This is a genomic window from Pseudomonas sp. PSPC3-2, assembly GCF_049897085.1.
Lineage (GTDB): Bacteria > Pseudomonadota > Gammaproteobacteria > Pseudomonadales > Pseudomonadaceae > Aquipseudomonas > Aquipseudomonas paraveronii.
In genome coordinates this window covers 1-113,392 of record NZ_JAFCVO010000012.1, presented here as the reverse complement: position 1 = coordinate 113,392, position 113,392 = coordinate 1, and the positions used below count along the sequence as shown (strand labels likewise).

Genomic DNA, 113,392 nt, shown 5'->3' with positions numbered 1-113,392 from the left:
CCCCATGTCGTGGCCGTCCATGATGGCGAAGCCGATCAGCAGTACGCCGACCAGTGCCCACCAGATAATTTTCAGCGTGAAGTAATCAAGCATGGTGGAGTTCCTTCAGGTTGGCATCGTAAGCGTAACGGCCGGTTCCGAGGCTGCCGGGCCCTTGGCGGGCAAACTTGACCATCAGGAACATTTCAACCACCAGCAACACGGTGTAAAAAGCCACAAAGCCTGCCAGCGAGCCATAGAGGTTATTGACGCTAAGGGTGGAGACACTCATGTGAGTGGGCAGCACGCCGTAGATGGTCCAGGGTTGACGACCATATTCAGCGACGAACCAACCCAGCTCACAGGCCAGCCAAGGCGCAGGCAGCATGCACAGCGCCCAACGCAGCAACCAGCGGCGGCGTGTGCAGACCGACTTCAAGGTGCTCCAGAAGGCCAGCCCGAACAGCAGGAGCATGGCAAAACCCAGCGCGACCATGATCCGGAACGCCCAGAACATCGGGGTCACACGCGGTACGGTGTCGTTCATCGCCTTGTCGATGATCTCCGGCGTGGCCTGGTTCACATCTTCAACGTACTTTTTCAGCAGCAGGCCAAAGCCGAGGTCCGCTTTGTACTCTTCGAAGGTATCGAACGCCGCCTTATCGGTGCGATCGGCCCGCAGGGCTTCAAGCGCATTGACGGCGGTAATGCCACGCAGGATGCGCGCGCGGTTCTTCGCTTTGATGTCGTGAATGCCAGGAATCTGCTTGCTCACCGAGCGTGTGCCGATCAAGCCCATCACCCAGGGCACATCGACTTCCCAGTTATTCTTGGACTCGGCTTCGTTGATGCTGGCCAGCAAGGTCAGGCCCGCCGGCGCGGGCTTGGTTTCCCACATGGCTTCCATGGCCGCCAGCTTGGTTTGCTGCGCCTCACCCACCGTGTAACCCGACTCATCCCCCAGCACGATGACGCTCAGCACCGAAGCCAGGCCGAAGGCCGCCGCCACCCGAAAACTGCGCTTGGCGAACTCGACATCACGATTCTTGAGCAAGTACCAGCTGGAAATCGACAACACAAACATCGAACCGGTGACGTAACCGGCAGACACCGTGTGTACAAACTTGGCCTGGGCCACCGGATTGAACAGCACCGCCCAGAAATCCACCATCTCCATGCGCATGGTGATGTAGCTGAACTCCGAGCCCACCGGGTTCTGCATCCAGCCATTGGCGATCAGAATCCACAGCGCCGACAGGTTGGTACCGATTGCCATCAGCAGCGTGACCAGCAAGTGGTGCTCTCTCTTCAGGCGATCCCAGCCAAAAAAGAACAGACCGATCATGGTCGATTCGAGAAAGAACGCCATCAAGCCCTCGATGGCCAGCGGCGCACCGAAGATGTCACCCACGTAGTGCGAGTAGTACGCCCAGTTGGTGCCGAACTGGAATTCCAGGGTGATCCCGGTTGTCACCCCCAGGGCGAAGTTAATGCCGAATAACTTGCCCCAGAAGCGCGTCATGTCCTTCCAGATGACATTCCCGGTCATCACATAGACGCTTTCCATGATGACGAGCAGCCACACCATGCCAACCGTCAGCGGTACGAATAGAAAGTGGTAAAGCGCAGTGGCTGCGAACTGCAGCCGTGACAAATCCACCAGTTGTTCTGATATCACTTGCTTGCCCCTTGAGTCGAGGTGGGTACACCGAAACGGTTGCCGACAATGTTCGGGTCGACACTGACGTGCGAATCCCGGATGAACAGCCACCACAGCACGCTCAACAGCAGGAGCTTGATCAGCACCGCTGTAATCAGATGGCGTAGGAGGCGTTTGTCGGAAATGGTCATGCCTATGCAGTAAGCACAGGACATGCCAAAGGCAAAATCTCTATTTTTATCTTTTAAAAACAGACAGTTAACATTTTATTGCGACAGATTTAGCGCACCGCCGCAGATCAATTCGCTGCCAATCTGCCAGCATGGCAGTCATTGGCAGTCGTCGATGACTAGGCCAGGCCCTGTTCTTTCAGGCGCCGGTACAAGGTGCGGTCGCTGATCCCCAGGTGCTTGGCCAACTCGCTACGGGTGCCTTTGAATGTCGCCAGTGCCTGCGCCAGCGTGCTGTCATCGAACGACGTCGAAGCAGCAGAAGCACCAGCAGCAGCCTGAAGCGGCAGCGCCACGGACGCCTGGGGTAAATGGATGGCACGGATGACGCCATCGTCAGCGAACAGACTCGCTCTTTCCAGGGCATTGCGTAACTCACGGATATTGCCAGGCCACGGATACTGTTGAAGTCTTGCCAGGGCTTCGGCGTCGATGGTCAGCCGACGTTTGCCGGCACCGCGACGTTGCAGAAATGAATTCACCAGCAAGCCGATGTCTTCTACCCGGTTGCGCAAAGGGGGCAAGTGAATGGGAAAAGCGCTGATGCGGTAGTACAGGTCCTGCCTGAACTCGCCTTTTTCCATCATTTTTTCCAGCGGTTTGTGGGTGGCGGCAATCAATCTGAAATTGGCGTGGAAAGTCTCGACACTGCCGACCCGGCGATAGGTGCCCGATTCGATCAGGCGCAACAGTTTGACCTGCATGGACAACGGCACATCGCCAATCTCATCTAGAAACAACGTGCCGCCCTGGGCCGTTTCAACCAAGCCGGGCTTGCGCGTGACAGCGCCGGTGAAGGCACCTTTTTCATGGCCGAACAACTCGCTCTCAAAGAGTGTCTCGGTCAAGCCTGAACAATCCACCACGACAAACGGCCCGCTGGCCCGCTCGCTGGTTTCATGGACGGCGCGCGCGAACAGCTCTTTGCCCGTGCCCGACTCGCCCAGAAGCAGCACCGGCAGCATGGAGGGCGCCACCCGCTGCAGTTCCGACAGGGCGAGGTTGAAGGCCGGTGAACAGCCGACCAAGCCATCGTTGCTCGGGCGCGCGGAGGCGCTGCGCACCAGCGTCAGGCGCTCCACATAAGCGGTGATCGCACCATGCTCGTCGAGGATCGGGCGCAATTCGACATCGACGTGCTCAGGCCCACGCGGTGTGTGGTGGATGTGCAAGACACGATCCGGCCCGCGCATTTCCTGGGCCTTTTTCATCGGGCAATTCTCACCCGCCTGGTCACAGGGGACGTCGTAATGGTGTGAGACCTGATAACACTTATGGCCGATAAACGGTTTGTCAGCGCTGCCGAACTGGCGCTGATAGGCCGTATTGGCCGCCAGGATGTTGTAGTCCGGATCGAGCACGATCATTGGATGGGGTTCGTGTTCCAGAAACGAAACAAGCGACTGCACTTGATCCGGGCGTGGGACGGCGTCGGGTGGGGTAGGCAGAAAAGTCTTCATCACGGCTCCTGGTATCCATTCTTCCATCCTGTTGTGGCACTGCCACCTCTGTCAAGGCACTGCCAATGGCAGAGGACTCCACCAGATTCAGGCCGGAACACCCCCATACAAAAACACAAAGCCCAATAAAATCAATTGGATATTAGGCTATTTCGCTACAGCCATGGCCTGGCAAACTTATTGCATCGACAGTCCTTAGTCTAAGCGGCTCGAAAAAAAAGCCCCCCCTAAGGAGACAGTTCATGCGCGTCAAACTTCACGTCGAAGGCTTCTTCGATTCTGCTACCCACACCGTCAGCTATCTGGTGCTCGATGAGGCCACCCTCCACTGCGCGATTATCGACAGCGTATTGGATTACGACCCTAAATCAGGCTACACCGCCACCACCTCCGCCGACCGTCTGATAGCACGGGTGAACGAGCTGAACGCAAAGGTCGAGTGGATTCTCGAGACCCACGTCCACGCCGACCACCTGACCGCCGCGCCCTACCTGAAAGAAAAGCTCGGTGGAAAAATAGGCATCGGCAGCCAGATCTCGACGGTGCAAAAGGTCTTCGGCACGCTGTTCAATACCGGTAGTGAGATGCCCCGCGACGGCAGCCAGTTCGATCACCTGTTCGTCAACGACGAATCGTTCAGCATCGGCACGCTGCACTGCACCGCGCTGCATACACCCGGCCATACGCCGGCCTGTATGACTTACCTGATCAGCAAGGGCAGCGAAACGGCGGCCTTCGTCGGCGATACGCTGTTCATGCCCGACTACGGCACCGCCCGCTGCGACTTCCCCGGCGGTAATGCGCGCACGCTGTTCCAGTCAATCAACAAAGTGTTGAGCCTGCCCGCAGATACGTTGCTGTATATGTGCCACGACTACCAGCCAGGCGGCCGCGAGCTGCAATTCGTCAGCACCGTTGCCGAACAACGCGAGCACAACGTGCATGTGCGTAACGGCATCAGTGAGGAGGAGTTCGTGGCGATGCGTACCAAGCGGGATGCCTCGATGGACATGCCGACACTGATCCTGCCCTCGGTCCAGGTCAACATGCGAGCCGGGCATTTGCCCGAGCCTGAATCGAACGGGACCCGCTATCTGAAAATCCCGCTCAACGTCGCCTGACACTCATCCCCCCCCAAAAAAACATATAAGAAAAAATACCCATAACGGAGACACTTATGGATATCCGCCGCCTTGCACCTGCTTTATCGGTATCAGAACAGATTCTCCCCAGCCAACTGGCTGAACTGAAAGCCGCCGGCTTTCGCGCCATCATCTGTAACCGCCCCGATGGCGAAGGCAGCGACCAACCGTTGTTTGCCGAAATCAAACGCGCCGCCGATGCGGTCGGCATCGAGGCGCACTACCTTCCCGCCGAATCGGGCAAAGTCACCGACGAGCAAGGGGTCGCCTTCGGCACGCTGCTGGAAACGCTGCCCAAGCCGGTATTGGCCTATTGCCGCTCCGGTATGCGCTCGACAACGATGTGGGCGCTGTCACAAGCGGGTCAACACGACCTGCCGCACATCGTCGAGAGCGCCAAAAAAGCCGGGTTCGATATGAAGGGCGTGATTCGGCGGATTGCGAACCAGGGCCGCACGCCGGTCGAAGTGGCTGAGGCGCAGCACACCGTAGTCATCATTGGCGCCGGCGCGGCGGGTATCGCCACGGCCTCCAGCCTGCTGGCGCGCGCGCCGGGGCTCGACATTGCGATCGTCGACCCGGCCGATGTGCATTACTACCAGCCTGGCTGGACGCTGGTGGGCGCTGGTGTGTTCGACGCGCGCCAAACGGCTCACACGATGGGCACCACCCTGCCCCGCGGCGTGCATTGGATCAAGGCAGCGGTGGCGGCTTTCGAGCCCGAGCGAAATGCGGTCATTCTGGATGGCTGCCGGGTCGTCAAATACGAGCAACTGATCGTGTGCCCCGGCCTGAAGCTCGATTGGCATGCCATCGAGGGGTTGTCGGAGACCCTGGGCCGCAACGGCGTGACCTCCAACTACCTGTATCACCTGGCGCCTTATACCTGGGAAAGGGTGCAGCAACTGCGGGGTGGCCGGGCGATTTTCACGCAGCCGCCGATGCCGATCAAATGTGCCGGGGCGCCGCAAAAAGCCATGTACCTATCGGCCGATCATTGGAAACGCAGCGGCGTACTGGATGCCATCGAGATCGAGTTCTACAGCGCCGGTGCGGTGCTGTTCGGGGTTCCCGACTATGTGCCGGCGCTGATGGAATACGTCACTGCTTACGGTATCGACCTGAATTTCGGCAACACCCTCACCCACGTCGACGGCCCGGCACGGACGGCCACGTTCAGCGGCGTGAATCCGGATGGCAGCCCCCGTGTGCTGACCCGCGAGTTTGATTTGCTGCATGTGGTACCACCGCAGGTCGCGCCGGATTTCATTCGGGTCAGCCCGCTGGCTGACGCGGCCGGTTGGATTGATGTCGACCCCGCCACGCTGCGGCATAAAAACTGGGCAAACATTCATGCGCTGGGCGACGCGGCCAATTCGAGCAACGCCAAGACCGCTGCCGCCGCCCGCAAACAGGCGCCGGTGGTGGCCCATAACGTGTTGGCGGCCATGGGTAAGGCGAACGGTTGCGCCCAGTACGACGGTTACGGCTCCTGCCCGCTGACGGTGGAACGCGGCAAGATCGTCCTGGCGGAGTTCACCTATGGCGGCAAGGTCGCCCCCAGCTTCCCGTCATGGCTGATCGACGGCACCCGCCCCTCCCGGCTGGCCTGGCTGCTCAAAGAGCGGATTCTTCCACCGCTGTATTGGAAGGGCATGCTCAAGGGCCGCGAATGGCTGGCGAAACCCGAGTTGACCGACCGATGAAATCAGGGCTGAACGCAAGGAGACTGAAATGATCATCGTCTTACTGCTCGGGCTGACAGTGGGCGTGATTCTGGCGCTGACCGGCGCCGGCGGTGGAATACTCGCGGTGCCGTTGCTGGTGTTCGGGGCGGGCTTGAGCATGGCCGAGGCCGGGCCCATTGGCCTGCTGGCCGTCGGCCTGGCCGCGACCCTGGGCGCGGTGATGGGCCTGAAAAACGGCACCGTCCGCTACAAGGCAGCGCTGTTAATTGCCACCGCAGGCATCATCTGTTCGCCCCTGGGCCTTTGGTTGGCGCAGCGCACGCCGAATCGTCCGTTGACGATCCTGTTTGCCTGCGTGCTGATGTATGTGGCGTTCCGGGTATTCAAACGGTCGTTGCCGCCGTCCCCGACATCAAAGGCCGCCGTCGCGACCAAGCCGCCGCCCTGCGTATTGGACGCCCAACGAGGCAAGCTGAACTGGACGGCGCCGTGCGCTTGGGCGCTCACGGTGTCGGGCGTGGTTGCGGGCGGGCTTTCGGGCTTGCTCGGGGTGGGCGGCGGCTTTGTGATGGTGCCGGCGCTGCAGCGATACACAAATTTGACCGCGCAGTCGGTGCTGGCGACGTCTCTGGCGGTGATTGCGCTGGTGTCGATATCCGGCGTTGCCGCCAGCTCTGCGGCCGGGCATCTGCAGTGGGCGATTGCCCTGCCGTTCTCCATCGGTGCATTGTTTGGAATGGCCTGCGGGCGCCTGATCGCAGCGCGGCTGGCAGGCCCGCACTTGCAACGCGGGTTTGCCGCCGTGTCGATGCTGGTTGCGGTGGCCCTACTGGTCAAATCGATTGGCTCATGAGCCTAGACTAGCGACTTCCAGGCGTGCCTGAACCGCGCCTGTCACCCATGACTGGGCAAGCCCCATGCAGTTCCCCAGCAAGCGTGAACTGGACCGACGCCTGGTTGGCGGCAGCCTGTTATTTGGCATCGGTTGGGGCATTGCCAGGATTTGCCCCGGTCCGGCGGTGGCCATCCTGCTGAAAGGACACTGGCAAGCCATCGTGTTTTTGCATCTAAGACGCAACTACCGCCGCAGTATTTTATTGAATAACGGTTAAAGGCAGACTCAACTTACCAGCTGAATCGAATCACCTGCTTAATGCGACAAACCACTGTAGCTGCGCGGGCAACATTATAAGTCGGGTGAATATCCGCACCAAAAAAATCCAAATTTACTGCGCCGCCTCGTTAGCCATTAGTCGAATACTGCCCCTCACGAGCAGGGCTTTATAGTGCGCGATAGAAAAACCAACCACGATTAAAATCGACTCTCGGTACTTTTAATGTCGCTCATACACTCTTCACCCAACACCCTTCAGGTAAATGAAGAACTGTTGCAATTACTCCGAGCGACGGCGAACGCCCAAACGATCTGGATGACAACCGTCAATCATTTAGAAGCGGCCTGTGATGAGGTATGGCTGGCCCGCATGTGTGAGGTGGAGACCCTTGAAAACCAATACAGGGCTTGCCAGGACCAGCTGTTTTCCTATCTAAAAAAAGCGATCGAGATATAAATCCCTAATTACGACCCTGCACTTTTTTCGAGCGTTAGAGCCCTGAATACGGGCCAGCCATAACCCGGACCTTCTGAATATTCGACTAAAGTACAAGGCCGCACTGTTACGCTCGTAAACGCCCCCTTAGTTGAAGAGCCTGCCTCTTCTCCAACGCCCTACAGACGTGGGCTGTAACCTTACAGTCCCACCGCCCCACAATGTCTCGCACATTCCAAAGTTTTTAGACACGCCGCGAATTGTCCTTCGGAACAGCGCGACCGTCAGACTAAAACTAAAGCATTGGAATGGATGGTCGACATTCAGGGAATCAAGGATCACTCAACCTGCGTTACAACCTGGAGTCCATATGTTCGGCTGGATCAGCAATATCCGCGTCAGTGCTAAATTAAGTTTGGGATTCGGCCTGGTACTGGGGCTTACATTGCTACTGGCCGCCACCGGCTGGTACGCCGTGGTGACATTGACCGATCGCGGGCTCAAGGTTGAGGAAATTGCGCAGATCAGCGATTACACCAAAGACTTGCGCATCATTCGTTTACGCATCGGTAAGAATACCCAACCGGATGCCTATCAACCGCTGCAGCAAACCCTGGACCGCCTGGCGGCCCACCTGGACAGTATCAAGGGAAAATTCATCGACCCACGGGATCAAGACCTGATTCAACAGCAGGGAAATGCGGCCAAAGAGTACGGGCAACTGCTGCATGACCTGGCCATGCCCAACGTTGACCAGGCGTCCCTGTTTAAACGAATGGGACAGTTGGGTGACGTGCTGCTCGACACCACGCAAAAACTGATTGAATCGCAAAATGCCAAACGCGATACCGATGCCGCGTCCGCCAAGACCTCGCTCGGACTCGTCGCGACCCTGGCCCTGCTGCTCGGCGCACTCGCCGCATGGGGCATCACACGGCAAATCGTCAATCCACTGCAGCACACGCTCCAGGCGGTGAACCGCATTGCCCGGGGCGATTTGACCGAGCATGTGGCGGTGACCCGGCGTGATGAACTGGGCCAACTGCAGTCAGGCCTCCAACAGATGATGCTCAACCTGCATGAGCTGATCGACGGCATTCGATCCGGCGTCATCCAGGTTGCCAGCGCTGCCGAACAGCTGTCGGCGGTCACCGAGCAAACGAATTCCGGCATCAGCAACCAGAAAGCCGAAACGGATCATGTCGCCACCTCAATGAACGAGATGACCGCCACCGTGCACAACGTCGCCCGCAACGCCGAGGAGGCCTCCGCCGCCGCGTCCGCCGCAGATCAGCAAGCCTGCGAGGGCGAGCAGATCGTGGGGGAAGCCATCGCGCAGATCCAGCGCCTGGCGGCAGAACTCAACCAATCGGCAGACGCCGTCCGCCACCTGCAGGAACAAAGCGATAAAATCGGCGGCGTACTGGATGTGATCAAGGCCGTCGCCCAGCAAACCAACCTGCTGGCGCTGAACGCTGCGATTGAAGCCGCCCGCGCCGGAGAGGCCGGTCGCGGTTTTGCGGTCGTGGCTGACGAGGTGCGCAACCTCGCCCTGCGTACCCAGCGCTCCACCGAAGAAATTGAAATCCTGGTCGCCGGCGTACAAAGCGGCACCCAAGCCGTGGCCACCGGCATGGAAAGCAGCCTGTTGCTGAGCGAAAGCAGCGTGGAATACACCCACCGCGTCGTCAGCGCGCTGGAAAACATCACCAGCAAGGTCTCGATCATTCAGGCGATGAATCAGCAGATTGCCACGGCAGCGGAACAGCAAAGCGCCGTCACCGAGGAGATCAATCGCAGCGTGATCAACGTTCGCGACATCTCCGACCAGACGGCAAACACCTGCGAAGAAACCGCCGCGTCGAGTAACGAACTGGCGCGGCTGGGGCATGAGCTGGAAAAGCTCGTGGAGCGTTTCAAGGTTTAGGTGTGGCAGGGCTGCTGCCGGTTTCCGGCAGCAGTGTGTGAGGGATGACGCGCCACGCAGCCAGGACGGCCTTTTGCAGTCGGGCCTATCCGCATGCAATCACACGATTGTGTCCGCCATCGCCCGCAGCTGCGCCAACTCCTGCTCCGCGATTGCCACTCCGTGCTGCGCGCAATGTTCGCGTTCGCGGTAACGACGCTCGCCCGGCATACGCTGCAAGCCGGCTTGATGCATATGCGCCACCAAGGTCTGGGCACGCTGGGCAAAACGCTCGCCAACGGACTTGCGCGGATCGATCACGATAATCAATTGCCCGGTCCACGGCGTTTTCGCCCCGGGGTGCTGATGCCAGTCGAACTCAAAAGAGAAGTTGCCGCCGGTCAGCGCGGCCGCCAGCAACTCCACCATCATCGACAGGGCCGAGCCCTTGTGCCCGCCAAACGGCAACAATGCGCCGCCATTGAGAATCGCGTTTGGGTCCTGTGTCGCCAGCCCCTGGCTATCGACACCAATGCCCGGCGGCAAGGTCTCACCCGCCCGCGCAGCGATCTGCACATCGCCATGGGCCATGGCACTGGTCGCCATGTCGAAAACGATCGGATCGCTTCCCGCACAAGGCGCCGCGAAGGCAATCGGGTTGGTGCCAAACAGGGGGCGTTGAGCGCCATGGGGCACCACGCAGGTCATGCTATTGACCACACTCAAGGCCACCAGCCCTTCCTCGGCGAAGGGTTCAACATCTGGCCAGAGCGCCGCGAAATGGTGGGAGTTGTGAATCGCCAGGACGGCAATCCCGGCACTGCGGGCTTTTTCCAGCAATAACTCGCGGGCAGCGGCCAGGGCCGGTTGGGCGAAACCGTTGCGCGCATCGACCCGGACATAACCCGAGGCGACATCTTCCACCACCGGCACCGCCCGGCCATCGACCCAGCCACTGGCCAGGGTCGAAACGTAGCCGGGAATCCGGAACACCCCATGGCTGTGAGCGCCGTCGCGCTGGGCGCTGGCGCAGTTATGGGCCAGTACCGCAGCGACTTCGGCCGACGTGCCATGGCGCTCGAAAATAGCGCGCAGCAACACGACCAAATCGCTGAAAGCAATAGGCTCTACAGCAGAATGTGCAGGTGAAGACATGTAAAAACTCCCGGATCGAGGTAGGGCAAAGCCAGGGCCGTTGCAGGCATTCGACTATCTAGTCATGACAGCAAACTGTCAAATGTTGACTTGATGACAGAAAACATTCATTTTCTGTCGCAAGCAAAAAATACAGTGAGTCGTACCGTGAGCCAACCGATCAAGCAACGCCTTGAAAACAGTCTGTCGACAGCTGCCGCTTCCGGTCGGACGATTGCCACGTACATGCTCGCCAACCTGCATGAGCTGCCCTTTCAGACCGCCGCCGATATCGCCCAGAAACTCGGGGTCAGCGAATCGAGCGTGGGGCGCTTTTGTCGCTCACTCGGTTACAGCCATTTCAAGGATCTGAAAAACGACCTGAAAGATGACCTCGGCGATGGCCCGTGGCTGGTGGGCGACCGCTTGCAAGAATTTCGTCAGCAGCAGAGCCACAACCCGCAAGGCCCTTCACGCAGCCTGGAACTGGAAGTCGCCGCGCTGGTACGCGTCTACGAACACAGCCAGACGCCCGCCTGGAATACCGTCAGCGAACGCTTGGCAAACACCCCAAAAATCTTCGTTGCCGGCTTTCAGACCGAACGCGGCATCGCCCTCTCGATGGTGCACCTGTTGCAGTACCTGCGCGATGGCGTGCAGGTGGTGGACGGCGCTGCCGGGCATTTCGGCGACGTGTTGCTGAGCAACCCCGAACACACCGCGCTGGTGGTGTTCGAGGCGCGCCGCTATTCGCGCCACGCCCTGACCCTGTGCCGCAAGGCCCGGGCGGCCGGCATCCCGGTGACGCTGATCACTGACACCTTTTGCGATTGGGCCGAATTGCACGCCGACGAGGTCTTTCGCCTGCCTACCGAATTCAATCTTTTCTGGGAATCGACGGCGACGATGCTGTCGCTGGTGCACCTGATGGTCAACGAGGTCTGTAAGAAACTCGGCCCCGATGTAGAGAAACGCTTGGAAGCAACTGCCGCGCTACACAACGAATTCGTGGGTTACACATCGTCACTCGCGAGCAAACAAGAGCAATAGGCCAGCAGATTGAGAGGCAACGATGAAACGATTCATTCGCTTTGCAAGTGTGTGTGCGGTATTCGCCGCCAGTGTCGGTGTCGCTCAGGCCGACGTCTTGAAAATCGCCACTGAAGGTGCTTACCCGCCGTTTAACTATGTCGATTCGGATAACAAACTCCATGGCTTTGACGTCGATATTGCCCTCGCCCTGTGCGAGCGCATGCAGGCCCAATGCACCCTTGTGGCACAAGACTGGGACGGCATCATTCCGGCCTTGATGGCCAAGAAATATGACGCGGTCGTGGCGTCGATGATCGACACCGAAGAGCGCCGCAAGAAAATCAGCTTCACCCGTCACTACTACAAAACCCCACTGTCGGTTGCGGTTCCCAGCGACTCGGACATCAGCGACGCGCAGACCCACTTCAAAGGTAAAACCGTCGGCGCACAATCCTCTTCCACCCAGTCAATTTATGCCGAAGACGTGTATGGCAAAGCCGGCGCCAACGTGAAGCTCTACCCGACGCTGGACGAGGCCAACAGCGACCTGGCGTCGGGTCGGCTCGACGGTGTGATTGCCGACAAATTCCCGCTCGCCGACTGGATCGACAAGGCCGGCAAGAGCTGCTGCAAAATGCTCGGCGACGTCAATGGCACCCAGGCGGATGCCGCGATTGCAGTGCGCAAGGAAGACAACGCGCTGCGCGAACGCTTCAACAAAGCCATCGATGAAATTGTTGCCGACGGCACGTATCAGAAGATCTCCAGCAAGTACTTTGCTTTCGATATCTACCACTGATGCTTCGCCGCTCCGAGCACTGACTGTCCACCCGCTGCCTGAGCCCGGCCCTGGCCGGACGCAGGTTGGCCGGTGTTCATTCCACGATGTCCTTTCACGAGGGTTCGAGCATGATCGAACATCTATCGCTGTTGTCGTTTGCCAGCGGCGGCTGGGGGCAAGCGCTGCTGGCCGGGGCGCTGGTGACCCTGGGACTGGCGCTGGCCTGCTTGCCGATCGGCTTGCCCCTGGGGCTTGGACTGGCCTTGGCCGCGCGCTCGAAAAAGCCTTGGCTGCGATCATTTTCCACGCTGTTTTCCACGGTGTTCCGTGGCTTGCCCGAGTTGCTGACGCTGCTGATCATTTACTATGGCTGCCAGATTGCGGCACAAAAAATACTCGCGGCCATGGGCTACGAAACCCAGGTCACCATCAATACCTTTCTGGCCGCCATGGTCGCCTTCAGCTTCGTCTTTGCAGCGTTCTCCAGCGAGATCTGGCTCGCTGCGTTCAAGACTGTCCCCAAGGGTCAATACGAGGCGTCTGCGGCCCTCGGCCTGAGCAAGGCCACGACCTTTCGCAAAGTGGTGTTCCCGCAACTGGTGCGCATCGCCCTGCCCGGGCTGTCGAATAACTGGTTGTCGCTGCTCAAGGACACGTCGCTGGTCTCGACTATTTCTCTGGTCGACCTGATGCGCCAGACCAACCTGGCGGTGAGCGTGACCAAGGAGCCGTTGTTCTTCTATGCCGTGGCCTGCTTCGGTTACCTGTTCTTCTCGGCCCTGTCGGGGCGCGTGTTCGCGTTTATCGAGCAGCACTTCAATCGGCATCTGCGGAGCGCACGACCATGACGCTCGAAAGTTTTGCGCAGTGGTTTATCGACCTCGACCTGTTGCAGCGCTATGGCCCGCGCATGCTCGAAGGCTTGCTGGTAACGGGCAAGCTGGTAGCGATTTCATTCACCCTCGGCGCCCTGCTCGGCCTGCTGATTGCCTTGGCTCGGGTGTCCAACAGCCTGCTGTTGCAGCGCTTGAGCGCCCTGTACGTCTACTGCTTTCGGGGCTCGCCATTACTGGCGCAGTTGTTCCTGCTGTATTACGGCCTCGGGTCGTTCAAGGGGTTCTGGCAAGACGTCGGGCTGTGGTGGTTTTTCCGCGACGCGTGGTTTTGCACGCTGCTGGCCTTCACCTTGAATACGGCGGCGTATCAGGCAGAGATTTTCCGCGGCAGCCTGCTCTCGGTGTCCCAGGGGCAGCATGAGGCGGCCAAGGCCTTGAGCCTGAAACGCTCAACGACATTCTTCAAAGTCATCCTGCCGCAATCGCTGGTGGTCGCCATCGGCCCGCTGGGCAACGAGCTGATTCTGATGATCAAGGCCAGCGCCATCGCTTCGCTGGTGACCATTTACGACCTGATGGGCGTTAGCAAGCTGGCCTTCTCGCGCAGCCTCGATTTCCAGATTTACCTGTGGGCAGCCGTTCTTTATCTGCTGATCGTCGAAATTATCCGCCGCGTGCTCAAGCGCGTCGAAGCCCGACTGGGTCGCCATCTGCTCTGATGCCTGTCGTTTACCCCACGCCTGCACGGCGCGTTACAAGGAATTTTTTCATGCACTGCCAAACCATCGTTCTGGGCGCCGGGATTGTCGGCGTCTGTACCGCACTGCACCTGCAAGCACGTGGTGTTCAGGTCATCCTGATCGACCGCCAGCAACCCGGGAACGGCACCAGCCATGGCAATGCCGGGTTGATCGAGCGCTCCAGTGTGATTCCCTATGCGTTCCCGCGAGAGCTGTCGAGCCTGGTGCGCTACGGCCTCAACCAGCAATCCGATGTGCGGTATAGCTGGCGCTACCTGCCCAAGGTTGCGCCTTGGCTGTTCACCTACTGGCAGAACTCGTCGCCGCCCAGGTTGAACCTGGCCGCCCGCGCCATGCTGCCGTTGGTGCAGCGCTGCGTGGATGAGCACGATGTGCTGATCGAGGCCGCCGGCATGAGCGACCTGATCAAAGCCAATGGCTGGATCGAGGTGTTTCGCAATCAACCGGCCTTTATCAAGGCCCAGGCCGATGCCCATGCCCTGCGGCCTTATGGCTTGCGTTATGAAGTGCTGGACGGCGAGCAATTGCGCGAGCGTGAACCGTCGCTGAGCGAACAGGCGGTGGGCGGTATTCACTGGCTTGATCCGAAAACCGTCAGCGATCCCGGGGCCCTGACCCGCGGCTACGCCGCGCTGTTTATCAAGCGCGGCGGGCAGTTCATTCAGGGCGATGCGCTGACGCTGAAACAGCTCGACGACGGCTGGCAGGTTCAGACCGAACAAGGCCCGGTGAGTGCCGAACAGGCGGTGATCGCGCTCGGCCCACAGGCGCCCGAGCTGTTCAAGCCACTGGGCTATCGCATTCCGCTGGCAATCAAGCGCGGCTACCACATGCACTACAGCTCTTTGCACGATGCACAGTTGCAGCATTCCATTTGCGATGCCCAGGGCGGCTATGTCCTGGCGCCGATGGCTCAGGGTATCCGGCTGACCACGGGCATCGAGTTTGCCGAGAGCAGCGATCAGGCCAATGACATTCAGCTCAGTCGCTGTGAAGCCCTGGCGCGCAAGTTCTACCCACTCGGCGAGCGTCTGGACCCCGAACCGTGGCTGGGTCGTCGTCCGTGCCTGCCGGACATGCGCCCGGTGATCGGCCCGGCGGTACATCACCCGGGCCTGTGGTTCAACTTCGGCCATGCCCACCACGGCCTGACCCTCGGCCCGGTCAGCGGGCGCCTGCTTGCCGAGATGCTCACCGGCGCCGCGACCTTTACTGACCCGGCGCCTTACAGCGCAGAACGTTTCCACTGATTTGCGGAGTAACCGCCATGCCAGCGACAAACACCCAACGTCACCTGCCCGGCAACGCTGCGTTACCGGACACACGCGATGTCGTGGTCAGCATTGAAGGGCTGAACAAGTTCTACGGCGCCTACCATGTCTTGCATGACATCGAGCTGAACGTGCGCGAAGGCGAACGTATCGTGCTGTGTGGGCCTTCTGGCTCGGGAAAATCAACACTGATCCGTTGTATCAACCGCCTGGAAATCGCTGAGAAAGGCCATATCCGGGTCAACCACACCGACCTGGCGCTGGACACCCGCCAAGCGGCTCAGGTGCGTAGCGAGATCGGCATGGTGTTCCAGCACTTCAACCTGTTCCCGCACATGAGCGTGCTGCAAAACTGCATGCTGGCGCCGATGTCGGTGCGGGGTCTGTCGCGCAAGGAAGCGCAAGAACTGGGGCGTTTCTACTTGAACAAAGTCGGTATCGAGAACCAGGCCGACAAGTTCCCCAGCCAGTTGTCCGGCGGGCAACAGCAGCGCGTGGCCATTGCCCGGGCGTTGTGCATGAAACCCAAGATCATGCTGTTTGATGAGCCGACTTCAGCCCTCGACCCGGAGATGGTTGCCGAGGTGCTGGATGTGTTGGTCAAGCTCGCCGACACCGGCATGACCATGCTCTGTGTCACCCATGAAATGGGTTTCTCCCGGCAGGTCGCAGAGCGGGTGCTGTTTCTCGACGGCGGCCGGATCATTGAAGACAGCCCACCAGAGGCTTTCTTCAATAACCCGCAAAGCCCCAGGGCGCAGAGCTTTCTTGCGCAGATCCTGCATTAGCGTTCAGTGGGCTCCGAAGCCACTGCATGCCCTGCGAATCGCTGCGCCATTACCCTCAACAATTGATCATCCTCCCCTGCTGCGCCAATGACCTGCAGCCCCACCGGCATCCCTCTCACCAGCCCCACCGGCAGGCTGATTGCAGGTAACCCGGTGAGGTTCCAGGCACTGGTATGACTGAGCAAGGCGGCGCGCACATCAATGTCCTGCGCGCCAACCTGCACCTCACGCGCATCAACCACCGTCGCCGTGATCGGCACGCTGGGCGAGACCAGCAAGTCATAGCGCTTGAACACCTGCGCCATCGCAGTCTTGAGGCGTGCCTGGCTGGACTGCGCGCGGATGTATTGCCAACCCCTGACTTCACACGACAACTCGAGGCGTTCGCGCACCTCGGCCTCGAACATGTGCGGCGCACTCTGCATGCGCTCGGCGTGAACATTGAAAGCCTCGGCGCGTTGTAACACCTGCAAGGTCGCTTTCATGTCGGCCGACAGTTGCGCCAGTTCGTCGACCTCTTGTAGCCCCTCGCCAAAGAGCTGTTGCGCCGCCTGGTACACCTGGCTATCCAGCTCCGCGTCTACCGGGCCGAAGCTGCCGGACCTGATCCAGCCAATCCGCAACGGTCTGGGGTTAGCCAACGGCGCACACGTGCGCCCGGCGATCACCTCGAACAACAGACGCGCATCCTCGACGTGGTTGGCGATCGGGCCCACATGGTCGAGACTCGACGCAAGCGGGAACACGCCGTCCAGCGGCACGCTGGCAAATGATGGCTTGAAGCCGACCACGCCGCACAACGCCGCAGGAATACGGATCGAGCCACCGGTATCGGTACCCAGCGCCAGCGGCACCATGCCGCTGGCGACTGCGGCGGCGCTGCCGGCACTCGACCCACCAGTGATGCAGTTGGCGTTCCAAGGGTTGCGCGCGGCGCCCTGCAGCGAGCGGTCGCCCGTCGGGCCGTAGGCGAATTCATGCGTCAGGGTCTTGCCCACGATCACCGCGCCCGCCTCGCGCAAACGCTTCACGCACACCGCATCGTGCTCGGGTTTAAAACCTGCAAAATGCGCCGAACCGTAGGTGGTGACATAGTCGAACGTATCGATGTTGTCTTTGACCGCCACTGGAATACCCTGCAACGGCCCCAGGTCCAGGCCCTGTTCGAACAGTTCATCAGCCTTGCGCGCCTGCGCCAGCGCCACGCTTGCATCGACGCACACGAAGGCGTTCAAGATCGGATTCAGCCGCTTGATGCTGTCAAGGGCCGCCTGCGTCAGCTCGACACTGGTCAGGCTGCCCGCACGAAGGCGCTGGGCCAAATCAGTGACCGATTGAGCAAAAAAATAGCCAGCATGGGTAGGCTTCGTCATGTTCATACAAACAGCTCCATCAAACCACGGCGGGTAAAGGGGACGGGGCAACGTGCCGACTGCCAGGGCGCACCATCAACATCGCGCCCATGCCCAGCGCAGTGGCCACCGCCGCCGCGACGAACATCGACGAGTAGCCGTAGCGAACGGTCAAGTAGCCGGTCAGCATCGGTGCGATGAACGAGGCGGTGTTGGCAATGAAATGCGTCATGCCGCTGTAGGCGCCCACGCGGTTCGACGGCGCGGTATCGATCACCACGGCCCAGTAAACAGAGTTCGGTAGCGCATTGAGGGCGTTGGCCACGGTCATCAGGGCAATCACACCCCACACCGTCTGGGCCTGCGAGACCAAGATGAAGCACAGCGTGGTCAACAGCAGGCAGGTCGCGGCCAGCCAACTGCGCGCCACCTTCAGGTTGCCGGTGCGGCGTAGCAGCCAGTCGGATAGCTTGCCGCCCAGCAACACGGTGAAGCAGGCGCCGGTCCAGGGGATCATGCCCATGTACCACAGCGACGAGAGGTTGTAGTGAAACTCGTCCTGCAGGTACTTGGGGGTCCAGGTCAGCAGTAGGAACGTCACATACACGAACGAGAAGTAACCGACAGCGTTGAGCAGCAGGTCCTTGTTCTTGAAGAAATGCCACACCGGCGTGACGCTTGTGTCAGGGGGCGAGGCATGGGCTGCCGTGGCACGCTCCTGACGCAGGAAGTCGAGCTCGGCCTTGGACATCCGAGGGTTCTCATCAGGGGTGTTGGTGAAGCGTGTCATAAAGAAAATCAGCAGCGCCAGGCTGACCACGCCCAGCACCACGAACATGCTACGCCAGTCGCCAGTCAGGGTTTGCAGGCCCACCGCCACCGGTGCCGTGAGCAGCGCACCGAGCGGGGTGCTCAGCAGGCCGACCGAAACCACGAAGCCTCGCTCCTTGGGCGTCGCCCAGTTAGCGACGCTCTTGTTGATCACCGAATACGCCGGGCCTTCGGCAAAGCCAAACAGAACGCGAATGGTGGCGAAACCGGCCATGGCCGAGCCGTCCATGAACGCGAGCCCAAAGTCGCCTGCAAACGCGGTGGCGATCTCAAAGATCGACCAGGTGGCCCCGGCAATCAGCCAGATGCGCTTGGCGCCAAAGCGGTCGGCCAGAATGCCGCCGATCAACGCCCCGAGAATGTAGCCGTAGCCGAAGAACCCCAACACATTGCCCCAGTCAGCCTTGTCGAAGCCGTACTCCGGAAGGATGCTCGCCGAGGCATAAGAAATCGCGCCACGGTCGATGTAGTTGAGCAATGCCATCAGCATGATCAGGAAGAAAATCTGGTAGCGGAAACGTGGGATAGCGGGACTGTTCATAGGATCTGACTCTTCAAATGATGGCAGAAGTCAAAAAATCGGCCGCGTCCGGCGTTTTTTTATTGTTTTACCCAAACGTTTGGGTTGGCAAAATGTAGAGAGTGGAAAAGTGTTAGTCAATCGTTTGGGTAAAGATTTATTTCGCGGGCGGGCGCGTCGATTGAGATAGAATCGCGCGCTGGAAATAGATGCTTGGAAGCCTCTCAGACATGCCGAATCAATCTCGCCCCGCCACACTGAAGTCCATGGCGACTGCTCTCGGGGTACACGTCTCGACGGTGTCGCGGGTGCTCAATGGCGACCCGGCCGGGGTCGAGCGAGCGGCTTCGACGGAGGTCGTGGCGCGTATTCGAGCATTGGCCAAAGAGCTGGATTATCGGCCGAACACGCAGGCATCCAACCTGAAATTGCGTAAAAGCCAGGAGATCTGCGTGCTCATGCCACGCCTCACCGACCTGGTGATGGCGACCATTTACGACAGCATCGACAGCGCGGCCGAGCAAGCGGGCTATCTCACATTCGTCGCCAACACCGACGACCAGCAGGCACGCCAAATGGCACGTGCCGAGCACGCTTTGCGCCGCTCGGTGGCCGGGCTGATCGTCGGTGACTCTCACGTGGGTGAAACCCAGCCATTGCTTGACTTGCTTCAACGCAAACACATGCCCTACGTACTCGTCAGCCGCCAGATTGGCGGGCACCTGACGGCGGGCAGCGACGACGAAATGGGCGGCTGGTTGGCGGCCGAACACCTGTACCAACAGGGCTGCCGCGATGTGGCGATACTGGCGGGTGAACGGCATGCGTCCACCGGGGCAGATCGGACCCGTGGGTTCATCCGCTATTACCGCGAGCAAGGCATAACACTGCGCCCGGAGTGGACCCTCAATGGCCCTTTTGACAGCCTCACCGGGCACAAGCAAGGCGAGTATCTGTTGGGACTCAACCCTGCCCCGCAGGCGTTTTTCGCGGTCAACGACTTCCTTGCCATCGGCCTGATGGGGGCGGCGCGCGATAAGGGATTGGCGCCGGGCAAGGACATTGCAGTGGTCGGTTTCAACGACACCCCACTGGCCAAAGAACTTTTCGTGCCGCTGACCAGTGTGCGCCTCCCGCTGGCGCAGATGGGCCTGCATGCGGTGCAGTTGCTGCACAAGCGCATTCTGGGCGAACCTGCCGAGTCGATCATCCTGGCGCCACAGTTACAGGTGCGGGCTAGCTCCTCGCTGTTGCGGCGCGCTGATTGAAGGGCTAGCGCACGCTGCTTGGCCGGCAGGGCCTGCGTCGCGCGGTGTGATGGGGACTCGCCTAGACGTCTGTGCCGGCCAGCTCTCGGGGGAGACGCCATTACCGGCCTCACGAGCACCCACCGCCACCATCGGTACTGCGGCGTTGGCCTTACCGCTGGTCACATCGGGGAAATCGACGCATCGACCCTAATCGAAACTACAAACTCAAGTAGCCCGAGAACAAGCCCAGCAGCCCCGCACACGCCATCGCTACCACCCCAAGACACACGACCCATTCCACAGGGCTGAGCTTTTGCCGCTGCTCCCGCTTGCCGAGGATAAACAGCGGTAGACCGACCATCCACACCACGGCCGCCAATAACACGTACTTCAAGCCAGCGCCGTAAAGCATGAACAACACAAAGCACACCGCAAAGCCTGCCAAGGCCATTTCCCAGTAGCGCCCGGGCGCCTTTTCAGGCTCGTAGCCTCGTCCATTAAGGCCGCACTTGAACGAGTACATTGACGAGAGCAAATAAGGAAACAGCGCCAACGAGGTAGAGAACGACAGTAGCGCCAGGTAACCGGCGTTACTGACGCCCGCCACCAGGATCATCGCTTGGGCGATGCCCGTGGTCAGCCACATGGCATTGCGCGGCGCACCGTTTTTGTTGAGTCGGCCCAGCCATTGAGTGGCACTCTTGCCCCGTCCTGCGAGCATCACCTCTTCGGCGCTCAGGGCCACCCAGGCAATTAACGCCCCGACTACCGAGACGATCAGACACAGGTTAATCAACAATCCACCCCAGGGGCCGACCATCGACGCCATCAACCCCGCCATGGACGGCTGGTGCAAGGTGGTTACACGCTGATCCCATGGCGCGGGAAGCCTGCCAGCGAATGCCCAGACGGCCCCCGATACAAGGCGATCGGCAACAGCAAGGCCGTCACAGTGGTTCGCTGGATCGGCCGGCGCCTTCTGCAACAACTCTGAACTCCCCCACTCCACCGCCCGGGCATGGCCCGGCAAGGAAATTGCTGTGTCCGAAGTAACGAAATTCAAGATAATCGGCTACATGGTTGAGCGTTCGCGGGTTGGTGGTGCGGAGTACGTCATGCTTTCCGACTTCGACCGTGTAACCGCCGAGCGTAACGCGGCGCTGGGGCGTGAAGCTGCGTTGCGGGAACAGATTGCCTCGGCAAACGAATGCGCGCTGACTTACTCAGTACAAGCGGAAGCCCTGCAACAGCGCCTGACCGCAGCGGATGAGCGGGCGGATGTGCTGGAGGGCCGCAAGGGTGATCTTGAGCTTTCGTTGATGTGGGTTCGCAGCCAGCTCACAGACGCTGTGATCCTTCGGTTTATCGACATTGCACTCAAGCCATCAGAGGGTGGTGGCGATGAGGTGATCTGCACCCTGTGCATGGATCATAAGACGATCAAGGTTTCATCGTCGCCATGGGCTCAGGGCTGTCCCGACTGCTGCGGCGAGGAAGGCTGACATGCAACAACTCCCCGCCTACTGCTGGTGCCTACTGGCACTGGCACAACTGATTTGCTGAGGTGATTTATGCGGAACATCAAAAACCGCGAAGGATATGACCTTTGGGACAAAGTGCACCAGTTACCGCGCTTCAACTTCTGGCGCGGCGGCGAGGATGAAAAAGGCAGCGTCATTCGCGTGCCGGAAAAGCATGGGAACTGGGTCAACTTCAACGACCTGACGACACTGGCCGATCAGTACCAGGACGAAATCAACAGCCTGCGCGAGCGAATTGCTCGCCTTGAACCGAAATCGGTGAAGCCATGACCACCAACCAAACGATTGACGGCGTGCCGCGTGAGCTGCTGGAACCCTTTGCGACATATGTGTCGGATAGTCCTAATGCGATTATGCGGGCAAGGGCAAAAGAGCTGCGCGCCCTGCTGGATGCGCCCGCCAATCCCCCTACATGCCTGCCGGTGAGCGGCGGGCGAGGAATTCGTATGTCAGGAGTTCAACGATTTCACGAAGCAGCCAACGACGCATTGGTCAAACTCAGCAAGCATTGCGTGCCGGGCACCAAGATGGCCTTGGTGATTTACGCACCAGGCGAGCCAGAGCTCGACATCGTCCTTCAAGACAAAGGTTTGAGCCTCGACGAGGTGATCTCAACCTTGCGTCGCAGCGGGCTGAGCATCGACGGCGACAACGCCTACAAGCGCGATCTGTGTGACTCGATTGTCGGAGCCCTGGCCATGGGCGCACAGAACACCAACCCGCCGCCGGCGGATCACTGGGGGCAGCGCTTCTGGGACATCGGCCGGGAGGAACGCGAGCTGCACGAAGAGCTGGTCGCCGCGCTGAAGATCACCCGCGAGAACCTGCGGGCCTGTCAAGCAACCATCCACCTGTGTGGCGGCTTTGATCCGGCATATGTAAACGATGCCCAGGCAGCAATTAAGGTTGCAGATGCCGTACTCGCTAAGGCCACCCGATAACCCATCTTCTGCCGCCCAGCGCGGCAAGGACACCAAATGACCATCAATTCAGCACGGCCCGGAATGGGCTGTGGGAGGTAGCTATGGGCGCTCAACAGCTAATCCCGCGATTCATTCGAGCAAAGGAAGCGCCCGGCTATCTGGGCATGTGCCGGGCAATTTTCGACGAAACCGTCCGGCCCTACGTTAGCGAATTCCCCATAGAGGGCCGTGGCGTCGGGTTCGACAGGCAGGAGTTGGACGACTGGGCCACGGCATACGTCGAGGCAAAGGCGATTGATAAAAAAGGCGCAACGGAGCAACAATCGCCCCGCAGCGAGCGCCAGAAGGGAGATAAATCATGGCGCGAAAATCGATCACAGGCCTCTCCCAAAGGAAAGGTCTCTGGCATATCGACAAGAAAATCAACGGAGAACGACTTTACGAAAGCACTGGAACTGGTGACCGGGAAGAAGCGGAGCGCTACCTGATCTACCGGCTGGAGCAGATCCGGCAACAGAAGGTGTACGGCGTAAAGAAGGTCAGGATCTGGCGGGAGGCGGCGACTCGCTTCCTGCTGGAGTTCAAAGACCAGCCTTCAATCAAGCTGTCGGCGCATCACCTTTCGCAGCTCGACCCATTCATTGGCGACATGCCGCTGACCCACATCGATGACCAGGCCTTGGTGCCATTCATCAAGGATCGGTTGGCGACGAAGAAGCTGGAGGACGGGAAGGTAAAGAAGGGAGTCAGCAACAGGACGGTGAATATCTCGATCGAGCGCGTGGTTCGGGTTTTGTCGTTGTGTGCCAGGAAGTGGCGAGACGATGAGCGCAGGCCATGGCTGGATAGCGTGCCGATGCTCACGAAGCTGGAATAGAAGAAGTCGAGCCGCAAGCCGTACCCAATGTCATGGCCGGAGCAGTCGATTCTTTTTGGAGAGTTGCCGGCTCACCTGCAAACGATGGCGCTGTTCAAGGTGAACACCGGCACGCGTGAGCAGGAGGTCTGCAAGCTGAGGTGGGACTGGGAGATCGCGGTACCGGAACTGGGCACCAGCGTCTTCCTGATACCGGCCGACTTTGGGGGGAGGCACGAACGCTCCGGCGTCAAGAACGGCGACGAGCGGCTGGTCGTGCTGAACAGCGTGGCCAGGTCGATCATCGAGAAGCAGCGCGGCATCAGCAAGGAGTGGGTTTTCCCATACGACGGAACCGCGATGCACCGAATGAACGACTCGGCCTGGAAGAAGGCGCGGGTGAGAGCGGCAAAACTCTGGCAGGAGGAAAACCTTCGCCCCGCTCACCCAGGCTATGCATCCATAAGGATTCACGACCTTAAGCACACATTTGGCCGCCGGCTGCGCGCGGCAGGCGTAACCGAGGAAGACCGCAAGGCTCTTCTGGGGCACAAGAACGGCAGCATCACCAGTCACTACTCGGGCGCAGAGCTCGGGCATCTGATTGAAGCTGCGAACATGGTATCAGCAACCGATTCGCGAGGACCTGTGAGGAGGTGGCAGCTTTGGCACTGGTGAGGAAGTCGGCGGGAAGAAGCGGGATTATCCGAGACAAATCGAGCCAAGCCAGGTAGATCAAGGGTTTCCAGAGAGAACCTTCTTCCGATTCCCCTCTGAATCAGTGCCAAAGACACGCTAAGCGAAAAGAGATGATTATTAGCGATTTTGTATGCGTTTAGCGGGTTCTTTGGCACACCGACCTCATAAGCTTGGAGTTGCCAGAACGCCCGAGAACAAGGCGCTTCAGCTCTCTCCCTGCCCAGTAAATTGGTTCCTTTTCTAGCAGGGGAAAAGGAACCGAACATCTTTTCAGTTTCTATTGTTTCGTTTTCACAGCAACATATTGTTTTATATAGGCTTTTTAAGAGTCTAGATTTACGAATCGGATGATCAGAAACGGACGCAAAAAGAAACGGATGCAACGCCCTTCCCGAGTAACCTTTCTATCCCCTACGAAACGTTAGCTCTTGCCGATCACATGGGAAACCGCTAATGTCCACATGTCGCTGCACATCAGCGACCGGGTTTGACGGCCCGAGCAAGTTGGCGCATAAGCGCCCACCATTCGACAGCAGGCGCTTTTTTTGTGCCTGCCGTTTAGTGTTATGGCGGCTGTGCGTGGGGCACCTTCGGGTGCGCTGGGTGCCAACTTTCCCGGTCCGTCAACCCGCGCACAGCTGCCACCCTAAATCGTTTGACGGCGATTGGTGACAGCTCCACATATTAAGTTGGAGCAACACCCAATGAAGCAACATACCCGAAATCCGTCCGCGCTTAGCCGCGCAGCAGCCCTCAGAGCTATGGCTCTCTCCGCTCTGCGAGCAGACTCATCACTTTCAGTACGCCTTGGTCGTTACAACGCCGCCATGGAAAAGGCGCGTGCTCTTGAATCAAGCCACGATGTTGCGGAGGTGACCCATGGCTAACTTCAAGCCTCTCGACACCAACTCACAAGGCTCTTCAAACCCAGTCCTTTACCTCAATGACAGTGCAACTCGACGGGATCTGATGGACGCCGCTGACTGGCGTCTAGGTGCCGTTAAAGACCTGCTTTCTGTACTGAGCGTTTGCAATGCAGATGACACTGGGGCTCGGGACATCGCGAAGGTTTCGCGTGCTCTACAGCTACTGGTTGAAGATGCTGACTCTCTATACCAGGCCGCTCGCCAAGCAGCATAGCGATAGCTACAGGCCCTGGCGCCAATGGCACCAGGGCCTGTCGTCCGGTAACGAAGCAGGAGGTCTGCTGATGCAAAACTGGTACACCGCCAAAGAGCTCGCCGGTTTAACTGGCATGCCAAAAACGACTCAGGGCGTTAGGAAAGCTGCATCGCGTGCGGGCTGGAAAAGCCAACTTAGGCAAGGCTCAAAAGCACAGGAATTTCCATTCGCTCAATTACCGGTTGATACCCAAACAGCGCTAATTGCCCGTTCAGTCGCAACGCTGCAAACGTCACCGAGTGCCAATACCCACCAAAATTTATTAGAGCGTGACACTGTTTTTCCGTCACGCTTAAACGAAGGTCAACGCTCTGTAATGACGGCTCGCCTAGCTTTTGTGCGCGAGGTCGAGCGATTGAATAACACCACCAGTCAGCAACGCGCCATCGAGACTCTAGTAAGTCTGGCGAAAGCCGACCAACTCAGCACATATCTGACCGGCCTCGTGGAACGGGCGAACAATCGTAAATCCGGTGAGCGGTCTTTGAGCGAGCGCACGCTAAAACGCTGGCTGGCCGACTATCGTAAAAAGGGTGAAATCGGCTTGGCTCCAGCGCGCCGCCAGAAAGACTTGAGTCTGCCAATATGGTCGGCGGCATTCCTAACCTGCTATCAGCGCCCTACCAAGCCCAGCGTCGAAGCGGCTTATGCCGAGTTCGCCCTCAAGCGTCCAGCCGACCGCCCGAGTATTCATGTCGTCCGCCGCTTCCTTAATAAGTTGAGTGCCGAGGTCCGCGAGCGCGGCCGTCGCTCCCCGCAGGAGCTGAAGGCCCTTCAACCCTTTAAACGCCGGACCACCAAAAGCCTGCTTCCATGCGACGTGTTTACCGCCGACGGACACAAGTTCGACGCAGAGGTTTTGAATCCGCGCACTGGAAAGCCATACCGCCCGGAAGTAACCACCGTCCTAGATGTCGCCACCCGCAAGGCCGTCGGTATTTCCATCGGTGAAGCCGAATCGACCATCGGTGTTATGGACGCTTTGCGCGATGCCATGAAGCACGGCATGTTCGCCTTCTTCTATGTCGACAACGGTTCTGGCTTCGCCAACGACACTGTCCGCGAGGTAGTCGACCGTCTGGGCGGCACCATGACCCATGCTTTGCCTTACAACAGCCAAGCACGGGGCCTAATCGAACGTTCTCACCAAACGATATGGGTCAACGCTGCTAAGAAACTAACCAGCTACATCGGCGCGGACATGGACAAACACGCCGGGACAAAGGTACATCGAATTGGCCGCAAAGAACTGCGCGAAACCGGGAAAACACGCCTGATTCCGACCTTCGCCGAGTTCATGTCTGGTGTCGAATATGAGATCGAAACCTACAACAACTGCCCACACCGGGCGCTCGCAAAACTCCGCGATCCGCTGACCGGCAAGATTCGTCACATGAGCCCAAATGAGTCCTGGAGCGCAGCCGTTGCCGCTGGTTGGGAGCCGATTGTGGCACCCGCCGAGTTGTTGAATGACCTGACACGCCCGCAAGTTATCCGCCCGACACGTCGCGGCGAAGTTACCTGGTCCGGCGAAACCTATTTCCTGGACGCTTTGCGTAACTTTCAGGGCGAGCAAATCCGCCTGGCATACGACGTCCGCGATTCATCCCGCGTTTGGGTCCGCACGCTGGACGGGGAGTTGATCGGCGAAGCAATCCTCGACGGCAATGCCAGCGATTACATGCCGAAATCCATGATTGAAAAGGCCTACGACAAACGCGAGAAAGGCCAGATGAAACGCGCCGTGGACAAGCTGGAAACGCTGACCGCCAGCCGCGTAGAACTGATCACTACCTCCCCAGCGCCATCCGCCGACCTCAGCGACGAGCGACTGGCCGACGCCCAGCGCTTTGCCGCAAGCCTCACGACTCCCAAAACCAATAGATTCGAATTACCTAACGACCCGATTGGTAGATATCGACTGTGGGAAGCACTCAACAGGCGCTTCCAAGCCGGGGAGCTTCTTAACGTAGAAGAAGGTTTATGGCATGAGCGATACCCGCGCCATCTCGACTTTACCGCTATCAAGCGGATGTATGAGCACGCCAACTCGTAGGGCCATTGCCAACACCTATGGCCGATAGCACGTATACAAAATGGAGAAGCATGGAATGAGCGCACCGAAGATAGTCCCCCTGACGAACGTCGGCTTGCTGGCTAGCGCAGTTGAGCGCGCTATGGCACGACCATCCAACTTACCCGGATTAGTGGTGATGTACGGTGCTAGCGGGCTAGGCAAAACCGTGGGAGCAACATTCGCTGCCAACATCTATCGCGCCTATTACGTCGAGTGCCGGGACACTTGGACAAAGAAGGCCTTTCTCGCCGCCGTTTTGCGGGAGATGACGATAGTGCCAAGCCGCACCATGTCGGAGATGGTTGATCAAATCGCAGATCAATTGTCACGGAGCGGGCGCCCTCTTATCGTCGACGATGCACAGTACCTTCTAGAAAAGGCAGCGGCCAACGTTCTGACGGACATCTATAACGCCAGCCACGGGACCATTGTTCTGATCGGAGAAGAGCGCGTACCGTTCAGCCTAGCCAAACTTGAGCGCCTACATAATAGGGTTTTGGAGTGGGTGCCAGCACAACCTGCCACACAGGAAGATCTGCGAACGTTGTCAGCCGCCTGCTATCCACACCTCCAGATTCATGACGACCTTCTTGAAGACCTACGAAAAGCCGTGCGCGGCTGCTTACGTCGCGTGGTGGTAAACCTTTACCGCCTACAATCCGAAGCCCACGCGTTCGGCTGGGACTCTGTTGATAGCGCGCAGTGGGGAGACCGTGGCTGGTTCACCGGTGAGGCACCATTGCGGAGAACACTCTGATGGGCATTGGCCGGAAGCCCGCACACATGGTCATTCAGGACGGTAAAAGCAATCGTCAGCGTGTGTGGGAAATGATTAGAAAGCACGCTGAGGGTATTAGTTGTTACACCATCAGTAGGCGCACTGACCTCAACGATGAAACCGTTCGGACATACATAAACAGCCTGAGGAAAGCTGGCTATCTAGAACGCGGCGATGGTATTGGGGATCAAGCAGAATTCCGGTTAGTTCGTGACGTGGGCACCGAGGCTCCCCAGCTTCGATTGGACGGCACCCCAAGCCAACTAGGTCGAGGTACAGAAGCAATGTGGCGCACGCTCAGGATGCTGGACGAAGTCAACGCGACCGAGCTAGCGATGTACGCCAGTACAGCGGCGGCGACAAGCATTGCCACAGCAAAAAACTATCTCAAGTGGTTGAACTGGGCTGGCTATCTGACCGTGGTTACTCCTGCGCAGCCAGGGAGACAAGCACGCTATTGCCTTGCGCATGGCATGTACACGGGACCAATAGCACCAATGATCCAGCGTGGAGGGCAGGTCTTCGATCCTAATCTCGGAAAGGTCGCATTTGTCCGGAAAACGAAACCGGCCGATGAGTAATCAACACATATTGCGCTACCTGAACGCCGGTAGATCTTTCAGATAATCAATAGCCATATATGCCCTCCTACCCTATGTGATACCTCCACGGCCTCGGGTACTATCGCTGGTCAGGGTACTCAACATAGGGAGAGACGCAGTGATCCTCATATCCGCGCAAGTCGGGCCGTTCCGTTCCATAAACACGATTCAAAACGTCGAAATCGACCAAGACGTCACCGTTTTGGTCGGCATGAACGAAGCCGGGAAAACTGTTTTTCTTAAGGCGCTGCATAAGTCTCAGGATGCGTTAGGCAAGGAGAAATTCAACCCTACCGATGATTACCCGCGTAAAGATTACACCTCCTACATGAAGCGTCATGCGGAAAATCCAGAGGCGGCAACACGACTGACGTATAAGTTAAAAAAGGAGGAAGTTGATCAGATTAACAAACAACTCAAAACGGACATTCAGCCAGATTTCACCTTCTCGGTATCTCACTCATACGACAACAAAAAAACAATTGAACTGAATGTCGATGAGGCCCCGGTGGTACAAGCGCTGGCTCTCACGGTCGGATTAAGCAGTGACGCGGCAGCAAAAATCAAAAAATGCAAAACCTTGAGACAAGCACTTTCAGAGCTTAAGGAAATAGACGCGAACGAGGCAGATAGCACTTTTTTGACGGTGCTAGAAGCACGCGCATCAGCAACAGAGTGGGAAAGTGTTGTTCAATACGAGACATGGAATTTTTTATCAAGCAGACTTCCAAAATTCCTTTACTTTAGCGATTACGACCTACTACCAGGCAAGCTTAACCTAAAAGATCTGGCAAGCCGTGTAGCAAATGCCAAAGCCGATCCAAGCAACGCAAATAAACAGATCCAATCGAAACATCAGGCAGTTCTGGCACTGCTTCGCATGGCAGATGTGGACATGGATGATTTTTCGGGAAGCACTGGATACGAGGAATTAAAAGCAAAAGTTGAAGCTGTATCAATTAGCTTAACAGATCAGGTTCTGGAATTTTGGAAACAAAATGAAGACTTAGAGGTCGAGGTCGATATTCGTTCCGACGCAAATGACGAAGCACCATTTAATGACGGCCCGAACTTATATTTACGGATAAAAAACCGCCGCCATCGAGGAGTAACAACTCCTTTTGATCAGCGTAGCAGAGGATTCATTTGGTTCTTCAGCTTCTTAGTCTGGTTTGATAGTGTACAACAACAAGTAGATCCTTCAGGCGCACCAAAGCATAGCCAGCTGGTTCTGCTCCTAGATGAGCCGGGTCTTGCGCTGCACGCATTAGCTCAAGCGGATTTCTTACGTTACATTGATAACCTCGCAAAAGACCATCAAGTCATCTATACAACTCACTCGCCTTTCATGGTGAACTCAAACCGTCTCCATCAAGTACGCGTGGTTGAAGACAAGTCACCAGGTGGAACTATTGTTTCTGACAATTTGTCAGGGTCTGATGCTCGGACTATTTTTCCACTTCAAGCTGCGCTGGGTTGGAGCGTTGCTCAAAATCTCTTCATTGCAAGTAAGAACTTATTAGTTGAGGGCCCGTCTGAACTCGCATACCTACTGACTGCCTCAGCCCTTCTAGAGGCTTGCGGTGAAGAAAGCCTCTCGTCGGACGTAACTATCGTTCCTGTTGGAGGCCTAAGCAATGTAGCGACCTTTGTGTCCTTGTTAGGGGCAAACGGTCTTGAAGTCGCAGTGCTTCATGACTTCAGTGGAAAACCTGAACAGAAGCTTGATGGACTAATTCAGCAAAAACTGCTGGCAAAAAAATCAGTGTTTAACGTTTCACAATTTCGCGACGCATCAAAATTCGGCCAGAACACCGTTCCAAGCGATATCGAAGATCTTCTCCCCATAGGGCTTTACCTTGAGTACTTTAATAAGGCCTATATAAAGGAGCTCAAGGGCGTCCCGGTCCTCGAATCCGAGCTGCCGGAAAGTGATCGCATCGTACATCGTATAGAGCGAGCCCTGGAGGCTAGGGAGATCAAAGTACGACCTTCGGGTGGCTTCAATCACTACGCGGTCGCAGCAGCTTTCTCTACCGCCCCACCAGAAACACTTGATGAAGCCACGCGCCTGAGGTTCGGTGCGCTTTTCAAGTCAATCAATGACGTTCTCACCTCATAAATCACTGCTCGGCACCTCAGCCGGTCCGCCCCCGACGACCGGCTTTACTTCCCGAAAGAATTGTATCTGCCTATAGAGCGATTCAAGGCGCGCAAATCCCTAAGCCAACCGCTGATCTATCTTTCTTTCGATCACCGTTTCTAACGCGGGTCTAACGCCCTTCATGGCTGCGCAATACGGCCCACTCCCACGTGATACGCCATTCAATGCGCAAAGTAGCTGGTCACGGCTTCACTCGAATGCCTTCTCTATATAAGACGCCGCTGTTGTTCCGCGCCGAAAACCTTAAACCCCCCTGATATACGAACCTCTAAGAGAAAGCGTTTCAATGATTCCTGTCGACGCAAGGTTGGTTGGAGACATTGAAATGCATGAAGCCGAGAAAAAGGCCGGACGAAAGAAAGACTTGAATCCTTTGCCTAAGAGCATGATCGAGATGCTCGAAATAATAGAGCACTCCATTAATAAAGAAATGGAACTCGATGCCTCGCCTCATCACTTGGCTAAATCGGCAGTTGTCGCTATATGCGACGTGATGGGCGGCGGAATGATTTATCTCCCACGCGGTACAGCACTAAAGAAAAAGCTCAGAAGTGAAGCTCTTTACTCTGATTTTCTGAGCGGCATTCCGCATGAAGAGTTAATCAGGAAATACGCAATAGCTTCACAGACCGTGTACGACATTATCACTGACGAACGCGCATTGAGTCTTGAGGCGAGATTTAAACACTAAGGGGGTTCGGGGTGTGAGCGAACAAGATGAGCAGAGCAAAACGGGAAAACGGGTTCCAAGTTTCACCTGGGAAGGAACTGCGCTGAAGCTTTTCAAATCAGTTGAAAGCTCAATTACACACGCTTTTGAGCAAGGTTCTACTCCAGAACATCTTGCAAGTGAAGTGATCACGGGACTTTCCAAGTATTTTGGAGGCCGAGTCATTTATATCCCCAAAGGTTTCAGATACGACCGAGAACAGCGTAACAAAGAAATATATAGCGACTGGAAAAACGACGTATCAATTAGCGACCTATCAAAGAAGCATGGACTCACGTCTGCAACAACGTATGACATCGTTGCCAACTTCGCGAACGAAGAAGGCTTGAAGAAATCAAAAAACAGGTTTATCAAATGATCGTTACACAAAACACCATTAATGCACTATTCGTTGCTTTCAAAGCAGTATTCCAAAAAGCACAAACAGGCACGCCGACCGATTGGCAAAAAATTGCCACCATCGTACCGTCCTCGACTCGCAGTAACACCTACGCTTGGCTGGGACAGTTTCCAGCATTCCGTGAGTGGGTAGGTGACCGCGTATTGAAGGATATGGCAGCTCACGGATACACAATTGATAACAAGAAGTATGAAAGCTCTATCGTTGTATCGCGTACTGATATCGAAGATGACCAAATTGGGGTTTACTCTCCGCTGATCGAGGAAATGGGGCGAGCGTCAACAGCCCACCCGAACGAATTGGTCTTCGCCTTGCTCAAGGCCGGCCTCACTACAAAGTGCTATGACGGCCAAAACTTCTTCGATACCGATCACCCGGTTTATCCGAACAGCGACGCGACCGGGGACGCGGTCTCGGTCAGCAACTTCCAAGATGGCGCTGGCCCCGCCTGGTATCTGCTCGATGTCAGCCGAGCGATCAAGCCGATCATCTTCCAGAAGCGTCAGGACTATGACCTTAAAGCGATGACCCGTGTTGATGATGAGTCGGTGTTCATGCGCGATGAGTACCGCTATGGGGGTGGATGCGCGGGTGAACGCTGGGTTCGGTTTCTGGCAGTTCGCCTACTGCTCGAAAGCACCTCTTACTGTTGAGAATTATGAAGCAGCCCGCGCCGCGATGATGGATTTCAAAAGCGACGGTGGCCGACCTCTGGGTGTTCTTCCGGGCATGTTGCTGGTGCCGCCAGTGCTTGAAGGAAAAGCTCGTTCACTGCTGGTCAAGGATGCTAACGGTGGCAATCCCTGGGCAGGCACCGCCGAACCTCTTGTCAGTACCTGGTTGAGCTAATAGGAGTCGTCACGATGAGTAATATCGATAAGCGTTGGGAAGGTTTGACCATCGATGGTGAACTGGCGGTCGGTGTGTACTACGCGGGCTCTCGGCACAAGACGTTCACCATGCGTATTCCGCTGGCAGGCGATTTGATCGACGTTCAAAGCGAGCATCCCGAAGCGTCGTTGCATGTGGCGACCATGGCTATTTATCACCGCCAGTTGTTATCGCTTGGTGATATTCCAGCCGAGGCGCTGACCTTCGATTTGCTGCGATCTGAACTGGCAGAAACTGACTTGGCGTTGTTGGGTGCCGCCGACGAAGCATTGGAAAAAAAGCTCGCGCTGCCGAGCGCAGCAAGCACGGCTGGCGACAAGTCGAACACGCCCTTGTCAGATTCGGCTACCGACTCGACGAAATAAACCGAATGCCTAAATCGGAGGTCGAGGCACGTCTCGACCTGCTCATAGGCAAACAAAAAACGGGGACTCGCTACGTGAGTAAACGACGCAAGAAAACCAAGGGGTAATTCATGTCCGCCGATCTACGCGTCGCATTACGTATCCAGGCAAATTCGGGCAACAGCCGACGCGAGATCGCGGGCTTGAATCGTGACCTGCGCCTGGCTGGTAAAGAAGGCGCTCGTGCCCTGGCAACTGAAGGCCAGAAAGCACAAACATCTATTTCAGGTATTGGCCGTGCAGGCGTCGGCAGCTTTAAAGCAATTCGACAGGCCATGCGGGACAGTACCAAAAGTGGGCGAGAGTTCCGCACCGAGGTCATTCAGACAGGTGCCGGACTCAAGGACATGGGCCAAGCAGCTCGTCGCGCCTCTCAGGAAACCAAGGCAACTCTACGCAGTGCAGAGCGCGAGGGCATCACGCCGCTTCGCACTGGTGTTGATCGTACCAGCACGAGCTTTCGGCAGTTAGCTCGTGCCGCGACCAGCAGTTTGCGCACTATTAAATCAGTGGCCGCTGCCACTCGGGCCGAGATCGGTCGGGTCAGAGGCATGATGTCGGGCGTTAATGGTCACTTAGCTGGAGCTGGGTTGGGTATCGGTGTTGGGCTGTCGGTAGCAAATAGTGCCAAGACTGACCGAAGGATGATCCAGCTGGGACAGACGGCCAACATGTCGCCGGCTCAAAATGAAGATATGCGCAAAGAGATATTCCGAGTATCAAAGTCGTATGGCAATGATCCCGACTCTATTCTGGGCGGTGCAGAAGCCTTGTTGGCTGGTGGTCTCAGTCCAAAGGCCGCGAAGTCGAGTATTGATGCTATCGGCCAGGCAAGCGCCCTGCGCAACGCCGATCCGACTATTCTGGCGGGCGCTGGTATGGCGGCAAAGGAGGCCTACGGATTCGACCTGGAGAACCCGGCAACGATGCTGGATATTCTCCAGAAAATGACCATCGCGGGTGATGCCGCCAAGGCCGAGCTGACCGACCTGGGCGACATCTTTAGCAAGGTTGGTGGCAATGCGAATGCCGCAGGATTTAAGTTTCACCAATCGTTGGGGTTGATCGAGTCTCTGTCGAACGTGGAACCCAACGCCGAAAACCTGCGCACGATGACCGGAAACTTTTTGTCGGTATTCAACACTGGCACCTACCAGCAACAAGTCAGCAAGACCACAGGCGTTGAGTTTTTCAACAAAGATAAAAGTCGTCGTGATCCTTTCGAAGTGATCGCAGATCTGCGTAAAAAGTACGACAAGATGCCTGATGACAAAAGCCGCGCTAGTTTTTTCAACGTGGTGTTCAAGAGCATGGATCGTGATGCAGTAACAGCATGGCGCTGGATGCTCACGGGGGATCGTCAGAGCAATATGGTTGGTATCTCTGACAAGGTTCATAACGCAGCACCTATTTTCAACCAGCAGCTCAAAGAGAACACCGGCAGCGCCACCGGTACGGCTGGGCGTATGCGAGCCACGTTACGGGACGCCACCGACCGCATGTCGCGTCCGATCAACGAAGCCTTTGCGAATATGGGCAGCTACCTGCTCGATGACTTGAACCTGTCAGGCGAGCAAATGATAGGTCTGGGTGCCGCCACCGCGATTGGCGGTTACTACACCGGACGTGGCCTCAAGAAAGGCGCTGGGGCGTTGCTGAACAAGCTGCCAGGAATGGGCAACCCATTGGAAACTATGCAAGGGATCGCAGTCGGGAAGGTGCTGGAAGAGGCCACGGGCGTCACTTCGGTGTTTGTCACCAACTGGCCGGGTAATATGGGTGGTGGCGTATCACCTGACATCTCGCTGGGCTCAACTGGCAAGGGGAAAACACCCTCCAACAGCGCCAAATGGATGAAAGCGGTTGAACCATATGCCAAGTATGCGATGTACCGGTTTCCTCAACTCGCGGGAGCGTTCATCCCAGGCTCCACACCTCAAGGTGATGATTCACGGCTTGATCAGGCTCAACGCAGCAAACTGTCAAACGATGATCAGCGCACCTACCAAACAGCCTTCTATCGCAACCGTATAGCCCTGGCCGATAAGAACCCTGAGCAGTCACAAGATTGGCTGTCATCAGAAGCTCAGCGCCTGGCACATCATGAAACGGGCCTGACGGCATCTGGCCTGCCGATTGGTGGTGCCAGTAGTTGGGCGGCAGGGATCGCTGATCGCGCCGTGAGTGCAGGTATGGCAACTCAAGCGGCGAATGCGAGGTTGCAGGCAATGATGACGCAGTCCAGTCCAGCCGATTGGATGTCTTCACAAGCACAACGGCTGACGGACACGAATTCCATGACAGCAGGTGGTAGTCAGCCGGGTGGTGCGTTTAGCGGAATGATTGGCACCGAAGGGGCAATGGGCGGCGTAAATGGTCTCAATGGCGCTATCAGCCGCTTGGAAGGCGTCCTCAATCGCCCGTTTGTATTTGAGGTAAGAACCGATACCAATACGGTATTCGCAGAGTTTGAGCGGCGGGTTGGCGTCCAGATGAGACGCGGAGGTTAAGCAGCAGGTTGTTGAGGGAAAGGGATGGTTTAATTCTCCGTTTGCCATCCCGCAGCACTTTGGCCTTGGACGCCTGGTTAGCGCTCCAAGGTCTTTTTTTGCCTAAATTTCGATATCAGTCAAAAAATGGCCAACACCCCCATGACACCGCGCTACGCTAGCAACGCATTCATGCAAGGACACTTCCCTAGAGTAACGGAATGAAAAAACTCAAAAACCCACTAACCTTGCTGGTTTTGATCATTGTTGCAGCATCGTTCAGTGCCCCTTTTGGAACACCGCAACTGGCAGCTTTCGCGAAAGACTTTCTACCCGCTGTAGCGACATTGATCGCCGCTTATGTCGGCGCCTCGTATGGAGCAACCTTGGTACGAGATGCGGCCCAAGAGGACGAGCGAAAAAGGCAGATAGGTGCTGGTGCACGTGCCATGTTCACGCTGTGGCGCCAGATAAATATTGTCGCTCAGATACAGATGGACTTTGTGGATGACTATCGCGACAACCCCTCGGTAGTAATTTCACTCCCCCCTATAGACTATCCATTGGATGAGCTGCCGAGGGTAGATCTAGATAGTCTTGCGTTCTTTCTTGACCTAGGAAATGCGGAGATACTGGAAGCACTGGTCATTGCCGAACAGAATTTCCTTCATGCGATAGACGTGGTCCGGACCCGTTCGACGCTGCACTATGTGGAAGTGCAGCCAATCCTCGAAAAGATCATCCCAAATGGCGGAACGATCTCGCACGGATCTTTAGAGCAAGCGCTTGGCCCACGACTGTTCTCGCAATTGATAGACCAGACGAAACGTCTGATTTTCAGGGTGGATAGATCAATCGAGGACTTGGATAAAGTGGCTGACGAACTTTACACGGCGCTTAAAAAAGGCTTTCCAAATGCAAAGTTTCCTCGGCCGTCGAAACCAGAATCTGAGTGACACCATTGCGGTGCCAAAAAATCCGCGAAATCCCGCGTTCCTAAGGCGGACACCCTGTGCCAAACATCCTGCAAGGCAGTGCCAAATCCGACGCCTCCTTACACTCGCGCGCACCAGCGCTGACGATTCTGAAAAGGAGGGAAGCGTGAAGAAAAAGGCCAAGGTCACTCGGAAAGTCACTATGGCAGAAACAACAAAGCCGCTAAAAAGCGGCTAAGTCATTGAAAAATATGGTCGGGACGGAGTGATTCGAACACTCGACCCCTAGCACCCCATGCTAGTGCGCTACCGGACTGCGCTACGCCCCGACTAGGCGTGTTACTGGGTTCGCTTCGCAACGAAGCGATCAGGAATATACCGCAAGCTTTTGAAATGTGGAAGTATTTTAAAAGCCTGAATTATTTCTTCAGAACCACCAGCACATCTTCGAGTTCGGAGATCATCTGGCGGATCAGTTGCTTGTATTGGGTGGTGTCGTCTTTGGCTTCATCACCGGACATGCGCTGGCGCGCGCCGCTTATGGTGAACCCCTGGTCGTATAGCAATGCACGGATCTGTCGGATCATCAGCACATCCTGGCGCTGATAATACCGACGGTTCCCGGTGCGTTTGACGGGGTTGAGTTGAGGAAACTCCTGCTCCCAATAGCGCAGCACGTGCGGCTTTACCGCACAGAGCTCGCTGACTTCACCGATGGTGAAGTAACGTTTGCCTGGGATGACGGGGAGCTCGTCGTTATGACTTGGTTCCAGCATAAGCCTCAACTCGGGCCTTCAACTTCTGCCCTGGACGAAAGGTGACCACACGGCGAGCCGTGATCGGGATTTCTTCTCCCGTTTTTGGATTGCGGCCAGGCCGCTGGCGTTTGTCCCGCAGGTCAAAATTGCCGAAACCGGACAATTTGACCTGTTCGTTGTCTTCCAGAGCGTGTCTGATTTCTTCAAAAAACAGCTCGACCAATTCCTTGGCCTCGCGCTTGTTCAGACCCAACTCTTCGTACAGACGTTCCGCCATCTCAGCTTTCGTCAAAGCCCCCATACGTCACTTCCTTAACGTGGCGTTTAACCTTTGTTCGAGCGATGTGAGGATATTTTGTGTCGTGGTATTCACCTCATCGTCATTAAGAGTGCGCGATGGATGCTGCCAGGTCAAGCCAACTGCAAGGCTTTTTCTATGCGGATCAATACCTTTACCCTGATAAACGTCAAATAGCCTGAGGTCCGTCAGCCATTCGCCTGCATTTTCACGGATTACATCCAGAACAGCCGTGGCGGACACTTCGCGATCAGCGATCAACGCCAGGTCGCGACGTACTTCAGGGAAGCGCGACAGCTCGCTGAATTTCGGCATCTTGCCCGAAGCGACTTCGGCCAGGACCAGTTCGAAAACGAAGACCGGACGGTCGAGACCGAGGGTTTTCGACAGTTCCGGGTGAAGAGCGCCGACGAAGCCCACCAGGCGACCTTCGCGCTCGATACGCGCCGTCTGGCCAGGGTGCAGCGCCGGGTGGCTGCCCGGCACGAACGTGAAGTCGTTCAGTGCTCCGGCAAAACCCAATACGGCTTCCACGTCAGCTTTAACGTCGAAGAAGTCCACCGCATCGCGGCCTTGGGCCCAACCTTCCGGCAAGCGGCTGCCGCAAACAACACCGGCGAGCATCGGCTCTTGCTTCAAGCCATCCAGTTGGCCGACGAAACGCAGGCCACTTTCGAACATGCGCACGCGGTCTTGCTGGCGGTTCAGGTTGTGGGAAAGCGCTTTCACCAAGCCTGGCCACAACGACGAACGCATGGCGGCCATGTCGTTGGAGATCGGGTTGGCCAACAACAGCGGCTCGACGCCTGGGTTGAACAGTTCGAACTGCTTCGGATCGATGAAGCTGTAGGTCACCGCTTCCTGATAGCCACGGGCAACCAGCAGACGACGCAGTTCAGGCAGGTGCGCGCGCGCTTCAGCCTTGGGTTGCGGCGCCAGGCGCGCTTGCGGGTAGCGAACCGGCAGACGGTTGTAGCCGTAGAGACGGGCCAGTTCTTCGATCAGGTCGACTTCGAGGCTGATATCGAAACGATGGCTTGGCACTTCAACGCGCCACTGCCCGGCTTCACCCACAGCAATACCCAGGCCGAGGGCCGAAAGCAGACGCTCGATTTCAGCCGGCTCGATCACCAGACCGAGCATCTGCTCAACGCTTTTGGCGCGCAGGGTGATCGGTGCAATCGACGGCAGGTATTGTTCGCTGACGGTTTCAGTGATCGGGCCCGCCTCGCCACCGGTGATTTCCAGCAGCAGACCAGTGGCGCGCTCCATGGCTTCACGCGCCAGTTTCCAGTCAACGCCACGCTCGTAGCGGTGCGACGCATCGGTGTGCAGGCCGTAGGAGCGAGCCTTGCCAGCGATGGCGATCTGGTCGAAGAACGCGCTCTCAAGGAAGATGTCACGCGTGGTTGCGGACACACCGCTGTGTTCGCCACCCATCACACCGGCAATTGCCAGGGCGCGGGAATGGTCAGCAATCACCAAGGTGTCGGCACGCAGGCTGACTTCCTGGCCGTCGAGCAGAACCAGCTTCTCGCCCTCTTCCGCCATACGCACACGGATGCCGCCATTGATTTCGGCGAGATCGAACGCGTGCAACGGCTGGCCGAGTTCAATCATCACATAGTTGGTGATATCGACGGCAGCGTCGATGCTGCGCACGTCGGCACGACGCAGGCGCTCAACCATCCACAGCGGCGTTGGCTTGGACAGGTCGACGTTACGGATCACACGCCCCAGGTAACGCGGGCAAGCGTTGGGTGCCAGCACTTCGACCGGGCGCACTTCATCATGCACCGCAGCGACTGCGGCAACCACCGGCCGGGTGACGGGAGCGTTGTACAGCGCGCCTACTTCACGAGCCAGGCCCGCCAGGGACAGGCAGTCGCCGCGGTTCGGGGTTAGGTCGACCTCGATGCTGGCGTCTTCCAGTTCCAGGTAGACACGAATGTCCTGGCCCACGGGCGCGTCTGCCGGCAGCTCCATTAGGCCGTCGTTACCCTCGCCCACCTGCAGCTCCGCCTGAGAGCACAGCATGCCGTTTGACTCAACGCCACGCAGCTTGGCCTTCTTAATCTTGAAATCGCCCGGCAGTTCTGCGCCGATCATGGCGAACGGAATCTTCAGGCCCGGGCGCACATTGGGCGCTCCGCACACGACCTGGAACGTCTCCGTGCCATTGCTGACCTGGCACACACGCAATTTATCGGCATCGGGGTGCTGCTCGGTGCTCAGCACCTCGCCCACGACCACACCGCTGAATACGCCGGCGGCCGGAGTAACGCTATCGACCTCAAGACCGGCCATCGACAGACGAGCAACCAGCTCGTCGCGGCTTACCTGCGGGCTTACCCAGCCACGCAGCCATTGTTCACTGAATTTCATCCTGCTCTCCTAAAGATTCGTTACGACTAGCGAAATTGCGCGAGGAACCGCAAGTCGTTGTCGAAGAACAGACGCAAGTCGTTCACGCCGTAACGCAGCATGGCCAGACGCTCAACGCCCATGCCGAAGGCAAAGCCCGAGAACTCTTCCGGGTCGATCCCGGACATGCGCAGCACGTTGGGGTGAACCATGCCGCAGCCCATCACTTCCAGCCAGCCGGTCTGCTTACAGACGCGGCAGCCTTTACCGCTGCACATCACGCATTCCATGTCGACTTCAGCGGAAGGCTCGGTGAACGGGAAGAACGATGGACGGAAACGCACCGCCAGCTCTTTCTCGAAGAACACCCGCAGGAACTCTTCGATGGTGCCTTTGAGGTCGGCGAAATTGATATCGCGATCGACCAGCAGGCCTTCGACCTGGTGGAACATCGGCGAGTGGGTAATATCGGAGTCGCTGCGGTACACACGGCCTGGGCAGACAATGCGGATCGGCGGCTTGTTCGCTTCCATGGTGCGGACCTGTACCGGCGAGGTATGGGTGCGCAACAACATGTTCGCGTTGAAATAGAAGGTGTCGTGCATCGACCGGGCCGGGTGATGGCCTGGGATGTTGAGCGCCTCGAAGTTGTGATAGTCGTCTTCGACCTCAGGGCCTTCGGCGATGCCGTAGCCGATATGGGTGAAGAACTGCTCGATACGCTCCAGAGTCCGGGTGATCGGATGCAGACCGCCCGAGGCCTGGCCACGGCCAGGCAAGGTCACGTCAATGGACTCGGCGGCGAGCCTGGCCGCAAGTTCGGCCTCCTCGAGCGACGCCTTTCGCGCATTGAGAACCTCTGTGACACGCTCCTTGGCGACGTTGATCAGCGCTCCGACTTGCGGACGCTCTTCAGCCGGCAAATTCCCCAGGGTCTTCATCACCTGAGTCAATTCACCCTTTTTGCCAAGGTAGTGAACCCGGATTTGCTCCAGGGCATTGATATCTTCAGCGCTTTGCACAGCCTCAAGAGCTTGAGCGACGAGCGCGTCCAGGTTTTCCATGTACAGACTCCAGATACAAAATAGGGGAAGAGCTTGAAGGCTCTTCCCCTATTTATGACGTTTAACACCTTGGGCCACAGGAGTAGCCCAGGGTGACTGTCGGGGGTACTTAAGCCAAGGTGGCTTTAGCTTTCTCGACAATCGCAGCAAACGCCGCTTTTTCGTTCACTGCCAGATCAGCCAGAACCTTACGGTCGATCTCAATGGACGCTTTTTTCAGGCCAGCAATGAAACGGCTGTAGGACAGACCGTTAACACGAGCACCAGCGTTGATACGAGCGATCCACAGAGCGCGGAACTGACGTTTTTTCTGACGGCGGTCACGGTAGGCGTATTGGCCTGCCTTGATTACCGCTTGTTTGGCAACACGGAATACGCGTGAACGCGCGCCGTAGTAGCCTTTAGCAAGTTTCAGAATTTTTTTGTGACGCTTACGGGCCATGACGCCACGCTTAACACGAGCCATGAGTTACTTCCTCTATTCTTGATCCAAAATTAACGAAGGCGCAGCATGCGCTCGACTTTTGCCACGTCAGACGGATGCAGCAAGCTGCTACCGCGCAGTTGACGCTTACGCTTGGTCGACATTTTGGTCAGGATGTGGCTCTTGAAAGCGTGCTTGTGCTTGATACCGTTAGCAGTTTTCAGAAACCGCTTAGCAGCACCACTTTTAGTCTTCATCTTTGGCATGTTCGGATACTCCGCATTCAGTTGATAAACATAATCAGAAGGCCTGCCGTGCCCTATTGATTACTTCTTCTTTTTCGGGGCGATGACCATGATCAGTTGGCGTCCTTCCATCTTAGGATGCTGTTCGACCGAACCGTACTCGAGCAGGTCAGCTTCAACCCGCTTGAGGAGTTCCATCCCCAGCTCCTGGTGGGCCATCTCACGGCCGCGGAATCGCAAGGATACCTTGGCCCTGTCCCCATCACTCAGGAAACGTACCAGGTTGCGCAGTTTTACCTGGTAATCCCCTTCCTCCGTCCCTGGACGAAACTTGATTTCTTTAACCTGGATCTGCTTCTGGTTTTTCTTGGCAGCGGCAACCTGCTTCTTCTTCTCGAAGATCGATTTGCCGTAGTCCATCAGCTTGCAGACAGGCGGTATAGCATCGGCGGAAATCTCCACCAAATCGAGCTTGGCTTCTTCAGCCTTAAGAAGCGCGTCTTCAATTGACACAATCCCAAGCTGCTCACCCTCAGCCCCAATTAACCGAACCTCGCGTGCCGAGATATTCTCGTTGATCGGGGCTTTCGGTGCAGCTCGTTTATCTTGTCTCATTTCACGCTTAATAGTAATTACTCCGAATCTGGGCGACCACGCCGGGAAACCGCTTGCGCGAGGAACTCAGCGAACTGGGCGACGGGCATCGAGCCCAGGTCAGCACCTTCACGAGTACGCACAGCGACAGTCTGCATCTCGACTTCCCGATCTCCGATAACCAAAAGATAGGGAACCTTGAGCAAAGTATGCTCGCGGATTTTAAAGCCGATCTTTTCATTTCTCAAGTCGGACTTGGCACGAAATCCGCTTTCGTTGAGAGTTTTTTCAACTTCAGCAGCAAAATCGGCCTGTTTATCAGTGATATTCATGATCACTGCCTGGGTCGGAGCCAACCACGCGGGGAATGCGCCCTCGTAGTGCTCGATCAGGATACCGACGAACCGTTCGAATGAGCCGAGGATCGCCCGGTGCAGCATAACCGGGTGTTTACGGCTGTTGTCTTCGGAGACGTATTCGGCTCCCAGACGGATCGGCAGGTTAAAATCGAGCTGCAAAGTACCACATTGCCAGACACGACCAAGACAATCTTTCAGCGAGAACTCGATTTTCGGGCCGTAGAAGGCGCCCTCACCCGGCTGCAGATCATACGCAAGGCCCGCGTTGTCTAGCGCAGCGGCCAGTGCCGCTTCGGCGCGATCCCACAGTTCATCTGAACCGACGCGTTTTTCCGGACGAGTGGACAGCTTCATTTCGACTTCGGTAAAGCCGAAATCGCGATAAACGTCCATGGTCAGCTTAATGAACGCAGCGGATTCGGCCTGCATCTGCTCTTCGGTGCAGAAGATGTGGGCGTCGTCCTGAGTGAAGCCGCGCACGCGCATGATGCCGTGCAGCGCACCCGACGGCTCGTTACGGTGGCAGGCACCGAACTCGGCCAGGCGCATCGGCAACTCGCGGTAGCTCTTCAAGCCCTGGTTGAACACCTGCACGTGGCATGGGCAGTTCATCGGCTTGATGGCGTAGTCGCGGTTTTCCGACTGCGTAGTGAACATGTTGTCAGCGTAGTTGGCCCAGTGCCCGGATTTCTCCCACAGGCCGCGGTCAACGACCTGGGGAGTCTTGATCTCCAGGTAGCCGTTTTCGCGCTGAACCTTGCGCATGTACTGCTCAAGCACTTGGTACAGGGTCCAGCCGTTCGGGTGCCAGAACACCATGCCCGGCGCTTCTTCCTGGAGGTGGAACAGGTTCAAACGCTTACCGATCTTGCGATGGTCGCGCTTCTCGGCTTCTTCGATGCGCTGGACGTAGGCGGCCAACTGCTTCTTGTCAGCCCAGGCAGTGCCGTAGATGCGCTGCAACTGCTCGTTCTTAGCGTCGCCACGCCAGTAGGCGCCGGACAGCTTGGTCAACTTGAACGACTTGAGGAAACGCGTGTTCGGCACGTGCGGGCCACGGCACATGTCGACGTATTCTTCGTGGTAGTACAGGCCCATGGCCTGCTCGTCCGGCATGTCTTCCACCAGGCGCAGCTTGTAGTCTTCGCCACGGGCGGTGAACACGTCGATCACTTCAGCGCGCGGCGTGACTTTCTTGATCACGTCGTAATCTTTTTCGATCAGCGCGTGCATGCGCTGTTCGATCGCAGCCAAGTCGTCCGGAGTAAAAGGACGCTCGTAGGCGATGTCGTAATAGAAGCCTTCGTCAATGACCGGGCCGATCACCATTTTCGCCGTCGGGTACAGCTGCTTGACCGCGTGGCCAATCAGGTGCGCGCAAGAGTGACGAATGATCTCCAGCCCCTCTTGATCCTTGGGCGTGATGATTTGCAGGCTGGCATCAGTGGTGATCAGGTCGCTGGCGTCGACCAGCTTGCCGTCGACCTTGCCGGCCACGGTGGCTTTGGCCAAGCCGGCACCAATGGATGCGGCGACCTCGGCTACGGAAACCGAATGATCGAATGAACGTTGACTGCCGTCGGGAAGAGTAATAGTTGGCATGGCGCCTCCTCTCCTAGTGGTGACCCCTACCAAAGGTCACGTGGGTTGGGATGAGCCAGTACAAGATCCAATACCAGGCCGTTCAGTGATGAACGCCTGCCTTACAGCGGCAGGAGCCTTTCGGCCAACCGATGATCGAACCAGAGTGACTGGAGTGGAGAAAAAAGAAACATGGCAAGGCGGCATTTGGCGCGCCCGGAAATAGCCAAGCGCAAGATGCTAGCACAGATGAACGGTCATCGCGCCCGCACCACCACAGGTAATAACAAATTCCCGCCTTTATAGGGGGAAAAGTGAACTTGAGCTGTACGCCGGCCCTCAAACCCATCGAGAATCGCCGTTCGTCCTCACGACTTTGGAGCATTTAATGATGCGTTTTTCCTCAACTTTTGCGCTTGCAGCATCCCTTACCCTTATCTCCCTTGGCGCACACGCAGCAGCCCCTTCGAACTGGCCTGCGGGTGCCAGGGACGCGTTCGTTAATGACTGCAGCTCAGCCGCCAGCCAGAACGTGGACGCCAAAACCGCCAAAGCACACTGCGAATGCGGCGCCGACAAAATCAATGCCGAATTGAGCACCGCGGAAATCAAGGAACTCATGACGAACCAGAACGCGAGCCAGCCGCTAAAAAACAAAGCGGTTGCGGCTATTTCGTCCTGCAAAGTCGTGAAGAAAAACTAAGAATCGCCGCGATTCGGATGGCAGTTTTTCAGTAAAAACCCTCTTAAAACTGCCATTTCGCACAAATTACGCAGCTTTTACGGCTTTTTTTACCAGTTGATATTTCGCGCACAAGCCCCGTAGATCGGGGCTTTCAGCCAACCGAAGGACTAAACCCAAGGCTATTGATTAGCAAACAGTGCCTTGGGGGGGCTCCCAAGCCGAACATTTCGACTATGATAGCCCTGTGTGCCCAGTTGGCCTGAGCAGCACAGCACTACTGAAAATATATGTTTCTTGGAGATACACCATGTCTAATCGCCAAACCGGCACCGTTAAATGGTTCAACGATGAAAAAGGCTTCGGCTTCATCACTCCTCAAGGTGGCGGTGACGACCTGTTCGTACACTTCAAAGCTATCGAAAGCGACGGTTTCAAAAGCCTGAAAGAAGGCCAAACCGTTTCCTTCGTGGCTGAGAAAGGCCAAAAGGGTATGCAAGCTGCACAGGTTCGCGGCGAGTAATTCTCCGCTGAGCTAAAGAAACCCCGTCCATGTGACGGGGTTTTTTATGGGCGCCGCAAAAGCCTGGGGGCTATCAGCCGCAATTGACCCGGGTGATCACCAGATTGTCGTCGGTGTTCAGGTTCAGGCGGTCGGAGCGGTATTCCAGGGTGATCATATCGTTAGGCTTGAGAATTCGGGCGTTCTGCGCACCGGCACGGGTACGAGCCTGCTCCAGCAACTGGGGCGAGGCTTTCTGGCCGATCGTGAACTCGGCGGCCTTCGCCTCACAGCGGCTATGACCGGCATCGGTCACGGCGGCGTCTTTGGCTGGCTCAGAGGTACCCGGGGTGCTGCAACCCGCCAACGCGAGTGCTGCCAACAAAGTACCGAATGATGCGAGCTTCCAAGGCATGAAGCCTCCTATGATAAAAAATGGACAGAGATCGTGCGACAGCAGTCAGGCGGATTGGTTTCAAGACGTAAATCGCTGGCTGGCAAGTCTGCCTGACTCAGGGCAAGCATTCGCCCGGTCAATCGTCACCAGATATGAACGAATTCAGTAGATATCGATGTAGTCAAACGGCGGTTTTGGCCAATTCTGTTTCAAAGCATTGAAAATCTGCGTGACCCAGACCTCATCGCTGGCGGCCACATTTCCGACGTAGCCGGAGCCCTTGGCCCAGGTTTCCAGGCGAAACAGCAACCCATCGATATCGACTCCCCCGACAGCCTCGCCGGAGGAAATGTAGGCAATACCAGCCCTGGTGACTCGCAATTGGGTGTGTTCATCGTCGCTGGCACTGGCGAGCAGTTGGCGCACGGCGGTCAGTGTCAGGTTCTCGGGGTTGTTCAAGTCGATCTGCACGCGGTGTTCCCCGGCAATTAAAACAGGCTGACAGTGTCGCACACGGCCGGCCCCATTCCGAAATACCTCATGCATAAGTAGCAGTGCCAAATGCCGTACAAAATGGTTAACTGCCGGAGTAAGAACCGCGTTTTAGCGCATTACCCCGTACTTCCTGCTCGCGAGTCCCCCCATGACCACCGTAACGCTCCAAGCCGACATCAAAGCCAAGTGGCCCCAAGGGCAGAGCTCCTACAGCCCCGGAAGCCCGGAAGAATTGGCGATCATCGGTATCGACCTGCTGGTCAAGGAGTTGGGCACCCAGGCCGCGCAAGCGTTCATTGGCCAGGTTTTCGAGAAATACCCGGCCAATCACATGGGCGCCCACAACCCCGGGCGCGAATAAGAACCGGCCAGCGAGCGCCGACCGGCAATCACCTTACTTCAGGCGCGCCAGGCGCTCGGTCAGCAGATCGAAAAAGCCTTGGGCGTCGCCATTCTCAACCCAGAACACATTCTTTTCCTGCTTCAGTCCGTCATACCAATCGACGATGGTCTGGCCAAAGGTCGGTCCTTCGCGGCTGTCCACCACCATATTGGTCTGACGCCCACTGAACAACGACGGCTTGAGCAGGTACGCGATGACCGTAGCGTCGTGCACCGGGCCGCCAGGAATGCCGTAGTGCTCCATATCGCCCTTTACGTATTCATTGAGAATATCGCCGACGACTTTGCTCGCATTGTTCTTGATGTCGGCGATTTTCTTCAGGCGCGCCTCACTGGTCAGCACCTTGTGGGTCACGTCCAACGGCAGATAGGTCAGCTTGACGCCGCTCTTGAGCACAATTTCGGCTGCGACCGGGTCGGCGAACAGGTTGAACTCGGCCACCGGTGTGATATTGCCGCCATTGAAGTGCGCGCCCCCCATCACCACCACTTCCTTGATACCTTGGGTGATTTCAGGCGCCTGGGTCAGCGCCAGCGCCAGGTTGGTCTGCGGGCCAAGCATGGCGATGGTGATACTGTGGGGCTTGGCGGTGCTCAGGGTCTTGATCAGGTAATCAACGGCATTGCCTTCGGCCAGGCCTTTTTTCGGCTCGTGTACGGCGACACCGGAGATGCCCTCCTTGCCGTGGATATTTTCGGCGTAGATCGGCGTGCGCAGCAGCGGCTTCGGCGCGCCCGCATACACCGGGATATCCTCACGCCCTGCCCACTCACGGGCCAGGCGCGCGTTACGCGAAGTCTTGTCCAGGCGCACATTGCCGGCGACGGTGGTCAGCGCCCGAATGTTCAACTCCTCCGGGGAAGCCATCGCAAACAGCAAGGCCACTACATCGTCGGCACCTGGGTCAGTGTCGATGATCAGGTCGATTTTTTCCGCCGCTTGGGCGCTCGCTGCGGTGAGTGCGGACAAAAGCAGAACACTCCGGAACAGATTTTTCAGGGTTGGAAGACGACGTTGCATAAAACACTCCTTGTCGTTGGGGAACTCTAGAACGTTACGCCGGACACCAGCGCGATATTGCAATAAGGTTGGCACTCGCCTGTGCGGACAATGGCACGCGCACCGCGACTCAATTGCTTGAAAGCTTCGTGGCTGACCAGACGCCGCTCGCCGAGCGCCGCCTGGTCGGTCAGGGCGTTGAGCACACTGAGTGCCGGCGGTTGCTTGAGCAGGATTTCTTCGGCCAGCACATGGTTTTCCACCTGCATTTCACTGAGCACAACGCGCAAGGTGCTGATGAAGTCGGGAATGCCCTGGGTCAGTGCCAGGTCGATCAACTCGACGCCCGGCGGCACGGGCAGGCCCGCATCACCGATAACCAGGATGTCGCCATGACCAAGGGAGGCGATCAGGCGTGACAGGGCAATATTGAGCAGCGGTGTCTTTTTCATGAGGACACAAAACCTTGAACGTCGTGCAGCGTAGGAATGGAGGGTTGCGCACCCGCGCGGGTGACTGACAGCGCGGCAGCCACCTGGCCAAAACGAATAGCCTCGGCTTCGCTTTTGCCATCGGCCAGCGCTGCGGCAAAGCCGCCGACAAACGTGTCACCGGCAGCCGTGGTATCCACCGCCTTGACCTTTGGCGCGGGCAAATGCTCAAAATGCTTGCCGTCGCTGAACAGTGCGCCCTGAGCACCTAGGGTGATGATGACTTTACCGGCGCCAGCCTTGATCAACTGCATCGCGGCGAGCTTGGCGCTGTCCAGGGAGTCCACCGTCACGCCGCTCAGGGCGGTGGCTTCGCTTTCATTGGGGATCAGATAATCGATCGAGGCGTACCACTGCGCCGGTAAAGGACCGCTGGCCGGGGCTGGATTGAGGATCATCGTCTTACCCAGTTCACGCCCGCGCTTGAGCGCATACCCGACGGTCTCCAGCGGCACTTCAAGCTGACAGACGATTACGTCGGCGGCCTGCAACACCGCGTCAGCCGCCTGCAACGAAGCGGGCATCAGCTCACCGTTACTGCCGGCAACGATCACGATCGCATTCTGGCTACTGTCATCCACCACAATCAACGCCACGCCGCTGGAACCGTCGACGCAGCTCACAGCCTGGCAATCGATGCCTTCCACCAGCAACGCATCGCGCAACTGGCCGCCGTAGGCGTCAGTGCCGACGCAACCGATCATCGCAACCTCGGCCCCCAGCCGCGCCGACGCGACGGCCTGGTTGGCGCCCTTGCCACCGGGGACGGTGGAGAACGACTGGCCTATCAGGGTTTCACCGGCGCGGGGCAACCGACTGGCACGGGTCACCAGGTCCATATTCAAGCTGCCTACTACCACTACTTTTGCTGGCATACATCAGTACTCATCAATTCGGTTCAGCGGTATTGGGCGAACACACCGGCGAGTGGCGCCGTCGACTCACGCAAGACAATACTTGGCGTCACGATGCGTTGATCGATCGGCAGTTGGGGGGTCGCAATTCGTCGCAGTAACAACTCGGCCGCCGTCTCGCCCAATTGCACGATCGACTGCCCGACCGTGGTCAGCGCCGGGTACACGTAACGGCCCATTTGAATATCATCGAAGCCGATCACCGACAATTCACCCGGCACGCGGATGTTGCGCTCGGCCGCTGCACGCAATACGCCGAAACCGATCATGTCGTTGCTCGCGAAAATCGCGCTCGGCGGGTTTTCCGACAGCAACTTCACCGCAGCGGCATAACCGCCGATGCTGGTGAAGTCACTTTCCTGGGTGCGATTGGCCGCCACATCGACGCCCGCCTCGCGCAAAGCGCGGTGATACCCAGCCAGACGCATTTGTGCCACGCGGGTATGGCAGGGACCGCCGATGCAGGCGATATCACGATGGCCCAGTTCAAGTAAATGTCGGGTCGCCAAGTAGGCGCCCTGCTCATGATCAATGCGCACCTGGTCGACATCAATACCATCCAGCGCCCGGTCGACGATCACCATCGGCGTGCGCACCGCGCTCAAGCCCGCGGCAAGGCCGCTGTCGTCGCCGCCCACCGAGGTCACGATCAAACCGTCGACGCGCTTTTCCAGCAACACCCGCAAGTAACTGCGTTGTTTTTCCGCGTCGTCGTCGGAGTTGCAGAGGATCACGCAATAGCCATTGCGCTCGCAATAGTCCTCGATACCCCGGGCCAGCTCGGCGAAATACGGGTTGAGGCTGTTGGGCACCAGCAGGCCGATGGTGGCGGTGGTCTTGGCCTTGAGCGAACGCGCCACGGCACTGGGCACATAGTCCAATTGCTTGATCGCGGCTTCCACCTTGAGGCGTACCGGCTCGCTGACTGGGCGCGTCTTGTTCACTACATGAGACACGGTGGTGTAGGAAATACCTGCAAGCGCTGCCACATCCTTAATCGTCGCCATGGTTCAGCCTCGCCGACTTGCGCGTTGGCTGCGGTAGGTATCGAGGACCACGGCAATCACGATCACGGCACCGGTGATGATGCGTTTGGTGGGTTCCGTAGCACCGATCTGCGCAAGGCCAGCCGCCAGCACCGAAATAATCAACACACCGAAAAACGTGCTGATCACCGAGCCGCGTCCGCCCATCAGGCTGGTGCCGCCGATCACCACTGCCGCGATCACTTGCAGCTCCAGACCAGACCCGGCATTCGGGTCCGCCGCTTCCAGGCGCGAGATCTGGAACAGCGCCGCGACACCGGCCAGCAGGCCCATCAGGCTAAACACCAGGATCTTGTAAGGCTTGGGATTGATCCCAGCCAGACGCACAGCCTCTTCATTCGTACCGATACCGATCAAGTAACGGCCGAATACAGTACGGGTCAACACCAATTGGGCGGCGGCGATCACCAGCAAAGCGATAATGAACGAAGGCGAAATCCCGAAGGCAATCGGGTTGGACAGCCAGGCAAAGGAGTCTCCGATATAGGCCGTGCGCGAACCGGTCATCTGGTACGCCACGCCGCGCGCCATTTCCAGCACACCAAGGGACACAATAAACGACGGGATTCGCCAGGCCACGGTGATCGAACCGGTGATGGTGCCGGCCAACGCGGCGCAACCCATGCCGAGCACGGCGGCCGGCAACACGCTCCAGCCCCAGCTGAGAATCGCCACGCTGACCGCCGACGCCGCCAGGGCCAGCACCGAGCCCACCGACAGGTCGATACCGCCGATGATCAGGATGAAGGTCATGCCCACCGCCAGCACCATCAGGTCCGGGATCTGGTTGGCCAGGGTGCTGAAGGTGTCGTAGGACAGGAAGTGATCGCTGAGCACCGAGAACAGCGCAATCATCGCCAGCAACGCACCCGCCAGCCCCAGGTAGGTGCCCATGCCGTAAAAGTTGCCACCCGTTTTACCGGGCGAAGTTGTTGTTTTCATGGGGTATCCCTAAGCACTGCGTCGTTGAGCAGCGCATCACGTTTCTGATAGCCAGCAAAGGCGGCGGCGAGCAATTCATCCTGGGTCCAGCTGTCGCGCTCGAAGGTCTCGATCAACCGCCCGGCAGACAGCACGCCGATGCGGTCACAGATCAACATCAGCTCACGCAGGTCGCTGGACACCACCACCAGCGCTTTGCCCTGACGGGTCAATTCACCGAGCAACGTATAAATGTCGAACTTGGCACCCACGTCGATGCCGCGGGTCGGCTCATCGAACAGCATCACCGAGCAGTCGCGCTCCAGCCAGCGCCCAATCACGACTTTCTGCTGGTTGCCGCCGGACAGTTCGGACACCAATTGCGCCGGGCTGGAACTGCGGATGCGCATGGCATCGATCTGACGCTTGGCCAGAGCGGTTTCGTCGCGACTATTTACCACTCCGCCGCCGGAAATTTCCGGCATGTTGCCCAAGGAGATATTCGCGCTGATGGATTGCGTCAGCAGCAGGCCTTCGCCCTTGCGGTCTTCGGTGATCAAGGCGATGCCGTGACCCACCGCGTCGACCGGCGAGCGAATGCTGACCACTTGGGCTGGCGACCCCAGGGCAACGGTGCCACTGTCGGCCAAGTCGGCACCGAAGATCAGGCGCAGCAATTCCGTGCGGCCGGCGCCGATCAGGCCGGAGATGCCGTAGATCTCGCCCGCACGCACTTCAAAGGAGACGTCGCGGACTTTGTCGGCGCGGGTCAGTCCTTTTACCGTCAAGGCAGGGCCGCCGATGGTACGTGGCCCCAGGTCAATGTGTTCGCCCAGCTCGCGACCGACCATCAAGGTCACCAGTTGCTCGCTGTTGTAATTGGCCATCGGCTCGACGCAGACCAGTTTGCCGTCACGCAGTACCGCAATGCGTTGGGCGACACGGGCCAACTCTTCGAGCCGATGCGAAATATAAATGATCGCCACGCCTCTGGCCTGCAGGCGGGTGATTTGCTCAAACAGCATCTCGACTTCACGGGCGGTCAACATCGCCGTGGGTTCATCGAGGATCAGCACATGGCAGTCGCCGATCAGGTTACGGGCGATCTCGACCATTTGCTGATGGCCGATGCCCAGGCTGCCGACCAGCGTGTCCGGGTCGATCGCCTCCAGGCCAACCCGTGCCATCGCTTCGATCGCCGCACTACGCAGTTGCTTGCGGCTGATCCAGCCACAGTGGCTGGGCAGGTTGTCCAGGAACAGGTTTTCGGCAACGGTCAGCGTCGGCAGCAGGTTGAGTTCCTGCATGACCATGCGCACGCCCAGCTCTTCGGCCTGGGTGCGGCTGCCGGGGCGGTAGTCCTGACCGTTGAATTGCATGTGCCCGGTGGTCGGTGTGACCAGCCCGCCGATGATCTTCGACAAGGTACTTTTGCCTGCGCCGTTTTCACCGGTCAGCGCCAGCACCTCCCCGCGATTGAGCGTCAGGGTGATGTCGGATAGAACCGGCTGGGCATAGGTCTTACCGATACCGCTGACCGAGAGGACAGCGTTCGGGGCGGAAGATGACATAGGAAAATCTCCAGGCGTCCGCTCAGGGCGAGCGGACGCTGTTGGGTGCAGCCAGGATTACTTCTTGAGGACGAGTTCGACCGGGGTTTCAATCGCGCCGTCTTGAGCGTCTACCTTCTCACCCTTGACCAGCTTGAGCGCGTTCTGGATACCAAACACGGCCTGCTGTGCGGCGGCCTGGTCGGCTGTCGCCAGGACACGGCCGTCCTGCAGCATCGGCTTGATCGCTTCGATGTTGTCGTAGCCCACGACCAGCACCTTGCCGGCCTTGCCTGCCGCGCGCACTGCGGAGACAGCGCCCAGGGCCATGTTGTCGTTACCGGCCAACAGTGCCTTGAGGTCCGGATATTCGCTCAGCATCGCAGAGGCGACCTTCTGACCCTGGTCGATTTCCCAGTTGCCGGATTGAGTGGAGACGATCTTCATGCCAGCCGCGTCCATCGCATCCTTGTAGCCTGCAGTGCGCTGCTGCGCGTTGGTGGTGGTCGGTACGCCTTCGATGATGCCGACCTTGTCACCCGCAGCCAGTTGCTTGGCCAGGTAATCACCCACCAGCTTGGAGCCCTTGCGGTTGTCCGGGCCGACGAAGGGAATATCGAGGTTTTTGCTTTTCAGCACGCCCGGGTCCAGGCGGTTGTCGATATTGACGACCTTGATGCCGGCATCGGAGGCTTTTTTCAGCACGGTGACCAGTGCCTTGGAGTCAGCCGGCGCGATGACGATGGCGTTCACTTTGGCGAGGATCATCTGGTTGACGATATCGATCTGCGCGCTGGTATCGGTTTCGTTCTTGATACCGTTGGTGATCATGTCGAAATCAGCGGCGTGGGTCTTCTGGTAGTCCTTCGCGCCCTCTTGCATGGTGACGAAAAACTCATTGGCAAGGGACTTCATCACCAGGCCGACCTTGGGTTTGGCGGCGGCGTCATCGGCGAATGCAGAAGAGAAAGGCAGCGCAGCAGATGCGGCGGCAAGCACAGCGACAGCAAGAAGACGTCCAGCGAATGGCAGCTTCATGGGTTCACTCCGATCTTATGATTATTGTGAGCAACGCTTGCACCGAAGAACACTTCGGCAGCCCTCCCACCCGGGTGACTGATACGAGCTTTCAAGAGGTTCAGGGCGTACCCGTGAAACATCTCGCAAACGTTTGCGTTAGTCAAACTATGAGAACCTTGTCGAGATTTGTCAACGGAAGAAAACCGCCCTCCCTACAAGCCCTCTAGCCCCTACTCTCTCGTCCGTCACGCTGGGTTATTAAACATCGCCGCCGCCGGATCGTTTTCTAAAACGACAGCCCATGACGCCGATGACATAAACCGCGCGCGACTATCTCGTCATTATTTTCGGACAACCGAACGCAACACCCGCCCTTTGTTCGGAAAGCCGGACAATCGTTTAGACAAACCACTCTACACGCCAATTAAATACTAATTAAATCAGTAGGTTGCATAATAACGACCGGCAGTTTCAGGCTGGTACAAATCCTGCTCCCTCCCAGCACCTCGATGCGTTCAGAACCGCTCGAGCGCTCTAGATGAACTTGCTACCGCACTCATCAAAAACCAGAGAGAAAAATAATGAAATCTGCATTGAAGACCATTGTTCCGGGCGCCCTAGCCCTTCTGCTGCTGTTCCCCGTTGCCGCTCAGGCAAAAGACGTCGAAACCAAAGCCAAACTCTCCAACGTGGTGATCCTCGCCACGGGTGGCACCATTGCCGGTGCCGGCGCCAGCGCAGCTAACAGCGCCACTTACCAGGCGGCCAAAGTCGGCATCGAGCAATTGATCGCCGGTGTTCCTGAGCTTAGCCAGATCGCCAATGTGCGCGGCGAGCAAGTGATGCAAATTGCGTCCGAAAGCATCAACAACGAAAACCTGCTGCAACTGGGTCGCCGCGTCGCCGAACTGGCTGACAGCAAGGACGTCGACGGCATCGTGATCACCCACGGCACCGACACCCTGGAAGAAACCGCTTACTTCCTGAACCTCGTGGAAAAAACCGACAAGCCCATCGTTGTAGTCGGGTCCATGCGACCAGGCACCGCCATGTCGGCAGACGGCATGCTCAACCTGTACAACGCCGTAGCCGTCGCTGGCAGCAAGAATGCCCGCGGCAAGGGCGTGCTGGTGACCATGAACGACGAGATCCAATCGGGTCGCGATGTCAGCAAGATGATCAACATCAAGACCGAAGCATTCAAGAGCCCATGGGGCCCGTTGGGCATGGTGGTTGAAGGCAAATCCTACTGGTTCCGCCTGCCGGCCAAGCGCCACACCATGGATTCTGAATTCGACATCAAGACCATCAAGAGCCTGCCTGACGTCGAAATCGCCTACGGTTACGGCAACGTGAGCGACACTGCCGCCAAGGCCCTCGCCCAGGCCGGCGCCAAAGCAATCATCTATGCAGGCACAGGCAACGGTTCGGTGTCCTCCAAGGTCGTCCCGGCTCTGCAGGAACTGCGTAAGCAAGGCGTGCAAATCATTCGCTCCTCCCACGTGAATGCCGGCGGTTTCGTACTGCGCAACGCCGAACAGCCTGACGACAAGTATGACTGGGTGGCTGCCCATGACCTGAACCCGCAGAAAGCGCGGATCCTGGCGATGGTTGCCCTGACCAAGACTCAGGACAGCAAAGAGCTGCAACGGATGTTCTGGGAATACTGATTCCTGGTGACACCTGTGCAGGGGCGGATTCGCTCGCCCCTGCTTCCCCGCAGAACCCTTGCTACCCACCTCCCCGCCCTACATCAATTCGCCTAAATCGCTGTCAGACGAGCTTGCTGAGTTTTAAGCAGTTGCGAAATTGCCCACAGTCAAATACTGTATGCACGTACAGCTTATTAAGGAATCCGCCGTGGCAAAATCCTCTTCCGCAGTGCCAACCCCGCCTGACGCCTATGAACGCCTGGCCCTTCGTGTGCAAAAGATCATCAATTCGACCAACGCCCAGAAAGCCAAGGCAGCCTTGATCTTCCGCCTGCCGGATGAGCCGGAGGACGAATGGCAACGTTTGCTGGAAGAAATTTCGGAGAACGACAACGTCACACTCGCCCACCGGGACGACGGTGGCGTGCAGATTTTCTGGGTTGTGCCGAAGGAAGATTGATTCAATGAGTGTCCGTTTTACTGCTGTGTTTTTTTGCCTGTTTTTTGCCGTCACCGCCCATGCCCAAGCACCCCGAACGTTCAGCGAAGCCAAGAAAATCGCCTGGAAGCTCTACGCACCGCAATCCACCGAGTTCTATTGCGGCTGCAAATACACGGGCAACCGCGTGGACCTGAAAGCCTGCGGCTACATCCCACGCAAAAACGCTAACCGTGCCGCGCGCATCGAGTGGGAACATATCGTGCCTGCCTGGCAGATCGGGCATCAGCGCCAGTGCTGGCAGAATGGCGGGCGTAAGAACTGTACGCGGCATGACGACGTGTTCAAACGCGCCGAAGCCGACCTGCACAACCTCGTGCCGAGCATCGGCGAGGTCAATGGCGACCGGAACAACTTCAGTTTTGGCTGGCTGCCGGTGCAAAGTGGACAATACGGCTCATGCCTGACCCAGGTCGACTTCAAGGCCAAGAAGGTCATGCCGCGCCCGTCCATTCGCGGGATGATCGCACGGACGTATTTTTACATGAGCAAACAATACGGCTTGCGCCTGTCGAAACAGGATCGTCAACTGTACGAAGCCTGGAACAAGACCTATCCGGTGCAGGCCTGGGAGCGCCAGCGCAATCAGACGGTGGCCTGTGTGATGGGGCGCGGCAATGAGTTCGTCGGCCCGGTGAATCTAAAAGCCTGCGGCTGAAAACGAGCGGGGGAAATCGGCATTTCCCCGCTCAATCTGCCGGTTACTGCGCGACCTTGTGTTCGATGACCTGCGACTCGGTGTCGTTTTTCTTGGCGCGGGCCAGCTTTTCCGTAAGCAGGGCCTGCTTGGCTTCAGCCTCGGCCTTGGTAGGAAATGGCCCCAACAGCACCACGTCCTTGCCGTCTTCCTTCACGATATAAAAATTGAAACCATGCTCCAGCAACCAGGCGGTCAGGTCGGTGATCGCCTGCAACTTGTGGTCCGGCGGGCCGACGCGCACGTCCCATTCCTGGGCGGCAATCGCACCGATTTGAGGCTGGCTTTCAGTCACGGCCGGCGGCGCCTTGGGCTCTTCGACACGCTTGCCTTCACCGCAACCGGCCAATGCCAACACCGCCATTGCCATCGCTACTTTACGCACTGCCCTGCTCCTTTAAGGATAAAGAGGCAACTTTATCATCCACTGCCTATTCTGGCGGTCATAAACGTTGGCTTAAACAATGCGAATCATGTATCGCAGACCTGTATGATGACGCCATGGGAATTAATGTCGCCTCTCTGCGTCCTAAAAGAGGCAGTCACAGGGAAGCGCTTAGCAGTAAGCTACACACATCCGACACCTGCCCTGTCTGAATCATGTGTCCTTAAAGGTAATCAAGGAGAAGTCCATGCTGATACTCACCCGTAAAGTTGGTGAAAGCATAAACATCGGTGATGACATTACGATCACCATTCTGGGCGTCAGCGGCCAGCAAGTAAGAATCGGCATCAATGCACCTAAGGATGTTGCCGTGCATCGCGAGGAGATTTACCAGCGCATCCAGGCTGGCCTTACGGCGCCAGATAAAAACCAGACGCCTTGAAGCGCCTTCAGTAGCCAGCCTTTTCGTTCACTGTAACGGCTGGCGAAAACCCTTTTAGCCTGCTCGCGTTGTTTTCGCGCTCAGCGTGTCCCGCCCCTTCATCGTCGCTGAAAGATGAAACTGTCATCACGCCCGGAACTTGTTGCATGATTCGCGGCCGAATCTCGTGAAACCCTCTTCCGCCATACGAGTGCACTCAGGAGCACATCGATGAGGCCTATCACGAAGCGACCCTTTGCCGCCCGTTCCTGGATGATCGCCCTGCTCATCGGGTTCGTCTTTGCGGGGTTGGAATGCGGTTTGAGATTCGAAATCAAAGGCATCTACGTCACCGATGTACCCTCGTGGCTGGACTTGACGCTGTTGCTCGGCGGCTACCTGTTTGTATTCTGCCTCAAGCCAATCCAGAAAACCGTCCAGCGCAAAATGTGCCAGCGCGCGGCTCTGGGGGGACACCGGAGAACTGCACGTTGATCGCCAATGCCTCGCTATCGGATCGTCGGTATTTACAGTCCCACCCCAGCACCTATGCTTGCCCTTGCCCGGTCAGTTGAAAGGCGCTGAAGCCGATGGACACCCTGAGCAAATCCCAAATCGAATCTGCACTGGCATCACGCTTACCCAGCTATAAGGTCGCCTGCACATTGCATACTGACGGCACCCTTTCAGCCATTCTCAGCGGCCCGAACACCGACCACTTCACAATCACCGGCATCGTGCGCGCGCACTATGGCGGCGAAGAAGCGATTGCCCGACTTGCCAACGAGATACTCAGGGAGATGGTGCTATCGCGCCAGGGGGTGAAAAGTTATCCGTTGCAGGTGCCCGGCGCACCAAGCACTTGCGAAGAAGGCCAGGGCCGGTAGTGGGCGCAGCCTTTCCTCTCAATCCATTCGGCGCTCGACGCGCAGCAAGCCTTCAGCGTCGCGCTGCACCTGAAACTGTTCATACCCGTCGATCGAAGCATGTGCCGTCACCATGAGGGTCAGGTGCGTCGAAGTCACAACCATCACGTCCGCGCCCGCCGCCTCCCCCGCTCGAATCCCCACCGTTGCATCTTCAAACACCAGGCAGTCCTGGGCCGCGACACCCAGACGCTGCGCGGCGAGCACATAGCAGGAGGGGTCGGGCTTGCCGTTGTCGACATCTTCGGCCGTCACCCACACAGCCGGCGGACTGATGCCCGCCGCCTGCAGGCGCCGTAGCGCCAACTCCCTGGGAGCGGACGTCACCAACCCCCATTGATCACCGGGCACACCGCTCAAGAACGCCACGGCGCCGGGAATCGCCACGACCCCTTCGACATCATTCAGCTCAGCCTCGGTGATCCATTGCGCCTCAGCCTCAGGGTCGACTCCGGGCAGCGCCTGACGCTTGATCGTATCGATCGCGCGGGCGCCATGAATGGTGGTCAGGAACGCCGCCACATCCAGGCCATGACGTTCAGCCCAGATACTCCAAACCCGTTCTGCAGCCGCAATGGAGTTGAGCAAGGTGCCGTCCATATCGAACAGGAAGGCGCGGTAACGCTGGGCAAATACAGCAGGACCGGGGATGGACACGGCGTGGCTTCCTTGTAGGCGACAAAAATAGGCCCGATGCAATCTACGGATCACCTCGGCGCTTGTAAACGCCAGCAGAGCTCCGGCGGCGGGACAGCGCACGCGACCCAACTGCCGCATAGCGTCCCACGACAGGTTCACGAGCTCTTGAGCGAAGGGCTTGAATCCGCCAGCAGTAAGGTGTGCATCCTGACCTCACATCAACAGATAAAGCAGGACAATATTGACCACCAGCATCATCAACGCGGTCGGCAACTGCGCCTTGATCACCGCGTTTTTGTCCGGCAGTTCCAGCAACGCTGCCGGCACAATATTGTAATTGGCCGCCATCGGGGTCATCAGCGTACCGCAATAGCCGGAAAACATACCGATCGCCGCCATCACCGCCGGGTTGCCACCGTAGATGCCGACCAGCACCGGCACGCCGACGCCGCCAGTCATCACCGGAAACGCGGCAAAGCCGTTACCCATGATTACCGTAAACAGCGCCATGCCCAGCACGTAAACCATCACCGCCACCAACTTGAAATCCAGGTTGATGTAAGTGGTGGTGACGTGGGCAACCGCAGTGCCGACCCCGGCCTCGTTGAACAGCAGCCCGAGCATTGCCAGCATCTGCGGCAGCACCATGGCCCAACCCAGGGCCTCGGTGAGGCGACGGGATTCGCGCAAGGCTTGCACCGGCGTATCGCGAGTCAGCCAGCAGGCCAGGCCCAGGGCAATCAGGCAGCCGATCCCCAGAGAGACGAACGTGGTGTTTTTCGGGTCCAGCAACGGTACGCCGCCGATCTCGGTGTGCTTGAGCAAGACCGAGCCAATCACCGTAGCCAGGGGAATCGCCAGCGCCGGGATAAACAACTTGTGGCCCAGGCGACCGGCACTCGCTCGAGACGCCTTGTCGTGCAATTGGGCATGGGTGCCACGCCCCACGCCACCCAAACCGGCGATCAACGCCATGACCACTACGCCCGCGCCGATCACCACCGACGGCAAGCGCTCCCCCGCCAGGAACGGAATGGCGAACAACAGCCAGAACAACGCGCTGGACCAGCGCTTGGGGTGGCTGCGATCGAGCAGGATCATGCCCCCAGTGATCAGCAACAACACACCGGCCAGCCAGTACAAGTATTGAATGGAAATGATCATTGCGCAGCCTCCACTGGCGTGGCGACGGCGGTCATCTCACGGGTCAATCGTCGATCGAACCGATGCAGGCGGACCGCGTGAATAATGAAGGCGCAGATCGCCGTAGGAATGCCCCACACCGCAATGTGCAGCGGCTCCACATCAATCCCCAAACCCAGCAGGAAGGTGTGCATCAACGCAATCGCACCAAACGCGACAAAGATGTCTTCGCCAAAAAACAGCCCGACGTTATCGGTGGCTGCACACATCGCCAACACCTTGTGACGCTGCTTGTCAGGCAGTTTGCCGTAGCGTTTTTCCGCCGCACCTTCAGCCATTGGCGCCAGCAGCGGTCGCACCATCTGCGGATGCCCGCCGAGACTGGTCAGCCCCATGGCCGCCGTCGACTCGCGCACAAACAGGTAAATAATCAGCAAGCGCCCGACCGTGGCACGTTCAAAACGCGCGATCCAGTTCTGCGCATGCAGGCGCAAGCCATGGCGTTCCAGCAAGCCGATCACCGCCAGGGGCAATAACAGGATCAATTGCAGGGCGCGAGTCTGAAGAAAGCCATTGCCCATGGTCGCGAGGATTTTTTCCAGCGGGAAATGGGCAGCCAACCCGGTGGCGATGGCGGCGGCGGTGACCACCAAGAGCGGATTGAAGCGCAAGACAAAGCCAACTACGATCACAAGCACGCCGATCAGCGGCCATAAGTTCACAACAGTTTGCATGGCGGTGAGGTCCTTTAACGCGCGCTGCGGCGCCAATGACAGCAGGATGTGAACAAAGGGTTCACAGCAGGAAGTGGCGTGCAGTCGGCTCGGTTTTTTATTGTTGACCTGGAAGGTCGAGCGTCGATGGCGGCAACTTTGCTGCCTGGGGGCGGGAGGTGTCCAACAAGAAAAATTGTTGCTGCAAACCAATAAATTTTGTGAGTGATTGCCTTGTGTCGGCCCGGCGTGAAGATTCTCATTCAGCCACTACACTCAACAAAGTAGCTGCACGGTTCGTGCACCGCTGCTCACGGTAATGTTACCGACAGGGAGGCAAGGCCCTATGTACGCCGGACAAACACATATGGAAACGTTCAATGGCGAGATTCTCGGCCAAATGTTCGTCCAAATCATCTGCCTGCTAGCGGTGGCTCAGCTTTTCTTCTGATCGCCCGCTTCATCGTCCGTCGTGAACGGGTGTGGCGAAGCTGTGCCAAAAATTCCAGACAACAAAAAAGGGCCCACCTTTCGGTGAGCCCTTCTAGACCGCCCAGCAGAGCGGATTTTGTTTGGTAGGCGCGATTGGACTCGAACCAACGACCCCCACCATGTCAAGGTGGTGCTCTAACCAACTGAGCTACGTGCCTGCTGTGAGGCGGCATTCTACGGAATTCCGGAGGGCTGTCAACATCTTTTTTGCAGCTAACCCTATGAATATGCGAATTTTTTATTTTCGGTCAGTACATCCGTATTTTTCGGGCGGCTGGCAGGCAATTTTCAACTCAGGTAGGATCCGGGCACTCGTAAAAAATATAAAACAGAGGCTCCAGGATGGCGAACACGCCCTACCCCCAGTCGTATTACGCCGCGTCCGCGAATGCGGTTCCGCCTCGCCCAGTACTGCAAGGTGAAGTCGAAACAGATGTTTGCGTGATTGGTGCCGGCTACACCGGCCTCTCAAGCGCGCTGTTTCTGCTGGAGAACGGTTTTCGCGTGACGGTCCTGGAGGCGGCAAAGGTGGGGTTTGGCGCGTCAGGCCGCAATGGCGGGCAGATCGTCAACAGCTACAGCCGCGATATCGATGTGATCGAGCGCAGCGTCGGGCCGAAGCAAGCGCAACTGCTGGGGCAAATGGCGTTCGAGGGCGGCAAGATCATTCGCGAGCGGGTGGCCAAGTATCAGATCCAGTGCGACCTGAAGGACGGCGGGGTATTTGCCGCACTGAACAGCAAGCACATGGACCACCTGGAGTCGCAGAAGCGCCTGTGGGAGCGTTACGGCCATACGCAACTGGAGTTGCTGGATGAGCGGCGCATCCTCGAGGTGGTGGCCTGTGACAATTACATCGGCGGCCTGCTGGACATGAGCGGCGGGCATATTCACCCGCTTAACCTGGCACTGGGCGAAGCGGCAGCCGTGGAGTCCCTCGGCGGTACGATTTATGAGCAGTCGGCGGCAGTGCGCATCGAGCGCGGCGCCAACCCGGTGGTCCACACCGCCGAGGGCAAGGTCCGGGCGAAGTTCATCATTGTCGCCGGCAATGCCTACCTGGGTAACCTCGTGCCAGAACTGGCGGCCAAGTCGATGCCGTGCGGCACACAAGTGATCACCACCGCGCCGCTGGGGGATGAGCTGGCCAAGACCCTATTGCCGCAAGACTACTGCGTCGAAGACTGCAACTACCTACTCGACTACTACCGCCTTACCAGCGACAAGCGCCTGATCTTCGGCGGTGGCGTGGTGTATGGCGCGCGGGACCCGGCGAATATCGAAGCGATCATCCGCCCAAAAATGCTCAAGGCTTTCCCGCAACTCAAGGACGTAAAGATCGATTACGCCTGGACAGGCAATTTCCTACTGACCCTGTCGCGCTTGCCGCAAGTCGGTCGCCTGGGCGACAACATCTATTACTCCCAAGGCTGCAGCGGCCACGGCGTAACGTACACACACCTGGCGGGCAAAGTACTGGCGGAGGCCCTTCGAGGCCAGGCAGAGCGTTTTGACGCGTTTGCCGACCTGCCGCACTACCCGTTCCCGGGCGGACAGCTATTGCGCACGCCGTTTGCCGCGATGGGCGCCTGGTATTACGGGCTGCGGGATAAGCTGGGGTTCTGATTGGGCGGCTTGCCTGGGATGCCGACACGGCGGACTCATGAAGAGGTCGAGTCGATGCCATCGCAGGCAAGCCAGCTCCCACGGGGATCGAGGCGGCTTGCAGAAACCTGCTGATCAGAGCCAAATCGCAGACACAAAAAACCCCGGTCTTTCGACCAGGGTCTTTGCTATCGGATCAAAGATAGCCAAAGGCTTTCTTTGTGCTGCAAGGCGTTCAGTGAGCCTTGAAGCAGATATGGCGCAGCGGACGGGACTCGAACCCGCGACCCCCGGCGTGACAGGCCGGTATTCTAACCGACTGAACTACCGCTGCGTATCGCTTGACCGGCTGAGCGTAAACCCTCAACCGTCTTTAAACATCTGATTGATCAGCCTTGGCTGTTCAATCTCAAGCTCGACACGTCGAACCTGGAAAATATGGCGCAGCGGACGGGACTCGAACCCGCGACCCCCGGCGTGACAGGCCGGTATTCTAACCGACTGAACTACCGCTGCGCGTCGGTGCAACCTTTAACGTTGCGTCTTGCCCAAAGGCAAAACTCTCAAGAAGTGGTGGGTGATGACGGGATCGAACCGCCGACCCTCTGCTTGTAAGGCAGATGCTCTCCCAGCTGAGCTAATCACCCTTTGCTTCGTTGAGGCCGCGAAATTTACGCAGATAGCGGACCTAAGTCAATAGCCTGCTTGAAGTTTTTCTGAAAAAGACAAAATTGCTTCAAGACGGCTACCCACCCTACTCGCTGTAAATCATCTTCTTGCTCATGCCACCGTCCACGACAAACTCTTGCCCGGTGACGAAGCCGGCCTGGCGCGACAGCAACCATGCCACCAGCGCCGCCACGTCCTCCACCGTGCCAACCCTACCCGCCGGATGCTGGGCGTGATCGGCGGCAGTCAACGGCTCTGCGCGACGGGCTGCCGGATCACGCGCATCGATCCAGCCAGGGCTGACGGCGTTGACCCGTACTTCCGGGCCAAGACTCATCGCCAAGGCATGCGTCAGGGCCAGCACGCCGCCCTTGCTCGCAGCGTAGGCTTCGGTGTCCGGCTCCGACTGCCAAGCCCGGGTCGACGCCAGGTTGACGATTGCACCGCCATGGGCACGCAGGTACGGCGCACAGTGCTTGGCCAGCAACATCGGGCCGGTGAGGTTCACCGCCAGCACGCGATTCCAGGAGGCCAGATCGAGGCTTTCCAAGGTGATATTACGCGGGTCAGCCACTGCAGCATTGCACACCAACGCATCCAGGCGTCCGAACTGCCCAAGCACTTCGGCGACGCCTTGGGCGACTTGTTTCTCGTCGGCCACGTCCATGGTGATAAACCAGGCATTCTCACCGAGCACCTTGGACACCGTGGAGCCGCGCTCGCGGTCCAGGTCGGCCAACACCACCTGCCAGCCCTCGCTGATCAGCCATGCAGCGATGCCCAGGCCAATGCCCCGGGCGGCACCCGTCACCAGCGCGACGCGCCCGTTACCGGCCGCAGCAGCGTCAATGGCCCACTCGATCACAAGGCTGCCAGCCCGCGAGCCAGGTCAGCCTGCAAGTCAGCCACGTCTTCGAGCCCTACCGCGACGCGGATCAAGCTGTCACGAATGCCCGCCGCTTCACGCTCCTGTGGCGCCAAGCGACCGTGGGACGTCGTGCTCGGGTGGGTAATGGTGGTCTTGCTGTCACCCAGGTTGGCCGTGATGGAGATCAGGCGCGTCGCATCGATAAAGCGCCAGGCGCCCTCTTTGCCGCCTTTCACTTCAAAACTCACCACGGCGCCGAAGCCACGCTGCTGGCGCTGGGCCAACGCGTGCTGCGGATGGCTCTTAAGACCGGCGTAATGAACCTTCTCGATACCGTCCTGCTGTTCCAGCCACTCGGCCAGCGCCTGGGCATTGGCGCAATGGGCCTTCATCCGCAGGCTGAGGGTTTCCAGGCCCTTGAGGAAGATCCACGCATTGAACGGGCTCAGGGTCGGGCCAGCAGTACGCAAGAACCCCACCACTTCTTTCATCTGCTCGCTGCGACCTGCCACCACCCCACCCATGCAACGGCCCTGGCCGTCGATGAACTTGGTCGCCGAATGCACGACAACGTCCGCGCCCAGCTTCAACGGCTGTTGCAGCGCCGGGGTGCAGAAGCAGTTGTCGACCACCAGCATGGCGCCTTTGGCATGCGCCACTTGCGAGAGCGCGGCGATATCCACCAACTCGGCCAGCGGGTTGGACGGCGACTCGACGAACAGCAGCTTGGTATTGGCTTTGATTGCCGCATCCCAGCCGCAAAGATCCGCCAAAGGCACGTAGTCCACTTCGATACCGAAGCGCTTGAAATACTTTTCGAACAGACTGATGGTTGAACCGAACACGCTGCGCGACACCAGCACATGGTCGCCAGCGCTGCACAGGCTCATCACCACCGCCAGGATCGCCGCCATGCCGGTCGCCGTGGCGACCGCCTGCTCAGCGCCTTCCAGTGCGGCGATACGCTCTTCGAACGCGCGCACGGTCGGGTTGGTGTAACGGGAATAGACGTTGCCCGGCACCTCACCGGCAAAACGCGCAGCGGCGTCAGCAGCAGTGCGGAACACGTAGCTGGAGGTGAAGAACATCGGATCACCGTGCTCACCTTCCGGCGTTCGGTGCTGGCCGGCGCGCACAGCCAGGGTATCGAAAGCTACGCCATCGAGGTCGCTGTCCAACCGACCGGCATCCCATTCCTGACTCATGCTGCGACTCCTTACTCAATTCTTTATTTAAGATACAAAACCGGCCCCTCAGGGCCGGTGTTTACTCAGTTGTTGTACAGATCGATGATCGCGCTGACCGCCTGGGTCTTGATCTTCGACGAGTCGTTGCGCGCCTGCTCGATCTTGTTCAGGTAAGCCTCATCGACATCACCGGTCACGTATTTACCGTCGAACACCGCGCAGTCGAACTGCTCGATCTTGACCTTGCCACCGCCGACCGCTTCGATCAGGTCGGAAAGGTCCTGATAGATCAGCCAATCGGCGCCGATCAGGTCGGCCACGTCCTGGGTCGTGCGGTTGTGGGCGATCAGTTCGTGGGCGCTCGGCATGTCGATGCCGTACACGTTCGGGTAACGCACGGCGGGCGCTGCGGAGCAGAAGTAGACGTTCTTGGCGCCGGCTTCGCGAGCCATCTGGATGATTTGCTTGCAGGTGGTGCCACGCACGATGGAGTCATCCACCAGCATCACATTCTTGCCGCGAAATTCCAGCTCGATGGCGTTGAGCTTCTGGCGTACCGACTTCTTGCGCGCCGCCTGGCCAGGCATGATGAACGTGCGACCGATGTAGCGGTTCTTGACGAAGCCTTCGCGGAACTTGACGCCCAGGTGGTTGGCCAGCTCCAGCGCGGCGGTACGGCTGGTGTCCGGGATCGGGATCACCACGTCGATATCGTGCTGAGGGCGCTCGCGCATGATCTTGTCGGCCAGCTTCTCGCCCATGCGCAGACGCGCCTTGTACACCGAAACACCGTCGATGATCGAATCCGGACGCGCCAGGTAGACGTGTTCGAAGATGCACGGGGTGAGTTTCGGTGCCACAGCGCACTGGCGAGTATGCAGCTTACCATCTTCGGTGATGTACACCGCTTCGCCCGGCGCCAGGTCGCGGATCAGGGTGAAGCCCAGCACGTCCAGGGACACGCTTTCGGAGGCGATCATGTACTCGACGCCTTCGTCGGTGTGACGCTGGCCGAACACGATCGGGCGGATGCCGTGCGGGTCGCGGAAACCGACGATGCCGTACCCGGTGACCATGGCCACTACCGCGTAACCACCGACGCAACGGTTATGCACGTCGGTCACGGCGGCAAACACGTCTTCTTCGGTCGGCTGCAGCTTGCCGCGCTGGGCCAGTTCGTGAGCGAACACGTTGAGCAGCACTTCCGAGTCGGAATTGGTGTTGACGTGACGCAGGTCAGATTCGTAAATCTCCTTGGCCAGTTGTTCAACGTTGGTCAGGTTACCGTTGTGCGCCAGGGTGATGCCGTAAGGCGAGTTGACGTAAAACGGTTGAGCTTCGGCCGAGGTCGAGCTACCGGCAGTCGGGTAACGCACATGGCCAATGCCCATGTGCCCGACGAGGCGCTGCATGTGACGTTGATGGAACACATCACGTACCAGGCCATTATCCTTGCGCAGGAATAACCGGCCGTCGTGGCTGGTCACAATACCGGCAGCGTCCTGGCCGCGGTGCTGGAGGACGGTTAGCGCGTCATACAGCGCCTGATTGACGTTCGACTTACCGACGATACCGACGATGCCACACATGCGACGCAACCCCTACTTAATGAATCTTGACTGAACACTGCTTACTGAGGCGTTTTGGCCGGTAAGAGGTGCTCCTTGAACGGAAGATCAGCGGGCATGCTGATCCCGCTGGCCAGCCACTGACTGCTCCACCCCAATATGAGGTTCTTGGACCAATCTGCAACCAATAGAAATTTTGGCACGAGTACCGACTCCTGCCACCACGAATCCTGCTGTACCGGCCCCAGGCTCAATAGCCCGACCGCCACGACCACCAGCAACGCGCCACGCGCAGCGCCGAAGGCCATGCCGAGAAATCGATCGGTCCCGGAGAGGCCGGTGACACGTATCAATTCGCCAATAAGATAATTGACCATTGCTCCCACCAGCAGCGTGGCGATGAACATGATGGCGCAGCCCGCGATGACGCGAGCCGAAGGTGTCTCGATGTATCCGCTCAGGTAGACCGACAGCGAACCGCCGAACATCCAGGCGACGACTCCTGCGATGATCCAGGTCAGCAACGACAGTGCTTCTTTTACGAAGCCGCGGCTTAGACTGATCAAAGCGGAGATGGCGACGATTGCGACGATCGCCCAATCAACCCAGGTAAATGGCACGGTGCAGCCTACGGACAGATAAGGCGGCGCATTTTAGCAGAGCGCCGGGCTATCGGTAAGCGGTGATTGCGGGTGCTTTGCAAATCAATAGTTTGTGACGATTCAAGCCCATTTCAAGCCCCACACAAAACCAAAGTGGGAGAGGGCTTGCTCCCGATGGCGGTGGATCAGTCAGCACAACCGATACTGATCGACCGCCATCGGGGGCAAGCCCCCTCCCACACTTGACTGCATTCCAAGCCTAGATCGGCGTGAACTCAGCCGCGCTCAGGCTGGAAACGCACCACAAAGCCATTGAGATTCTGCTGGCGACCCAGCAAGTCGCGCAGGCGGTCTGCCTCGGCACGCTCGATCAGCGGTCCGATAAACACGCGATTCTTGCCATCGGCGCTGCGGATGTAGGCGTTGTAACCTTGGCTGCGCAGTTTTTTCTGCAGGGCCTCGGCGCTTTCGCGATTGGCCAGGCTGGCCAGCTGGATCGACCAACTGATCGGCAGGCCATTCGGATCGATACGGCTCTGCCCCACGTCCGGCTTGCCCGGCGCGGCAGGTTGCGGCGCGACCGGCTTGGGCGCAGGCGCTGGCGCGGCAGGCTTGGCGGCGACAGCGGGCGCCGGCTTGGCCACAGGCACACTCGGCTGCACCGGCATCGACGGAGCCGGTTGCGCGGCCAGGTCCTCATCGGTCGGCACCGGCTCTTCAGGCAATGCCTGCGGCTCAGGCACCACCACCGGCTCAACCTGTACCTGAGGCACTGCCGGCGCCTGGGGCGATGCCGGAGCCTCGACAACCACCTGGCGCTGCTCATCCTGACGGGAAAACAGCATCGGCAGGAAAATCACCGCCAAGGCCACCAGCACCAGGGCGCCGACCATTCGCTGCTTGTATGCGCTATCCAGTAATGCCATGTGCAGCTTCCTCCGTGGAGCGCCGGGCCAACCATTCGAGCGCCTCGGCAACACAATAAAATGACCCGAACAACAGAATCTCGTCATCGGGCGTGGCAACCGCACACTGCGCTTCAAGGGCCGCAGTGACGCTTGCATATGACGTCACGCGCGCACCAAGGTTCTGCAAGGCAACCTCAAGCTCAGCGGCCGGCCGGCTGCGCGGCGTGTCCAGGGGCGCAACCGCCCAGGCCTGGACATTCGCCAGCAACGGCGCAACGACGCCCTCCAGATCCTTGTCGGCCAGCAAGCCGAACACCGCCAGGCGGCGACCGACCGGCGCTGTACGCGACAGGCGTTGCGCCAGGTATTCGGCGGCGTGGGGGTTGTGACCCACATCCAGCAGCAGGTTGAGGCGCTTGCCCTGCCAGTCGAAAGCACGGCGGTCCAGGCGCCCGACGATCCGCGTAGCCAGCAATGTACGAGCAATCTGCGCAGGGTCCCACGGCAGGCCCAGCAGCAGATAGGCCTGCAGGGCGAGCGCGGCGTTTTCCATCGGCAGGTTCAGCAGCGGCAGGTCATGCAGCTCCACGAGTTGGCCGCGCGCATCACGCCCGCGCCACTGCCAATGCTCAGCGCCCACTTCAAGATTGAACTCGCGCCCACGCAGAAAGAACGGGCAATCCAGCTCCCGCACCTTGTCCAGCAACGTCTGCGGCGGGTCCAGGTCACCGCACAGCGCAGGCCTGCCCTGACGGAAGATCCCGGCCTTTTCATAGGCCACGGACTCACGGGTATCACCCAGATAGTCGACATGGTCGACGCCAATGCTGGTGACCAGCGCCAGGTCGGCATCCACCACGTTGACCGTGTCCAGACGCCCGCCCAGGCCCACTTCAAGCACGACCACATCCAAGTGCGCCCGTTCGAACAGCCAGAACGCCGCCAGGGTGCCCATCTCGAAGTACGTCAGGGAAATCTCGCCGCGCCCGGCATCGAGCGCGGCAAAGGCTTCGCAAAGTTGCTCGTCAGTGGCTTCGACGCCATTGAGTTGCACTCGCTCGTTGTAGCGCAACAGGTGCGGCGAGCTGTACACGCCGACCCTCAGCCCTTGGGCCTGCAGCAGCGCTGCGACAAAGGCACAGGTCGAGCCTTTGCCGTTGGTGCCGGTCACCGTGATCACTCGCGGCGCCGGACGGCCCAACCCGAGGCGTGCCGCTACCTGTTGCGAGCGCTCCAGACCCATGTCGATGGCGCACGGATGCAACTGCTCAAGGTAGGCGAGCCATTCGCCCAGGGTACGTTGGGTCATAGGTTTGCAGGCACCGGCGGCACGACGATCGGTTCAACCTTCGGCGCGACGTAGACTGGCGTCGGCAGGCCCATCATTTGCGCGAGCAGGCTACCCAGGCGTGGACGCAGCTCGGCACGGGCAATGATCATGTCGATCGCGCCGTGCTCCAGCAGGAATTCGCTGCGCTGGAAGCCTTCCGGCAGTTTTTCACGAACGGTCTGCTCGATGACGCGCGGGCCGGCAAAGCCGATCAGGGCCTTGGGCTCGCCGACGATCACGTCGCCCAGCATCGCCAGGCTGGCAGACACACCACCGTACACCGGGTCGGTCAGCACGGAGATGAACGGGATACCCTCTTCCCGCAGACGCGCCAGCACCGCGGAGGTCTTGGCCATTTGCATCAGGGAGATCAGGGCTTCCTGCATGCGCGCACCACCGGAGGCGGAGAAGCAGATCATCGGGCAACGGTTTTCCAGGGCGTAGTTGGCAGCGCGCACAAAACGCTCACCGACGATGGCGCCCATGGAACCCCCCATGAAGGAGAATTCAAACGCCGACACCACCACCGGCATGCCCAGCAGCTTGCCGCTGATCGAAATCAGCGCGTCCTTCTCACCGGTCTGCTTCTGAGCAGCGGTCAGGCGATCCTTGTACTTCTTGCCGTCGCGGAACTTGAGGCGGTCAACCGGTTCCAGGTCGGCGCCCAGCTCGTTACGGCCGTCGGCGTCGAGAAAAATGTCGATGCGGGCGCGAGCGCCGATACGCATGTGGTGGTTGCACTTGGGGCAAACGTCCAGGGTCTTTTCCAGCTCCGGGCGGTACAGCACCGCGTCGCAGGATGGGCACTTGTGCCACAGACCTTCAGGAACCGAGCTTTTCTTCACCTCGGAACGCATGATCGAAGGGATCAGTTTGTCTACTAACCAGTTGCTCATGCTTTCTTTCTCCAGTACCGGTGGCTTGAACACAGCCCCGCGTATGCCCTTGAGCTAAATTCATATGTGGCAATGACACATGCTGGACGGGGTCAGACGTTCGACCGGCCATTTCCCGCATGCATCCTCAGCCTTCCAGACAACCTGCCAGCGCAGGGTTGCCACTTCATTTCCGGGCCTCCCGCAGGCGGCACCGGGCCGTTTTACACAGTGATAGTTATGGACGGCGGCAGACTGCCAGCCGTCACATCGCGCCGTTGCTGTTGCGCACAGCCTGCAAGAAAGCGCGAATCTTGCTGTGATCCTTGATGCCCTTGCCCTGCTCTACTCCACCGCTGACATCCACGGCATACGGTCGAACCTGCTCGATCGCCGCCGCGACATTGGCGGGGGTGAGCCCGCCGGCCAGGATGATCGGTTTGCTCAACCCCTCGGGGATCAGCGACCAATCGAAGGCTTCGCCGGTGCCGCCGGGTACACCTTCGACGTAGGTGTCCAGCAGAATCCCGCGCGCGCTGGTGTAGGCAGCGCAGGCGCCCGCGATATCATCCCCGGCCTTGACCCTCAACGCCTTGATATACGGGCGCTGGTAGCTTTCGCACTCGTCAGGGGTTTCATCGCCGTGAAACTGCACCATGTCCAGTTGCACAGCATCCAGGGTTTCGTTGAGTTCGCAACGGCTGGCGTTGACGAACAAGCCCACGGTGGTCACAAACGGCGGCAGCGCAGCGATGATCGCCCGCGCCTGCAGCACATTCACCGCCCGCGGGCTCTTGGCATAAAACACGAAACCGATGGCGTGCGCCCCCGCTTCGACTGCCGCCAGCGCGTCTTCTATGCGGGTAATCCCACAAATCTTGCTGCGAACGGCTGACATGTCGTAGAAACCTCAGGGGTTGAACCGAGAAAGTCCCGGATGGTAACAAAAGCTTTTCCGGGCGTCAGCCGTCAAGTTCGCTGAAACCGGTGAGGAAGTGTGGCCCGACGAAGCGCTGCGGTAGCTCGAACTCGTCGCGATACTCCACCTCCACCAGATACAGGCCAAACGGATGCGCCGTGACACCGCCGGTACGGCGAATGCGGCTCTCCAGCACTTCCTTGGCCCACTCCACCGGGCGTTCGCCGGTGCCGATGGTCATCAGCACACCGGCAATGTTGCGCACCATATGGTGCAGGAACGCCCCGGCGCGGATATCCAGCACGATCATCTTGCCGTGACGCGTGACCCGCAGGTGATGGACTTCCTTGATCGGCGACTTGGCCTGGCACTGGCCGGCGCGGAACGCGCTGAAATCGTGGACGCCAACCAGGTGCTGCGCGGCTTCGGCCATGCGCTCGGCATCCAGCGGGCGGTGGTTCCAGGTGATTTCTTGGTTGAGGTGCGCCGGGCGGATCTGATCGTTGTAGATCACATAGCGGTAACGCCGGGCGATAGCCTTGAAGCGCGCATGAAAATGCGCCGGCATGACCTTCGCCCAACTGACACTGACGTCATGGGGCAAATTGATATTAGCGCCCATCACCCACGCCTTCATCGAGCGCTCGGCCTGAGTATCGAAGTGCACCACCTGGCCGCAGGCGTGTACGCCCGCGTCGGTGCGCCCGGCGCACATCAGCGAAACCGGCGAGTCAGCGACTTTGGACAGGGCCTTTTCCAGGGTTTCCTGCACCGTCAGCACGCCGGACGCCTGGCGCTGCCAGCCGCAATAGCGCGAACCTTTGTATTCCACGCCCAGGGCGATGCGGTAAAAGCCTGCAGCCGCCATTTCGGCAGCCGGGTTATCTATATTTGCCAAGAACTGAGAGCCTGATGAGTTGCGCAAAGGCGGGCATTATAAGGCGCTGCGCCCCAGACGCCATGTGTTTGGTGGCGGCAACGTAAAACGGCGACCCGAAGGCCGCCGTCTGGGTTAACCCTTGGCGATTACGCCAGTCGGCCAAGCATTTCCTTGGCTTCGCCGCGTTGGGTTTCGCTACCCTCGGTCAGCACTTCGGAAAGGATATCCCGCGCGCCATCCGCATCGCCCATGTCGATATAGGCCTGGGCGAGGTCCAGCTTGGTGGCGACTTCATCGGTGCCGGAGAGGAAGTCGAACTCCGGCTCATCACCACCCAACGCCGCATCTTCGGCGGTGAAAGACGGTTCGATCGGTGGACTTTCCAGGCTCTGGGACAGACGATCGAGTTCGGCGTTGACGTCATCCAGTTCCGAGGAGAACGCATCGGGCTTGGCCGCCGGGGCCGCCGGGGCCTCCGGCTCGTCGGCCAGGGACAGGTCGAAGTCTTCCGGCAAGTCGAGGTCGTCCAGGGCGGCCGGGGTCAGGGTCGGCGGTTCGACCGGCGACACATCCTTCATCTGATCTTCGAGCCCCGAAAGGAAGTCGTCATCGGACTGGGAAGACGGCGGCTCCAACTGCAGGTCGAGATCAAAGTCCGACAGGTCTTCCGAGGCTGGCTTGGCTTCGGTCTCTTGCTGCAGCAGCGCCTCGAAGGTCTGCTGATCGGCATTGTCCACCGCTGCCGGTGAAGCTGCCTCCAGCTCGTCCAGGCTCAGATCGAAATCAGTGTCGAACGCCTCTGCTTCAGCTTCCGGCACGGAAGCCGGCTTATCTTCCATCAGATCCTTGACGAATTGAGCGTCCAGCGCAGCGGCGGCCACGGCGGCACTCACCCCCGCTGCCAACACGGCCATGGCCGGGAAGCGCGACTTGAGCTGCTCGACCTGGGCATGGTTTTCACCATTGGCCACCAGTTGACGCTCCTGGGTGATGAAACCGTCCTTGTCGTTTTGCAGGCCGTAGACTTCCATCAGTTTCAAGCGCAAGTCGCTGCGCTTTGTTTCGTACTTGATGGCTTGCTCCAATACATCGGCCGCCTGGTTCAAGTGACCGCGGTCGATATGGGACTGCGCCTGCACCAGCGCATCATTGGCGTTTTCCGGCGCTACGGCGACAGCCAGGGGCGCAAGCACCGAGGCTACGCTCGGCGCCGCAGCCGGTGCGACGACAGGCGCCGGCGTAGGCGTAGGCGTAGGCGTAGGCGCGGCAGCCAACGTGACGTTCGGTGCCGGCACTTCCAGGCCAGCGAAGCTGTCCGGTGGCAGATCAAGGTCGATATTCGAGGTAAATTCCGGCTCTTCAGCCAGGGCGCGGGCCATGCGCACGTGCTTTTCTTCTGCGCGACGGGCATTGCGATGACGTGCCCACAACAGCAGGAGCAACACCACCACCAGACCAGCCGCACCGCCAATGACGCCGAGGACGATCGGGTTGGTCAGCAGCTCGTTGAATTTGTCTTCGCTGGTCGCAGGCACTGCGTCAGGCTTGATCGGCTCGGACGCCGGGGCCGCAGTGGCTGCCGCTTCGACGGGCACGACCACAGTGGCGGGCGGCTCACCAGCCAACTGCGCAGGCATGACCGCTGCTGCCTGGGCTGCCGGAGCGCCTTTTTCAGACTGCAACCTGGCCAGTTGATCGTTCTTGAGCTGGATCAGCTTTTGCAGCTTGTCCAACTGGCTCTGCAGGTCTGCTGCGCGGCTTTTCAGTTCTTCGTTGTCACGGCGCGTCGTGTCGAGCTGCTCCTGGGCCATCGCCAGTTTGTCGCCCAGGGCCCGGCCATCACCCGACTTACCCTTCGCACCCTTCTTGGCCGCTTCGGCCGAAACCAGGCTCAAGCTGTCCTTGGCATTGGTGCTAGCTGGCGCATTGCCTGCCTGGGTGCGCTTAGTCGCGTCCAGCTGCTGCTTGCCAGCCGCTTGATTGGTCGCGGCGCGACGGCCCTGGCGCCAGGCAGCGTTCTGCGCGGTCACTTCGGCAATGGCTTTGGTTTGTGGCAGCGCCGTGCTTTGTACGGTATCCGGCAGGCGCAGCACGCGACCGGTTTTCAGACGGTTGATGTTGCCATCGACAAAAGCGTGAGGGTTGAGCGCCTGGATCGCCAGCATGGTCTGCTGCACCGAAGCGCCATTGCGATGCTTTTCGGCGATTTCCCACAGCGTGTCATGGGCCGTGGTGGTGTGCTGGGCGGGCACGCTCACTGCGGGTGCGCTCAAACGAGGCGTGGCCGCGGTGTTGGTCGGCGTCGATGGGTCGAACTTGGCCGGGTCGAGCAACACGCTGTAGTCACGCATCAGGCGGCCATTCGGCCATTGCACTTGCAGCAGGAAACGCACGTAGGAATCAGGCAGCGGCTTGCTCGACGTGACACGCACCACACTGCGCCCGGCCGGGTTGATCACCGGCGTAAACGTCAGGTCATTGAGGAACGCCTGGCGATCGACCCCCGCATCCACAAACGCCTGGGACGATGCCAGGCTCGGGGTGATCTCGGCGGCCGTGAGGCCGCCGACGTCGAGCAATTCGATGTCCACCGACAATGGCTGGTTCAACTTCGACTTGAGGGTCATCTCCCCAAGCTGCAGCGCCTGCGCCATACCGGAGGACAGCGCCGAGGCGGCCGCTATTGCTAACACCAGTTTGCGAACTTGAACCATAGCCTCATCCTTTGTTTGAACACTCCCCGGCCTGCGAGAAGGTTGGTAACCGCTGCCATAAGGCACGGCGAGCCGATAGGTTACCGACGCGCAACTGTTCCTGCTTGGGGCCAAGCATAGCGCCTGGTTAGAATCAATCTACAAATTGCCGCCAAGTATCTTTTACACAAGGCCTTTTATCAACAACTGCGCCAGCTGCACCGCATTCAGTGCGGCGCCTTTGCGCACGTTATCTGACGTCAACCACAGATTTAGTTCCGCCGGATCGTCCACTCCCGCACGCACTCGGCCGACGTAGACTACATCCTGGCCGACGGCATCGCCCACGGCAGTCGGGTAATCCCCCTCCTCCACCCGCTCGATACTCGCTGCAGCGTCGAGAACGCGGTTGACGACGGCGAGGTCGACCGGCGAGCCCAATTGCAAAGACACAGTCAAGCTATCGCCAAAAAACACCGGGGCTTGAACGCAAGTTGCGGAAATCTTTAGTAAAGGAGTTTCCAGCACGGCGCGCAGTTCGTGTACGAGGCGTTTCTCCAGCTCTGTATGACCCTGGGCGTCCGGCGTGCCGACTTGTGCCAGCAGGTTGAACGCCATCTGCCGATCAAAGAATTTGGGCTCCAGGGGGCGCACATTCAGCAGCTCGGCGGTTTGGCGCGCCAACTCGCTGACCGCTTCACGGCCCTGAGCAGACACTGCCAGGTTGGCGGTAACGCTGACATGCTGGATATCCAGCACGCCGCGCAGCGGCGCCAGGACCACCGCCAGGTTGGTCGCGGACGGGCTCGGGCTACCGAGTTGGAACGGCTTTTTCAAACCTTCGAGCACATGGGCATTGGCTTCCGGCACCACCTGAGGCGCCTGCGCGGCCGGCAATGCGCCCGATAAATCAATCACCGAACAGCCGGCTGCCGTGGCACGCGGGGCGAAGCTCAGGGTCACCGCCGGGCCGGCCGCGAAAAACGCCAGTTGCGCCTTGCTGAAATCAAACTCATCGACTTCCCGCACACGCACGTTCTTGCCACGGAACGGCACCGATGCGCCCGCAGAGTTACTGCCCGCCAGCAGATACAGGGTGCCCACCGGGAAAGCCAGCTCTTCGAGGATCTGCACCAGGGTTTCACCGACGCTGCCGGTGGCGCCGATCACGGCGATATCAAAGGTCTGGGTCATGGGGGCTGCCTCGGGCATTGCGGGGGGAGCGGCACTTTACCGGGTGGCTGGGGGTGAGGCAATTAGCCCGGGGCTTGTGGTGTAGCTGACGGCGCTATCGGGGGCAAGCCCCCTCCCACAGTGAACAGCGTTTCAACGTTGGAATTCGGTCGAATGTGGGAGGGGGCTTGCCCCCGATAGCGCCCGAAAGAACAATAAAAAACCCGCGTCTGTCACCAGTCGCGGGTTTTTCTTAGTGCCTTACGCGATCAACGCTCCAGCAGAATCCGCAGCATGCGGCGCAGCGGTTCGGCCGCGCCCCACAGCAGTTGGTCGCCGACGGTGAACGCGCCCAGGTATTGGGTGCCCATGTTCAGCTTGCGCAGACGCCCCACCGGTACATTCAGGGTGCCGGTGACCTTGGTCGGGCTCAGCTCCTGCATGCTGATGTCGCGGCTGTTCGGCACCAGCTTGACCCATGGGTTGTGCTGGCTGATCAGCCCTTCGATATCGGCGATCGGCACGTCTTTGTTCAGCTTGATGGTCAGCGCCTGGCTGTGGCAGCGCATGGCGCCGATGCGCACGCAGATGCCGTCCACCGGGATCGGGCTCTTGAAACGACCGAGGATCTTGTTGGTCTCGGCCTGGGCCTTCCACTCTTCACGGCTCTGGCCGTTCGGCAGTTCCTTGTCGATCCACGGGATCAGGCTACCGGCCAACGGTACGCCGAAGTTCTCGGTCGGGTACGCGTCGCTGCGCATGGCTTCGGCCACACGGCGGTCAATGTCGAGGATCGCGCTGGCTGGGTCGGCCAGTTGATCGGCGACGGCCGCGTGGGTCGCGCCCATCTGCTTGATCAGTTCGCGCATGTTCTGCGCGCCGGCGCCGGACGCCGCCTGATAGGTCATGGCGCTCATCCACTCGACCAGGCCGGCTTCGAAGAGGCCGCCCAGACCCATCAGCATCAGGCTGACGGTGCAGTTGCCACCGATGTAGTTCTTGGTGCCAGCGTCGAGCTGCTGGTCGATGACCTTGCGGTTGACCGGATCGAGAACGATCACCGCATCGTCCTGCATGCGCAGGCTGGATGCAGCGTCGATCCAATAACCCTGCCAGCCGGCTTCGCGCAGCTTGGGGAAGACTTCGCTGGTGTAGTCGCCACCCTGGCAGGTCAGAATCACATCGAGAGTTTTCAGCTCTTCAATGCTGTAGGCGTCCTTGAGCGGAGCAATATCCTTGCCCACGGACGGCCCTTGGCCGCCCACGTTCGAAGTGGTGAAAAACACCGGCTCAATAAGATCGAAATCCTGCTCTTCCAGCATCCGCTGCATGAGCACGGAACCGACCATACCGCGCCAACCGATCAGACCTACACGTTTCATCGCAACTACACCTTGTTAAAAAGTGGGCCGCCTTGCAGCAACAACTGCAAGCGGGCCCGAGAGATTACAGATTCCGCAGCGCGGCGACTACTGCGTCGCCCATTTCTTGCGTACCGACTTTGGTGCAACCCTTCGACCAGATGTCGCCGGTGCGCAAGCCCTGGTCCAGCACCAGGCTCACGGCCTTCTCGATGGCATCCGCCGCGTCACTCAGGTTGAAGCTGTAACGCAGCATCATCGACACCGACAAAATAGTCGCCAACGGGTTGGCAATGCCCTGGCCGGCGATGTCCGGCGCCGAACCGTGGCACGGCTCGTACATGCCCTTGTTGTTGGTGTCCAAGGACGCCGACGGCAGCATGCCGATGGAACCGGTGAGCATCGACGCCTGGTCGGACAGGATGTCGCCGAACAGGTTGTCGGTGACGATCACGTCGAACTGCTTCGGCGCGCGCACCAATTGCATGGCGGCGTTATCGACGTACATGTGGCTGAGTTCGACGTCCGGGTAGTCTTTGGCGACTTCCTCGACGATTTCACGCCACAACTGGCTGGAGGCCAGGACGTTGGCCTTATCGACCGAGCAGATCTTCTTGCTACGCACGCGGGCCATGTCGAAACCGACCCGGGCGATACGGCGAATTTCGCTTTCGCTGTACGGCAGGGTGTCGTAGGCCTGGCGCTCGCCATTTGGCAGTTCGCGCACACCGCGCGGCGAGCCGAAGTAGATACCGCCGGTCAGCTCGCGCACGATCAGGATATCCAGGCCCGCCACCACTTCCGGCTTGAGGCTCGACGCGTCGGCCAGTTGCGGGTAGAGGATCGCCGGGCGCAGGTTGCCGAACAGGCCCAGTTGCGCACGGATCTTCAGCAGGCCGCGCTCAGGGCGAATGTCACGGTCGATCTTGTCCCATTTCGGGCCACCCACGGCGCCGAGCAGCACGGCGTCGGCAGCACGGGCGCGGTCCAGGGTCTCGTCGGCCAGGGGCACGCCGTGCTTGTCGATGGCCGCGCCGCCGATCACGTCGTGGCTCAATTCGAAGCCCAGGTTGTACTTGGTGTTGGCCAACTCCAGGACTTTGACCGCTTCGGCCATGATTTCCGGACCAATACCGTCGCCTGGAAGAATCAGAATCTGCTTGCTCATGCGTTCCTCATTTCATCGTGCGACCCGCCCAGAGGCAGGTCGGGAAAAATACTCAGCGTTCGGCCCAAACCACCAGCACGTCGGTGCTGAAGGTGCCGTCGGCTTGAATTTCATAGTAATCGCGGACTTCCTGGCCCATCGCCTGTTGCAGCTCAAGGATCGCCGCGCACAAGGCCGGCGGCGTGCGCATGCGCTCGACCCACGAGGTGTATTCCAGGCGCAGGCGCTGGCGGCTGCTGTTGCGCACATGCAGACCGGCTTCGCTGAGCTGGCGCATCCATTCGGCGGCGGAGTAATCGCGCACGTGGCTGGTGTCGCGCAGCACTTCGACGGTTTGCAGGTAAGTGTCCAACAGCGGGCTACCCGGTGACAAGACATCGACAAACGCCGCCACGCCACCCGGCTTAAGCACCCGGCGCACTTCGCGCAGGGCCAGGCCGAGGTCGCTCCAATGGTGCGCCGAATAGCGGCTGAACACGAAGTCGAATTCGCCGTCGGCGAACGGCAAGCGCTCAGCGGCGCCGTGTACCGTGCGGATATTGCCCAAGCCACGGTCCACGGCAGCGGCGGCGACCACGTCAAGCATCTGCAGGGACAGGTCGTAGGCCACCACTTCTTTTACCAGCGGCGCCACATGGAAACTGACATGACCGGCACCGCAGCCCAAATCCAGCAGTCGCGCAGCGCCGTGCCCGGCCAGTTCGGCCTGGAGCAGCGCGAATTCAGTGCCTTGGGCGTGTACGGCACTGCTCAGGTAGGCCGAGGCCTGCTCGCCGAATTGTTTTTGCACGACTTGGGTGTGGGCGGCTTTGGTCATGGGAGTTTCCTCAATGGACCTTGTGGTGTTTGTTCTGGCCCCATCGGGGGCAAGTCGAATCGTCGCACCGCCCCTCCCACATTTGAACGTGCTCACAATTCAACATGTGGGAGGAAGCTTGCTCCCGATGGCGGCGGTCCTGCCTACATCACATCAAGCGTCGCGAAACAACCAAGGCTGGCTGGCCCGATGCTTGGTTTCAAACGCGGCAATCGCATCGCCGTCCTGCAAGGTCAGGCCGATGTCGTCCAGGCCGTTGATCAGGCAGTGCTTACGGAAAGCATCGACTTCAAAGTGATACACCTTGCCGTCCGGACGGGTCACCGTCTGTGCAGCCAAGTCAACCGTCAGTTGGTAGCCGACATCGGCTTCGACTTGCTTGAACAGCTCGTCCACTTCGGCATCGCTCAAGATGATCGGCAGCAAGCCGTTCTTGAAGCTGTTGTTGAAGAAGATGTCGGCGTAGCTCGGCGCGATGATGCTGCGAAAGCCATATTCTTCCAGGGCCCACGGCGCGTGTTCGCGGCTGGAACCGCAGCCGAAGTTTTCCCGCGCCAGCAGCACGCTGGCACCCTGGTAACGTTCGGCGTTGAGCACGAAGTCCTTGTTCAGCGGGCGCTTGGAGTTGTCCTGGTAGGCGTAGCCCACGTCCAGGTAGCGCCACTCGTCGAACAGGTTAGGGCCGAAACCGGTGCGCTTGATCGACTTCAAGAACTGCTTGGGGATGATCTGGTCAGTGTCCACGTTGGCACGGTCCAACGGCGCGACAAGACCTGTGTGTTGGGTAAAAGCTCTCATCGGGTATTCCTCAGATCAATTCGCGAACGTCGATGAAACGACCGTTGACGGCAGCGGCGGCGGCCATGGCCGGGCTGACCAGGTGGGTACGCCCACCGGCGCCCTGACGCCCTTCGAAGTTACGGTTGGAGGTCGACGCGCAATGCTCGCCGGACTCCAAGCGGTCCGGGTTCATCGCCAGGCACATGGAGCAGCCCGGCTCACGCCATTCAAAACCGGCTTCGAGGAAGATCTTGTCCAGGCCTTCCGCTTCGGCCTGGGCTTTCACCAGGCCCGAACCCGGCACCACGATGGCCTGCTTGATGGTCGAGGCGACTTTGCGGCCCTTGGCGATCACCGCCGCGGCGCGCAGGTCTTCGATCCGCGAGTTGGTGCAGGAACCGATGAACACGCGATCCAACTGAATGTCGGTGATCGCCTGGTTGGCTTTCAAGCCCATGTACTTCAAGGCACGCTCGATCGAACCGCGCTTGACCAGGTCGGTTTCCTTGGCCGGGTCCGGCACGTTCTGGTCGACGGCCAAGACCATTTCCGGCGAGGTGCCCCAGCTGACTTGCGGCTTGATCTGGCTGGCGTCGAGTTCAACCACGGTGTCAAACACGGCATCGGCATCGGAGACCAGGTCTTTCCAGGCCTCAACGGCGGTATCCCAGTCGGCGCCTTTCGGAGCGAATGGACGGCCTTTTACGTATTCGACGGTTTTTTCATCCGCCGCCACCATGCCCACGCGGGCACCGGCTTCGATGGACATGTTGCAGATGGTCATGCGGCCTTCGACGGACAGGTCGCGAATGGCGCTGCCGGCGAATTCGATGGCATGGCCGTTACCGCCGGCGGTGCCGATCTTGCCGATCACGGCGAGCACGATGTCCTTGGCGGTCACGCCAAACGGCAATTGGCCTTCGACGCGTACCAGCATGTTCTTCATTTTCTTGGCGACCAGGCACTGGGTGGCGAACACATGTTCCACCTCGGACGTGCCGATGCCGTGGGCCAGGGCACCGAACGCGCCGTGGGTGGAGGTGTGGGAGTCGCCGCAGACCACGGTCATGCCGGGCAAGGTGGCACCCTGCTCCGGGCCAATCACGTGAACGATGCCCTGACGCACGTCATTCATCTTGAATTCGGTGATGCCATATTCGTCGCAGTAGTCGTCGAGGGTTTGCACCTGCAAACGCGACACCGTGTCGATAATGGCGTCGATCCCGCCCTTGCGCTCCGGGGTGGTCGGCACGTTGTGGTCCGGGGTGGCGATGATCGAGTCGACGCGCCAAGGCTTACGCCCGGCCAGTCGCAGGCCTTCGAACGCTTGGGGCGAGGTCACTTCATGGATGATGTGACGGTCGATATAGATCAGCGACGAGCCATCGTCGCGCCGTTTCACTTCATGGGAATCCCAAAGCTTGTCGTAAAGCGTTTTGCCGGCCATCAGTCGGTCCTCATCAGCGGTCTTTCTATGCCCCGGGTCTTGAGACATTCAATAACCCTTTGGCTTGTGAGGCTGATGGTATGGCGCTACATTAAATAACTCAAATTCATATTTTTTATGCTTTGGATTACCAACTGGAATACCACAATGGACCTGGCCAACCTCAATGCCTTTATCGCCATCGCCGAGACCGGCAGCTTCTCCGGCGCCGGCGAGCGCCTGCACCTGACCCAACCGGCCATCAGCAAACGCATTGCCGGCCTGGAGCAACAATTAAAGGTGCGTTTGTTCGATCGCCTGGGCCGTGAAGTCGGCTTGACCGAAGCCGGGCGTGCCTTGTTGCCGCGCGCCTATCAGATTCTCAACGTATTGGACGACACCCGGCGCGCCCTCACCAACCTCACCGGCGAAGTCAGCGGGCGTCTCACATTGGCCACCAGCCACCATATCGGCCTGCATCGCCTGCCGCCGATCCTGCGCACCTTCACCCGGCAATACCCCAACGTTGCGCTGGATATTCAGTTTCTCGACTCGGAAGTGGCCTACGAAGAGATCCTGCATGGCCGCGCCGAAGTGGCGGTGATCACCCTGGCGCCCGAGCCGCACAACCTGGTGCGCGCCACCCCGGTTTGGGACGACCCGCTGGATTTCGTAGTTGCGCCCGAGCACAGCCTGACCCACACCGGCTCGGTCAGCCTGGTGGACATCGCCGGGCACCCGGCGGTTTTCCCCGGTGGCAACACGTTTACCCATCACATTGTCAGACGCCTGTTCGAGGCCCAGGGCCTCACGCCGAACATCGCGATGAGCACAAACTATCTGGAAACCATCAAGATGATGGTGTCCATCGGCTTGGCGTGGAGCGTATTACCGCGCACCATGCTCGATGATCAAGTGGCAAGTATCGCTTTGCCAGGCATACAACTCAGTCGCCAGCTAGGCTATATCGTGCATACCGAAAGGACGCTGTCGAACGCTGCGCGGGCTTTTATGAGCCTTTTGGATGCACAGGTCGATCTGCCAGGGACACCGGCATGAAACTGTGCGGCCTCAAGGCCTGAGCAAAACCGCGCCGAACGCCCATCGAGCCAAGGCTTTTTGATAATGCCCAATCCCGTCGACCCAATGCCATCCCTACCCCGCATTTACGCCCTTGACCCTAAAGAGGCGGAACAAAGCTGGGACAGCGCCCCGCAACTGCTGGCAGCGCTTAACGCTGCGCGGCTGGGTGCGTGGTGTTGGGAAATCGATACCGGGCGTATCAGTTGGTCACGGGGCACCCAGGCGCTGTTCGGTTTTGACCCGCGCCAACCATTGCCCAAGGATCTGGATTACCTGGACCTGCTCGCGCCGGAAGACCGCGCCCGGGTGGTCCGCGCGTTTCACGCAATAGTCGCCGGCGAGCCATTCGAGCAGGCCATGCACCATCATATCCAGTGGCCGGATGGCAGCCAGCACTGGCTGGAAATCAATGGCAGCCTGGCACCGGACAAAGCCGGCCGGCGCCGCATGATCGGGGTGATCCGCGAGACCACCCGCCAACGCGAACGCGAACACGCCCTCAGCCACTCCGAAAAACGCTTCGCCACGCTGTTTCACCTGTGCCCGAACATGGTCCTGCTCACCCGCCAGTCCGACGGATTGATCAGCGAAGCCAACCAGTATTTCGAGATCCTCTTCGGCTGGCCGGTCGCCGACGCCATCGGTCGCACCACCTTGGACCTCGGCCTGTGGCGCCACCCCGAACAACGCGCGCAACTGGTCAAGGCCACCCAGCGCAAGGGTGAACCCATCACCATGGAAGTCCAGTTCTGTGCCAGCAACGGGCAGATCCACGACGGCACGCTCTGCGCACAGAAGGTCGAACTGGAGGGCGAGGCTTACCTGATCAGCACCTTTCTCGACACCACCGAGCGTAAAAACGCCGAACAAGCCTTAAAGGACAGCCAAGAGCGCCTGGACCTGGCCCTGGACTCGGCGCAATTGGGCACCTGGGACTGGCACATTCCCACCGGCATGCTCTACGGCTCAGCACGCGCTGCCCAACTGCACGGCCTGCCGTCCGAGGCGTTCCATGAATCGTTCGAAGCGTTTTTCGAGGGCATGCCCAAGGAAGAGCGTGAGAATATGCGTAATGCCTATCGCACCCTGCGCGAAGGCCCAGCCGGCAACTATCAGCTGACTTACCGCGTACCACTGGAAGACGGCAGCTCGCGCTACCTGGAAAGTCGCGCACGCCTGTACCGCGACGAGCGAGGCGCGCCGCTGCGCATGGCCGGCACCCTGCTGGACATCACCGACCAGGTCGAGCGCGAACAACGCCTGAGCGCCTCCGAAGAAAAGTTCGCCAGCCTGTTCCAGGCCAGCCCCGACCCGATCTGCGTCACCTGCCTGGACAGCGGCGAGTTCATCGAGATCAACCCAGCGTTCACCCAGACCTTTGGCTGGACGGCCGCCGAAGTGATCAACATGAACGCCGAACAGATCGGTCTGTGGGACGAGTCGAGCCAGCGCCTGCAACGCATTGAACAGGTGATTCGCGACCAGGCGCTGAGTAACGTGGCCATCGTTGCGCACCACAAAAGCGGCCAGGCCCTGACCTGCGTGATTTCCAGCCGTCTGATCAAGGTCGGCGACCAGCCGTGCATCGTCACCACCCTGCGCGACATTACCCAGCAGCAACGTTCGGAGGCCGCGCTGAAGGCCAGCGAAGAAAAATTCGCCAAGGCCTTTCATTCCAGCCCCGACGCGATTTCCATCACCGAACACGACACCGGCCGCTATGTGGAGGTGAACGACGGCTTCTGCCGCCTGACCGGTTTTCGCGCCGAAGACGTCATTGGCCTGACGCTGTACCAGGTCGGCATCTGGGCCGATGAAAACCAACGCGCGGTGCTGCTGGCCGAACTGCAACTCAAAGGCCGTATCCGCCATTTGGAAATGCTCTGGCACAACAAGCGCGGCGATGTGCTGGCGGTGGAGGTTTCAGTCGAGCCGATCACCCTCAATGAAACCCCCTGCCTGCTGCTGACCGCACGGGATGTAAGCCTGTTGAAAAATGCCCAGGCGCAGATCCGCCACCTGGCCTACCACGACCCGCTGACCAACCTGCCCAACCGGGCGCTGCTGATGGACCGCCTGAGCCAGCAGATCGCTCTGCTTAAGCGCCATAACCTGCGCGGTGCATTGCTGTTTCTCGACCTCGACCACTTCAAGCACATCAACGATTCCCTCGGCCACCCGGTGGGCGATACCGTGCTGAAAATCGTCACCGCACGCCTGGAAGCCAGTGTGCGCATGGAAGACACGGTGGCGCGCCTGGGTGGCGATGAGTTCGTGGTGCTGCTCAGCGGCCTGGAGGGCACGCGCACCGAAGTCAGCGCCCAGGTTCAGGAACTGGCCGATACCCTGCGTGAATTGCTGTCCGAACCGATGTTCCTGGACGGCCAACGCCTGCAGGTCACGCCGAGCATTGGCGTGGCGCTGATCCCCGATCATGGCTCGACCCCAGCCGACTTGCTCAAACGTGCTGACATCGCGTTGTACCGGGCCAAGGATTCGGGGCGCAACGCCACGCAGATGTTCCACAACAGCATGCAGAAAACCGCCAGCGAACGACTGCGCATGGAAACCGACCTGCGCCTGGCCCTGGCACGCGGCGAATTCAGCGTGCATTACCAGCCCCAGGTGGACGCGCGCGGCAATAAGATCGTCGGCGCCGAGGCGCTGGTGCGCTGGCAGCATCCGCAACTGGGCGCGCAGGCGCCGTCCGAATTCATCAAGGTGCTGGAAGACAGCGGCCTGATCCTCGAAGTTGGCACCTGGATACTCGATGAAGCGTGCGCCGCCTTCGAGCAGTTGATCAAAGAAGGCAAGGTGGACCCGCAGAATTTCAGCCTGTGCGTGAACATCAGCCCCCGGCAGTTTCGCCAGAACGACTTTGTCGAACGGATCGAGCGCAGCCTCAAACAGCATTCATTGCCTTACAGCCTGCTGAAACTGGAAATCACCGAAGGCATCGTGATCCAGAACCTCGATGACACCATCAGCAAAATGCTTCGCCTGAAAAAGCTCGGCGTCAGTTTTGCAATGGACGACTTCGGCACCGGTTACTCATCGCTCACCTACCTCAAGCGCTTGCCGGTGGATGCGCTGAAGATCGACCAGTCCTTCGTGCGCGATGCCACCCACGACCCCAACGACGCCGAAATCATCCGCGCCATTGTGGCCATGGCCCGCAGCTTGAACCTGGAGGTGATCGCCGAAGGCGTCGAAACCCCGGAGCAACTGGCGTTCCTGCAAAAGCTGGGCTGCCACTTATTCCAGGGCTATTTGCACAGCCGCCCATTACCAATAGAAGGGTTCAGGCTATTGCTGGATTAAGGCTCAGACCAGCTTCAGGGCCCGAAACCCCGAATTCATCCAACGCGATGAGGCCAAGTCGTGCTTTTCTCCATAGAAATCCAGCACCCCATCGATCACCGCCACCGAATGCCCATTGTCCGCCAGGGTGCCGATCGCACCCTTGGCCAACTCTGCGACCGTACTTTCACGCAAGTAGCCAAACAACCCGAGGCGGCGCAGCGCTTCGCCTGGGAACTCACCATCGTTGAGGGTATGCAGAGCCGCCGTGTAACTCTCGCGGGCACGAAAATCGTTGTTCTCGATCTGCGCGCGTTTGGCGCTGACCGCGTACAAAAAGTGGGCGGCATCCAGCAACTGCCGATTACGGCCATAAAAGTTCGACTCGGCGGCGGCCTGGCGCACTTCCTCGTGGGTCAGTTGCAGCCGGAAGGAATCTCGCATGACCACGTCATATCCGGCCGGGGTGATTTGAACCTGCTTATAGATCCCCCCGGGGTCCCGCCCGAACCGGATCATCGCCGCCTTGATCGCCGATACCGTGACGCAATTGCCTTCTACCCCTTGGTAAAATCCACTCCAGATGTCCGCAGGCCGGATGCTCGGGACCACAGGGACGGCGTCGCGATTGCTCGAGGGCGACGCTTGATCGTTGAACAAAATGTACCCGTAACCCCGATCCACCTTTTGCGGAGCGCCACGGTCATGCCTGACCCCCTCGCGCACCAGCGCCGCCCCGCGGTTATGGGTTTCCAGTACACCGACCGCCCCCTGGCCGGCCATATCGCTCACCGGAACAAACTGAGACAGGCCGAACACCCCCATACCCTGCAGACAACGCTGGGGAGTCTCGCCCTCGAGCGTCTTCGACAAGGCGGCTTCAAACGTGGCATACCCCTGGGTCAGTTGCTTGCGCTTAACAAACGCTGCAAACACAAAGTTGGCATCCTTGACCACGTCGCTGTCTGCCCCCGCGAAGCGTGAAGCCTGCGACGCCTGCTGCAACTCCTGGCGGGACAGGTGCAGCTTGAATTCATCCTTCATCGTGACGTCGTACCCGTCCCCCGAAGGTACTAACTCATTAAACATCGCGGCTGGGCGCTGACCGAACGTCACCATCATCAACTTGATCACGGCCGCGTGGGTGCTGCAATCAAAGTTCTCGCCAAACCGCCGCTCGGTTGCGTTGAACGCCAAAGCGATATCAGCCGGTTTTTCACCTGCAGGCCTCACCGGAAATACGCGCAAAGCATCGCGTTGCTGGGCTGTTGCATTCATTGAACGGCCACCCGTGGAGATATTCATGCACTGAGTTCCTGACACCTTAAAAATCATTTGTCGAACAGACAGCCAGATTCAGACTGGCTGCACTGTTCGCTGAACTGAAAACAACCGTCGTCACATTAGGGCTATGGCATCACCCTGCGTGGGGGCTTTTCCCTGTCGGCCCCACAGCTCTTCGCGGCCGTTGATAACCGCCACCGAATGCTGGGCCCGATTGCACATGCCCAACTGCCCATTGGCGAGTTCGCGTACAGAAACCTTCTTCATGTGCTTGCTCAACCCCAGCCGCTTCAAACCCTCCCCCGCCCCCCTCTCATCCTCGCCATCATTCAGACTGCGAATCGCCGCGTTAAAACTGCGCGCCGCCCTGCCATCGTTGTTTTCGTTCTGGGCACGCTTGGCACTGACCGCAAAGAGAAACTCCGCATCCTTGAGCATCTCTTTGTCACGTCCGACAAATTTTGCCCCCCGCGCGCCTTCGGTGAGCTCCCGGTCCGTCAGGTTGACCGATACACCATCGCGCATGACCACCTCATAGCCACGCTCGGTTTTTTTCACTTCCTTGAAAATATCCGTAGGGCTTTGGCCAAACCGGTACATCGCCGCCTTGATGGCCGACACCGTCACACAGTTGCCATCCGGTCCTTGGCGAAAGCCGCTCCAGATGTTGTCGGGCTTCGCACCATTGCGTTTTCTCGAAAGGCCAGCAATGTTCGCAGCAGGCGCAGGTTGTGGCGCCGCCGGCTCTGGCACCACGCGCGGCGCGACCTCAGGTCGGGGCGGGGCTATATCCGGCACGGCTTTATCTTTCTTATCAGACACCAGGCTGATTAATTGAGTAAAAAAAGACGTGAACAGTGTCACTAACTTATCGACTACATCTGAGTTATTCGCCACGCCAGCGCGGTTATCCTGCGCATTTATCGGCCGGGGATTATTTCCAGAGGCCGGATCATTTACGACCCTGTCGAATTGAGGAAATTGTTCATTTTTTGCACTCTTGGAATCAACCGAAAGTAACTGACGCACACCCACGACACGCGCAATATTATTAATTGAACAACACGACATACATGCCTCCACTGGCATGCACTTCCCGAAACATTAAACTTCAAAGAAGTGCGCGCCCTATTCGTTCTTATTAAAAGAGGTTGATACCGTCAGGACCGGCGCAGTGACCGGGGGCTGATGCGCCAGTCCCTCGAATCAAATCGACTTTCCGCCGGCCCAGGGCTGGTGACATCCGGGGCGGGCGTATCCGGCAGCGGCGGCGGCGGCGGCGTAATCGGCGTAATCGGCGGAACCACGGGGACAGTCGGTTGCGGAGTGACGCCATGCGCATGGCTGGGCATCACGCCAGGACTTGGGGTCGGCCTGACATGGGAGTGAATGTGACGCTCCGGCATCACGTTAAGCTTGCGAAGTGTCTCGGGCAGGGGCGGGACGTGGGGTAAAGACGGCATCACCCTCGGCACCACTTCGCTGTTCGCAAGCGCCTTGGTATCAGGGCAAGGACAGTGGCCGACGTTTACATTCACCTGCACATTGGCATTGGCATCCTTGGTCACGGAGACGCCGGATTTGTGCACGTGCGGTAACACCGACAAAGCGTGCTGCCCTCGCGGGTCAAGCGTCAATGTAGAGTGTCCCGGCAGTTGGCGCGCATCGACTGGAGCGGCGAGCGGCTTATACTGAGTGGGGAATGCACCAGGCGCACTATTCTTCCCCGACAATATCTCGCGCATGGTTTTGAAGACTTGCTCCAGCATGTCAATCAACCGCGAGAAGCCACCTACGTCAATCGTCATTGCATTGTTCGCCACGTTGAAATGGTCATGACGTAACGCCACAGGAGTGGCAAGCGCGTTGCCCACAGAAGTACCCGATTGGTGGATGGCTGTCGACGCAGATGACGGCTGCCGCCCCGTGGCGGTTGTATCAACATTGAGGAAGGGCGAATGGTTAATCGTTAGAGACATCAGCGAGTTCCTTATTGGCACGCCCCGGCTCAGTTAATTGGCCAAAGACGCGAGAGTTTTTCTTGGCTGAAAGCAACTCACGCTGCTTCACAGTCCGTACTTTCGTGGAAGGTGAGGCCATCGAGTTCCAGAAATCGCGACTTATATAAGGAAACCAAATCAAACTTTCGGATTTTGCCTCATGGCCATTTAGAAAAACCCGCACCCCAAGTACCCCTGCCGAACATTAACGGGACACACCCGCTAATAAACCCTGTTCTGCGCAACTTACCGATACAACCCTAGACACTGCGCAGCCGCCGAGTGTGATATTCCAACCCCCATAAACGCAAAATGCCCCGCATCTTTCGATACGAAGCATTTTATTGAAAAACCCCACCCATTCATCCACTGTTGCAATGCACTTTAAAGGCATTCAAGTGTTATAGCTTATGACTCAGGTTCACCAGAATGGGCCATCCCCAGCAATCGACTCACCTGCTTCAAATCGGTCTCGCGGCGCATTGCGGTAAACAACTCCACCGCCTCGGGATAATTGCGCGTCAACATTGCCAACCACTGCTTCAGCCGACCGGGTGCCTGACGTTCGGTCAGTTGCGCCACCGACTGGGTCCAGAAGTCCTGGAGCATCGGCTGCATTTGCGCCCAGGTCATTGCCACAACCTCTTCACCGGCCCGCGCCGCCGCGATCTGCCGCGCAAGATCCGGACGCGCAACCAGCCCGCGCCCGAGCATGATGTCTTCGGCGCCGCTGACTTCGCGGCAACGCTTCCAGTCTTCGACACTCCAGATATCGCCATTGGCAAACACCGGCACCTTGACCACATCCTGCACGCGTGGAATCCACTCCCAGTGGGCCGGCGGCTTGTAGCCATCGGTCTTGGTCCGCGCATGCACGACGATATGCGCCGCACCACCCTCTGCCAGGGCCGTCGCGCAGACCAGCGCGCCATCCGGGCTGTCGAAGCCCAGGCGCATCTTGGCGGTCACCGGGATATGCGCCGGCACCGCGCGACGCACATGCTCGACGATGCGGTTGAGCAACTCCGGCTCCTTGAGCAGCACCGCACCGCCGCGCGACTTGTTGACGGTCTTGGCCGGGCAGCCGAAGTTCAGGTCGATCACTTGCGAGCCCAACTCGCAAGCCAGCGCCGCGTTTTCCGCCAGGCACACCGGGTCGGAACCGAGCAACTGCACACGCAGCGGCACGCCAGCGGCGGTGTGGGCACCGTGCAGCAGTTCCGGGGCGAGCTTATGGAAATACGCCGGGGTGAGGAGGCGGTCGTTGACGCGGATAAATTCGGTCACGCACCAGTCGATACCGCCCACGCGGGTCAACACGTCCCGCAGGATGTTGTCGACCAACCCCTCCATGGGCGCTAAAGCAATTTGCATGGAAAACACTCAACAAAAATCGTGGCGCAGTTTACTGGGTTTCCCGTCGCAACCGTTAACCCCCTGTCAGGGCGGGGCCGTAGCCGTCGAGAAACTCCGCCGGCATGCGCTTGGGCTTGCCGCTGGACAGTTCGATGCAGACGAAGGTGGTTTGCGCGCGCAGTAAGGTCGCGCCGTCGCGAGGGCGTACCAACTGGAAACGACGGGTCATTTTCAGGCGCTGGTCCCAGTCGACGATCCAGGTCGCCAGTTGCAGCTCGTCGCTTTCATAGGCCGCTGCCAGGTAGTCGATCTCATGGCGTACCACGGCCATGGCGCGGTCCAGTCGCCGGTACTCGGTGAGGTCCAGCCCCAGGCGCTGGGAATGGCGCCAGGCACAACGTTCCAGCCAGGACACGTACACCGCGTTATTGGCGTGCCCCAGGCCGTCGATGTCCTCAGCGGCGACCAGCAGATCGATGATAAACGGCGTTGCCAAATCCCAGCCCATGCCTTGCTCCAGTCGATTGATGTCGGCAGGGCAGTGTATCAGGCAGTTTGGCGCGCCTGTAAACGGCAGCCCGCCAGCAGGGCCAGCACCGCGTCGACCACCCGGGGATCGGCCAGCACTCGCTGGTGTCCGCCCTGCTCCAGGCGCAACAGGCGGCTGTCGAACCAGGCGTCGTGGATGACCTGGGACGCGCTGACCGGCACGAAGGTATCGTCTTCGGCATGCACGATCAGACCGGGGAGGTTCATCTGGTAATGGGCCACATCCAAATGCTTGAGCGGCATGCCCAGGGTCAGCTCGACCTCCTGGATAAACGCCGAGCGCGCCCGCGACGGCAACCCGACCATGCCGGCGAACCCACACAGCACATCAAGGAAGCGCGATGGCGCAGCAATGCTCACCAGCGCTTTGGTGCGCAGCCCCAACTGCACCGCCAGCATCGCACTCGCGCCACCCATAGAGTGGCCGACCACCGCATGCAGCGGCGGCAGCTCGGCCGCCGCTTCAAGCATGGCGCGGGCAAACAGCAGCACGTGGGCTTCACGCCCCGGCGAACGGCCGTGAGCCGGGCCATCCAGGGCAATCACCGAATAGCCGTTCTCCACCAGCGCGGTGATCAGGCTGGCGAACTGGGTGGGCCGCCCTTCCCAACCGTGCATCAGCAGCACCGCCGGGCCTTGGCCCCAGCGCAACGCCGACAGACCAAAACGCAAGGTGATGCGCTCTGCGTGCGCCAACAGCGGCAACTCCCACTCACGCGGCGGCAGATCCCGTGGGGTCATGAAGACCCGCCGCATGGTGTTGGCCACCGTGTGCGGCGCCAGGCGCCCCAAGGTGCCGTTGACGCTACGAATCCAGGTCAATGCGCCCATTCTGCAAACCCTCTTAACGTATGGCCGACTTCGCGGCACGCAACACACGATCCGACAATTCACCCGACCCCAGGGCACGCGCCAATGCCAGCCCACCGACCATCAAGGCCATGTCCGACAGGGCCTTGTCGGTGTCTTCCGGGCTGGCGGCCAGTTGCGCTGCCATCAACTCCACATGCTCATTGAGTACTTGGCGAAACGCGTCCGGCAGGCGGGCCATCTCGCCCACGGTTGCCGGAATCGGGCAGGCCTTGGCCGTGGAGTCACGGTGCTTGCGCGACAGGTAGAACGCCGCAACCAAGGCGCGGCGTTCTTCGCCGGTGAGTTGCGCATCCATGTCGTCAATCGATGCACGGCGCTGGGCCAACAATTGGCTGAAGGCTTCGAGCATCAGCGCATCCTTGCTTTCAAAGTGCGCGTAGAAACCGCCGACGGTCAGCCCCGCCGCGCCCATGACTTCACCGACGCTCGGCTCGGCCGGGCCACGCTGGATCAACGCGGCGCTGGCGGCCTGCAGGATACGTTCGCGGGTTTGCGCTTTTTTATCGCTCATCGTTGCCTCCGACTCTCATGGATTTAATATTATAACCATAATAATATTTCACAAGCGAGTGGCATAACCACTGGTCAGAAGCCCGCATGGGCAAGAGAAAGGAGAATTGGCCAAACACCAGACAAACAAAAGGGCCATTCAATAATTGAATGACCCTTAAAAATCCCGCAGAGCGGGTAATCGTGGCGTCCCCTAGGGGACTCGAACCCCTGTTACCGCCGTGAAAGGGCGGTGTCCTAGGCCACTAGACGAAGGGGACACAAACCTTCTATACAACTGATCAGGCTGAGACTGATCGATTCAAGTACGGCGTGGCCAGAACCTTGAACCTGTAAATTGGTGGAGCTAAACGGGATCGAACCGTTGACCTCTTGCATGCCATGCAAGCGCTCTCCCAGCTGAGCTATAGCCCCGGATTTTTCGCCTCGCGGCGCAGCAGACCTTGCGAACTGCTTGTTGAAACTGGCGTCCCCTAGGGGACTCGAACCCCTGTTACCGCCGTGAAAGGGCGGTGTCCTAGGCCACTAGACGAAGGGGACAAAACCTTCTGTACTACATGATCAAGCTAGGCTTGATCGATTCAAGGACGGTGTGGCCAGACCTTGAACCTGTAAATTGGTGGAGCTAAACGGGATCGAACCGTTGACCTCTTGCATGCCATGCAAGCGCTCTCCCAGCTGAGCTATAGCCCCTCATCGGTGAGGACGGGGCGAATCTTAATGGCGCTTTGGAAACGTGTCAAATTTATTTTCAACAATTTCCAAAGTTTTTTGCCGGGATAACAATCACTTACCAACCAAACCCCGAAAAACCGGGGTTTGGCCGCTACAAGCGCTGACTCAGGCAATAGCGCCCAGCAGCTTCTCCCACTCTTTGTTTTCTTTCTTCGACACACCACCAAGCAAATCAAGGGCTTGGCGCAGACGGAAACGCGTGAGGTCCGGACCGAGGATTTCCATCGCATCGAGTACCGACACCGAACTGGCCTGCCCGGTGATCGCGGCAAACATCAGCGGCATGGCATCGCGCAATTTCAGCTCCAGGGATTCGACCACCGCCTGGATCGTCGCGGTAATGGCGTCCTTCTCCCACTGGCGCAGGCTTTCGAGCTTCCACAGGATCAACTGCATCAACTGGCGAACCTGGTCGCCGGAGAGTTTCTTCGACTCAAACAGCTTCGCATCCGGGTTCACGCCACCGGCAAAGAAGAAACTGGCCAACGGTGCGACCTGGCTGAACGTCTCCACCCTGCCCTGCACCAGCGGTGCGATCTTCATCATGTACTCGGGGTTCAACGCCCACTGCTGCATGCGGCTGGCAAACGCTTCCACTGGCAGGTCGCGCAGCCACTGGCCATTGAGCCACGACAGCTTCTCGATATCGAAGATCGGCCCGCCCAGCGAGACGCGTGACAGGTCGAAATTGTCGACCATTTCCTGCAGCGAGAACTTCTCGCGCTCGTCCGGCATCGACCAGCCCATGCGCCCCAGGTAGTTGAGCATTGCTTCGGGCATGAAACCCATGCGCTCATAGAACGTCACCGAGGTCGGGTTCTTGCGCTTGGACAGCTTGCTCTTGTCCGGGTTACGCAGCAGCGGCATGTAGCACAGTTGCGGTTGTTCCCAGCCAAAGTACTCGTAGAGCAGGATCAGCTTCGGCGCCGACGGCAGCCATTCTTCACCGCGCAACACGTGGGTGATGCCCATCAGGTGGTCGTCGACCACGTTGGCCAGGAAGTACGTCGGCAGGCCGTCGGTCTTCATCAGCACTTGCATGTCCATGCGATCCCACGGGATCTCGACGTCACCGCGCAACATGTCCGGCACCACGCACACGCCTTCGCTCGGCACCTTCATGCGGATCACATGGGGCTCGCCGGCAGCCAGGCGTGCGGCCACTTCTTCTTTGGACAGCAGCAGCGCACGGCCGTCGTAGCGCGGGGTTTCGCCACGGGCCTGTTGCTCGGCGCGCATCTGGTCCAGTTCCTCGCTGGTGCAGAAGCAAGGGAATGCATGGCCCATGTCGACCAACTGCTGGGTGTACTGCTTGTAGATGTCGCTGCGCTCGCTCTGGCGATACGGGCCGTGCGGGCCGCCGACGTCCGGGCCTTCCGACCAGGTGATGCCCAACCAGCGCAGGGCATCGAAAATCTGCTGTTCGGACTCGCGGGTCGAACGCAGTTGATCGGTGTCTTCGATCCGCAGGATGAATTCACCGCCGTGCTGCTTGGCAAAGCAGTAGTTGAACAAGGCGATGTAAGCAGTGCCGACGTGGGGGTCCCCGGTAGGCGATGGCGCGATGCGCGTGCGGACGGTGGTCATGGCAGGTCTCGAATGGGCGATATAACTGAAATTAAAACAAGGGGCGAATGGTAACAGCCATGGGCACTTAGGCTCCAGCGTCCTCCGTACCGAGCATGGCATATAGGCCAAGTTTGGGTCTGGAGTCTCGCTATAGCTATTTGCCAACTGGCTGGCTGGTTATATTCCATTACCTCTTGTTACAGACGCCACGCCCATGCCTGCCCCACTGAAACGCCGCCTGCTTATATTCGCATTGATCGTGAGCCTGATCGCCCTGGGTTTCTTCGCCCAGTGGTTCTTCAGGGGCCGCTTCTACGAAAGCACCGATAACGCCTACGTACAGGGCGAGATCACACGGGTCTCCAGCCAACTCGGCGCGCGAATTGTCGAGGTGCTGGTCGGTGATAACGAGCACGTGCAACAAGGCCAACTGCTGGTGAGGCTTGAAGGCGACGACTTCCACCTGGCCGTGGACCGCGCCAACGCCGCCCTCGCCATGCGTGAAGCCGAGCGCACCCAAGCGCAGAGCAAGCTCACCCAGCAAGCCAGCCTGATCGCCGCCGGCGAAGCCAAAGTGGCGTCCAGCCAGGCCAGCCTGGGCCGTTCGCAGATCGACCTGTCCCGCGCCCAGACCCTGCGCAAACCCGGCTACGTCTCGGAAGAACGGGTAACCACCCTCTCCGCCGACAACCACATCGCCCGCTCCCAAGTGACCATGGCCCAGGCCGACCTGCAGGGCCAGCGCCAGCAGGTCAACGCCCTGAATGCCGAGCTCAAGCGCCTCGACGCGCTGATCGCCAACGCCAGAACCGACCTGGCCCAGGCCGAGCTGAACCTGACCCGCAGCGAAATCCACGCGCCCATCAGTGGCCTGGTCGGCCAGCGCGCCGCGCGCAATGGCCAATACGTGCAAGCCGGCGCCTACCTGCTGTCGATCGTCCCCGACCAGGACATCTGGATTCAGGCCAACTTCAAGGAAACCCAAATCGGCCATATGCAGCCCGGGCAAAAGGCCGAACTGACCTTCGATGCTTATAGCGATACACCGATCGAGGCGCGGGTCGACAGCCTGTTCGCCGCCTCCGGGGCGCAGTTCAGCCTGTTGCCGCCGGACAATGCCACCGGCAACTTCACCAAAGTCGTACAACGGATTCCGGTGAAACTCACGTTTGCTGCGGATAACCCGCTAAAGGGCAAGATCCGCCCCGGCATGTCCGTCGCCGTCAAAGTGAACATCAAAGACCAGCCTGATGGCCGGTGACCCACTGCTGCGCCCGGTCGGCGAACCGACCCGGCGCGACTGGATCGCGGTGATGAGCGTGATGCTCGGCGCCTTCATGGCGGTGCTCGACATCCAGATCACCAACTCGTCCCTCAAGGACATCCAAGGCGCGCTGTCAGCCACCCTGGAAGAAGGCTCGTGGATTTCCACCTCCTACCTTGTGGCCGAAATCATCATGATCCCCCTCACCGCCTGGCTGGTACAGTTGCTTTCGGCACGGCGGCTGGCGGTGTGGGTGTCGATAGGATTCCTGATCGCCTCGCTGATGTGCTCCATGGCCTGGAGCCTGGAAAGCATGATCGTGTTCCGCGCCCTGCAAGGCTTCACCGGCGGCGCGCTGATCCCGCTGGCGTTTACCCTGACCCTGATCAAGCTGCCCGAGCATCACCGCGCCAAAGGCATGGCGATGTTTGCCATGACCGCCACCTTCGCGCCGTCCATCGGCCCGACCATCGGCGGCTGGCTCACGGAAAACTGGGGCTGGGAATACATCTTCTATATCAACGTGCCCCCCGGGCTGCTGATGATCGCCGGACTGCTCTACGGCCTGGAAAAAAAGGCGCCCCATTGGGAGCTGCTGAAAAGCACCGACTACGCCGGCATCGTCAGCATGGCCATCGGCCTGGGCTGCTTGCAGGTATTTTTGGAAGAAGGCCACCGCAAGGACTGGCTCGAGTCGAACCTGATCGTCAGCCTGGGCAGCGTCGCCTTGCTGAGCCTGATCACCTTCGTGATTGTGCAACTGTCCAAACCCAACCCGCTGATCAACCTCGGCATCCTGGCCAATCGCAACTTCGGCTTGTCGAGCATTTCCAGCCTGGGCATGGGTGTCGGGTTGTACGGTTCGATCTATTTACTGCCGCTGTACCTGGCGCAGATCCAGAACTACAACGCGCTGCAGATCGGCGAAGTGATCATGTGGATGGGCGTTCCCCAGCTGTTCCTGATCCCGCTGGTGCCGAAACTGATGAAGTATGTGTCGCCGAAATGGCTGTGCGCCTTAGGATTCGGCCTGTTCGGCCTGGCGAGTTTTTCCTCGGGCGTGCTCAACCCGGACTTTGCCGGCAGCCAGTTCAACCAGATCCAACTCATCCGCGCCCTCGGGCAGCCGTTGATCATGGTGACCATCTCGCTGATCGCCACGGCCTACATCCTGCCGCAGGACGCAGGCTCGGCTTCAAGCCTGTTCAACATCCTGCGCAACCTCGGCGGCGCTATCGGCATTGCGCTACTGGCGACCCTGCTGGATGCGCGCACCAAGGTCTATTTCGATTATTTACGCGAGGCGATCGTGCCGACCAATCCCCAAGTCGCGGAGCGGCTGGCGACGCTGACGGAGCAATTGGGCAACCAAACGGCGGCGCTGGGCAAACTCAGTGAGATTGCGCACCAGCAGGCGCAGATCATGGCCTACAACGATGCGTTTCACTGCGTGGGGCTGGCGTTGGGGGTGAGTATGGTCGCGGTTTTGTTGACCAAGGCGTTGCCGGCGGGGCTTAAGGCTGGGGAGAGTCATTGAGACCGTGTCGTGCCTATCGGGAGCAAGCTCCCTCCCACATTTGACTGCATTTCAAGCGTGAGTATGGTTGCGATCTTGTTGACCAAAGCGTTGCCGGCGGGGCTTGAAGCTGGGGAGAGTCATTGAGACCGTGTCGCGTCTATCGGGAGCAAGCCCCCTCCCACATTTGACTGCATTTCAGGCGTGAGCATGGTCGCGGTTTTGTTGACCAAGGCGTTGCCGGCGGGGCTTAAGGCTGGGGAGAGTCATTGAGACCGTGTCGCGCCTATCGGGAGCAAGCTCCCTCCCACATTTGACCGGGTTCCAACGTTGAAATGCAGTCAAATGTGGGAGGGGGCTTGCCCCCGATGAGGCCAGTACAGCCACTACCAATCAGACCGCCAGCAAGCGCTCACGCAACTTACCAATCTCATCCCGCGTCTGCGCCGCCGCTTCGAATTCCAGATCCCGCGCCAACTGGTACATTTTCTCTTCCAACTGCCGGATACGCTTGGTGATCTCGCTCGGCGAGCGCAGTTCGTTTTCGTACTTGGCACTTTCCTCGGCGGCCTTGGCCATGCCTTTGCGCTTCTTGCTGCGCGAGCCAGGCACGGTGGCGCCTTCCATGATGTCGGCGACGTCCTTGAACACGCCCTTGGGCGTAATGCCGTTTGCCAGGTTGAAGGCGATCTGTTTGTCGCGACGGCGATCGGTCTCGCCAATCGCCCGCTCCATGGAGCCGGTGATGCGATCGGCGTAGAGAATTGCCCGGCCATTGAGGTTACGCGCTGCACGGCCGATGGTCTGGATCAGCGAACGTTCGGAGCGCAGGAAGCCCTCCTTGTCCGCATCGAGGATCGCCACCAGCGAGACTTCCGGCATGTCCAGGCCTTCGCGCAGCAGGTTGATCCCCACCAGTACATCAAAAGTACCCAGGCGCAGGTCGCGGATGATTTCCACGCGCTCCACGGTGTCGATGTCCGAGTGCAGGTAGCGCACGCGCACGCCGTGGTCGGCCAGGTAGTCGGTCAAATCTTCGGACATGCGCTTGGTCAGCGTGGTGACCAGTACCCGCTCTTCCAGGGCCACGCGCTTGCCGATTTCCGAGAGCAGGTCGTCGACCTGGGTCAACGCCGGGCGGATTTCGATTTGCGGATCGACCAGGCCGGTCGGGCGTACCAGTTGCTCGATCACGCGCCCCGCATGCTCAGCCTCGTAATTGCCGGGCGTCGCCGAGACGAAGATGGTCTGCGGGCTGATGCGTTCCCATTCGTCGAAGCGCATCGGCCGGTTGTCCAGCGCCGACGGCAGGCGGAAGCCGTATTCCACCAGGGTTTCCTTGCGCGAACGGTCGCCCTTATACATCGCGCCGACTTGCGGCACGCTGACGTGGGATTCGTCGATCACCAGCAGCGCGTCGTCCGGCAAGTAGTCGTAGAGCGTCGGCGGCGGCGCACCGGATTCACGACCCGAGAGGTAGCGTGAGTAGTTTTCGATGCCGTTGCAGTAGCCCAGCTCCAGGATCATCTCCAGGTCGAAGCGGGTGCGTTGCTCCAGGCGCTGGGCTTCCACCAGCTTGTTGTTGGCGCGCAGGTACTCCAGGCGCTCGGCCAGTTCGACCTTGATGCCCTCGACGGCGCCCATCAGGGTTTCGCGCGGCGTGACGTAGTGACTTTTGGGGTAGAAGGTGAAGCGCGGCAGTTTGCGGATCACTTCGCCGGTCAACGGGTCGAAGGCCGACAGGCTCTCGACTTCATCGTCGAACAGCTCGATGCGGATCGCTTCCAGATCGGACTCCGCCGGGTAGATGTCGATCACATCGCCGCGCACGCGGAAGGTGGCGCGGGCGAAGTCCATGTCGTTGCGGGTGTATTGCAGGCTCGTCAGCCGACGCAGCAGTTCGCGCTGGTCGAGTTTGTCACCACGGTCAACGTGCAGCACCATCTTCAGATAGGTTTCCGGGCTGCCCAGGCCATAGATGCACGACACCGTGGTGACGATGATCGCGTCCTTGCGTTCCAGCAGCGCCTTGGTCGCCGACAGACGCATCTGCTCGATGTGGTCGTTGATCGATGCGTCCTTCTCGATAAAGGTATCGGAGGACGGCACATAGGCTTCGGGCTGGTAGTAGTCGTAGTAGGAAACGAAGTACTCCACCGCGTTGTTCGGGAAGAACGCCTTGAACTCGCCATACAACTGCGCGGCCAGGGTCTTGTTCGGTGCCAGTACCAGGGTCGGGCGGTTGATCTGCGCGATCACGTTGGCGATGCTGAATGTCTTGCCCGAACCGGTCACCCCGAGCAGCGTCTGGTGCGACAAGCCGGCTTCGATGCCTTCGACCATCTGGCGAATCGCTTCGGGTTGATCGCCGGCGGGTTCAAAGCGGGTGACGAGCTGGAAATCCGACATAACGTACCTCTTTCAAGTCACCCCCGGCTGCACTCCACCAAGGACGAAAAAAACTCAGCGACCCGCGAATTCTCATCGCAGGTTGCAGGAAAAAACCATGATAGCTGTAGAAGTGGTGGCTAATGTGTCGGGTTTCAAGGCAATCGTCCGACCTGCCGTCTACGCTCAAGGCTGGATCAAGACTAACGGTCGGCAAATAAACCGAAAAAGTTGGCCGAAAAGCCGTTTCGGTTGTCGCCCTTGACCGTGATGGCCTCTATACTAGCTCCCCGTTTGTGCACCGCTCTAGTGCATTCGGCTGGAGCGCGACACGTCCCTCCTTTCCCCCAAAGAGCTGCCGCAAAAATGAGCCTGTTCTCCGCTGTCGAAATGGCACCACGCGATCCAATCCTGGGCCTCAACGAAGCATTCAACGCCGATACACGAACCACCAAGGTCAACCTTGGCGTGGGCGTTTACTGCAACGAAGAGGGGAAGATTCCGCTCTTGCGTGCCGTTGCCGAAGCGGAAGCCATTCGCGTGGCGCAACACGCCGCCCGGGGCTACCTGCCGATCGACGGCATCGTGGCCTACGACCAGGCCGTGCAAAAGCTGCTGTTCGGCGCTGACTCGCCCCTGCTGAGCGCAGGCCGCGTGATCACCGCACAAGCGGTCGGCGGCACCGGCGCACTGAAGATCGGCGCTGACTTCCTCAAGCAACTGCTGCCCAATGCCGTGGTTGCCATCAGCGACCCGAGCTGGGAAAACCACCAGGCGCTGTTCGAAAAAGCCGGCTTCCCGGTGCAGACCTACCGCTACTACGACGCCGCCACCCACGACGTGAACCGTGCCGGTCTGCTCGAAGACCTCAACGCCCTGCCGCCACAGTCCATCGTGGTATTGCACGCCTGCTGCCACAACCCGACCGGCGTCGACCTGAGCCCTGCCGACTGGCAACAAGTGCTGGACGTGGTCAAGGCGAAAAACCTGGTGCCGTTCCTCGACATGGCCTACCAGGGTTTTGGCGATGGCATTCACGAAGACGCTGCGGCGGTGCGCCTGTTCGCGGAATCGGGCCTGACGTTCTTTGTATCGAGCTCGTTCTCCAAGTCGTTCTCCCTGTACGGCGAACGCGTCGGCGCGCTGTCGATCGTCAGCGAATCCAAGGAAGAAAGTGCGCGCATCCTGTCCCAGGTCAAGCGTGTGATCCGCACCAACTACTCGAACCCGCCGACCCACGGCGCGGCGATCGTGGCTGCGGTGCTGAACAACCCAGAGCTGCGCGCCAAGTGGGAAGCCGAGCTGGCCGAAATGCGCCTGCGCATCCGTGGCATGCGCGAGCAGATGGTCGCCGAACTGGCCAAGGCTGCGCCGGGCCACGACTTCAGCTTTGTCGGTCGCCAGCGTGGGATGTTCTCCTACTCCGGCCTGACCGTTGAGCAAGTCACCCGCCTGCGCACCGAGTTTGGGATCTATGCGCTGGATACCGGGCGTATCTGTGTGGCGGCGTTGAACCAGGCGAACATCGGTGCGGTAACAAAGGCGATTGTTCAGGTTCTATAACCCTGGCGGCGCTGTACGAAGGGAAGCTACGGCTTCCCTTTTTAATGCCTGTCAGAAAACGCCCTGCTCCCCTAGACTGACCCCCGACTGCCCCTTTGCTATGAGACCCCTATGAGAAACGACGACCTGGACCTGCATGCCGACCGCGATGAACTGGACCACTTCACCCCGCGTGCGCCTCAAGCCAAGCGCCAGAAAAGCCTGGTATTGCAAGTAGCCCTCGGCGTATTCCTCGGTGGCCTGGCCCTGTGGCTGGTGCAATTGGGTGCGACAGCCATCATGGCCAAATTGGCGATGGGTACCCTGCAATTCGGCGGCTGATGAAGATCGAAAGGAGGGAGGGGGCTTGCCTGCGAAGGCGGTGTATCAGTGATGGGTGTATTGGCTGACCCACCGCTTTCGGGGGCAAGCCCCCTCCCACATTGGTTTTATGGGGTTTCCAGGGCGCGTTCCTCCAGCAACCGCACAAAACTGTTAAGGCTCTGCGACACCGTGCCCCGGCGCCAGATCAGCCAGGTGTGCAACAGGCGGAAACTGTCCGTCAGCGGCCACACACTCACCGTGGTAAACCCCGGCATGCTTTCCAGCATGCTGCGCGGCATCAGCGCCAGGCCGGCCCCAGCGCTGACGCAGGCAAGCATGCCGTGGTAAGACTCCATCTCAAAAATCCGCCCCGGCACCGCGCCGTCCTGTGAGAACCAGCGCTCGAAGTGGTGCCGGTACGAACAGTTGGAGCGAAAGGTATAGATGCTTTCCCCGTTCACATCCTGCCCGCGGGTGATCGGCGCGTGGTGCAACGGTGCAATCACCACCATCTCCTCCTCGAACACCGCCACGCCCTCCAGGGTGGCATGCAACACCGGCCCATCGACAAACGCTGCCGCCAGGCGCCCTGACAGCACGCCTTCGATCATCGTGCCGGATGGCCCGGTACTCAGGTCCAACTCGACCTTGGTGTGCTTCTGGTTATACGCCGCCAGTAACGCAGGAATGCGCACCGCTGCGGTGCTTTCCAGCGAACCCAGGGCAAACGCGCCCTGGGGCTCCTCCCCCGCCACCGTCGCGCGGGCTTCCTGCACCAAGTCGAGAATGCGCCGCGCATAGCCGAGGAAGTTCCACCCGGCCGGCGACAAGCGCAGGCGGCTCTTCTCGCGGATAAACAGCTCCACGCCGAGATCCTGCTCCAGTTGCTTGATGCGCGTGGTCAGGTTGGACGGCACCCGATGAATCAACTGCGCGGCGGCGCTGATGCTGCCTTGCTCGGCAACGGCCTTGAAGATTTCCAGCTGCACCAGGTCCAAATCATTCTCCAATCGTGAACATATTGCTTAATATTATTCACTTTCCAGAAAAGACATAGCCCCTTACGCTGATTCCAATCCAAACTTTCAGCAGGACGGTGCCATGCACACTATCACTCACCAGACCCACGCCCTCTCGATCAACCCTGCCACCGGCGAAACGCTCGGCAGTTACCCGTATGAAAGCGAGGCCCAACTGGACGCCGCCCTCGACCGTGCCACCGCTGCCTTCCGCACCTGGCGCCGTCAGCCGGTCAGCCAGCGCGCAGAGCGTTTGCTGGCACTGGCCGGAGCCCTGCGTGATCAAGCCGAGGAGATGGCGCAGATGATCACCCTGGAAATGGGCAAACCCATCGCTCAGGCCCGCGCCGAAATCGAGAAATGCGTGCAACTCAGCGAGTGGTACGCCGCCCACGGCCCCGCCATGCTCGCCCCGGAACCGACGCTGGTGGACAACGGCACCGCGCATATCGAATACCGCCCGCTGGGGCCAATCCTCGCCGTGATGCCATGGAACTTCCCGGTGTGGCAAGTCCTGCGCGGCGCCGTGCCGACGCTGCTCGCCGGCAACACCTACGTACTCAAACACGCGCCGAACGTGATGGGCAGCGCCTACCTGATGAAAGCGGCGTTCCACAAAGCCGGCTTTGCGCAAGGCCTGTTCGAAGTGCTCAACGTGACCCAGGACGGTGTGTCCAAAGCCATCGCCGACCCACGCATCGCCGCCGTCACTCTCACCGGCAGCGTGCGCGCCGGCATGGCTATCGGCTCCCAGGCCGGTGCCGCGCTGAAGAAATGCGTGCTCGAACTGGGCGGCTGCGACCCGTTCATCGTGCTCAACGACGCCGACCTCGACGCCGCCGTCCAGGCTGCCGTGATCGGCCGTTTCCAGAACAGCGGTCAAGTCTGCGCTGCCGCCAAGCGTCTGATCATCGAAGCCGGCGTGGTGGACGCGTTCACCGCCAAGTTCGTCGAAGCCTGCCGCCAACTGGTGATGGGCGACCCGACCTCGACCAGCACCTACCTCGGCCCGATGGCCCGCTTCGACCTGCGCGACGAACTGCACGGCCAGGTCCAGGCCACCCTGGCAGAAGGCGCGACCCTGCTGCTGGGCGGTAACAAAGTGCCCGGCGCCGGCAACTACTACGCGCCGACCGTACTGGCCGATGTCACCGACCAGATGACCTCGTTCAAACAGGAGCTGTTCGGCCCCGTCGCCTCCATCATCAGCGCCCGCGACGCTGACCACGCCGTGGCCCTGGCCAACGACAGCGAGTTTGGCCTGACCGCGAGCATCTTCACCCGCGATTCGGCGAAAGCGCGCGATATCGCCAACCAACTCGAAACCGGCGGGATCTTCGTCAACGCCTTCAGCGTGTCCGACCCTCGGGTGGCGTTTGGCGGCGTGAAGAAAAGCGGCTTTGGGCGCGAGTTGTCGCACTTTGGCGTGCGGGAATTCTGCAATGCGCAGACGGTATGGCTGGATCGTAAGTAAGCCAAAGCAACCCCTGTGGCAAGGGAGTGTGACCCCACTGGGCTGCGCAACAGGCTCAACAGCGAATATGCCGCCGCAGGCACTGCACCAGCCCGTCCAGCGCCTGTGACTTCACCGGTGCGAGCACACAGACTGTGTGCTCGCGCTCACCTTCCGTCACGGTCAAGGTGTAATGCACCTGGCCTGGATTACCGGGTTCCGGCGCGGTGCTTTGCGGTAACTGAAAGAAGTGCGAAGCCTCGATCAGTTGCCGCAACTCTTGCTGGTCCGGCTCGGGCAGCTTCTCCAGTTCCACGGTGTTCGGTCGGGCCAGGCCCGGAAAAAACGCCGGACCACCGATTTCCTTGATCGAAATTTGCATGGCTGCTCCTCACCGCCCAGGCGGGTTATCAGACGTTAATGCCCACGGCTTTCCAGCCTTCCTTCACCGCCTTCTGCTCAGCCTTGTCAGCACCGTACAGCCGGCCGGCGATGTCGTAGGTGATGCGCGCGAAACGCAGAAACCCCGCGTTCGGCCGCAACCGCGAGTCGCGCAGCGCGTCATACCAGATACGCCCGGCGCGCTCCCAGGCAAACCCGCCGATCTTCGTGGCCACCTGATAGAACGCATGGTTGGGAATGCCGGAATTGATATGCACCCCGCCGTTGTCCTCATAGGTCTGCACGAAATCGTCCATATGCCAAGGCTGAGGGTCCTTGCCCAGCAGCTTGTCATCAAACGCGGTGCCTGGCGCTTTCATCGAGCGCAAAGCAGTGCCTTTGATTTGCTTGGTAAACAACCCTTTGCCGATCAACCAATCCGCATCTTGCGCCTTTTGCTGCAGCGCGTACTGCTTGATGAGTGAACCGAACACGTCAGACAGCGACTCGTTCAACGCACCGGATTGATTGAAATACATCAACTTGGCCTCATCCTCGGTCACACCGTGGGCCAACTCATGGCCAATGACATCAAGGGCGATCGTGAACCGGTTGAATAGCTGCTGATCGCCATCACCAAACACCATCTGGCTCGAATTCCAGAACGCATTGTTGTAGCTCTGGCCAAAATGAACCGTCGCGTCCAGTGCCATACCGGCGTCGTCAATGGAATTGCGGTCGAAGACCTGATCAAAAAAATCGAACGTGGCGCCCAACCCGTCATAGGCCTCGTCCACCGCGACATCACCACTGGCAGGTTGCCCTTCGCCACGGATCAGCTTGCCCGGCAGGCTATCGGCGCCCTCGGCGCTGTAGATCGAACGCCGTTTGTCGGCGCCCATAGCCAGGGCCATATGGGCGGCCCCTTTGGAGGGCACGGCAACCATGCGCAACGAACGGAACGTGCTGTCTTTGGCGCGTGTCCGTAACGCGACGTCGCGTTGCGCTTTATCGCCATTGCGGGCGATCTGGTCGAGCATGTACGGCGGGATCAGGCAGAAAATCGGATTGCGATGCTGGCGAACACACATTGGCTGGCTCCATTTTGGCGGGTGGTGAACGTCCGGGTAACCGTTCAAGGATAGTCATGCTGCGACGGCTTGGCCCAAATTGTCATGAAGCTATGCTGCAGTAGCGTTTATCCAAGGACTGCGAGGAACTTACGATGCCCCCACGCACCGCCAAAATCGACCTTTCGCGCCGCCCCCGGCTCGCCGATCTGCGCCCGTTGATCGCGGCCAGCCCCAGCCTCATGGAGGCCAGGGCGGCGACTGTGCGCGTCACCGCAGCCAAGGACCTGCAGGACCGGGGCGGCTACGCTGAAGCGTTTCTCGACCGCTTCGTGGTGCCATGGCCCACGGTGGATGAGGCCCTGGCGGCTGACGTACAACCGCTGCGCCTGGACTACACGCATTTCTCAGTGACCATGTCCCGCTCGAGGCGACTGGCGCTCTACGTGGGCGCCAATATCGATGGCGGACAGCATGTGGATATCATCCGCAGCAACGACGCCTGGGCCTACGACGGTCGCCTGCCCATCAGCGCACAGGTGGGCGACGCGCTCTACACCAACAATGGCCTGGACCGCGGTCACCTGGTACGCCGACAAGACCCCAACTGGGGCGACGCCGCCAACACGGCCAATGCCGACACCTTCCACTTCACCAACTGCTCACCGCAGATGAGCGGGTTCAACCAGAAGACCTGGCTGGAGCTCGAGGACTACATTCTCGATAACACTCAACGCTGGAAAGCCCGGGCCACGGTGTTTACCGGCCCGGTGCTGGCTGACGACGACCGTGTTTACCGGGGCGTTAAAATCCCCAAGGCATTCTGGAAAGTGGTCGCCTACCTCAGCGACGACGGCGAGCCCTCCGCCAGCGCCTACATGATCGACCAAAGCCGTGAACTGGGTCAGCTCGACCTCATGTTCGGCCAGCTCAGAACCTACCAACGCAGCGTGATTCAGATAGAGCGATTGACCGGTATTCGCTTCGGCAACCTGGCCGACTACGACGGTTTCAGCAACGAAGAGCGCGCCACGGGGACGCGAATTGAAGCGCTGATCCAGGGCCCTGAAGATATTCGTCTCTGACCGGGCGACCTAAGGCTATATCGCCTCGCCGTGATCGACTACCATACCGCGCCGGTTCCCAAACGGGACTAATAGGGAATCCGAAGCGCGGTACATCGCGCCAATCGGAACTGCCCCCGCAACTGTAGATGCCGAGCCTGCTCCCCCACTGCCACTGGACCACGTCCGGGAAGGCCGGAGCGTGGCGACGACGCATCAGTCAGGAGACCTGCCGGCCCAGCAAAATCACTAACCGGCGGGGTGTCCGGGAAGGACATCCTTGCCTGCCTCAACCGCAGCGGTCGAGGGCGTATTTCCGAACCGTACATCCCCAGCTCCAGGTACGGCTTCAAGGAGATTGCCCCATGCTGCCACGCGTTATCGCCCTGCTCACCGGGCTGGGCTTGTGTGCCCTGGCCCAAGCCAACCCCACTCAGTACCCGCTGACGGTGGAGAACTGCGGCAGCACCCTGACCTTCGCGCAAGCGCCCGCCCGCAGCGTGACCATCGGCCAGGCTGCCACCGAAATGCTCTATGCCCTTGGCGTGGGCGATAAAGTAGTCGGCACGTCGCTGTGGTTCAACAACGTGTTGCCGCCATTCAAGGCGCTGAACGACAACATCGAACGCCTGGCCAATAACGAACCGAGTTTCGAGTCGGTGATCGCCAAACGCCCGCAACTGGTAGCGGCCGAGCTGGAATGGGTGGTCGGCCCGCAAGGCGTGGTGGGCACCCGCGAGCAGTTTCATGAGTTGAAGATCGCCACCTACCTGTTGCCCTCCGACTGCGAAGGCAAGGACAACCGGGTGGGCGCCGACGGCACGCGGCTGGAGCCATTCCGTGTCGACACGATCTACAAGAGCATCCGCCAACTGGCCGAGATTTTCGACGTACAAGATCGCGGCCAGCAACTCAACGATGAACTCAAGACACGCCTGGCCAAGTCCGTCGCCACGGTGCACAGCAAGGGGCTCAAGCAGGCCAGCGCGTTGGTGTGGTTCTCCAGCGCCGAGATGGCCAGCGATCCCTACGTGGCCGGCCACAAGGGCGTCCCTGAGTTCATGCTGCAAACCCTCGGCCTGCGCAACGTGGTGCAGTCCGATGAGGAATGGCCCGCCGTCGGCTGGGAAACCATCGCCAAGGCCAACCCCACCGTGCTGGTGATCGCGCGTATGGACCGCCGCCGCTACCCGGCTGACGATCATGAACAGAAGCTGGCCTTCCTGCGCAGCGACCCGGTGACGCGCAACATGGACGCGGTTAAACACAACCGCATCATCATCCTCGACGCCATGGCCCTGCAGGCCAGCGTGCGCACCTTCGAGGGCCTTGAACAACTGGCCACGGCCATCGACGGCTACGACCTGCCGAAATGAGCGCCAGCCTGATACGAACCGTGCTTGCCCTGGCGTTGCTGCTGATCGCCGTGCTCGCCGGCGTGGCCATCGGCGAAACCGCCATCACGCCACACGTGGTGCTCCAAGTGCTGGCCAACAAGCTGTGGGCGGCCGGCTACGTGCTGGACCCGATCGATGAAGGCGTGGTGTGGAACTACCGCCTGACCCGCACCCTGGTCGCCGCTGCGTGCGGGGCGGGGCTGGCCACCTGCGGGGTGATTTTGCAGTCGTTGTTGCGCAACCCCTTGGCCGATCCTTACCTGCTGGGCATCAGCGCCGGTGCTTCGACCGGCGCAGTCCTGGTGGTGCTGATGGGCGTCGGCGGTGGTTTGATTTCGCTATCCGTCGGCGCATTTGCCGGGGCGATGGCGGCGTTTGCGCTGGTGGTATTGCTCGCACGGGCCAGCGGTTCGTCCAGCGGCACCGGGCAGATCATCCTCGCGGGCATCGCTGGCTCGCAACTGTTCAACGCGCTGACTGCGTTCCTGATCACCAAGTCGGCCAGCTCCGAACAGGCGCGCGGCATTTTGTTCTGGCTGCTGGGCAACCTCAGCGGTGTGCGTTGGCCGTCGGTGTGGCTGGCGGTGCCGGTGGCGGTCGCCGGGTTGGCGGTGTGCCTGTGGCATCGCCGTGCGCTGGATGCGTTCACCTTCGGCAGCGACTCGGCGGCCTCCCTCGGCATCCCGGTGCGCCGCGTGCAGTTTGTGCTGGTGGGCTGCGCCGCATTGGTCACGGCGGTGATGGTGTCGATTGTCGGCTCTATCGGGTTTGTCGGGCTGGTGATCCCCCATGCGGTGCGTCTGCTGCTCGGCACCGGGCACTCGCGCCTGCTGCCGGCCAGCGCGTTGGGCGGCGCGCTATTTCTGATCGCGGCGGATGTGCTGTCGCGCACCTTGATCAAGGGCCAGGTGATTCCGGTCGGCGTGGTCACGGCACTGGTCGGCGCGCCGGTGTTTGCGCTGATTCTGATCGGCCGGAGAAACGCTCGATGAGTGCGCCAGTGTTGAGCTGCAGCGGGTTGGGCTTCAAGGTGCGCGACGCCGAGTTGCTGCGGGATATCCACCTGGAGGTGGCGTCAGGCGAAACCCTCGGGATTGTCGGACCGAACGGCTCCGGTAAATCCACCTTGCTCAAACTGTTGGCCGGTTTGCGTACTCCTGCCCATGGCGAAGTGCGCCTCGGTGGCGAGCGTCTGAGCGAACTGTCCCGCCGCACCATCGCACAACGTCTGGCCGTGGTGGAACAACAGGCCGACACCGACGATGCCATTCGCGTGTTCGACGCTGTCGCCTTGGGCCGCACACCGTGGCTGTCTGCGCTGAGCCCGTGGTCCGAGGCAGACGAGCGCATCGTGCGCCAGGCACTGCACGACGTGGACGCCACCCACTTGAGCAACCGCGCCTGGCGCAGCCTCTCCGGCGGTGAACGCCAACGCGTACACATCGCCCGCGCCCTGGCGCAACGGCCGCAGATTCTGTTGTTGGATGAACCGACCAATCACCTGGATATCCAGCATCAACTGGCGATTTTGAAGGGGGTGCAGGCGTTGCCCGTCACGACCTTGATCGCCTTGCACGACCTCAACCAGGCGCTGACCTGTGATCGCCTGGCCGTGCTGGAGCGCGGGCGCTTGGTGGCGCTGGGCAAGCCACTGGAAGTGCTGACACCGCAGCGGCTGCAGGACACGTTCGGGGTGCAGGCGCACTATCTGACGGACCCGTTCGATGGGGCGCAGATTCTGCGGTTGCGCTGTTAAAAACAACGCCGTTCAAATGTCGGCGCTGTCGAGCCCGGCGAGGCGGCGAAGGGATCACCGCGCATCACCTGCCGAACCAGCGCGCTCGCATCGCTAACTCTCGACAATCCTGAGCCAAGGCCACCGCGCCTGATAGCTGCGCGCCTTGTGCTCAAACAACCCCGGCTGCGGATTGATGGGGTTGATCCTGAGAAAGCCCTGCTCCATATCAGTCAAACCAAACGGCGCATACACCTCGCCCGTCGCCACATCCAGCCCGATGCACGTCCCGGCCACCAGGTAACGATCAATCCCGTCGCGAGCCGAGCGCAACTGCGGATACGGCCTGCCAAACCGCTGGCCATACCACAGGTGAACGCGCGCCTGATTCTTTACCTCAATTTCAACGTCCAAATCCTCGAACAGCCGCTGCGCTGCCCGAATGACCGCGTCTTCAGCCTCCCAGGAAAGGTCCGGATCGAAGTAAAAAACGTCGTAGTCCTTCACCCCCTGATCAGCAGGCAGATTCGACTGATGATTCCAAACGGCCTGGAACAGACAGCCCGCCGTCAGCATGCACTGGCTCAAACCAAGAGCGGGCAGGCGCGCGGTGATCTCGGCGTTGATGGGGTTGGCCATGGCCAGCTTGAGAAAGGTTTCGACGGTCAATGTCATGTTCAATCCTTTGTAATGGGCACCTGTCCTGGGCAGCAAACAGTACAACAATGCAGGTTACGCTTTCACGTAACGGCCCCTTCTTCACGTCATCAAAATTCGCTAAGGTGCCTCGACACTCCGTTCCCCTATTGCCCTCACCGAGACACCCACCTTGGCCCACTCCCCCACGGATCACCCCGCCAGCGCCTGGTCGGTGTTTCTGATTTTTCTGCGCCTGGGGCTCACCTCCTTCGGCGGCCCCATCGCGCACCTGGGTTACTTTCGCGACGAATTTGTCACTCGGCGCCGCTGGCTGAGCGAGCGCAGCTATGGGGATTTGGTCGCACTGTGCCAATTCCTGCCCGGCCCGGCCAGCAGCCAGGTGGGCATCGCGCTGGGCCTGTCGCGGGCCGGCTACGGTGGGGCGCTAGCGGCGTGGTTGGGGTTTACGCTGCCGTCCGCCATTGTGCTGATCCTGTTCGCCTTGGGCATTGCCCAACACAGCACAGTCCTTCCTACCGGCGCGCTGCATGGCCTTAAGGTAGTGGCCGTCGCCGTGGTCGCCCAAGCGGTATGGGGTATGGCGCGCAACCTGTGTACCGACGCAGCGCGCATCACCTTGATGCTGCTCGCCGCCTGCGCGGCCCTGCTGCAAACCTCGGCGTGGGGCCAGGTGGCAGTGATCGGCGCGGCGGCGGTGGCTGGCCTGCTGCTGTTCAAGCCCACGCCGCCCGCTGCGCACGATACGTTGCCCGTGACGCTCAGCCGCCGTGCAGGGGCGATGTGGTTATCGCTGTTTGTGCTGGTGCTGGCCGGCCTGCCGCTCCTGGCCCAATTGATCCCCAGCCAGAGCCTGGCGATGACCGACGCCGTCTACCGCAGCGGCTCGCTGGTATTCGGCGGCGGCCACGTGGTGCTGCCGCTGCTGCAGGCCGAAGTCGTACCCACCGGGTGGGTGAGCAACGACGTATTCCTCGCTGGCTACGGCGCCGCCCAAGCCATGCCCGGCCCGCTGTTCACTTTCGCCGCCTTCCTCGGCGCCTCGATGACCCAGCCCCCGAACGGCTGGCTCGGCGGTACGCTCTGCCTGCTGGCGATCTTCGCCCCGTCGTTTTTGCTGGTGATGGGCGCGCTGCCCTTCTGGGAAAGCCTGCGGCACAGCCCGCGCACCCAGGCCGCCCTCGCGGGCGTGAACGCCGCAGTAGTTGGCCTGTTGCTGGCGGCGCTGTACCAGCCGGTGTGGACCAGTGCGATCTTTAGCGCACGGGATTTCGGCCTGGCCCTGATCGGCCTGGTGGCGCTGATGGTATGGAAGCTGCCACCGTGGCTGGTGGTTGCCGGAAGCGGCGCGGCGGGATGGTTATTAAGTCTTACGCTGTAACGCGTCCACCGTGCCTTGCTGCTCGACCTGTCCGAAGACCTCGGCGACTGACGATTAGCCTTTCAACTCACTCGCGCGATTGCTCGCCGCGTCGTCGTAAGCCACATACAACGACTCGGCGATTTGGCTTTTGATCGCCTTGGTGGACTCGAGCCCCAGGACAAAACCTTCGGCTTTGCCGCCGGCGCGGTTGAGTTCTTCGTGGGTCGAGGCGCCGGTGATGGCGTCGAGAAGCTTGGAGGCGTGAGGGCCTACGCCTTTGGGAAGGGAAATTTGGTCGATGGTCATTGCGGTACCTTTATGAAAAATGGACGGTAGCGCGTGGACCACTCCCGGGCTGGCATGGTAGACCTGTTTGGAAAGAAAGGGGCTGCTTTCGGCCCAAAACCGGGCATCAAGTGTCGACAGATTTAAGGACGATTCAGGCTGGCGCCAACCTAGCGGGAACTCCGTACCAGTCTGAGAATATTTTCCCGCAGACAAACAAAACCCCTGTCTGCGTAAGCAAACAGGGGTTCTGGAATTTAATCTTGACGATGACCTACTCTCACATGGGGAAACCCCACACTACCATCGGCGATGCATCGTTTCACTGCT

General features: G+C 59.5%; 108 protein-coding genes, 9 tRNA genes, 2 pseudogenes and 1 riboswitch (1 of these 120 cut by a window edge). Of the genes and pseudogenes, 51 read left to right on the top strand and 68 right to left on the bottom strand.

The genetic code is table 11. From position 1 onward, the window contains the following. The 4 genes from cydB to ACP7CJ_RS20320 form a co-directional block, all read right to left on the bottom strand. Positions 1–93 carry the beginning of a cytochrome d ubiquinol oxidase subunit II gene (gene cydB / locus ACP7CJ_RS20335; RefSeq protein WP_276193776.1) on the bottom strand. The gene continues 1,044 nt to the left of window position 1, outside the view, so only the first 93 of its 1,137 coding nucleotides appear in the window; its start codon is at positions 91–93; its stop codon lies beyond the left edge, outside the window. Then, positions 86–1,657, bottom strand: coding sequence for a cytochrome ubiquinol oxidase subunit I (locus ACP7CJ_RS20330; protein ID WP_426101319.1), 1,572 nt, complete (start codon positions 1,655–1,657; stop codon positions 86–88). Before ACP7CJ_RS20330 ends, cydB begins: the two co-directional genes overlap by 8 nt. Then, on the bottom strand, positions 1,654–1,830 hold the full coding sequence (cydP, locus tag ACP7CJ_RS20325) for a cytochrome oxidase putative small subunit CydP (protein ID WP_253397168.1): 177 nt from the start codon (positions 1,828–1,830) through the stop codon (positions 1,654–1,656). The genes ACP7CJ_RS20330 and cydP overlap by 4 nt, the downstream gene beginning before the upstream one ends. Positions 1,831–1,988: 158 nt before the next feature. Beyond that, positions 1,989–3,329: a sigma-54 interaction domain-containing protein gene (locus ACP7CJ_RS20320; RefSeq protein WP_426101317.1), complete on the bottom strand. Its 1,341-nt coding sequence runs from the start codon at positions 3,327–3,329 to the stop codon at positions 1,989–1,991. A gap of 242 nt (positions 3,330–3,571) precedes the next feature. Between ACP7CJ_RS20320 and ACP7CJ_RS20315 the strand changes: the two genes are divergently transcribed. From ACP7CJ_RS20315 to ACP7CJ_RS20290, 6 genes and pseudogenes are all read left to right on the top strand, one after another. Beyond that, positions 3,572–4,450 carry an MBL fold metallo-hydrolase gene (locus ACP7CJ_RS20315; RefSeq protein WP_426101315.1) on the top strand — a complete coding sequence of 293 codons (879 nt, stop codon included), beginning with the start codon at positions 3,572–3,574 and terminating at the stop codon, positions 4,448–4,450. 56 nt (positions 4,451–4,506) lie between these two features. Then, positions 4,507–6,177, top strand: a complete 1,671-nt coding sequence (locus ACP7CJ_RS20310; RefSeq protein ID WP_426101313.1) for a TIGR01244 family sulfur transferase — start codon at positions 4,507–4,509, stop codon at positions 6,175–6,177. Positions 6,178–6,205: 28 nt separating this feature from the next. Further along, positions 6,206–7,012 carry a sulfite exporter TauE/SafE family protein gene (locus tag ACP7CJ_RS20305; RefSeq protein WP_426101311.1) on the top strand — a complete coding sequence of 269 codons (807 nt, stop codon included), beginning with the start codon at positions 6,206–6,208 and terminating at the stop codon, positions 7,010–7,012. 58 nt (positions 7,013–7,070) lie between these two features. Beyond that, positions 7,071–7,271 (top strand): annotated as a pseudogene (locus ACP7CJ_RS20300) (DUF6691 family protein); the annotation flags it as partial. Between the two features lie 225 nt (positions 7,272–7,496). Next, complete coding sequence (locus ACP7CJ_RS20295; RefSeq protein WP_247399888.1) at positions 7,497–7,730, top strand: hypothetical protein; 234 nt, start codon at positions 7,497–7,499, stop codon at positions 7,728–7,730. Positions 7,731–8,079: 349 nt separating this feature from the next. Next, the gene (locus tag ACP7CJ_RS20290) at positions 8,080–9,636 is read left to right on the top strand and encodes a methyl-accepting chemotaxis protein (protein WP_276193782.1); all 1,557 of its coding nucleotides are present in this window, start codon (positions 8,080–8,082) and stop codon (positions 9,634–9,636) included. Positions 9,637–9,735: 99 nt separating this feature from the next. Here ACP7CJ_RS20290 and ACP7CJ_RS20285 read toward each other — a convergent pair whose 3' ends face one another. Then, positions 9,736–10,770: an Ldh family oxidoreductase gene (locus ACP7CJ_RS20285; RefSeq protein WP_426101309.1), complete on the bottom strand. Its 1,035-nt coding sequence runs from the start codon at positions 10,768–10,770 to the stop codon at positions 9,736–9,738. A gap of 147 nt (positions 10,771–10,917) precedes the next feature. Between ACP7CJ_RS20285 and ACP7CJ_RS20280 the strand changes: the two genes are divergently transcribed. The 6 genes from ACP7CJ_RS20280 to ACP7CJ_RS20255 all read left to right on the top strand — a co-directional run bounded on the left by ACP7CJ_RS20280 (position 10,918) and on the right by ACP7CJ_RS20255 (position 16,218). After that, on the top strand, positions 10,918–11,799 hold the full coding sequence (locus tag ACP7CJ_RS20280; RefSeq protein ID WP_276193784.1) for a MurR/RpiR family transcriptional regulator: 882 nt from the start codon (positions 10,918–10,920) through the stop codon (positions 11,797–11,799). Positions 11,800–11,821: 22 nt separating this feature from the next. After that, positions 11,822–12,580, top strand: coding sequence for a transporter substrate-binding domain-containing protein (locus ACP7CJ_RS20275; protein ID WP_426101307.1), 759 nt, complete (start codon positions 11,822–11,824; stop codon positions 12,578–12,580). Between the two features lie 110 nt (positions 12,581–12,690). Next, positions 12,691–13,410, top strand: coding sequence for an ABC transporter permease (locus ACP7CJ_RS20270; protein WP_253397185.1), 720 nt, complete (start codon positions 12,691–12,693; stop codon positions 13,408–13,410). Next, positions 13,407–14,117 carry an ABC transporter permease gene (locus tag ACP7CJ_RS20265; protein WP_426101305.1) on the top strand — a complete coding sequence of 237 codons (711 nt, stop codon included), beginning with the start codon at positions 13,407–13,409 and terminating at the stop codon, positions 14,115–14,117. The genes ACP7CJ_RS20270 and ACP7CJ_RS20265 overlap by 4 nt, the downstream gene beginning before the upstream one ends. 50 nt (positions 14,118–14,167) lie before the next feature. Further along, positions 14,168–15,409: an NAD(P)/FAD-dependent oxidoreductase gene (locus ACP7CJ_RS20260; protein ID WP_426101303.1), complete on the top strand. Its 1,242-nt coding sequence runs from the start codon at positions 14,168–14,170 to the stop codon at positions 15,407–15,409. A gap of 17 nt (positions 15,410–15,426) precedes the next feature. After that, the gene (locus ACP7CJ_RS20255; RefSeq protein WP_426101301.1) at positions 15,427–16,218 is read left to right on the top strand and encodes an amino acid ABC transporter ATP-binding protein; all 792 of its coding nucleotides are present in this window, start codon (positions 15,427–15,429) and stop codon (positions 16,216–16,218) included. Here the strand turns inward: ACP7CJ_RS20255 and ACP7CJ_RS20250 are convergent. Together ACP7CJ_RS20250 and ACP7CJ_RS20245 are read right to left on the bottom strand one after the other, a co-directional pair. Continuing rightward, a complete protein-coding gene (locus ACP7CJ_RS20250) occupies positions 16,215–17,597 on the bottom strand; it encodes an amidase (RefSeq protein ID WP_426101299.1) in 1,383 nt (460 codons plus the stop codon). The two genes, ACP7CJ_RS20255 and ACP7CJ_RS20250, sit on opposite strands and share 4 nt — an antisense overlap. A gap of 13 nt (positions 17,598–17,610) precedes the next feature. Then, a complete protein-coding gene (locus tag ACP7CJ_RS20245) occupies positions 17,611–18,942 on the bottom strand; it encodes an MFS transporter (protein WP_426101297.1) in 1,332 nt (443 codons plus the stop codon). A 245-nt stretch (positions 18,943–19,187) separates the two neighbouring features. Here ACP7CJ_RS20245 and ACP7CJ_RS20240 point away from each other — a divergent pair, with 245 nt between their 5' ends. Continuing rightward, positions 19,188–20,189, top strand: coding sequence for a LacI family DNA-binding transcriptional regulator (locus ACP7CJ_RS20240; protein ID WP_426120569.1), 1,002 nt, complete (start codon positions 19,188–19,190; stop codon positions 20,187–20,189). A gap of 199 nt (positions 20,190–20,388) precedes the next feature. Here ACP7CJ_RS20240 and ACP7CJ_RS20235 read toward each other — a convergent pair whose 3' ends face one another. Next, positions 20,389–21,027, bottom strand: coding sequence for an amino acid permease (locus tag ACP7CJ_RS20235; RefSeq protein ID WP_426101293.1), 639 nt, complete (start codon positions 21,025–21,027; stop codon positions 20,389–20,391). 184 nt (positions 21,028–21,211) lie between these two features. Here ACP7CJ_RS20235 and ACP7CJ_RS20230 point away from each other — a divergent pair, with 184 nt between their 5' ends. From ACP7CJ_RS20230 to ACP7CJ_RS20155, 16 genes and pseudogenes are all read left to right on the top strand, one after another. Beyond that, positions 21,212–21,673, top strand: a complete 462-nt coding sequence (locus ACP7CJ_RS20230; RefSeq protein WP_426101291.1) for a hypothetical protein — start codon at positions 21,212–21,214, stop codon at positions 21,671–21,673. Positions 21,674–21,742: 69 nt separating this feature from the next. Further along, the gene (locus tag ACP7CJ_RS20225) at positions 21,743–21,982 is read left to right on the top strand and encodes a hypothetical protein (RefSeq protein ID WP_426101289.1); all 240 of its coding nucleotides are present in this window, start codon (positions 21,743–21,745) and stop codon (positions 21,980–21,982) included. Positions 21,983–22,158: 176 nt separating this feature from the next. After that, positions 22,159–22,653: a hypothetical protein gene (locus ACP7CJ_RS20220; protein ID WP_426101395.1), complete on the top strand. Its 495-nt coding sequence runs from the start codon at positions 22,159–22,161 to the stop codon at positions 22,651–22,653. Positions 22,654–22,993: 340 nt separating this feature from the next. After that, positions 22,994–24,169 (top strand): annotated as a pseudogene (locus ACP7CJ_RS20215) (tyrosine-type recombinase/integrase). Positions 24,170–24,894: 725 nt separating this feature from the next. Next, on the top strand, positions 24,895–25,077 hold the full coding sequence (locus ACP7CJ_RS20210; RefSeq protein ID WP_426101287.1) for a hypothetical protein: 183 nt from the start codon (positions 24,895–24,897) through the stop codon (positions 25,075–25,077). A gap of 146 nt (positions 25,078–25,223) precedes the next feature. Next, positions 25,224–27,428 carry a Mu transposase C-terminal domain-containing protein gene (locus tag ACP7CJ_RS20205; protein ID WP_426101285.1) on the top strand — a complete coding sequence of 735 codons (2,205 nt, stop codon included), beginning with the start codon at positions 25,224–25,226 and terminating at the stop codon, positions 27,426–27,428. A gap of 55 nt (positions 27,429–27,483) precedes the next feature. Further along, on the top strand, positions 27,484–28,206 hold the full coding sequence (locus tag ACP7CJ_RS20200; protein ID WP_426101283.1) for an AAA family ATPase: 723 nt from the start codon (positions 27,484–27,486) through the stop codon (positions 28,204–28,206). A gap of 26 nt (positions 28,207–28,232) precedes the next feature. Then, a complete protein-coding gene (locus ACP7CJ_RS20195; RefSeq protein WP_426101281.1) occupies positions 28,233–28,808 on the top strand; it encodes a hypothetical protein in 576 nt (191 codons plus the stop codon). Between the two features lie 139 nt (positions 28,809–28,947). Next, positions 28,948–30,951 (top strand): AAA family ATPase, encoded by a 2,004-nt coding sequence (locus tag ACP7CJ_RS20190; RefSeq protein ID WP_426101279.1) that lies wholly within the window; start codon positions 28,948–28,950, stop codon positions 30,949–30,951. A 367-nt stretch (positions 30,952–31,318) separates the two neighbouring features. Beyond that, entirely contained in the window at positions 31,319–31,684 is a 366-nt protein-coding gene (locus tag ACP7CJ_RS20185; RefSeq protein WP_426101277.1) for a Mor transcription activator family protein, read from the top strand. A 13-nt stretch (positions 31,685–31,697) separates the two neighbouring features. Then, on the top strand, positions 31,698–32,081 hold the full coding sequence (locus tag ACP7CJ_RS20180; protein WP_426101275.1) for a Mor transcription activator family protein: 384 nt from the start codon (positions 31,698–31,700) through the stop codon (positions 32,079–32,081). Further along, the gene (locus ACP7CJ_RS20175) at positions 32,078–32,776 is read left to right on the top strand and encodes a Mu-like prophage major head subunit gpT family protein (RefSeq protein ID WP_426101273.1); all 699 of its coding nucleotides are present in this window, start codon (positions 32,078–32,080) and stop codon (positions 32,774–32,776) included. Before ACP7CJ_RS20180 ends, ACP7CJ_RS20175 begins: the two co-directional genes overlap by 4 nt. Continuing rightward, a complete protein-coding gene (locus ACP7CJ_RS20170; RefSeq protein WP_426101393.1) occupies positions 32,661–32,972 on the top strand; it encodes a Mu-like prophage major head subunit gpT family protein in 312 nt (103 codons plus the stop codon). Before ACP7CJ_RS20175 ends, ACP7CJ_RS20170 begins: the two co-directional genes overlap by 116 nt. Before the next feature lie 14 nt (positions 32,973–32,986). Further along, entirely contained in the window at positions 32,987–33,379 is a 393-nt protein-coding gene (locus ACP7CJ_RS20165; RefSeq protein ID WP_426101271.1) for a hypothetical protein, read from the top strand. A 110-nt stretch (positions 33,380–33,489) separates the two neighbouring features. Further along, positions 33,490–35,928 carry a phage tail tape measure protein gene (locus tag ACP7CJ_RS20160; protein WP_426101269.1) on the top strand — a complete coding sequence of 813 codons (2,439 nt, stop codon included), beginning with the start codon at positions 33,490–33,492 and terminating at the stop codon, positions 35,926–35,928. A 200-nt stretch (positions 35,929–36,128) separates the two neighbouring features. Continuing rightward, the gene (locus ACP7CJ_RS20155) at positions 36,129–36,863 is read left to right on the top strand and encodes a hypothetical protein (protein ID WP_322214046.1); all 735 of its coding nucleotides are present in this window, start codon (positions 36,129–36,131) and stop codon (positions 36,861–36,863) included. Between the two features lie 231 nt (positions 36,864–37,094). Here ACP7CJ_RS20155 and ACP7CJ_RS20150 read toward each other — a convergent pair. The 9 genes from ACP7CJ_RS20150 to thrS form a co-directional block, all read right to left on the bottom strand. After that, a tRNA-Pro gene (locus ACP7CJ_RS20150) sits at positions 37,095–37,171 on the bottom strand. Positions 37,172–37,261: 90 nt separating this feature from the next. Then, positions 37,262–37,618 (bottom strand): MerR family transcriptional regulator, encoded by a 357-nt coding sequence (locus tag ACP7CJ_RS20145; protein ID WP_003174972.1) that lies wholly within the window; start codon positions 37,616–37,618, stop codon positions 37,262–37,264. Beyond that, the gene (gene ihfA, locus ACP7CJ_RS20140; RefSeq protein WP_002553164.1) at positions 37,599–37,901 is read right to left on the bottom strand and encodes an integration host factor subunit alpha; all 303 of its coding nucleotides are present in this window, start codon (positions 37,899–37,901) and stop codon (positions 37,599–37,601) included. The genes ACP7CJ_RS20145 and ihfA overlap by 20 nt, the downstream gene beginning before the upstream one ends. Positions 37,902–37,904: 3 nt before the next feature. Further along, entirely contained in the window at positions 37,905–40,283 is a 2,379-nt protein-coding gene (gene pheT, locus ACP7CJ_RS20135) for a phenylalanine--tRNA ligase subunit beta (protein WP_426101267.1), read from the bottom strand. A 26-nt stretch (positions 40,284–40,309) separates the two neighbouring features. After that, positions 40,310–41,326, bottom strand: a complete 1,017-nt coding sequence (gene pheS, locus ACP7CJ_RS20130; protein WP_276194039.1) for a phenylalanine--tRNA ligase subunit alpha — start codon at positions 41,324–41,326, stop codon at positions 40,310–40,312. A gap of 109 nt (positions 41,327–41,435) precedes the next feature. Beyond that, entirely contained in the window at positions 41,436–41,792 is a 357-nt protein-coding gene (gene rplT, locus ACP7CJ_RS20125; RefSeq protein WP_003219940.1) for a 50S ribosomal protein L20, read from the bottom strand. A 29-nt stretch (positions 41,793–41,821) separates the two neighbouring features. Next, positions 41,822–42,016, bottom strand: a complete 195-nt coding sequence (gene rpmI / locus ACP7CJ_RS20120; RefSeq protein ID WP_002553160.1) for a 50S ribosomal protein L35 — start codon at positions 42,014–42,016, stop codon at positions 41,822–41,824. Between the two features lie 60 nt (positions 42,017–42,076). Next, complete coding sequence (infC, locus tag ACP7CJ_RS20115) at positions 42,077–42,628, bottom strand: translation initiation factor IF-3 (RefSeq protein WP_247395830.1); 552 nt, start codon at positions 42,626–42,628, stop codon at positions 42,077–42,079. Next, on the bottom strand, positions 42,628–44,550 hold the full coding sequence (gene thrS, locus ACP7CJ_RS20110; RefSeq protein WP_276194040.1) for a threonine--tRNA ligase: 1,923 nt from the start codon (positions 44,548–44,550) through the stop codon (positions 42,628–42,630). The genes infC and thrS overlap by 1 nt, the downstream gene beginning before the upstream one ends. Positions 44,551–44,917: 367 nt before the next feature. On the opposite strand from thrS, the gene ACP7CJ_RS20105 reads away from it, so the two are divergent. Continuing rightward, complete coding sequence (locus ACP7CJ_RS20105; RefSeq protein ID WP_426101265.1) at positions 44,918–45,232, top strand: hypothetical protein; 315 nt, start codon at positions 44,918–44,920, stop codon at positions 45,230–45,232. Positions 45,233–45,521: 289 nt separating this feature from the next. Next, a complete protein-coding gene (locus tag ACP7CJ_RS20100; RefSeq protein ID WP_003234260.1) occupies positions 45,522–45,734 on the top strand; it encodes a cold-shock protein in 213 nt (70 codons plus the stop codon). A 73-nt stretch (positions 45,735–45,807) separates the two neighbouring features. Here the strand turns inward: ACP7CJ_RS20100 and ACP7CJ_RS20095 are convergent, their stop codons facing one another. Then, entirely contained in the window at positions 45,808–46,128 is a 321-nt protein-coding gene (locus ACP7CJ_RS20095; RefSeq protein ID WP_017847669.1) for an I78 family peptidase inhibitor, read from the bottom strand. 144 nt (positions 46,129–46,272) lie between these two features. Next, complete coding sequence (locus ACP7CJ_RS20090) at positions 46,273–46,581, bottom strand: hypothetical protein (protein ID WP_276194042.1); 309 nt, start codon at positions 46,579–46,581, stop codon at positions 46,273–46,275. 172 nt (positions 46,582–46,753) lie between these two features. On the opposite strand from ACP7CJ_RS20090, the gene ACP7CJ_RS20085 reads away from it, so the two are divergent. Further along, on the top strand, positions 46,754–46,966 hold the full coding sequence (locus ACP7CJ_RS20085; RefSeq protein WP_247395793.1) for a hypothetical protein: 213 nt from the start codon (positions 46,754–46,756) through the stop codon (positions 46,964–46,966). 33 nt (positions 46,967–46,999) lie between these two features. Here ACP7CJ_RS20085 and ACP7CJ_RS20080 read toward each other — a convergent pair whose 3' ends face one another. From ACP7CJ_RS20080 to ACP7CJ_RS20050, 7 genes are read right to left on the bottom strand one after another with little or no spacing between them, the layout of a single operon-like run. After that, on the bottom strand, positions 47,000–48,028 hold the full coding sequence (locus tag ACP7CJ_RS20080) for a nucleoside hydrolase (protein ID WP_426101263.1): 1,029 nt from the start codon (positions 48,026–48,028) through the stop codon (positions 47,000–47,002). Positions 48,029–48,054: 26 nt separating this feature from the next. Beyond that, a complete protein-coding gene (gene rbsD, locus ACP7CJ_RS20075) occupies positions 48,055–48,459 on the bottom strand; it encodes a D-ribose pyranase (RefSeq protein ID WP_276194044.1) in 405 nt (134 codons plus the stop codon). Beyond that, entirely contained in the window at positions 48,456–49,373 is a 918-nt protein-coding gene (gene rbsK, locus ACP7CJ_RS20070) for a ribokinase (protein ID WP_426101261.1), read from the bottom strand. The genes rbsD and rbsK overlap by 4 nt, the downstream gene beginning before the upstream one ends. 23 nt (positions 49,374–49,396) lie before the next feature. Next, positions 49,397–50,419, bottom strand: coding sequence for a LacI family DNA-binding transcriptional regulator (locus ACP7CJ_RS20065; RefSeq protein ID WP_276194046.1), 1,023 nt, complete (start codon positions 50,417–50,419; stop codon positions 49,397–49,399). A 3-nt stretch (positions 50,420–50,422) separates the two neighbouring features. Beyond that, positions 50,423–51,400, bottom strand: a complete 978-nt coding sequence (locus tag ACP7CJ_RS20060) for an ABC transporter permease (RefSeq protein WP_276194047.1) — start codon at positions 51,398–51,400, stop codon at positions 50,423–50,425. Further along, the gene (locus ACP7CJ_RS20055; protein ID WP_276194048.1) at positions 51,397–52,950 is read right to left on the bottom strand and encodes a sugar ABC transporter ATP-binding protein; all 1,554 of its coding nucleotides are present in this window, start codon (positions 52,948–52,950) and stop codon (positions 51,397–51,399) included. The genes ACP7CJ_RS20060 and ACP7CJ_RS20055 overlap by 4 nt, the downstream gene beginning before the upstream one ends. Before the next feature lie 57 nt (positions 52,951–53,007). Further along, a complete protein-coding gene (locus tag ACP7CJ_RS20050) occupies positions 53,008–53,967 on the bottom strand; it encodes a sugar ABC transporter substrate-binding protein (protein ID WP_276194049.1) in 960 nt (319 codons plus the stop codon). A gap of 563 nt (positions 53,968–54,530) precedes the next feature. On the opposite strand from ACP7CJ_RS20050, the gene ACP7CJ_RS20045 reads away from it, so the two are divergent. The 3 genes from ACP7CJ_RS20045 (at position 54,531) to ACP7CJ_RS20035 (ending at position 56,758) form a co-directional block, all read left to right on the top strand. Further along, positions 54,531–55,619: an asparaginase gene (locus tag ACP7CJ_RS20045; RefSeq protein ID WP_426101259.1), complete on the top strand. Its 1,089-nt coding sequence runs from the start codon at positions 54,531–54,533 to the stop codon at positions 55,617–55,619. A 190-nt stretch (positions 55,620–55,809) separates the two neighbouring features. Then, a complete protein-coding gene (locus ACP7CJ_RS20040) occupies positions 55,810–56,061 on the top strand; it encodes a DUF1654 domain-containing protein (protein ID WP_426101257.1) in 252 nt (83 codons plus the stop codon). A gap of 4 nt (positions 56,062–56,065) precedes the next feature. Beyond that, positions 56,066–56,758 carry an endonuclease gene (locus ACP7CJ_RS20035; RefSeq protein WP_253397505.1) on the top strand — a complete coding sequence of 231 codons (693 nt, stop codon included), beginning with the start codon at positions 56,066–56,068 and terminating at the stop codon, positions 56,756–56,758. A 43-nt stretch (positions 56,759–56,801) separates the two neighbouring features. Here the strand turns inward: ACP7CJ_RS20035 and ACP7CJ_RS20030 are convergent, their stop codons facing one another. Continuing rightward, positions 56,802–57,182 carry an SPOR domain-containing protein gene (locus tag ACP7CJ_RS20030; RefSeq protein ID WP_426101255.1) on the bottom strand — a complete coding sequence of 127 codons (381 nt, stop codon included), beginning with the start codon at positions 57,180–57,182 and terminating at the stop codon, positions 56,802–56,804. Positions 57,183–57,429: 247 nt separating this feature from the next. Here ACP7CJ_RS20030 and csrA point away from each other — a divergent pair, with 247 nt between their 5' ends. The 3 genes from csrA (at position 57,430) to ACP7CJ_RS20015 (ending at position 58,490) form a co-directional block, all read left to right on the top strand. Continuing rightward, positions 57,430–57,624, top strand: a complete 195-nt coding sequence (csrA, locus tag ACP7CJ_RS20025; RefSeq protein ID WP_003192511.1) for a carbon storage regulator CsrA — start codon at positions 57,430–57,432, stop codon at positions 57,622–57,624. 210 nt (positions 57,625–57,834) lie between these two features. Next, positions 57,835–58,098, top strand: a complete 264-nt coding sequence (locus ACP7CJ_RS20020; protein ID WP_276194053.1) for a hypothetical protein — start codon at positions 57,835–57,837, stop codon at positions 58,096–58,098. A 95-nt stretch (positions 58,099–58,193) separates the two neighbouring features. Then, the gene (locus ACP7CJ_RS20015; RefSeq protein ID WP_426101253.1) at positions 58,194–58,490 is read left to right on the top strand and encodes a hypothetical protein; all 297 of its coding nucleotides are present in this window, start codon (positions 58,194–58,196) and stop codon (positions 58,488–58,490) included. An 18-nt stretch (positions 58,491–58,508) separates the two neighbouring features. On the opposite strand, the gene ACP7CJ_RS20010 is transcribed toward ACP7CJ_RS20015, so the two are convergent. From ACP7CJ_RS20010 to ACP7CJ_RS19995, 4 genes are all read right to left on the bottom strand, one after another. Continuing rightward, the gene (locus tag ACP7CJ_RS20010; RefSeq protein ID WP_426101251.1) at positions 58,509–59,186 is read right to left on the bottom strand and encodes an HAD-IA family hydrolase; all 678 of its coding nucleotides are present in this window, start codon (positions 59,184–59,186) and stop codon (positions 58,509–58,511) included. Between the two features lie 195 nt (positions 59,187–59,381). Then, complete coding sequence (locus ACP7CJ_RS20005; RefSeq protein ID WP_426101249.1) at positions 59,382–60,332, bottom strand: DUF979 domain-containing protein; 951 nt, start codon at positions 60,330–60,332, stop codon at positions 59,382–59,384. Then, a complete protein-coding gene (locus ACP7CJ_RS20000) occupies positions 60,329–61,045 on the bottom strand; it encodes a DUF969 domain-containing protein (RefSeq protein WP_276194057.1) in 717 nt (238 codons plus the stop codon). Before ACP7CJ_RS20000 ends, ACP7CJ_RS20005 begins: the two co-directional genes overlap by 4 nt. 552 nt (positions 61,046–61,597) lie before the next feature. Next, positions 61,598–61,674: transfer RNA gene (locus tag ACP7CJ_RS19995), tRNA-Val, on the bottom strand. 184 nt (positions 61,675–61,858) lie between these two features. Here ACP7CJ_RS19995 and ACP7CJ_RS19990 point away from each other — a divergent pair. Next, positions 61,859–63,142: an NAD(P)/FAD-dependent oxidoreductase gene (locus tag ACP7CJ_RS19990; protein WP_276194058.1), complete on the top strand. Its 1,284-nt coding sequence runs from the start codon at positions 61,859–61,861 to the stop codon at positions 63,140–63,142. 236 nt (positions 63,143–63,378) lie between these two features. Here ACP7CJ_RS19990 and ACP7CJ_RS19985 read toward each other — a convergent pair. From ACP7CJ_RS19985 to leuC, 19 genes are all read right to left on the bottom strand, one after another. Next, a tRNA-Asp gene (locus ACP7CJ_RS19985) sits at positions 63,379–63,455 on the bottom strand. Between the two features lie 105 nt (positions 63,456–63,560). Then, positions 63,561–63,637: transfer RNA gene (locus ACP7CJ_RS19980), tRNA-Asp, on the bottom strand. Between the two features lie 55 nt (positions 63,638–63,692). Continuing rightward, a tRNA-Val gene (locus ACP7CJ_RS19975) sits at positions 63,693–63,768 on the bottom strand. Between the two features lie 107 nt (positions 63,769–63,875). After that, positions 63,876–64,640: an SDR family oxidoreductase gene (locus ACP7CJ_RS19970; protein WP_426101391.1), complete on the bottom strand. Its 765-nt coding sequence runs from the start codon at positions 64,638–64,640 to the stop codon at positions 63,876–63,878. An 11-nt stretch (positions 64,641–64,651) separates the two neighbouring features. Further along, positions 64,652–65,863, bottom strand: coding sequence for an O-succinylhomoserine sulfhydrylase (locus ACP7CJ_RS19965; RefSeq protein ID WP_276194059.1), 1,212 nt, complete (start codon positions 65,861–65,863; stop codon positions 64,652–64,654). 65 nt (positions 65,864–65,928) lie between these two features. Further along, positions 65,929–67,434 (bottom strand): amidophosphoribosyltransferase, encoded by a 1,506-nt coding sequence (purF, locus tag ACP7CJ_RS19960; protein ID WP_276194060.1) that lies wholly within the window; start codon positions 67,432–67,434, stop codon positions 65,929–65,931. A gap of 41 nt (positions 67,435–67,475) precedes the next feature. After that, positions 67,476–68,033, bottom strand: a complete 558-nt coding sequence (locus ACP7CJ_RS19955; protein ID WP_247403593.1) for a CvpA family protein — start codon at positions 68,031–68,033, stop codon at positions 67,476–67,478. Between the two features lie 257 nt (positions 68,034–68,290). Then, entirely contained in the window at positions 68,291–68,941 is a 651-nt protein-coding gene (locus ACP7CJ_RS19950) for an SPOR domain-containing protein (protein ID WP_276194061.1), read from the bottom strand. After that, a complete protein-coding gene (folC, locus tag ACP7CJ_RS19945; RefSeq protein WP_426101247.1) occupies positions 68,925–70,232 on the bottom strand; it encodes a bifunctional tetrahydrofolate synthase/dihydrofolate synthase in 1,308 nt (435 codons plus the stop codon). Before folC ends, ACP7CJ_RS19950 begins: the two co-directional genes overlap by 17 nt. Beyond that, positions 70,229–71,149: an acetyl-CoA carboxylase, carboxyltransferase subunit beta gene (gene accD, locus ACP7CJ_RS19940; RefSeq protein WP_276194063.1), complete on the bottom strand. Its 921-nt coding sequence runs from the start codon at positions 71,147–71,149 to the stop codon at positions 70,229–70,231. The genes folC and accD overlap by 4 nt, the downstream gene beginning before the upstream one ends. A 244-nt stretch (positions 71,150–71,393) precedes the next feature. Further along, entirely contained in the window at positions 71,394–72,026 is a 633-nt protein-coding gene (locus ACP7CJ_RS19935; RefSeq protein ID WP_276194064.1) for a phosphoribosylanthranilate isomerase, read from the bottom strand. Between the two features lie 64 nt (positions 72,027–72,090). After that, positions 72,091–72,915, bottom strand: a complete 825-nt coding sequence (gene truA / locus ACP7CJ_RS19930; protein ID WP_276197968.1) for a tRNA pseudouridine(38-40) synthase TruA — start codon at positions 72,913–72,915, stop codon at positions 72,091–72,093. A gap of 158 nt (positions 72,916–73,073) precedes the next feature. After that, complete coding sequence (locus tag ACP7CJ_RS19925; RefSeq protein WP_426101245.1) at positions 73,074–75,641, bottom strand: FimV/HubP family polar landmark protein; 2,568 nt, start codon at positions 75,639–75,641, stop codon at positions 73,074–73,076. A 162-nt stretch (positions 75,642–75,803) separates the two neighbouring features. Next, positions 75,804–76,814 (bottom strand): aspartate-semialdehyde dehydrogenase, encoded by a 1,011-nt coding sequence (locus tag ACP7CJ_RS19920; protein WP_276194066.1) that lies wholly within the window; start codon positions 76,812–76,814, stop codon positions 75,804–75,806. Positions 76,815–77,062: 248 nt separating this feature from the next. Beyond that, positions 77,063–78,175, bottom strand: a complete 1,113-nt coding sequence (asd, locus tag ACP7CJ_RS19915; protein WP_095146332.1) for an aspartate-semialdehyde dehydrogenase — start codon at positions 78,173–78,175, stop codon at positions 77,063–77,065. A gap of 64 nt (positions 78,176–78,239) precedes the next feature. Further along, positions 78,240–79,322, bottom strand: coding sequence for a 3-isopropylmalate dehydrogenase (leuB, locus tag ACP7CJ_RS19910; RefSeq protein ID WP_276194067.1), 1,083 nt, complete (start codon positions 79,320–79,322; stop codon positions 78,240–78,242). 52 nt (positions 79,323–79,374) lie between these two features. Beyond that, the gene (locus ACP7CJ_RS19905; protein WP_426101243.1) at positions 79,375–80,139 is read right to left on the bottom strand and encodes a class I SAM-dependent methyltransferase; all 765 of its coding nucleotides are present in this window, start codon (positions 80,137–80,139) and stop codon (positions 79,375–79,377) included. Positions 80,140–80,292: 153 nt separating this feature from the next. Continuing rightward, positions 80,293–80,937, bottom strand: coding sequence for a 3-isopropylmalate dehydratase small subunit (gene leuD / locus ACP7CJ_RS19900; protein WP_094953214.1), 645 nt, complete (start codon positions 80,935–80,937; stop codon positions 80,293–80,295). A gap of 10 nt (positions 80,938–80,947) precedes the next feature. Beyond that, positions 80,948–82,366, bottom strand: coding sequence for a 3-isopropylmalate dehydratase large subunit (leuC, locus tag ACP7CJ_RS19895; RefSeq protein ID WP_426101241.1), 1,419 nt, complete (start codon positions 82,364–82,366; stop codon positions 80,948–80,950). Between the two features lie 147 nt (positions 82,367–82,513). On the opposite strand from leuC, the gene ACP7CJ_RS19890 reads away from it, so the two are divergent. Both ACP7CJ_RS19890 and ACP7CJ_RS19885 read left to right on the top strand, forming a co-directional pair. After that, positions 82,514–83,404, top strand: a complete 891-nt coding sequence (locus ACP7CJ_RS19890) for a LysR family transcriptional regulator (protein WP_276194070.1) — start codon at positions 82,514–82,516, stop codon at positions 83,402–83,404. 66 nt (positions 83,405–83,470) lie between these two features. Further along, the gene (locus tag ACP7CJ_RS19885) at positions 83,471–86,749 is read left to right on the top strand and encodes an EAL domain-containing protein (protein WP_276194071.1); all 3,279 of its coding nucleotides are present in this window, start codon (positions 83,471–83,473) and stop codon (positions 86,747–86,749) included. A 3-nt stretch (positions 86,750–86,752) separates the two neighbouring features. On the opposite strand, the gene ACP7CJ_RS19880 is transcribed toward ACP7CJ_RS19885, so the two are convergent. From ACP7CJ_RS19880 to gltX, 12 genes are all read right to left on the bottom strand, one after another. Continuing rightward, entirely contained in the window at positions 86,753–88,033 is a 1,281-nt protein-coding gene (locus ACP7CJ_RS19880) for a hypothetical protein (protein WP_426101239.1), read from the bottom strand. Positions 88,034–88,126: 93 nt separating this feature from the next. Beyond that, complete coding sequence (locus ACP7CJ_RS19875) at positions 88,127–89,083, bottom strand: hypothetical protein (RefSeq protein WP_426101237.1); 957 nt, start codon at positions 89,081–89,083, stop codon at positions 88,127–88,129. 89 nt (positions 89,084–89,172) lie between these two features. Further along, on the bottom strand, positions 89,173–89,991 hold the full coding sequence (locus tag ACP7CJ_RS19870; RefSeq protein WP_426101235.1) for a hypothetical protein: 819 nt from the start codon (positions 89,989–89,991) through the stop codon (positions 89,173–89,175). A gap of 429 nt (positions 89,992–90,420) precedes the next feature. Beyond that, positions 90,421–91,386, bottom strand: a complete 966-nt coding sequence (locus ACP7CJ_RS19865; protein ID WP_276194075.1) for a tRNA dihydrouridine synthase — start codon at positions 91,384–91,386, stop codon at positions 90,421–90,423. 55 nt (positions 91,387–91,441) lie between these two features. Next, entirely contained in the window at positions 91,442–91,876 is a 435-nt protein-coding gene (locus ACP7CJ_RS19860) for an acyl-CoA thioesterase (RefSeq protein WP_426101233.1), read from the bottom strand. A 38-nt stretch (positions 91,877–91,914) separates the two neighbouring features. Beyond that, positions 91,915–92,748 carry an alpha/beta hydrolase gene (locus ACP7CJ_RS19855; RefSeq protein ID WP_426101231.1) on the bottom strand — a complete coding sequence of 278 codons (834 nt, stop codon included), beginning with the start codon at positions 92,746–92,748 and terminating at the stop codon, positions 91,915–91,917. 13 nt (positions 92,749–92,761) lie between these two features. Next, on the bottom strand, positions 92,762–93,301 hold the full coding sequence (locus ACP7CJ_RS19850) for a TetR/AcrR family transcriptional regulator (RefSeq protein ID WP_276194078.1): 540 nt from the start codon (positions 93,299–93,301) through the stop codon (positions 92,762–92,764). A gap of 183 nt (positions 93,302–93,484) precedes the next feature. After that, positions 93,485–93,560 (bottom strand) — tRNA-Glu (locus ACP7CJ_RS19845). 78 nt (positions 93,561–93,638) lie between these two features. Continuing rightward, positions 93,639–93,714 (bottom strand) — tRNA-Ala (locus ACP7CJ_RS19840). A gap of 50 nt (positions 93,715–93,764) precedes the next feature. Then, positions 93,765–93,840: transfer RNA gene (locus tag ACP7CJ_RS19835), tRNA-Glu, on the bottom strand. A 77-nt stretch (positions 93,841–93,917) separates the two neighbouring features. Then, positions 93,918–93,993 (bottom strand) — tRNA-Ala (locus tag ACP7CJ_RS19830). A 147-nt stretch (positions 93,994–94,140) separates the two neighbouring features. Then, on the bottom strand, positions 94,141–95,622 hold the full coding sequence (gene gltX / locus ACP7CJ_RS19825; RefSeq protein ID WP_247403104.1) for a glutamate--tRNA ligase: 1,482 nt from the start codon (positions 95,620–95,622) through the stop codon (positions 94,141–94,143). Between the two features lie 196 nt (positions 95,623–95,818). On the opposite strand from gltX, the gene ACP7CJ_RS19820 reads away from it, so the two are divergent. Together ACP7CJ_RS19820 and ACP7CJ_RS19815 are read left to right on the top strand one after the other, a co-directional pair. Beyond that, positions 95,819–96,865, top strand: a complete 1,047-nt coding sequence (locus tag ACP7CJ_RS19820) for an HlyD family secretion protein (RefSeq protein WP_426101230.1) — start codon at positions 95,819–95,821, stop codon at positions 96,863–96,865. Between the two features lie 49 nt (positions 96,866–96,914). Continuing rightward, complete coding sequence (locus ACP7CJ_RS19815) at positions 96,915–98,405, top strand: MDR family MFS transporter (protein ID WP_276197969.1); 1,491 nt, start codon at positions 96,915–96,917, stop codon at positions 98,403–98,405. 372 nt (positions 98,406–98,777) lie between these two features. Here the strand turns inward: ACP7CJ_RS19815 and uvrB are convergent, their stop codons facing one another. After that, complete coding sequence (uvrB, locus tag ACP7CJ_RS19810) at positions 98,778–100,793, bottom strand: excinuclease ABC subunit UvrB (RefSeq protein ID WP_247403098.1); 2,016 nt, start codon at positions 100,791–100,793, stop codon at positions 98,778–98,780. Positions 100,794–101,138: 345 nt separating this feature from the next. On the opposite strand from uvrB, the gene ACP7CJ_RS19805 reads away from it, so the two are divergent. Beyond that, positions 101,139–102,335: an amino acid aminotransferase gene (locus ACP7CJ_RS19805; RefSeq protein WP_276194080.1), complete on the top strand. Its 1,197-nt coding sequence runs from the start codon at positions 101,139–101,141 to the stop codon at positions 102,333–102,335. A gap of 111 nt (positions 102,336–102,446) precedes the next feature. Further along, positions 102,447–102,656 carry a hypothetical protein gene (locus tag ACP7CJ_RS19800; RefSeq protein WP_276194081.1) on the top strand — a complete coding sequence of 70 codons (210 nt, stop codon included), beginning with the start codon at positions 102,447–102,449 and terminating at the stop codon, positions 102,654–102,656. Positions 102,657–102,763: 107 nt separating this feature from the next. Here the strand turns inward: ACP7CJ_RS19800 and ptrR are convergent, their stop codons facing one another. Further along, positions 102,764–103,636: a putrescine utilization regulator PtrR gene (ptrR, locus tag ACP7CJ_RS19795; protein ID WP_276194082.1), complete on the bottom strand. Its 873-nt coding sequence runs from the start codon at positions 103,634–103,636 to the stop codon at positions 102,764–102,766. A gap of 103 nt (positions 103,637–103,739) precedes the next feature. Between ptrR and ACP7CJ_RS19790 the strand changes: the two genes are divergently transcribed. Further along, entirely contained in the window at positions 103,740–105,131 is a 1,392-nt protein-coding gene (locus tag ACP7CJ_RS19790) for an aldehyde dehydrogenase family protein (protein WP_426101228.1), read from the top strand. A gap of 55 nt (positions 105,132–105,186) precedes the next feature. Here the strand turns inward: ACP7CJ_RS19790 and ACP7CJ_RS19785 are convergent, their stop codons facing one another. Together ACP7CJ_RS19785 and ACP7CJ_RS19780 are read right to left on the bottom strand one after the other, a co-directional pair. Continuing rightward, the gene (locus ACP7CJ_RS19785) at positions 105,187–105,492 is read right to left on the bottom strand and encodes a protealysin inhibitor emfourin (protein ID WP_276194084.1); all 306 of its coding nucleotides are present in this window, start codon (positions 105,490–105,492) and stop codon (positions 105,187–105,189) included. Positions 105,493–105,520: 28 nt separating this feature from the next. Continuing rightward, a complete protein-coding gene (locus ACP7CJ_RS19780) occupies positions 105,521–106,582 on the bottom strand; it encodes a M4 family metallopeptidase (protein WP_426101226.1) in 1,062 nt (353 codons plus the stop codon). Between the two features lie 134 nt (positions 106,583–106,716). Between ACP7CJ_RS19780 and ACP7CJ_RS19775 the strand changes: the two genes are divergently transcribed. The 4 genes from ACP7CJ_RS19775 (at position 106,717) to ACP7CJ_RS19760 (ending at position 110,778) form a co-directional block, all read left to right on the top strand. Beyond that, on the top strand, positions 106,717–107,646 hold the full coding sequence (locus tag ACP7CJ_RS19775) for a DNA/RNA non-specific endonuclease (protein ID WP_426101224.1): 930 nt from the start codon (positions 106,717–106,719) through the stop codon (positions 107,644–107,646). Between the two features lie 35 nt (positions 107,647–107,681). Continuing rightward, a riboswitch (cobalamin riboswitch) is annotated at positions 107,682–107,876 on the top strand. Between the two features lie 114 nt (positions 107,877–107,990). Continuing rightward, the gene (locus ACP7CJ_RS19770) at positions 107,991–109,001 is read left to right on the top strand and encodes an ABC transporter substrate-binding protein (RefSeq protein WP_426101222.1); all 1,011 of its coding nucleotides are present in this window, start codon (positions 107,991–107,993) and stop codon (positions 108,999–109,001) included. An 8-nt stretch (positions 109,002–109,009) separates the two neighbouring features. Then, positions 109,010–110,014: a FecCD family ABC transporter permease gene (locus ACP7CJ_RS19765; protein ID WP_426101389.1), complete on the top strand. Its 1,005-nt coding sequence runs from the start codon at positions 109,010–109,012 to the stop codon at positions 110,012–110,014. Further along, positions 110,011–110,778 (top strand): ABC transporter ATP-binding protein, encoded by a 768-nt coding sequence (locus tag ACP7CJ_RS19760; RefSeq protein WP_426101220.1) that lies wholly within the window; start codon positions 110,011–110,013, stop codon positions 110,776–110,778. Before ACP7CJ_RS19765 ends, ACP7CJ_RS19760 begins: the two co-directional genes overlap by 4 nt. 93 nt (positions 110,779–110,871) lie before the next feature. Here the strand turns inward: ACP7CJ_RS19760 and ACP7CJ_RS19755 are convergent, their stop codons facing one another. After that, positions 110,872–111,432, bottom strand: coding sequence for a nucleotidyltransferase family protein (locus tag ACP7CJ_RS19755; protein ID WP_426101218.1), 561 nt, complete (start codon positions 111,430–111,432; stop codon positions 110,872–110,874). A gap of 154 nt (positions 111,433–111,586) precedes the next feature. Here ACP7CJ_RS19755 and chrA point away from each other — a divergent pair, with 154 nt between their 5' ends. Further along, entirely contained in the window at positions 111,587–112,795 is a 1,209-nt protein-coding gene (gene chrA / locus ACP7CJ_RS19750) for a chromate efflux transporter (RefSeq protein ID WP_426101216.1), read from the top strand. Between the two features lie 54 nt (positions 112,796–112,849). On the opposite strand, the gene ACP7CJ_RS19745 is transcribed toward chrA, so the two are convergent. Continuing rightward, a complete protein-coding gene (locus ACP7CJ_RS19745; RefSeq protein WP_017847731.1) occupies positions 112,850–113,083 on the bottom strand; it encodes a hypothetical protein in 234 nt (77 codons plus the stop codon). Between the last annotated feature and the right edge of the window lie 309 nt (positions 113,084–113,392).

Excerpts from the sequence above, each read along its gene's own strand:
- ACP7CJ_RS19785 (WP_276194084.1), bottom strand. The coding sequence starts at position 105,492 with ATGCAAATTTCGATCAAGGAAATCGGTGGTCCGGCGTTTTTTCCGGGC.
- ACP7CJ_RS20275 (WP_426101307.1), top strand. The coding sequence starts at position 11,822 with ATGAAACGATTCATTCGCTTTGCAAGTGTGTGTGCGGTATTCGCCGCC.
- ACP7CJ_RS19990 (WP_276194058.1), top strand. The coding sequence starts at position 61,859 with ATGGCGAACACGCCCTACCCCCAGTCGTATTACGCCGCGTCCGCGAAT.
- ACP7CJ_RS20195 (WP_426101281.1), top strand. The coding sequence starts at position 28,233 with ATGGTCATTCAGGACGGTAAAAGCAATCGTCAGCGTGTGTGGGAAATG.
- ACP7CJ_RS19875 (WP_426101237.1), bottom strand. The coding sequence starts at position 89,083 with ATGTCGTGTTGTTCAATTAATAATATTGCGCGTGTCGTGGGTGTGCGT.
- ACP7CJ_RS20000 (WP_276194057.1), bottom strand. The coding sequence starts at position 61,045 with ATGCAAACTGTTGTGAACTTATGGCCGCTGATCGGCGTGCTTGTGATC.
- ACP7CJ_RS19755 (WP_426101218.1), bottom strand. The coding sequence starts at position 111,432 with ATGACATTGACCGTCGAAACCTTTCTCAAGCTGGCCATGGCCAACCCC.
- ACP7CJ_RS20255 (WP_426101301.1), top strand. The coding sequence starts at position 15,427 with ATGCCAGCGACAAACACCCAACGTCACCTGCCCGGCAACGCTGCGTTA.
- ACP7CJ_RS20310 (WP_426101313.1), top strand. The coding sequence starts at position 4,507 with ATGGATATCCGCCGCCTTGCACCTGCTTTATCGGTATCAGAACAGATT.
- ACP7CJ_RS19790 (WP_426101228.1), top strand. The coding sequence starts at position 103,740 with ATGCACACTATCACTCACCAGACCCACGCCCTCTCGATCAACCCTGCC.
- ACP7CJ_RS19855 (WP_426101231.1), bottom strand. The coding sequence starts at position 92,748 with ATGGGCGCATTGACCTGGATTCGTAGCGTCAACGGCACCTTGGGGCGC.
- ACP7CJ_RS20165 (WP_426101271.1), top strand. The coding sequence starts at position 32,987 with ATGAGTAATATCGATAAGCGTTGGGAAGGTTTGACCATCGATGGTGAA.
- ACP7CJ_RS19935 (WP_276194064.1), bottom strand. The coding sequence starts at position 72,026 with ATGTCAGCCGTTCGCAGCAAGATTTGTGGGATTACCCGCATAGAAGAC.
- ACP7CJ_RS20260 (WP_426101303.1), top strand. The coding sequence starts at position 14,168 with ATGCACTGCCAAACCATCGTTCTGGGCGCCGGGATTGTCGGCGTCTGT.
- ACP7CJ_RS20005 (WP_426101249.1), bottom strand. The coding sequence starts at position 60,332 with ATGATCATTTCCATTCAATACTTGTACTGGCTGGCCGGTGTGTTGTTG.
- ACP7CJ_RS19925 (WP_426101245.1), bottom strand. The coding sequence starts at position 75,641 with ATGGTTCAAGTTCGCAAACTGGTGTTAGCAATAGCGGCCGCCTCGGCG.
- folC (WP_426101247.1), bottom strand. The coding sequence starts at position 70,232 with ATGACCCAACGTACCCTGGGCGAATGGCTCGCCTACCTTGAGCAGTTG.
- ACP7CJ_RS19905 (WP_426101243.1), bottom strand. The coding sequence starts at position 80,139 with ATGACCAAAGCCGCCCACACCCAAGTCGTGCAAAAACAATTCGGCGAG.
- rpmI (WP_002553160.1), bottom strand. The coding sequence starts at position 42,016 with ATGCCAAAGATGAAGACTAAAAGTGGTGCTGCTAAGCGGTTTCTGAAA.
- ACP7CJ_RS20225 (WP_426101289.1), top strand. The coding sequence starts at position 21,743 with ATGCGGAACATCAAAAACCGCGAAGGATATGACCTTTGGGACAAAGTG.
- gltX (WP_247403104.1), bottom strand. The coding sequence starts at position 95,622 with ATGACCACCGTCCGCACGCGCATCGCGCCATCGCCTACCGGGGACCCC.
- ACP7CJ_RS20250 (WP_426101299.1), bottom strand. The coding sequence starts at position 17,597 with ATGAACATGACGAAGCCTACCCATGCTGGCTATTTTTTTGCTCAATCG.
- ACP7CJ_RS19850 (WP_276194078.1), bottom strand. The coding sequence starts at position 93,301 with ATGAGCGATAAAAAAGCGCAAACCCGCGAACGTATCCTGCAGGCCGCC.
- leuB (WP_276194067.1), bottom strand. The coding sequence starts at position 79,322 with ATGAGCAAGCAGATTCTGATTCTTCCAGGCGACGGTATTGGTCCGGAA.
- rplT (WP_003219940.1), bottom strand. The coding sequence starts at position 41,792 with ATGGCTCGTGTTAAGCGTGGCGTCATGGCCCGTAAGCGTCACAAAAAA.
- uvrB (WP_247403098.1), bottom strand. The coding sequence starts at position 100,793 with ATGTCGGATTTCCAGCTCGTCACCCGCTTTGAACCCGCCGGCGATCAA.
- ACP7CJ_RS20245 (WP_426101297.1), bottom strand. The coding sequence starts at position 18,942 with ATGAACAGTCCCGCTATCCCACGTTTCCGCTACCAGATTTTCTTCCTG.
- ACP7CJ_RS20270 (WP_253397185.1), top strand. The coding sequence starts at position 12,691 with ATGATCGAACATCTATCGCTGTTGTCGTTTGCCAGCGGCGGCTGGGGG.
- ACP7CJ_RS19865 (WP_276194075.1), bottom strand. The coding sequence starts at position 91,386 with ATGCAAATTGCTTTAGCGCCCATGGAGGGGTTGGTCGACAACATCCTG.
- ACP7CJ_RS19885 (WP_276194071.1), top strand. The coding sequence starts at position 83,471 with ATGCCCAATCCCGTCGACCCAATGCCATCCCTACCCCGCATTTACGCC.
- ACP7CJ_RS20100 (WP_003234260.1), top strand. The coding sequence starts at position 45,522 with ATGTCTAATCGCCAAACCGGCACCGTTAAATGGTTCAACGATGAAAAA.
- cydP (WP_253397168.1), bottom strand. The coding sequence starts at position 1,830 with ATGACCATTTCCGACAAACGCCTCCTACGCCATCTGATTACAGCGGTG.
- ACP7CJ_RS20315 (WP_426101315.1), top strand. The coding sequence starts at position 3,572 with ATGCGCGTCAAACTTCACGTCGAAGGCTTCTTCGATTCTGCTACCCAC.
- ACP7CJ_RS19890 (WP_276194070.1), top strand. The coding sequence starts at position 82,514 with ATGGACCTGGCCAACCTCAATGCCTTTATCGCCATCGCCGAGACCGGC.
- ACP7CJ_RS20265 (WP_426101305.1), top strand. The coding sequence starts at position 13,407 with ATGACGCTCGAAAGTTTTGCGCAGTGGTTTATCGACCTCGACCTGTTG.
- ACP7CJ_RS19820 (WP_426101230.1), top strand. The coding sequence starts at position 95,819 with ATGCCTGCCCCACTGAAACGCCGCCTGCTTATATTCGCATTGATCGTG.
- ACP7CJ_RS19965 (WP_276194059.1), bottom strand. The coding sequence starts at position 65,863 with ATGAGTCAGGAATGGGATGCCGGTCGGTTGGACAGCGACCTCGATGGC.
- ACP7CJ_RS20055 (WP_276194048.1), bottom strand. The coding sequence starts at position 52,950 with ATGTCATCTTCCGCCCCGAACGCTGTCCTCTCGGTCAGCGGTATCGGT.
- ACP7CJ_RS19775 (WP_426101224.1), top strand. The coding sequence starts at position 106,717 with ATGCCCCCACGCACCGCCAAAATCGACCTTTCGCGCCGCCCCCGGCTC.
- ACP7CJ_RS20185 (WP_426101277.1), top strand. The coding sequence starts at position 31,319 with ATGCATGAAGCCGAGAAAAAGGCCGGACGAAAGAAAGACTTGAATCCT.
- ACP7CJ_RS19860 (WP_426101233.1), bottom strand. The coding sequence starts at position 91,876 with ATGGGCTGGGATTTGGCAACGCCGTTTATCATCGATCTGCTGGTCGCC.
- ACP7CJ_RS20020 (WP_276194053.1), top strand. The coding sequence starts at position 57,835 with ATGAGGCCTATCACGAAGCGACCCTTTGCCGCCCGTTCCTGGATGATC.
- ACP7CJ_RS20155 (WP_322214046.1), top strand. The coding sequence starts at position 36,129 with ATGAAAAAACTCAAAAACCCACTAACCTTGCTGGTTTTGATCATTGTT.
- ACP7CJ_RS20200 (WP_426101283.1), top strand. The coding sequence starts at position 27,484 with ATGAGCGCACCGAAGATAGTCCCCCTGACGAACGTCGGCTTGCTGGCT.
- leuC (WP_426101241.1), bottom strand. The coding sequence starts at position 82,366 with ATGGCCGGCAAAACGCTTTACGACAAGCTTTGGGATTCCCATGAAGTG.
- purF (WP_276194060.1), bottom strand. The coding sequence starts at position 67,434 with ATGTGTGGCATCGTCGGTATCGTCGGTAAGTCGAACGTCAATCAGGCG.
- ACP7CJ_RS19950 (WP_276194061.1), bottom strand. The coding sequence starts at position 68,941 with ATGGCATTACTGGATAGCGCATACAAGCAGCGAATGGTCGGCGCCCTG.
- ACP7CJ_RS19780 (WP_426101226.1), bottom strand. The coding sequence starts at position 106,582 with ATGTGTGTTCGCCAGCATCGCAATCCGATTTTCTGCCTGATCCCGCCG.
- ACP7CJ_RS20205 (WP_426101285.1), top strand. The coding sequence starts at position 25,224 with ATGCAGATGACACTGGGGCTCGGGACATCGCGAAGGTTTCGCGTGCTC.
- ACP7CJ_RS20080 (WP_426101263.1), bottom strand. The coding sequence starts at position 48,028 with ATGCAACGTCGTCTTCCAACCCTGAAAAATCTGTTCCGGAGTGTTCTG.
- ACP7CJ_RS20305 (WP_426101311.1), top strand. The coding sequence starts at position 6,206 with ATGATCATCGTCTTACTGCTCGGGCTGACAGTGGGCGTGATTCTGGCG.
- pheT (WP_426101267.1), bottom strand. The coding sequence starts at position 40,283 with ATGAAATTCAGTGAACAATGGCTGCGTGGCTGGGTAAGCCCGCAGGTA.
- ACP7CJ_RS20320 (WP_426101317.1), bottom strand. The coding sequence starts at position 3,329 with ATGAAGACTTTTCTGCCTACCCCACCCGACGCCGTCCCACGCCCGGAT.
- ACP7CJ_RS19920 (WP_276194066.1), bottom strand. The coding sequence starts at position 76,814 with ATGACCCAGACCTTTGATATCGCCGTGATCGGCGCCACCGGCAGCGTC.
- rbsD (WP_276194044.1), bottom strand. The coding sequence starts at position 48,459 with ATGAAAAAGACACCGCTGCTCAATATTGCCCTGTCACGCCTGATCGCC.
- ACP7CJ_RS20050 (WP_276194049.1), bottom strand. The coding sequence starts at position 53,967 with ATGAAGCTGCCATTCGCTGGACGTCTTCTTGCTGTCGCTGTGCTTGCC.
- ACP7CJ_RS20085 (WP_247395793.1), top strand. The coding sequence starts at position 46,754 with ATGACCACCGTAACGCTCCAAGCCGACATCAAAGCCAAGTGGCCCCAA.
- ACP7CJ_RS20290 (WP_276193782.1), top strand. The coding sequence starts at position 8,080 with ATGTTCGGCTGGATCAGCAATATCCGCGTCAGTGCTAAATTAAGTTTG.
- ACP7CJ_RS20035 (WP_253397505.1), top strand. The coding sequence starts at position 56,066 with ATGAGTGTCCGTTTTACTGCTGTGTTTTTTTGCCTGTTTTTTGCCGTC.
- ACP7CJ_RS20210 (WP_426101287.1), top strand. The coding sequence starts at position 24,895 with ATGAAGCAACATACCCGAAATCCGTCCGCGCTTAGCCGCGCAGCAGCC.
- ihfA (WP_002553164.1), bottom strand. The coding sequence starts at position 37,901 with ATGGGGGCTTTGACGAAAGCTGAGATGGCGGAACGTCTGTACGAAGAG.
- ACP7CJ_RS20105 (WP_426101265.1), top strand. The coding sequence starts at position 44,918 with ATGATGCGTTTTTCCTCAACTTTTGCGCTTGCAGCATCCCTTACCCTT.
- accD (WP_276194063.1), bottom strand. The coding sequence starts at position 71,149 with ATGAGCAACTGGTTAGTAGACAAACTGATCCCTTCGATCATGCGTTCC.
- thrS (WP_276194040.1), bottom strand. The coding sequence starts at position 44,550 with ATGCCAACTATTACTCTTCCCGACGGCAGTCAACGTTCATTCGATCAT.
- ACP7CJ_RS19760 (WP_426101220.1), top strand. The coding sequence starts at position 110,011 with ATGAGTGCGCCAGTGTTGAGCTGCAGCGGGTTGGGCTTCAAGGTGCGC.
- rbsK (WP_426101261.1), bottom strand. The coding sequence starts at position 49,373 with ATGCCAGCAAAAGTAGTGGTAGTAGGCAGCTTGAATATGGACCTGGTG.
- pheS (WP_276194039.1), bottom strand. The coding sequence starts at position 41,326 with ATGGAAAACCTGGACGCGCTCGTCGCTCAAGCTCTTGAGGCTGTGCAA.
- ACP7CJ_RS20160 (WP_426101269.1), top strand. The coding sequence starts at position 33,490 with ATGTCCGCCGATCTACGCGTCGCATTACGTATCCAGGCAAATTCGGGC.
- ACP7CJ_RS20175 (WP_426101273.1), top strand. The coding sequence starts at position 32,078 with ATGATCGTTACACAAAACACCATTAATGCACTATTCGTTGCTTTCAAA.
- asd (WP_095146332.1), bottom strand. The coding sequence starts at position 78,175 with ATGAAACGTGTAGGTCTGATCGGTTGGCGCGGTATGGTCGGTTCCGTG.
- csrA (WP_003192511.1), top strand. The coding sequence starts at position 57,430 with ATGCTGATACTCACCCGTAAAGTTGGTGAAAGCATAAACATCGGTGAT.
- ACP7CJ_RS20015 (WP_426101253.1), top strand. The coding sequence starts at position 58,194 with ATGGACACCCTGAGCAAATCCCAAATCGAATCTGCACTGGCATCACGC.
- ACP7CJ_RS19870 (WP_426101235.1), bottom strand. The coding sequence starts at position 89,991 with ATGTCTCTAACGATTAACCATTCGCCCTTCCTCAATGTTGATACAACC.
- ACP7CJ_RS20095 (WP_017847669.1), bottom strand. The coding sequence starts at position 46,128 with ATGCCTTGGAAGCTCGCATCATTCGGTACTTTGTTGGCAGCACTCGCG.
- ACP7CJ_RS19745 (WP_017847731.1), bottom strand. The coding sequence starts at position 113,083 with ATGACCATCGACCAAATTTCCCTTCCCAAAGGCGTAGGCCCTCACGCC.
- ACP7CJ_RS20240 (WP_426120569.1), top strand. The coding sequence starts at position 19,188 with ATGGCGACTGCTCTCGGGGTACACGTCTCGACGGTGTCGCGGGTGCTC.
- ACP7CJ_RS19770 (WP_426101222.1), top strand. The coding sequence starts at position 107,991 with ATGCTGCCACGCGTTATCGCCCTGCTCACCGGGCTGGGCTTGTGTGCC.
- ACP7CJ_RS19800 (WP_276194081.1), top strand. The coding sequence starts at position 102,447 with ATGAGAAACGACGACCTGGACCTGCATGCCGACCGCGATGAACTGGAC.
- ACP7CJ_RS20065 (WP_276194046.1), bottom strand. The coding sequence starts at position 50,419 with ATGGCGACGATTAAGGATGTGGCAGCGCTTGCAGGTATTTCCTACACC.
- ACP7CJ_RS20285 (WP_426101309.1), bottom strand. The coding sequence starts at position 10,770 with ATGTCTTCACCTGCACATTCTGCTGTAGAGCCTATTGCTTTCAGCGAT.
- ACP7CJ_RS19880 (WP_426101239.1), bottom strand. The coding sequence starts at position 88,033 with ATGAATATCTCCACGGGTGGCCGTTCAATGAATGCAACAGCCCAGCAA.
- truA (WP_276197968.1), bottom strand. The coding sequence starts at position 72,915 with ATGGCGGCTGCAGGCTTTTACCGCATCGCCCTGGGCGTGGAATACAAA.
- ACP7CJ_RS19805 (WP_276194080.1), top strand. The coding sequence starts at position 101,139 with ATGAGCCTGTTCTCCGCTGTCGAAATGGCACCACGCGATCCAATCCTG.
- ACP7CJ_RS20170 (WP_426101393.1), top strand. The coding sequence starts at position 32,661 with ATGATGAGTCGGTGTTCATGCGCGATGAGTACCGCTATGGGGGTGGAT.
- ACP7CJ_RS20045 (WP_426101259.1), top strand. The coding sequence starts at position 54,531 with ATGAAATCTGCATTGAAGACCATTGTTCCGGGCGCCCTAGCCCTTCTG.
- ACP7CJ_RS20145 (WP_003174972.1), bottom strand. The coding sequence starts at position 37,618 with ATGCTGGAACCAAGTCATAACGACGAGCTCCCCGTCATCCCAGGCAAA.
- ACP7CJ_RS20060 (WP_276194047.1), bottom strand. The coding sequence starts at position 51,400 with ATGAAAACAACAACTTCGCCCGGTAAAACGGGTGGCAACTTTTACGGC.
- ACP7CJ_RS20220 (WP_426101395.1), top strand. The coding sequence starts at position 22,159 with ATGTCAGGAGTTCAACGATTTCACGAAGCAGCCAACGACGCATTGGTC.
- ACP7CJ_RS20295 (WP_247399888.1), top strand. The coding sequence starts at position 7,497 with ATGTCGCTCATACACTCTTCACCCAACACCCTTCAGGTAAATGAAGAA.
- leuD (WP_094953214.1), bottom strand. The coding sequence starts at position 80,937 with ATGAGAGCTTTTACCCAACACACAGGTCTTGTCGCGCCGTTGGACCGT.